Annotated in this window: 102 protein-coding genes, 1 tRNA gene and 1 pseudogene (1 of these 104 only partly in view); 48 read left to right on the forward strand and 56 right to left on the reverse strand. The window is 59.9% G+C overall.

All coding sequences use genetic code 11. The annotated features are described in order from the left end of the window. Window positions 1–122 precede the first annotated feature (122 nt). A complete protein-coding gene (gene desA, locus BFL40_RS03710; RefSeq protein ID WP_071482496.1) occupies window positions 123–1,307 on the reverse strand; it encodes a delta-9 fatty acid desaturase DesA in 1,185 nt (394 codons plus the stop codon). Between the two features lie 166 nt (window positions 1,308–1,473). On the opposite strand from desA, the gene dibA reads away from it, so the two are divergent. The 6 genes from dibA (at window position 1,474) to BFL40_RS03740 (ending at window position 7,726) form a co-directional block, all read left to right on the forward strand. Beyond that, window positions 1,474–3,387 carry a phosphodiesterase DibA gene (gene dibA, locus BFL40_RS03715; protein WP_071482497.1) on the forward strand — a complete coding sequence of 638 codons (1,914 nt, stop codon included), beginning with the start codon at window positions 1,474–1,476 and terminating at the stop codon, window positions 3,385–3,387. A gap of 300 nt (window positions 3,388–3,687) precedes the next feature. Then, complete coding sequence (oscA, locus tag BFL40_RS03720) at window positions 3,688–3,870, forward strand: sulfur starvation response protein OscA (protein ID WP_010565387.1); 183 nt, start codon at window positions 3,688–3,690, stop codon at window positions 3,868–3,870. A 79-nt stretch (window positions 3,871–3,949) separates the two neighbouring features. Next, entirely contained in the window at window positions 3,950–4,960 is a 1,011-nt protein-coding gene (locus BFL40_RS03725) for a sulfate ABC transporter substrate-binding protein (protein ID WP_016975030.1), read from the forward strand. 77 nt (window positions 4,961–5,037) lie between these two features. After that, complete coding sequence (gene cysT, locus BFL40_RS03730) at window positions 5,038–5,856, forward strand: sulfate ABC transporter permease subunit CysT (RefSeq protein ID WP_071482498.1); 819 nt, start codon at window positions 5,038–5,040, stop codon at window positions 5,854–5,856. Window positions 5,857–5,869: 13 nt separating this feature from the next. Next, window positions 5,870–6,742: a sulfate ABC transporter permease subunit CysW gene (gene cysW / locus BFL40_RS03735; RefSeq protein ID WP_071482499.1), complete on the forward strand. Its 873-nt coding sequence runs from the start codon at window positions 5,870–5,872 to the stop codon at window positions 6,740–6,742. A 3-nt stretch (window positions 6,743–6,745) separates the two neighbouring features. After that, window positions 6,746–7,726 carry a sulfate/molybdate ABC transporter ATP-binding protein gene (locus BFL40_RS03740; RefSeq protein WP_071482500.1) on the forward strand — a complete coding sequence of 327 codons (981 nt, stop codon included), beginning with the start codon at window positions 6,746–6,748 and terminating at the stop codon, window positions 7,724–7,726. 53 nt (window positions 7,727–7,779) lie between these two features. Here BFL40_RS03740 and BFL40_RS03745 read toward each other — a convergent pair whose 3' ends face one another. Beyond that, complete coding sequence (locus tag BFL40_RS03745; protein ID WP_071482501.1) at window positions 7,780–8,346, reverse strand: Mpo1 family 2-hydroxy fatty acid dioxygenase; 567 nt, start codon at window positions 8,344–8,346, stop codon at window positions 7,780–7,782. An 83-nt stretch (window positions 8,347–8,429) separates the two neighbouring features. Here BFL40_RS03745 and BFL40_RS03750 point away from each other — a divergent pair, with 83 nt between their 5' ends. After that, window positions 8,430–9,116: a Crp/Fnr family transcriptional regulator gene (locus BFL40_RS03750; protein ID WP_071482502.1), complete on the forward strand. Its 687-nt coding sequence runs from the start codon at window positions 8,430–8,432 to the stop codon at window positions 9,114–9,116. A gap of 38 nt (window positions 9,117–9,154) precedes the next feature. Next, window positions 9,155–9,520, forward strand: coding sequence for a response regulator (locus BFL40_RS03755; protein WP_071482503.1), 366 nt, complete (start codon window positions 9,155–9,157; stop codon window positions 9,518–9,520). A gap of 88 nt (window positions 9,521–9,608) precedes the next feature. Here BFL40_RS03755 and BFL40_RS03760 read toward each other — a convergent pair whose 3' ends face one another. Continuing rightward, window positions 9,609–10,613 carry an AraC family transcriptional regulator gene (locus BFL40_RS03760; RefSeq protein ID WP_071482504.1) on the reverse strand — a complete coding sequence of 335 codons (1,005 nt, stop codon included), beginning with the start codon at window positions 10,611–10,613 and terminating at the stop codon, window positions 9,609–9,611. A gap of 100 nt (window positions 10,614–10,713) precedes the next feature. Here BFL40_RS03760 and BFL40_RS03765 point away from each other — a divergent pair, with 100 nt between their 5' ends. Then, window positions 10,714–11,793: a fatty acid desaturase gene (locus tag BFL40_RS03765; protein WP_071482505.1), complete on the forward strand. Its 1,080-nt coding sequence runs from the start codon at window positions 10,714–10,716 to the stop codon at window positions 11,791–11,793. Here BFL40_RS03765 and BFL40_RS03770 read toward each other — a convergent pair. The 3 genes from BFL40_RS03770 to BFL40_RS03780 are packed head-to-tail and all read right to left on the reverse strand — an operon-like array spanning window position 11,765 to window position 15,816. Beyond that, on the reverse strand, window positions 11,765–13,375 hold the full coding sequence (locus tag BFL40_RS03770) for an arylsulfatase (RefSeq protein WP_071482506.1): 1,611 nt from the start codon (window positions 13,373–13,375) through the stop codon (window positions 11,765–11,767). The genes BFL40_RS03765 and BFL40_RS03770 overlap by 29 nt on opposite strands. Before the next feature lie 30 nt (window positions 13,376–13,405). Then, window positions 13,406–14,221 (reverse strand): ABC transporter ATP-binding protein, encoded by an 816-nt coding sequence (locus BFL40_RS03775; protein ID WP_071482507.1) that lies wholly within the window; start codon window positions 14,219–14,221, stop codon window positions 13,406–13,408. Then, window positions 14,218–15,816, reverse strand: a complete 1,599-nt coding sequence (locus tag BFL40_RS03780) for an ABC transporter permease (protein WP_071482508.1) — start codon at window positions 15,814–15,816, stop codon at window positions 14,218–14,220. Before BFL40_RS03780 ends, BFL40_RS03775 begins: the two co-directional genes overlap by 4 nt. A 288-nt stretch (window positions 15,817–16,104) precedes the next feature. On the opposite strand from BFL40_RS03780, the gene BFL40_RS03785 reads away from it, so the two are divergent. Beyond that, entirely contained in the window at window positions 16,105–17,106 is a 1,002-nt protein-coding gene (locus BFL40_RS03785; RefSeq protein ID WP_071482509.1) for an ABC transporter substrate-binding protein, read from the forward strand. A 57-nt stretch (window positions 17,107–17,163) separates the two neighbouring features. Here the strand turns inward: BFL40_RS03785 and BFL40_RS03790 are convergent, their stop codons facing one another. After that, entirely contained in the window at window positions 17,164–18,084 is a 921-nt protein-coding gene (locus tag BFL40_RS03790; protein WP_071482510.1) for a LysR family transcriptional regulator, read from the reverse strand. A 182-nt stretch (window positions 18,085–18,266) separates the two neighbouring features. Here BFL40_RS03790 and BFL40_RS03795 point away from each other — a divergent pair, with 182 nt between their 5' ends. Beyond that, entirely contained in the window at window positions 18,267–19,172 is a 906-nt protein-coding gene (locus BFL40_RS03795) for a TauD/TfdA dioxygenase family protein (protein ID WP_071482511.1), read from the forward strand. 25 nt (window positions 19,173–19,197) lie between these two features. Here the strand turns inward: BFL40_RS03795 and BFL40_RS03800 are convergent, their stop codons facing one another. Both BFL40_RS03800 and BFL40_RS03805 read right to left on the reverse strand, forming a co-directional pair. Next, on the reverse strand, window positions 19,198–20,805 hold the full coding sequence (locus tag BFL40_RS03800) for an alkaline phosphatase family protein (protein WP_071482512.1): 1,608 nt from the start codon (window positions 20,803–20,805) through the stop codon (window positions 19,198–19,200). A gap of 125 nt (window positions 20,806–20,930) precedes the next feature. Further along, window positions 20,931–21,875: a LysR family transcriptional regulator gene (locus tag BFL40_RS03805; protein ID WP_071482513.1), complete on the reverse strand. Its 945-nt coding sequence runs from the start codon at window positions 21,873–21,875 to the stop codon at window positions 20,931–20,933. Window positions 21,876–22,030: 155 nt separating this feature from the next. On the opposite strand from BFL40_RS03805, the gene BFL40_RS03810 reads away from it, so the two are divergent. Then, complete coding sequence (locus tag BFL40_RS03810; RefSeq protein WP_071482514.1) at window positions 22,031–24,346, forward strand: TonB-dependent receptor; 2,316 nt, start codon at window positions 22,031–22,033, stop codon at window positions 24,344–24,346. Here BFL40_RS03810 and BFL40_RS03815 read toward each other — a convergent pair. After that, window positions 24,343–25,515 (reverse strand): CynX/NimT family MFS transporter, encoded by a 1,173-nt coding sequence (locus tag BFL40_RS03815; protein ID WP_071482515.1) that lies wholly within the window; start codon window positions 25,513–25,515, stop codon window positions 24,343–24,345. The two genes, BFL40_RS03810 and BFL40_RS03815, sit on opposite strands and share 4 nt — an antisense overlap. Further along, a complete protein-coding gene (locus tag BFL40_RS03820; protein WP_071482516.1) occupies window positions 25,502–25,963 on the reverse strand; it encodes a nucleoside deaminase in 462 nt (153 codons plus the stop codon). Before BFL40_RS03820 ends, BFL40_RS03815 begins: the two co-directional genes overlap by 14 nt. A 106-nt stretch (window positions 25,964–26,069) precedes the next feature. Here BFL40_RS03820 and BFL40_RS03825 point away from each other — a divergent pair, with 106 nt between their 5' ends. The 7 genes from BFL40_RS03825 to BFL40_RS03855 all read left to right on the forward strand — a co-directional run bounded on the left by BFL40_RS03825 (window position 26,070) and on the right by BFL40_RS03855 (window position 31,849). After that, complete coding sequence (locus tag BFL40_RS03825; protein ID WP_071482517.1) at window positions 26,070–26,921, forward strand: LysR family transcriptional regulator; 852 nt, start codon at window positions 26,070–26,072, stop codon at window positions 26,919–26,921. 240 nt (window positions 26,922–27,161) lie between these two features. Then, complete coding sequence (locus BFL40_RS03830; RefSeq protein ID WP_071482518.1) at window positions 27,162–27,974, forward strand: energy transducer TonB; 813 nt, start codon at window positions 27,162–27,164, stop codon at window positions 27,972–27,974. Window positions 27,975–28,025: 51 nt separating this feature from the next. Beyond that, window positions 28,026–28,748: a MotA/TolQ/ExbB proton channel family protein gene (locus BFL40_RS03835; protein ID WP_139213569.1), complete on the forward strand. Its 723-nt coding sequence runs from the start codon at window positions 28,026–28,028 to the stop codon at window positions 28,746–28,748. Window position 28,749: 1 nt separating this feature from the next. Further along, on the forward strand, window positions 28,750–29,151 hold the full coding sequence (locus BFL40_RS03840; protein WP_060755558.1) for an ExbD/TolR family protein: 402 nt from the start codon (window positions 28,750–28,752) through the stop codon (window positions 29,149–29,151). Window positions 29,152–29,381: 230 nt separating this feature from the next. After that, window positions 29,382–29,963, forward strand: a complete 582-nt coding sequence (locus BFL40_RS03845; protein ID WP_071482520.1) for an alpha/beta hydrolase — start codon at window positions 29,382–29,384, stop codon at window positions 29,961–29,963. 49 nt (window positions 29,964–30,012) lie between these two features. Beyond that, window positions 30,013–30,939: a sigma 54-interacting transcriptional regulator gene (locus BFL40_RS03850; RefSeq protein ID WP_071482521.1), complete on the forward strand. Its 927-nt coding sequence runs from the start codon at window positions 30,013–30,015 to the stop codon at window positions 30,937–30,939. 127 nt (window positions 30,940–31,066) lie between these two features. Next, entirely contained in the window at window positions 31,067–31,849 is a 783-nt protein-coding gene (locus BFL40_RS03855) for a MetQ/NlpA family ABC transporter substrate-binding protein (protein WP_071482522.1), read from the forward strand. 133 nt (window positions 31,850–31,982) lie between these two features. Here BFL40_RS03855 and BFL40_RS34255 read toward each other — a convergent pair whose 3' ends face one another. Then, window positions 31,983–32,114 (reverse strand): hypothetical protein, encoded by a 132-nt coding sequence (locus tag BFL40_RS34255; protein ID WP_256254324.1) that lies wholly within the window; start codon window positions 32,112–32,114, stop codon window positions 31,983–31,985. A 209-nt stretch (window positions 32,115–32,323) separates the two neighbouring features. Here BFL40_RS34255 and BFL40_RS03860 point away from each other — a divergent pair, with 209 nt between their 5' ends. Genes BFL40_RS03860 through BFL40_RS03875 form a run of 4 tightly spaced genes read left to right on the forward strand, consistent with a single transcriptional unit; the run spans window position 32,324 to window position 35,259 of the window. Beyond that, window positions 32,324–32,989 carry an amino acid ABC transporter permease gene (locus tag BFL40_RS03860; RefSeq protein ID WP_071482523.1) on the forward strand — a complete coding sequence of 222 codons (666 nt, stop codon included), beginning with the start codon at window positions 32,324–32,326 and terminating at the stop codon, window positions 32,987–32,989. Beyond that, a complete protein-coding gene (locus BFL40_RS03865; RefSeq protein WP_071482524.1) occupies window positions 32,970–33,629 on the forward strand; it encodes an amino acid ABC transporter permease in 660 nt (219 codons plus the stop codon). Before BFL40_RS03860 ends, BFL40_RS03865 begins: the two co-directional genes overlap by 20 nt. Then, window positions 33,626–34,402, forward strand: coding sequence for an amino acid ABC transporter ATP-binding protein (locus BFL40_RS03870; RefSeq protein WP_071482525.1), 777 nt, complete (start codon window positions 33,626–33,628; stop codon window positions 34,400–34,402). The genes BFL40_RS03865 and BFL40_RS03870 overlap by 4 nt, the downstream gene beginning before the upstream one ends. Further along, entirely contained in the window at window positions 34,399–35,259 is an 861-nt protein-coding gene (locus BFL40_RS03875) for a transporter substrate-binding domain-containing protein (protein WP_071482526.1), read from the forward strand. The genes BFL40_RS03870 and BFL40_RS03875 overlap by 4 nt, the downstream gene beginning before the upstream one ends. Window positions 35,260–35,358: 99 nt before the next feature. On the opposite strand, the gene BFL40_RS03880 is transcribed toward BFL40_RS03875, so the two are convergent. Next, a complete protein-coding gene (locus tag BFL40_RS03880; protein ID WP_071482726.1) occupies window positions 35,359–36,519 on the reverse strand; it encodes an AAA family ATPase in 1,161 nt (386 codons plus the stop codon). A 120-nt stretch (window positions 36,520–36,639) separates the two neighbouring features. Here BFL40_RS03880 and BFL40_RS03885 point away from each other — a divergent pair, with 120 nt between their 5' ends. The 4 genes from BFL40_RS03885 (at window position 36,640) to BFL40_RS03900 (ending at window position 44,150) form a co-directional block, all read left to right on the forward strand. Continuing rightward, window positions 36,640–37,722, forward strand: coding sequence for an efflux RND transporter periplasmic adaptor subunit (locus BFL40_RS03885; protein ID WP_071482527.1), 1,083 nt, complete (start codon window positions 36,640–36,642; stop codon window positions 37,720–37,722). Continuing rightward, on the forward strand, window positions 37,719–38,789 hold the full coding sequence (locus BFL40_RS03890; protein WP_071482528.1) for an efflux RND transporter periplasmic adaptor subunit: 1,071 nt from the start codon (window positions 37,719–37,721) through the stop codon (window positions 38,787–38,789). The genes BFL40_RS03885 and BFL40_RS03890 overlap by 4 nt, the downstream gene beginning before the upstream one ends. Next, complete coding sequence (locus BFL40_RS03895; protein ID WP_071482529.1) at window positions 38,786–41,839, forward strand: efflux RND transporter permease subunit; 3,054 nt, start codon at window positions 38,786–38,788, stop codon at window positions 41,837–41,839. Before BFL40_RS03890 ends, BFL40_RS03895 begins: the two co-directional genes overlap by 4 nt. A gap of 115 nt (window positions 41,840–41,954) precedes the next feature. Beyond that, window positions 41,955–44,150: a glycoside hydrolase gene (locus tag BFL40_RS03900; RefSeq protein ID WP_071482530.1), complete on the forward strand. Its 2,196-nt coding sequence runs from the start codon at window positions 41,955–41,957 to the stop codon at window positions 44,148–44,150. A 105-nt stretch (window positions 44,151–44,255) separates the two neighbouring features. On the opposite strand, the gene BFL40_RS03905 is transcribed toward BFL40_RS03900, so the two are convergent. The 12 genes from BFL40_RS03905 to BFL40_RS03960 all read right to left on the reverse strand — a co-directional run bounded on the left by BFL40_RS03905 (window position 44,256) and on the right by BFL40_RS03960 (window position 56,152). Then, window positions 44,256–44,882 carry a class I SAM-dependent methyltransferase gene (locus tag BFL40_RS03905; RefSeq protein WP_071482531.1) on the reverse strand — a complete coding sequence of 209 codons (627 nt, stop codon included), beginning with the start codon at window positions 44,880–44,882 and terminating at the stop codon, window positions 44,256–44,258. 39 nt (window positions 44,883–44,921) lie between these two features. Next, on the reverse strand, window positions 44,922–45,566 hold the full coding sequence (locus BFL40_RS03910; protein WP_071482532.1) for a methionine ABC transporter permease: 645 nt from the start codon (window positions 45,564–45,566) through the stop codon (window positions 44,922–44,924). Next, a complete protein-coding gene (locus BFL40_RS03915; protein WP_071482533.1) occupies window positions 45,556–46,671 on the reverse strand; it encodes a methionine ABC transporter ATP-binding protein in 1,116 nt (371 codons plus the stop codon). The genes BFL40_RS03910 and BFL40_RS03915 overlap by 11 nt, the downstream gene beginning before the upstream one ends. A 2-nt stretch (window positions 46,672–46,673) precedes the next feature. After that, window positions 46,674–47,483 (reverse strand): MetQ/NlpA family ABC transporter substrate-binding protein, encoded by an 810-nt coding sequence (locus tag BFL40_RS03920; protein WP_071482534.1) that lies wholly within the window; start codon window positions 47,481–47,483, stop codon window positions 46,674–46,676. Window positions 47,484–47,632: 149 nt separating this feature from the next. Next, a complete protein-coding gene (locus BFL40_RS03925) occupies window positions 47,633–48,985 on the reverse strand; it encodes an LLM class flavin-dependent oxidoreductase (RefSeq protein WP_071482535.1) in 1,353 nt (450 codons plus the stop codon). Next, window positions 48,986–50,179, reverse strand: coding sequence for an SfnB family sulfur acquisition oxidoreductase (locus BFL40_RS03930; protein ID WP_071482536.1), 1,194 nt, complete (start codon window positions 50,177–50,179; stop codon window positions 48,986–48,988). A 24-nt stretch (window positions 50,180–50,203) separates the two neighbouring features. Next, entirely contained in the window at window positions 50,204–51,445 is a 1,242-nt protein-coding gene (locus tag BFL40_RS03935; RefSeq protein ID WP_071482537.1) for an SfnB family sulfur acquisition oxidoreductase, read from the reverse strand. Window positions 51,446–51,632: 187 nt separating this feature from the next. Continuing rightward, entirely contained in the window at window positions 51,633–52,403 is a 771-nt protein-coding gene (locus BFL40_RS03940; RefSeq protein WP_071482538.1) for a hypothetical protein, read from the reverse strand. A gap of 313 nt (window positions 52,404–52,716) precedes the next feature. Further along, window positions 52,717–53,463: an L-cystine ABC transporter ATP-binding protein TcyN gene (gene tcyN, locus BFL40_RS03945; protein ID WP_071482539.1), complete on the reverse strand. Its 747-nt coding sequence runs from the start codon at window positions 53,461–53,463 to the stop codon at window positions 52,717–52,719. A gap of 3 nt (window positions 53,464–53,466) precedes the next feature. After that, window positions 53,467–54,132, reverse strand: a complete 666-nt coding sequence (gene tcyL, locus BFL40_RS03950) for a cystine ABC transporter permease (RefSeq protein ID WP_071482540.1) — start codon at window positions 54,130–54,132, stop codon at window positions 53,467–53,469. Then, the gene (gene tcyJ / locus BFL40_RS03955) at window positions 54,132–54,926 is read right to left on the reverse strand and encodes a cystine ABC transporter substrate-binding protein (RefSeq protein ID WP_071482541.1); all 795 of its coding nucleotides are present in this window, start codon (window positions 54,924–54,926) and stop codon (window positions 54,132–54,134) included. Before tcyJ ends, tcyL begins: the two co-directional genes overlap by 1 nt. Before the next feature lie 230 nt (window positions 54,927–55,156). Next, window positions 55,157–56,152 (reverse strand): D-cysteine desulfhydrase, encoded by a 996-nt coding sequence (locus BFL40_RS03960; protein WP_071482542.1) that lies wholly within the window; start codon window positions 56,150–56,152, stop codon window positions 55,157–55,159. A 166-nt stretch (window positions 56,153–56,318) separates the two neighbouring features. On the opposite strand from BFL40_RS03960, the gene epsC reads away from it, so the two are divergent. From epsC to mgrA, 4 genes are all read left to right on the forward strand, one after another. Continuing rightward, the gene (gene epsC, locus BFL40_RS03965; protein WP_071482543.1) at window positions 56,319–57,245 is read left to right on the forward strand and encodes a serine O-acetyltransferase EpsC; all 927 of its coding nucleotides are present in this window, start codon (window positions 56,319–56,321) and stop codon (window positions 57,243–57,245) included. A gap of 401 nt (window positions 57,246–57,646) precedes the next feature. Then, window positions 57,647–59,608 (forward strand): choline BCCT transporter BetT, encoded by a 1,962-nt coding sequence (gene betT, locus BFL40_RS03970; RefSeq protein ID WP_218027751.1) that lies wholly within the window; start codon window positions 57,647–57,649, stop codon window positions 59,606–59,608. A gap of 188 nt (window positions 59,609–59,796) precedes the next feature. Next, complete coding sequence (locus BFL40_RS03975) at window positions 59,797–61,125, forward strand: OprD family outer membrane porin (protein WP_083374580.1); 1,329 nt, start codon at window positions 59,797–59,799, stop codon at window positions 61,123–61,125. Between the two features lie 108 nt (window positions 61,126–61,233). Then, window positions 61,234–62,271: an L-glyceraldehyde 3-phosphate reductase gene (mgrA, locus tag BFL40_RS03980; protein WP_071482546.1), complete on the forward strand. Its 1,038-nt coding sequence runs from the start codon at window positions 61,234–61,236 to the stop codon at window positions 62,269–62,271. Between the two features lie 120 nt (window positions 62,272–62,391). Here mgrA and tauD read toward each other — a convergent pair whose 3' ends face one another. The 7 genes from tauD to BFL40_RS04015 all read right to left on the reverse strand — a co-directional run bounded on the left by tauD (window position 62,392) and on the right by BFL40_RS04015 (window position 70,542). After that, entirely contained in the window at window positions 62,392–63,228 is an 837-nt protein-coding gene (gene tauD, locus BFL40_RS03985; RefSeq protein WP_071482547.1) for a taurine dioxygenase, read from the reverse strand. A gap of 11 nt (window positions 63,229–63,239) precedes the next feature. Beyond that, complete coding sequence (tauC, locus tag BFL40_RS03990; protein WP_071482548.1) at window positions 63,240–64,076, reverse strand: taurine ABC transporter permease TauC; 837 nt, start codon at window positions 64,074–64,076, stop codon at window positions 63,240–63,242. Next, window positions 64,073–64,852 carry a taurine ABC transporter ATP-binding subunit gene (gene tauB, locus BFL40_RS03995; RefSeq protein ID WP_071482549.1) on the reverse strand — a complete coding sequence of 260 codons (780 nt, stop codon included), beginning with the start codon at window positions 64,850–64,852 and terminating at the stop codon, window positions 64,073–64,075. The genes tauC and tauB overlap by 4 nt, the downstream gene beginning before the upstream one ends. Before the next feature lie 18 nt (window positions 64,853–64,870). Next, window positions 64,871–65,848 (reverse strand): taurine ABC transporter substrate-binding protein, encoded by a 978-nt coding sequence (gene tauA / locus BFL40_RS04000; protein ID WP_071482550.1) that lies wholly within the window; start codon window positions 65,846–65,848, stop codon window positions 64,871–64,873. A 176-nt stretch (window positions 65,849–66,024) separates the two neighbouring features. Beyond that, complete coding sequence (gene gshA / locus BFL40_RS04005; protein WP_071482551.1) at window positions 66,025–67,608, reverse strand: glutamate--cysteine ligase; 1,584 nt, start codon at window positions 67,606–67,608, stop codon at window positions 66,025–66,027. A gap of 214 nt (window positions 67,609–67,822) precedes the next feature. Beyond that, the gene (locus BFL40_RS04010) at window positions 67,823–68,206 is read right to left on the reverse strand and encodes a PaaI family thioesterase (RefSeq protein WP_071482552.1); all 384 of its coding nucleotides are present in this window, start codon (window positions 68,204–68,206) and stop codon (window positions 67,823–67,825) included. Beyond that, window positions 68,206–70,542, reverse strand: coding sequence for a Tex family protein (locus BFL40_RS04015; protein ID WP_071482553.1), 2,337 nt, complete (start codon window positions 70,540–70,542; stop codon window positions 68,206–68,208). The genes BFL40_RS04010 and BFL40_RS04015 overlap by 1 nt, the downstream gene beginning before the upstream one ends. 355 nt (window positions 70,543–70,897) lie before the next feature. Here BFL40_RS04015 and ompR point away from each other — a divergent pair, with 355 nt between their 5' ends. Further along, window positions 70,898–71,638 carry an osmolarity response regulator transcription factor OmpR gene (ompR, locus tag BFL40_RS04020; protein ID WP_053255745.1) on the forward strand — a complete coding sequence of 247 codons (741 nt, stop codon included), beginning with the start codon at window positions 70,898–70,900 and terminating at the stop codon, window positions 71,636–71,638. 117 nt (window positions 71,639–71,755) lie between these two features. Next, window positions 71,756–73,069 carry an ATP-binding protein gene (locus BFL40_RS04025; RefSeq protein ID WP_071482554.1) on the forward strand — a complete coding sequence of 438 codons (1,314 nt, stop codon included), beginning with the start codon at window positions 71,756–71,758 and terminating at the stop codon, window positions 73,067–73,069. A gap of 62 nt (window positions 73,070–73,131) precedes the next feature. Here the strand turns inward: BFL40_RS04025 and rimK are convergent, their stop codons facing one another. Continuing rightward, window positions 73,132–74,037 (reverse strand): 30S ribosomal protein S6--L-glutamate ligase, encoded by a 906-nt coding sequence (rimK, locus tag BFL40_RS04030; RefSeq protein ID WP_003187674.1) that lies wholly within the window; start codon window positions 74,035–74,037, stop codon window positions 73,132–73,134. Continuing rightward, window positions 74,034–74,516 (reverse strand): retropepsin-like aspartic endopeptidase RimB, encoded by a 483-nt coding sequence (gene rimB, locus BFL40_RS04035; RefSeq protein ID WP_032884940.1) that lies wholly within the window; start codon window positions 74,514–74,516, stop codon window positions 74,034–74,036. Before rimB ends, rimK begins: the two co-directional genes overlap by 4 nt. A 299-nt stretch (window positions 74,517–74,815) precedes the next feature. Between rimB and BFL40_RS04040 the strand changes: the two genes are divergently transcribed. The 3 genes from BFL40_RS04040 (at window position 74,816) to BFL40_RS04050 (ending at window position 77,954) form a co-directional block, all read left to right on the forward strand. Beyond that, entirely contained in the window at window positions 74,816–75,223 is a 408-nt protein-coding gene (locus BFL40_RS04040; protein WP_071482555.1) for an RNA-binding S4 domain-containing protein, read from the forward strand. 107 nt (window positions 75,224–75,330) lie between these two features. Further along, a complete protein-coding gene (hslO, locus tag BFL40_RS04045; protein WP_071482556.1) occupies window positions 75,331–76,233 on the forward strand; it encodes an Hsp33 family molecular chaperone HslO in 903 nt (300 codons plus the stop codon). A 179-nt stretch (window positions 76,234–76,412) separates the two neighbouring features. After that, the gene (locus BFL40_RS04050; protein WP_071482557.1) at window positions 76,413–77,954 is read left to right on the forward strand and encodes a phosphoenolpyruvate carboxykinase; all 1,542 of its coding nucleotides are present in this window, start codon (window positions 76,413–76,415) and stop codon (window positions 77,952–77,954) included. Window positions 77,955–78,011: 57 nt separating this feature from the next. Here BFL40_RS04050 and BFL40_RS04055 read toward each other — a convergent pair whose 3' ends face one another. The 7 genes from BFL40_RS04055 to BFL40_RS33585 all read right to left on the reverse strand — a co-directional run bounded on the left by BFL40_RS04055 (window position 78,012) and on the right by BFL40_RS33585 (window position 82,228). Next, on the reverse strand, window positions 78,012–78,875 hold the full coding sequence (locus BFL40_RS04055) for an EamA family transporter (RefSeq protein ID WP_235864707.1): 864 nt from the start codon (window positions 78,873–78,875) through the stop codon (window positions 78,012–78,014). 17 nt (window positions 78,876–78,892) lie between these two features. Beyond that, a complete protein-coding gene (locus BFL40_RS04060) occupies window positions 78,893–79,249 on the reverse strand; it encodes a DUF1493 family protein (protein WP_071482558.1) in 357 nt (118 codons plus the stop codon). Between the two features lie 185 nt (window positions 79,250–79,434). Next, window positions 79,435–80,079 (reverse strand): DUF1493 family protein, encoded by a 645-nt coding sequence (locus BFL40_RS32720; RefSeq protein WP_074851658.1) that lies wholly within the window; start codon window positions 80,077–80,079, stop codon window positions 79,435–79,437. 4 nt (window positions 80,080–80,083) lie between these two features. Continuing rightward, entirely contained in the window at window positions 80,084–80,566 is a 483-nt protein-coding gene (locus tag BFL40_RS04070) for a hypothetical protein (protein ID WP_071482559.1), read from the reverse strand. A gap of 295 nt (window positions 80,567–80,861) precedes the next feature. Continuing rightward, the gene (locus BFL40_RS04075) at window positions 80,862–81,158 is read right to left on the reverse strand and encodes a hypothetical protein (protein ID WP_071482560.1); all 297 of its coding nucleotides are present in this window, start codon (window positions 81,156–81,158) and stop codon (window positions 80,862–80,864) included. Between the two features lie 300 nt (window positions 81,159–81,458). Further along, window positions 81,459–82,058, reverse strand: coding sequence for a putative adenosine monophosphate-protein transferase Fic (locus tag BFL40_RS04080; protein WP_071482561.1), 600 nt, complete (start codon window positions 82,056–82,058; stop codon window positions 81,459–81,461). Further along, window positions 82,058–82,228 (reverse strand): YhfG family protein, encoded by a 171-nt coding sequence (locus BFL40_RS33585; RefSeq protein WP_139213517.1) that lies wholly within the window; start codon window positions 82,226–82,228, stop codon window positions 82,058–82,060. The genes BFL40_RS04080 and BFL40_RS33585 overlap by 1 nt, the downstream gene beginning before the upstream one ends. Before the next feature lie 175 nt (window positions 82,229–82,403). Between BFL40_RS33585 and BFL40_RS04085 the strand changes: the two genes are divergently transcribed. The 3 genes from BFL40_RS04085 to BFL40_RS04095 all read left to right on the forward strand — a co-directional run bounded on the left by BFL40_RS04085 (window position 82,404) and on the right by BFL40_RS04095 (window position 86,195). Next, window positions 82,404–83,579, forward strand: coding sequence for a tetratricopeptide repeat protein (locus BFL40_RS04085; RefSeq protein ID WP_071482562.1), 1,176 nt, complete (start codon window positions 82,404–82,406; stop codon window positions 83,577–83,579). A 223-nt stretch (window positions 83,580–83,802) separates the two neighbouring features. After that, window positions 83,803–85,740: a RecQ family ATP-dependent DNA helicase gene (locus BFL40_RS04090; RefSeq protein WP_071482563.1), complete on the forward strand. Its 1,938-nt coding sequence runs from the start codon at window positions 83,803–83,805 to the stop codon at window positions 85,738–85,740. 23 nt (window positions 85,741–85,763) lie between these two features. Next, window positions 85,764–86,195, forward strand: a complete 432-nt coding sequence (locus tag BFL40_RS04095) for an acyl-CoA thioesterase (RefSeq protein WP_071482564.1) — start codon at window positions 85,764–85,766, stop codon at window positions 86,193–86,195. Window positions 86,196–86,341: 146 nt separating this feature from the next. Here BFL40_RS04095 and BFL40_RS04100 read toward each other — a convergent pair whose 3' ends face one another. From BFL40_RS04100 to BFL40_RS04115, 4 genes are all read right to left on the reverse strand, one after another. Next, window positions 86,342–86,818 carry a glycine zipper domain-containing protein gene (locus tag BFL40_RS04100; protein WP_071482565.1) on the reverse strand — a complete coding sequence of 159 codons (477 nt, stop codon included), beginning with the start codon at window positions 86,816–86,818 and terminating at the stop codon, window positions 86,342–86,344. A 200-nt stretch (window positions 86,819–87,018) separates the two neighbouring features. After that, on the reverse strand, window positions 87,019–89,367 hold the full coding sequence (locus BFL40_RS04105) for an FdhF/YdeP family oxidoreductase (RefSeq protein WP_071482566.1): 2,349 nt from the start codon (window positions 89,365–89,367) through the stop codon (window positions 87,019–87,021). Next, window positions 89,364–90,203, reverse strand: a complete 840-nt coding sequence (gene fdhD / locus BFL40_RS04110; RefSeq protein ID WP_071482567.1) for a formate dehydrogenase accessory sulfurtransferase FdhD — start codon at window positions 90,201–90,203, stop codon at window positions 89,364–89,366. The genes BFL40_RS04105 and fdhD overlap by 4 nt, the downstream gene beginning before the upstream one ends. Window positions 90,204–90,300: 97 nt before the next feature. Further along, complete coding sequence (locus tag BFL40_RS04115) at window positions 90,301–91,188, reverse strand: LysR family transcriptional regulator (RefSeq protein ID WP_071482568.1); 888 nt, start codon at window positions 91,186–91,188, stop codon at window positions 90,301–90,303. A gap of 130 nt (window positions 91,189–91,318) precedes the next feature. On the opposite strand from BFL40_RS04115, the gene lysM reads away from it, so the two are divergent. Then, window positions 91,319–91,759, forward strand: a complete 441-nt coding sequence (gene lysM, locus BFL40_RS04120) for a peptidoglycan-binding protein LysM (protein ID WP_071482569.1) — start codon at window positions 91,319–91,321, stop codon at window positions 91,757–91,759. A 109-nt stretch (window positions 91,760–91,868) separates the two neighbouring features. Here the strand turns inward: lysM and yrfG are convergent, their stop codons facing one another. Next, on the reverse strand, window positions 91,869–92,531 hold the full coding sequence (yrfG, locus tag BFL40_RS04125; RefSeq protein ID WP_071482570.1) for a GMP/IMP nucleotidase: 663 nt from the start codon (window positions 92,529–92,531) through the stop codon (window positions 91,869–91,871). 87 nt (window positions 92,532–92,618) lie between these two features. Between yrfG and nudE the strand changes: the two genes are divergently transcribed. Then, window positions 92,619–93,185 (forward strand): ADP compounds hydrolase NudE, encoded by a 567-nt coding sequence (nudE, locus tag BFL40_RS04130; protein ID WP_071482571.1) that lies wholly within the window; start codon window positions 92,619–92,621, stop codon window positions 93,183–93,185. Further along, window positions 93,182–94,018, forward strand: coding sequence for a 3'(2'),5'-bisphosphate nucleotidase CysQ (cysQ, locus tag BFL40_RS04135; protein WP_071482572.1), 837 nt, complete (start codon window positions 93,182–93,184; stop codon window positions 94,016–94,018). Before nudE ends, cysQ begins: the two co-directional genes overlap by 4 nt. A gap of 64 nt (window positions 94,019–94,082) precedes the next feature. Here cysQ and BFL40_RS04140 read toward each other — a convergent pair whose 3' ends face one another. From BFL40_RS04140 to rfbB, 4 genes are all read right to left on the reverse strand, one after another. Continuing rightward, window positions 94,083–94,538: a YiiD C-terminal domain-containing protein gene (locus BFL40_RS04140; RefSeq protein WP_071482573.1), complete on the reverse strand. Its 456-nt coding sequence runs from the start codon at window positions 94,536–94,538 to the stop codon at window positions 94,083–94,085. 26 nt (window positions 94,539–94,564) lie between these two features. Continuing rightward, window positions 94,565–95,950 carry a sigma-54-dependent transcriptional regulator gene (locus BFL40_RS04145; protein WP_071482574.1) on the reverse strand — a complete coding sequence of 462 codons (1,386 nt, stop codon included), beginning with the start codon at window positions 95,948–95,950 and terminating at the stop codon, window positions 94,565–94,567. Beyond that, window positions 95,947–97,755, reverse strand: a complete 1,809-nt coding sequence (locus BFL40_RS04150) for a sensor histidine kinase (protein ID WP_071482575.1) — start codon at window positions 97,753–97,755, stop codon at window positions 95,947–95,949. The genes BFL40_RS04145 and BFL40_RS04150 overlap by 4 nt, the downstream gene beginning before the upstream one ends. A 61-nt stretch (window positions 97,756–97,816) precedes the next feature. Next, window positions 97,817–98,899: a dTDP-glucose 4,6-dehydratase gene (gene rfbB / locus BFL40_RS04155; protein ID WP_071482576.1), complete on the reverse strand. Its 1,083-nt coding sequence runs from the start codon at window positions 98,897–98,899 to the stop codon at window positions 97,817–97,819. Window positions 98,900–99,050: 151 nt separating this feature from the next. On the opposite strand from rfbB, the gene BFL40_RS04160 reads away from it, so the two are divergent. The 3 genes from BFL40_RS04160 to BFL40_RS04170 all read left to right on the forward strand — a co-directional run bounded on the left by BFL40_RS04160 (window position 99,051) and on the right by BFL40_RS04170 (window position 103,630). Next, window positions 99,051–101,954, forward strand: a complete 2,904-nt coding sequence (locus tag BFL40_RS04160) for an aminotransferase (protein WP_071482577.1) — start codon at window positions 99,051–99,053, stop codon at window positions 101,952–101,954. A 121-nt stretch (window positions 101,955–102,075) separates the two neighbouring features. Continuing rightward, a complete protein-coding gene (gene aguA, locus BFL40_RS04165) occupies window positions 102,076–103,182 on the forward strand; it encodes an agmatine deiminase (protein ID WP_071482578.1) in 1,107 nt (368 codons plus the stop codon). A 235-nt stretch (window positions 103,183–103,417) separates the two neighbouring features. After that, window positions 103,418–103,630 carry a hypothetical protein gene (locus BFL40_RS04170; RefSeq protein ID WP_071482579.1) on the forward strand — a complete coding sequence of 71 codons (213 nt, stop codon included), beginning with the start codon at window positions 103,418–103,420 and terminating at the stop codon, window positions 103,628–103,630. 61 nt (window positions 103,631–103,691) lie between these two features. Here BFL40_RS04170 and BFL40_RS04175 read toward each other — a convergent pair whose 3' ends face one another. Beyond that, on the reverse strand, window positions 103,692–105,779 hold the full coding sequence (locus BFL40_RS04175; RefSeq protein WP_071482580.1) for a TonB-dependent receptor: 2,088 nt from the start codon (window positions 105,777–105,779) through the stop codon (window positions 103,692–103,694). A gap of 410 nt (window positions 105,780–106,189) precedes the next feature. Between BFL40_RS04175 and BFL40_RS04180 the strand changes: the two genes are divergently transcribed. Then, the gene (locus BFL40_RS04180; protein WP_071482581.1) at window positions 106,190–107,476 is read left to right on the forward strand and encodes an OprD family porin; all 1,287 of its coding nucleotides are present in this window, start codon (window positions 106,190–106,192) and stop codon (window positions 107,474–107,476) included. A 73-nt stretch (window positions 107,477–107,549) separates the two neighbouring features. Here the strand turns inward: BFL40_RS04180 and BFL40_RS04185 are convergent, their stop codons facing one another. Continuing rightward, entirely contained in the window at window positions 107,550–109,679 is a 2,130-nt protein-coding gene (locus BFL40_RS04185) for a M48 family metallopeptidase (RefSeq protein WP_071482582.1), read from the reverse strand. 103 nt (window positions 109,680–109,782) lie between these two features. Further along, on the reverse strand, window positions 109,783–110,688 hold the full coding sequence (locus tag BFL40_RS04190) for an AraC family transcriptional regulator (protein WP_071482583.1): 906 nt from the start codon (window positions 110,686–110,688) through the stop codon (window positions 109,783–109,785). Between the two features lie 134 nt (window positions 110,689–110,822). On the opposite strand from BFL40_RS04190, the gene BFL40_RS04195 reads away from it, so the two are divergent. Next, window positions 110,823–111,308, forward strand: coding sequence for a hypothetical protein (locus tag BFL40_RS04195; RefSeq protein ID WP_071482584.1), 486 nt, complete (start codon window positions 110,823–110,825; stop codon window positions 111,306–111,308). Between the two features lie 47 nt (window positions 111,309–111,355). On the opposite strand, the pseudogene BFL40_RS04200 reads toward BFL40_RS04195, so the two are convergent. Then, window positions 111,356–111,610: pseudogene (locus tag BFL40_RS04200) on the reverse strand (DUF3077 domain-containing protein); the annotation flags it as partial. A gap of 207 nt (window positions 111,611–111,817) precedes the next feature. Continuing rightward, window positions 111,818–111,893 (reverse strand) — tRNA-Thr (locus BFL40_RS04205). A 461-nt stretch (window positions 111,894–112,354) separates the two neighbouring features. Here BFL40_RS04205 and bcsQ point away from each other — a divergent pair. Continuing rightward, entirely contained in the window at window positions 112,355–113,260 is a 906-nt protein-coding gene (gene bcsQ / locus BFL40_RS04210) for a cellulose biosynthesis protein BcsQ (protein ID WP_071482586.1), read from the forward strand. Between the two features lie 241 nt (window positions 113,261–113,501). Here the strand turns inward: bcsQ and BFL40_RS04215 are convergent, their stop codons facing one another. Then, window positions 113,502–114,036, reverse strand: the final stretch of a protein-coding gene (locus BFL40_RS04215) for a methyltransferase (RefSeq protein WP_071482587.1). Its footprint extends 653 nt past the window's final position; only the last 535 of its 1,188 coding nucleotides appear in the window; its start codon lies off the right edge, out of view; it ends in the stop codon at window positions 113,502–113,504.

Genomic DNA, 114,036 nt, shown 5'->3' on the forward strand with positions numbered 1-114,036 from the left:
CATTGAGAGAGGGTAAATGCGGTGAAGTTCCGTCAATGGGATGACTAAGAAATGGCGTCAGAAATCGGTGCCAAGCCAAGCTCTGTGGGGGGATGGGCGTGGTGTGGCGAGCGGGCACCCAGTCAGACCGCCGCGGGACGCAGTGAGTAGGTTTTCAATTGGTGGGCAAAATCGCGCAGGGACTGGATACCGCTGGCTTCGGCCTCGTGCACCCATTCCTTGATCGCGGCCAACATATCGTGGCCATTGGAGCTGGTCTTGAGCCAGATCTGTTGCAGCGCCAGACGCTTCTCGTAGATCACTTTCAGCGATTGGCTGTGTTCCAGCATGCTCTGGATACGCACATGGTGGCGGTCATCCAGCAAACTGGTTTCACGCGACAGCAGGCGCTTGGCACGGCGGAACTGGTGGCGTACCGAATGATCGACTTTCTCCAGCTCCTGCTTGACCAGCGGGCCGATGACCAACTTGCGGTACTGGGCCATGATCTGGAAGCGGTTGTTGAGAATCGCCATGGCGGTGTCCATGTCCAGATGGCCCTTGCCCTCCACGCGGTGGGCAATAGGCGCGACGCGCTGCACCTTGGCCAGGCGCAGGAAGCTGAACACCTTGATCCACGCCCAACCCAGGTCGAACTCCCATTTTTTCACCGACAGCTTGGCCGAGTTGGGGTAGGTGTGGTGGTTATTGTGCAGCTCTTCGCCGCCGACGATGATGCCCCACGGCACCAGGTTGGTCGCTGCGTCACGGCATTCGAAGTTGCGATAGCCCACGGCATGGCCCAGGCCGTTGATCACGCCGGCAGCCCAGAAGGGAATCCACATCATCTGGATCGCCCAGATGGTGATGCCGATGGTGCCGAACAGCAGCAGGTCGATCACGCCCATGATCGCCACGCCCAGCAGCGGGTAGGGCGTGTAGATTTTGCGTTCGATCCAGTCGTCCGGGCAGTTCTTGCCGTAGATACGCAGGGTCTCGGGGTTTTCCGCCTCGGCACGGTACAGCTCGGCACCTTTGCGCAGCACGGTGGACAGACCTTTAATGACCGGGCTGTGCGGGTCGTCGACGGTTTCGCATTTGGCGTGGTGTTTGCGGTGGATGGCGGTCCACTCGCGGGTGTTCTGCGCCGTGGTCAGCCACAGCCAGAAGCGGAAGAAGTGTTTCAGGCCGGCGTTAAGCTCCAGGGAGCGGTGGGCTGAATAACGGTGCAGATAGACGGTGACCCCAACGATGGTCACGTGGGTCATCAACAGCGTGACTGCCACCAGTTGCCAGGCTGACAGGTCAAGAAAACCGTTGTACCACATAGGCTGTATGGCCCTCAGATAAAGAAAAAAACAGCTCACGCATTATCACTAAGCCCACAGATAAAACCAGCCACCCTTTCAGATAGGAGTGACTGGATGTTTCTTATTCTATAATCCGCAGCCTTTGTAGGGCGATGCTGTTTTTTTGGTAAGGATTACTGACCATATGCTGTTTTCATACCGAGGTGCCCTACGTACGGGGCTGGTATACCTGCTGGTTTCCATTGTGTGGCTCCAGCTCAGCAACCAACTATTGATCAACTTTCTCGATGAGCCGCAGGAGTTAGGGCACTGGCTGCAGATACGCGGCTATGTTTGGGTGGCCCTCAGCGCGCTGGCTATTTATCTGATGTGCGCCCGTTTTGCTCGTGCCCATCAACTGCAACAACCCTTGAAAGAAAACCGCGAGCGCCTGCAACAGGCTGCTGCCGTGTTTGATTGCACCCGCGAAGGGGTGCTGGTCACCGACGCCCAGGGGCTGATCGTGCACGTCAACCGGGCGTTTATGGAGATCACCGGCTATCGCCGCGAAGACGTCATCGGGGAGCGGCCAAGTCTGTTCAAATCAGGGCGCCATTCGTCGAATTTTTACCAGCAAATGTTTCAGACCCTGGGAAGCACGGGTGAATGGAGCGGCGAAATCTGGAACCGACGCAAAAGCGGTGAAATTTATCCACAGTGGCAAACCATCCGCGTGATCCACGATGATCAAGGCAACGTCAGCCATTACGTCGCGGTGTTTTCCGATATCAGCGCCATCAAGGATTCCGAGCACGAGCTGGCGCATCTCGCTCACCACGACCCGCTGACCGACCTGCCCAACCGCCTGTTGTTCACCGACCGCGCCGAGCAGGCACTGGCCTCGGCGCAAGCGCACAAACGCGGCTGCGCTTTGCTGTTGCTGGACTTGGATCACTTCAAAATCATCAACGACAGCCTCGGTCATAACGTCGGCGACCAGTTGCTCAAGGTAGTCGGCGAGCGGCTCAAAGGCCTGTTCGGCTCCGGAGTGACCCTGGCACGCCTGGGTGGGGACGAATTCGCGGTGCTGGCGGAAAGTTGTCCACAAGTGGTGCAGGCGGCCGCACTGGCACAACGCATTCTTGATGCAATGAAGCAGCCGTTCATTTTTGACGGCCATCAACTGTTTATCAGCGTCAGCGTTGGTATCAGCCTGTTCCCCAGCGACGCCCTGAGCGCCGAGCAACTGCTGCGCAACGCGGATTCCGCGCTATTCAAGGCCAAGAGCGCCGGTCGTGAAGGCTATGCGTTGTACACCGAAGAGCTGACGGCTCACGCCCAGAACCGCGTGGAAATCGCCGGTGAACTGCGTCGTGCCCTCGATCAGCAAGAGCTGCGCGTCTATTACCAACCCGTGCATGACCTGCAAGGCAGCCGCCTGATTGGCGTCGAAGCGCTGGTGCGCTGGCAACACCCGGGGCGCGGTCTGGTGCCGCCTGGCGAATTTATCCCCATCGCTGAGCGCACCGGGCTGATTGCCGACATCGACGCCTGGGTCATGGATCAGGCCTGCCGCCAGATGTGCCAATGGCTGGCTGACGGTGTGCCACTGAGCTTTATTGCCGTTAATGTCTCCAGCCGTTTGTTTGCCCGGCGCGAGCTGTACGAGCAAGTCGCCCAAGTGCTGCACGCTACCGGCCTTGATCCGGCCTTCCTTGAACTGGAGGTCACCGAAAGCGCGGTGATGCACGACCCCGAAGTGGCCCTTGAGCAGATGCACCGCCTACGTGAGCTTGGCATACGCCTGGCCATCGACGACTTCGGCACCGGCTATTCCTCGCTGCTGCGCCTCAAGCGCTTGCCGGTACAGAAGCTCAAGATTGACCAGGGCTTTGTCGCCGGGTTGCCGTGGGATGAGGATGACGCGGCTATCGTGCGTGTAGTGATTGCTCTGGCCAAAAGCATGGGCATGCAGGTGCAAGCAGAAGGCATTGAGCAGATGGACCAGGCGCGGTTCCTGTTGGATCAGGAGTGCGATATGGGGCAGGGGTATTGGTTTGGGCGGCCGATGCCGGCTCAGGAGATTGATTGGGCGAGGGCGCCCGCCATCCGAATTTGAAATGCGCTCAAAATGTGGGAGCGGGCTTGCCCGCGATGAGGGACTTTCAGTCGAAATATACAGTGCCTGACACACCGCCATCGCGGGCAAGCCCAGCTCCCACAGGGTTCAGCAGTGACCATGTATCAGTATTTTCACGCTGAAACCCCTCGCAACCCCACGTCCTGCCAGAAAATTCTTTCTGGTTATATAAACATTCTTAAATAGTATTTTTAAGAATATCCCCGCTTATCTACTATCGCCCTCACGCCACAAGCAGTGCCGCCACTGCGAGGCACTATTCATTTCAGGAGCGAGACCATGAGCGCATCTCTACGTAGCGTCGACGGCCAGGACGAAGCAGCTATTTTGCGTGAGATCCAGAGCGCCTTGCGCGATCTGCGGTTTGGCGCGGTGGAAATCACTGTGCACAACGCCCAAGTGGTTCAGATCGAACGCAAAGAAAAATTCCGTTTGCAGAACCCAGGTAACAAACCGGCTTAAGCACCACCGGCGATTCGCATGCTAGCTAGACCCGCAACTATAAGAAAAAGCCAACACCCAAGAATTTCAGGAGCCTTCTATGTCGTCGATTCGCCGTTACGCCCTGGCTGCACTGGCCAGTGCCGTGTTTGCCGGTTCCGCCGTTGCCAAGGACTACGAGTTGCTCAACGTCTCGTACGACCCTACCCGTGAGCTGTACCAGGACTACAACGCTGAGTTCACCAACTTCTGGAAACAGTCGCACCCAGGTGACAACGTCAAGATCCAGCAATCCCACGGTGGTTCGGGCAAACAAGGCCGGGCGGTGATCGACGGCCTGCGCGCCGACGTAGTGACCCTGGCCCTGGCCGGCGACATCGACGAAATCGCCAAGTTGGGTAAGACCTTGCCGGAAAACTGGCAAACCCGTCTGCCGGACGCCAGCACCCCGTACACCTCGACCATCGTGTTCCTGGTGCGCAAGGGCAACCCTAAAGGCATCAAGGATTGGGGCGATCTGATCAAGAAAGACGTCTCGGTGATTACCCCGAACCCGAAAACCTCCGGCGGTGCACGCTGGAACTTCCTCGCCGCCTGGGCCTACGGCCTGAAAGCCGGTGGCAGCGAAGCCAAGGCCCAGGAATACGTGAAAGAGCTGTTCAAACACGTGCCTGTGCTGGACACCGGTGCTCGCGGCTCGACCATCACCTTCGTCAACAACGGTCAAGGTGACGTGTTGCTGGCTTGGGAAAACGAAGCCTTTCTGGCCCTGAAAGAAGATGGCGGCGCTGACAAGTTCGACATCGTCGTGCCTTCCCTGTCGATCCTGGCCGAGCCGCCGGTGGCCGTGGTCGACAAGAACGCCGAGAAAAAGGGCAACACCGAGATCGCGACTGAATACCTGAAACACCTGTACAGCCCGGCTGGCCAGGAGATTGCGGCGAAGAACTTCTACCGCCCACGCGATGCAAAAGTTGCCGCCAAATACGCTCAGCAGTTCCCGAAACTGGACCTGGTGACTATCGACAAAGACTTCGGCGGCTGGAAAACTGCCCAACCGAAATTCTTCAATGACGGTGGCGTGTTCGACCAGATCTACACGGCGCAGTAAGCCGTGAACTAAGCAGCCCACAGAGCCCGCATTCACCTGCGGGCTTTGCGTGTCCGTTCCGCTAACCAAGGACTCTTATGTCGCGTCGTATTTCCCCCGTCATACCCGGCTTCGGGCTGACGCTGGGCTACACCGTGGTGTACCTCAGCCTGATCGTACTCATCCCCCTCGCGGCGATGTTTGTACATGCCGCTCAACTCACCTGGGAACAGTTCTGGGCCATCATTTCCGCCCCGCGCGTGCTGGCGGCGTTGAAACTGAGCTTCGGCACGGCGTTGTACGCCGCGATCATCAACGGTGTGATCGGCACGCTGCTGGCCTGGGTGCTGGTGCGCTATACCTTCCCCGGCCGCAAGATCATCGATGCGATGATCGACTTGCCGTTCGCGCTGCCCACCGCCGTCGCCGGTATCGCGCTGACCGCGTTGTACACACCCAACGGTCTGGTCGGCCAGTTTGCTGCGGACTTGGGCTTCAAGATCGCCTACACCCCGTTGGGCATCACCCTGGCACTGACCTTCGTCACGCTGCCATTCGTGGTGCGCACGGTGCAGCCGGTACTGGCCGATATCCCCCGGGAAATCGAAGAAGCCGCTGCCTGCCTGGGCGCCAAGCCGTTGCAGGTATTCCGCTACATCCTCGTCCCCGCGTTGCTACCCGCCTGGCTGACCGGCTTTGCGCTGGCCTTCGCCCGCGGTGTCGGCGAGTATGGTTCGGTGATTTTCATCGCCGGCAACATGCCGATGAAAACCGAGATCCTGCCGCTGCTGATCATGGTCAAACTCGACCAGTACGACTACCGCGGCGCCACCTCTATCGGCGTGCTGATGCTGGTGGTTTCCTTTGTCCTGCTGCTGCTGATCAACTTGTTGCAGCGGCGCATCGAACGTCCATAAGGAGGCGCGGAACATGTCCCAATCGTCTATTTCCGCCGCGTCCTCGGCCAACGCTGCCCGTCGTGGCAGCGCGGTGTCCCGACGCATCCTGATCAGCCTTGGCTGGCTGGTGTTCGCGCTGTTCCTGCTACTGCCGCTGCTGATCGTGGTGACCCAGGGCTTGAAGAATGGCCTCGGCGCGTTCTTCACGGCGATCCTCGAACCCGACGCGCTGTCGGCGCTGAAACTCACGGTGATCGCCGTGGCGATTTCAGTGCCGCTCAACGTGGTGTTCGGGGTCAGCGCCGCCTGGTGCGTGAGCAAGTACTCGTTCCGTGGCAAGAGCATCCTGGTGACGCTGATCGACCTGCCGTTCTCGGTATCGCCAGTGATCGCAGGTTTGGTCTATGTGCTGATGTTCGGCGCCCAGGGTTTCTTCGGCCCATGGCTGCAAGCGCATGACATCCAGATCGTGTTCGCCTTGCCCGGCATCGTGCTGGCGACCATCTTCGTCACCGTGCCCTTCGTAGCCCGTGAGCTGATCCCGCTGATGCAGGAACAGGGCACCCAGGAAGAAGAGGCAGCGCGCCTGCTGGGCGCCAATGGCTGGCAGATGTTCTGGCATGTGACCGTGCCGAACATCAAATGGGGCCTGATCTACGGCGTGGTGTTGTGTACTGCACGGGCGATGGGTGAGTTCGGCGCGGTGTCGGTGGTGTCCGGCCACATTCGCGGCGTGACCAATACCCTGCCGCTGCACGTCGAGATTCTCTACAACGAATACAACCACGTTGCCGCGTTTGCGGTGGCGAGTCTGTTGCTGATCCTGGCGCTCTTCATCCTGCTGCTCAAGCAGTGGAGCGAGAACCGTATAAATCGCCTGCGCGCCGGTGCGGCTGAGGAATAAGTCATGTCGATCGAAGTCCGTAATGTCAGCAAGAATTTCAACGCCTTCAAGGCCCTGAACAGCATCAATCTGGATATCCAGAGTGGCGAGCTGGTGGCGTTGCTCGGCCCGTCCGGCTGCGGCAAGACCACCTTGCTGCGCATCATCGCCGGCCTGGAAACCCCGGATGCCGGCAGCATCGTGTTCCACGGTGAAGACGTGTCCGGCCACGACGTGCGTGATCGCAACGTCGGTTTTGTGTTCCAGCACTACGCGCTGTTCCGCCACATGACCGTGTTCGACAACGTCGCCTTCGGCCTGCGCATGAAGCCGAAAAACCAGCGCCCGACTGAAAGCCAGATCGCGAGCAAGGTTCACGAACTGCTGAACATGGTGCAATTGGATTGGCTGTCCGATCGCTACCCGGAGCAACTCTCCGGTGGCCAGCGCCAGCGTATCGCGCTGGCCCGTGCACTGGCGGTAGAACCAAAAGTGTTGCTGCTGGACGAACCGTTCGGCGCCCTCGACGCCAAGGTGCGTAAAGAGCTGCGCCGCTGGCTGGCGCGCCTGCACGAAGACATCAACCTGACCTCGGTGTTCGTGACTCACGACCAGGAAGAGGCCATGGAAGTCGCCGACCGTATCGTGGTGATGAACAAGGGTGTGATCGAGCAGATCGGCTCACCGGGTGAAGTCTACGAAAACCCGGCCAGCGACTTTGTTTACCACTTCCTCGGTGATTCGAACCGTCTGCACCTGGGTGAAGACAACCACGTGTTGTTCCGTCCGCATGAAGTGTCGCTGTCGCGCCATGAACTGGAAGATCACCATGCGGCTGAGGTGCGGGATATCCGCCCACTCGGTGCAACGACTCGGGTGACCTTGAAGGTCGAAGGCCAAAGCGAGCTGATCGAAGCCGAAGTGGTGAAAGACCACGACAGCCTGACCGGCCTGGCCCGTGGCGAGACCCTGTTCTTCAAACCCAAGGTGTGGCAAAAAGCCTGACATAAAGATCGTTCCCACGCTCCGCGTGGGAACGCCTCTTGTGACGCTCTGCGTCACGCTTTGGGACGCGGAGCGTCCTGGGCTGCATGCCCACGCAGAGCGTGGGAACGATCAACCCGGCGAGCCGCCGGCCCGGACCGCGCCTCAATTTGCTGTTTCAAATCCCCCCGCAACCCCACCAGAAACGCCAACTCAGCCACCACAAACAGCGGCCCGACGATAAGCCCCGACACGTCATCCACAAACGCCGGCTTTTTACCTTCGTAGTAGTGCCCGACAAACTGAATCACCCAGCCCACCACAAACATCCCGATGCCGCTGCTGAGCCACACCATTGTGCTTTGCGCCGCCAGCACATGCCCCGCCCATACCGACAAGCCCATCAGCACCGTCATCAGCACGCCCAGCGCCAGTTCCAGGCGCAGGTAAAACCACGCCGAAAACAGCGCCAAAATCACTGCCGGCGAGAGCCAGAGCCCGCCCACCGCCCATTCGGGGCGTGATAGCAGCACCGCCACGGCCACCACAATCAGCGGGATGCCGATAAAGTGGCTGGCAATATTGCGCGGGTCGCGGTGGTAGGCGGCGTATTGACTGAGGTGGTCGACGAGGCTTTTCATTGTTGTTCCTCCTGTAGGATGTTTGATCATGCCCTGTCAGCCTGCGACTGACTGTCAGCTGGGCGACAATCTTCGGAGTTCTCATGGACGCAGAGAAATGGCACCCACAGCTGGCCACCGGTCATTGGTTCAGCCACCTGCCTGTAGCGTTTCAGAATAGCTTGCTGGCCCAGGCCCGGCTGCGGCAGCTGACGGCGGGGCAATACCTGTTCAAACGCGGCGACCCGCCCTGTGGCTTGTATGCGGTGCTCGACGGCAGCCTGCGCATCAGCGCGGTGAATGAGCACGGCAAGGAAGCGATATTGAGCCTGGTGGAGTTGCCTTACTGGTTCGGCGAAATTTGCCTGTTCGACGGCTTACCGCGTACCCATGACGCCTGCGCCGTGGGGTCGTGCACGCTGTTGCAGGTGCCGCAGCAGGCACTGCTGAGCATTCTCGATGAAACCCCGCAGTATTGGCGCGACCTGGCGTTGCTGATGAGCCAGAAACTGCGCCTGAGCTTTATCAACATCGAGCAACTGAGCCTGATGCCTGCGTCGGTTCGATTGGCCCATCGGTTATTGATGATCGTTGAAGGCTATGGCGACATCGAACACTCGCGCCGCGTGCTGCAACTGCCCCAGGAAGACCTGGCGGCGATGTTGAGCCTGTCGCGCCAGACTGCCAATGCGTTGCTCAAGGACCTGCAAGCTCAAGGCGTCGTGCGTTTGGGCTATGGCGAGATTGAGATTCTCGACATACAGCGGCTGCGTGAGGCGGCGCACACCTGAGAGTGTTAGCCTGCATGCCTGATTAATCGAGGTGTGTTATGCGCGTGCTGTTAGTGGAACATGAATCCGACGAGGCGCTGCGGATGGCCCAAGGCTTGAACGAGGCCAGCTACACCGTGGAAGTCGCGGCCAATGGCATGGCGGCGTTGCGCTTTGTTGAAAGCACCGAGTACGACCTGGTGATCCTGGATGTGATGCTGCCCGGGTTGAATGCCTGGAAGTTGCAGCAGGCGATTCGGTTGAAGGGTGAAACGCCGGTGTTGTTCTTGACCACGCCGGGCGGGATTGAGGACCGCTTGCGCGGGTTGGAGCTGCATGAGGATGATTATTTGCTCAAGCCGTTTGAGGCCAAGGCATTAGTGGCACGGGTTAAGAAATTATTGCGGCGCGATCGTGCGCGCTGATTGATTTGGCGCCATCGCAGGCAAGCCAGCTCCCACATTTGAGCCGGGCTTGCCCGCGATATGGCCCTCATAACCACCACAAATCCATCTATCGCAACCCATCCCGAAATTGCCCTGGCGTGATCCCCGTCCACCGCTTGAATGCCCGATTAAAACTGCTGGTATCGGCAAACCCCAGCAAATGACTGACTTCGGCCAACGAACACTGTGGGTCTCGCAGGTGCAACAACGCCAAATTCTCCCGGCACTCATTAAGCAACGCATCAAACCGACACCCTTCATCCGCCAGATGCCGCTGCAAGCTGCGCAGGCTCAGGTGCAGCGCCTGGGCAACCCGTTCGGCACTCGGCTCGCCATCCGGCAGTTGCGCCTCAATGACCCTGCGCACCTTGCGCTCCCAGGTCAGCGGTTGCAGTTGGGCGAGGGTGCGCTTGAGCACGGTTTCATTGTGTTCGGCCAACTCCGGGTTGGCGTCATCCAGATGGCTGTCGAAGTCATGGGCCGCAAATTCCAGCCGATCTTCTTGGGCACCAAAAAACACCGGCGCACGAAACACGCTGTGCCATGGCTTGGGATCAGCCGGTTCCGGCCGCTGCAAGTACACCGCCAGCGGCGCATAGTCGCGGCCTAGACGGTTGCGGCAGGTGCGCACGTAGATCGCCGCAAACGCATCGATGGCCTCTCGCGCCGGCGCCGGGCTCCCCGTGGGTTGCAGCAGGCGAAAACGATAGCGCTCGCCGTCTCGACTAAGCTCCAGCGTCAGGGCATCGCTGACCACCTGGTGATAGCGCACGATGCGCTCGAACACTTCGCGCAAACTGCCGCTGGCCACTAGGGCATAGCCCAGCGCATGAAAGGTGGTGGGGCTGACAAACCGCGACACTCGCAAACCAATCGCCGGATCGCCGCTGGCCTGTACCGCCAGCTCCCACAGGCGCGTGGTAGCGGACAACGGGTAGCGCGCGTTGGGGTCGTCCATCAGTTGCGGGTCGAGCCCGGCCTGGGCGCACAGCGCCGCGCTGTCGAGGTCCAGGGCGTCGAGCTGTTTGCGCAAGGCGCGGGTCCAGCTGGCGAGGGAGGTGGGTTCAGTCATGGCGATTGGCGCTTGCGGTCAACAGGTTGGCGTCCGGAGCTAGCGTCCTGCCGGATCGCTTGGGGCAGGATAGACACATCAATAACCAGAGGATGGAAGCATGGACGGTACTTCTGCAAGTCCCCAACAGATGAACGCGCAACAACGTTCAGCGCAAATCCGTGAAGTGGTGCTGGCCGAAGGCGTCAGGTTGCGCCAGCAACACCCCTGGCTGCTGCATCAGGACGCGCTGGGCGCGGGCATCCTGGCGTTTGCGTTAGTCGGCATGCTCGGCTCGGCGGCCCTCTACATCACCGGGCATATGGCGTGGTGGGCCTGCCTGTTGCTCAACGCCTTCCTCGCCTCGCTGACCCACGAATTGGAACACGACCTGATCCACAGCATGTACTTTCGCAAACAGCGCGTGCCGCACAACCTGATGATGGGGCTGGTGTGGCTGGCGAGGCCGAGCACCATCAACCCGTGGATACGTCGCCATTTGCACCTTAACCATCACAAGGTTTCCGGCACCGAGACCGATATGGAAGAGCGCGCCATCACCAACGGTGAGCCCTGGGGCTTCGCGCGTTTGCTGATGGTGGGCGATAACGTGATGTCGGCGTTTATTCGCATGCTGCGCGCCAAGACCTGGAACCACAAACTCAAGATTCTCAAGCGCTCGCTGCTGGTGTATGCGCCGCTGGCGTTGCTGCATTGGGGCGCGTGGTATGTGTTTCTCGGCTTCCATGCGGCGAATGGCATCGCCAGCCTGATGGGCACGCCGATTGAATGGTCCGCCGGCACCTTACAGATGATGCAGGTGATCGATATCGCCGCCGTGGTGATCATCGGCCCCAACGTGCTGCGCACCTTTTGCCTGCACTTTGTCAGCTCCAACATGCACTACTACGGCGATGTGGAGCTGGGCAATGTGATCCAGCAAACCCAGGTGCTCAACCCGTGGTGGATGTGGCCGTTGCAAGCGTTCTGCTTCAACTTCGGCAGCACCCACGGCATCCACCATTTTGTGGTGAAGGAGCCGTTTTACATCCGGCAGATGACGGCCAAGGTGGCGCACAAAGTGATGGCGCAGATGGGTGTGCGCTTCAATGATTTCGGCACGTTCGCCCGGGCCAATCGACTTGAGCGCCAGGAGCGCCCCGACGCCCAGCTCAATCCGGCTGAAACGGCGATGCGCTGAGTATCACGCCGGTTTCGTCCACGTACTGCTGCCAGTGGCCGATCAACGTCGCCAGTTTGTCCGGGTGGCTCAAGGCCAAGTCATGGATCTCTCCCGGATCTTGGCCCAAGTCATACAGCTGCCAAGTCGCCGGCCCCACAGGGCCGGGGATGTACACGGCTTTCCACTGACCCTGGCGAATCGCGCGGCGGCCGAACAGCTCCCAGCCGGTGACGGTGTGCTCGTCGTGCACCTCGGCGGTTTCGCCGGACAAGAAGCCCAGCCACGACTTACCCCGCAACGGTGCCACCGGCTTGCCGCGCCACTGTTTCCCAGGGTGGCGCACACCGGCCAAATCCAGAATAGTCGGCGTGATATCCATCACCGTGCCAAACCCGTGACTGATGCGACCCTTGAGCGACAGCCGGGGGTAGTGCACCAGCGCTGGCACGCGAATTCCGCCCTCAGTGGTAAACGCCTTGAACAGCCGTGACGGCGCGGTCGCCACCTGCGCCCACGACGGGCCATACCAGACGTAGGAGTTGGCGCGCCCGATGTTCTCCAGGCGGTTGTCGTAATGCTGGTTCAGGTAGGTCAGCAGTTCTGGCCCGAACTTGGGGAAAGCTTCCAGCAGCGCACCTTCCGCGCCGTTGTCGGACATGAACACAATGAAGGTGTTATCCAGTTGCCCCTGCTTGCGCAGGTACTCCACCACCCGACCGATGTTCCAGTCCATGCGCTCGACCATCGCCGCATACACTTCCATCGCCCGCGCCGACACTTGGCGCTGTTCGTCACTCAAGGCGGCCCATTGGGTGTTCAGTTCGATCAGCGGATGCGGCTCCACATCGGCGTCGATCAGCCCCAGTGCCTTGAGTTTTTCCAGGCGCTCCAGGCGCAGCACTTCGGGGCCTGCGTCGTAGCGGCCACGGTATTTATCGACGATGTCCGCGGGGGCCTGCAACGGCCAATGCGGCGCGGAAAACGGCAAGTAGGCGAAGAACGGCCGCGCCTGGTCGCGCTCCTTGAGGTACTGCAGCAGCTTGTCGCCAAACGCATCCGATGAGTAGAAACCCTCTGGCAGTTGCTCGACGAAGGTGTCGTCCTCGATGTACAGCGCCGGGGTGGACTTGAGCAGGCCGGGCGTCGTGTCATCGTAGGTCGGCTCGAAACCATAGTGGTTGGCCGCCCCCGGCAACAGCGAGAACGAACGCTCGAAGCCACGGGCATGCGGCGCCAGTTCGGCGGTCAGGCCCAGGTGCCATTTGCCGCTCATCAAGGTCTGGTAACCGGCCTCGCGCAGCAGTTCCGGCAGGGCTACCACCTTATCGTTGAGGTAGCCCTCGTAACCGGGTTTGCCGATCAGCTCCGGGGTCAGTGCCTCGGCCATGGTGCCGATACCGGCGATATGGTGGTCGGTGCCGGTCAGCAGCATTGAGCGGGTGGGTGAGCAGGTGGGTGCGGTGTGAAAGTCGGTCAGGCGCAGGCCGTTCAGCGCCAGGGCGTCGAGGTGCGGCGTGGAGATTTCCCCGCCAAACGCGCCGAGGTCGGAGAAACCCATGTCATCGGCCAGGATCACAAGGAAATTGGGACGTTGCGGCATTAAGGCACTCCTTTTCTGGCAGGCGGTTTTTTAGCAGGCAATGAAGGCCAGCGGCAGGTCGCGGATCTGCTCGCGCAGCGGCGGCTGGTAGTGGTCGTCGCTGATCAGTTCGTGCAGCAGTTCTTCGCGCAATTGGTGGAATTCGAAACTGCTGCGCTGGCGCGGATGGGGTAGGGCGATGTCCACCACTTGCTTGATCCGCCCGGGGCGGGGCTCCATCACCACCACACGGTCGGCGAGGAAAATCGCCTCTTCCACATCGTGGGTCACCAGCACCGTGGTGATCTTGGCGCGAGCGCGGATTGCCAACAGTTCGTCCTGCATCTGTTGGCGGGTCAATGCATCGAGGGCGCCGAACGGCTCGTCCAACAACAGAATGCGTGGGCTCGCCACCAAACCACGGGCAATCGCCACCCGTTGCGCCATGCCGCCGGACAGTTGATGCGGATAAGCGCGGGTGAAGTCAGTGAGGCCTACCAGCTCGATAAAATCGCTGATGCGCCGGTTGCGCTCGGCTTCGCTTAGCGGCTCGTTGACCAGGCCCAGGCCGATGTTCTCCGCCACCGTCAGCCAGGGGAACAAACGGTGTTCCTGGAACACAATGCCACGCTCGCCACCGATGCCGCTGACGGCTTTGCCGTCGACTTGGATCTCGCCGCGAAACTGCGTATCAAGGCCCACCAGCAGACGCAGCAGGGTGGATTTACCGCAACCGCTGGAGCCGACGATAGCGACAAATTCGCCCTCGGCAATCTCCAGGTTGAATTCACGAATGGCCTCCAGTTCGAAGCCGTCGACATCGAAGGTCTTGCCCACATGGTTGAAGCTGACGATAGGTGCGTTCATGCGTGTCTCCAGCGGGTGGCGCGGGTTTCGATGCGTTGGCCGATAAGGTTGAGGGCTGCGCCGGTAAGGCCGACCAAGAGCATGCCGCTCATGATCAGGTCCATGCGCAGCAGTTGTTGGGCGCCGATCATCAGGCTGCCGATACCGCCGTTGGACGGCATGAAATATTCCGCGCCGATGGTGCCCAGCCAGGCATAGATCAGGCTCAGGCGCAGGCCGGCGAAAATGCCCGCTGCGGCGCCTGGCAACACCAGTCGCCGTAGCCGTTGGAACAGGTTCAGGCGCAGCACTTGCGCCGCCTCGCGCAGCTGCGGCGACAGGTTCAGCACGCTGCGTTGGGTGGCGATAAACAACGGGAAGAAGGCGGCGAGGGCGATAAACACCCATTTAGCCAATTCGCCCAGGCCAAACCAGGCGGTGAGCAACGGCACCCAGGCAAAAATCGCGATCTGGCGCAGCGCGGCCAGGGTCGGGCCGAGTACCCGCTCACTGCGCCGCGACAGCCCCAGCCACAGCCCCATGACGAAGCCCAAGCCGCCGCCCAGAATCAACCCACCCAAGGTGCGCCCGAGGCTTTTGCCAAGGGCGCCGCAAAGGCTGCCATCCAAGACGCCCGCTGCGGTGGTTTGCAGCACCGCCCACGGGCTGACCAGAATGTTCGGGTCGACCCAACCGTGGTGTGTCGCTGTTTGCCACAGCGCGAACAACAGCAGCGGTGGCAACCACGGTTGCAGGTGCTGCCAGCCTTGATAGCGCGGGCCGCGACGAATCTGCGCGGTGGCCGGGTGCGGCCAGTGCACCCATTTGCGGTCCAGCCAGCCGATGCCGCGATCCATCACCACACCCAGTACGCCGATGACCACGATGCACACGAAAACGATATCGAGCATGAACAACTGCCGCGCCCACACCATCAGGTAGCCGATGCCTTCGCTGGAGGCCAGCAACTCCACCGCCAGCAACGACGTCCATCCGGCTGCCAGCGCCAGGCGCACCCCGGCCATGAATGCCGGCAGCGCGGCGGGCAGGATCAGGCGGCGAATCAAAAGGTGAGTGGGCAGGCGCAGCACGCGTGCGGCTTCACGCAAATTGGGCTGGGCGTCGCGCACGCCCACCAGGGTATGCAGGGTGACCGGCACCACAATCGCCTTCACCAGCACTACCAGTTTCAAGGTTTCGCCAATGCCGAAAAACACCATGAACAGCGGGATCCAGGCCAGGGTCGGCACTTGCGACAGCGCGCTGAACGTCGGGAATATCAGGCGCTCGGCCCGTGCACTGAAACCCAACAGAGCACCGAGTAAAGCCCCGGCGCCGATACCGGCCAGCAACCCCCAGAACAAGCGTTGCAAGCTGATCGCCAGGTGGCTCCACAACTCGCCGCCAGCCAACTCCACCGCGCTGCTCCATACCAGCGACGGCGGCGGCAGAATCTGTTCGCTCATCCAATGATTGCGACTGGCCAGCCACCACAGCGCAAACAGCGCCAGCGGCAGCAGCCACGGCAGTAGGCGCTCGCCCAGCTTCGGCCAGCGCGGCGCAGTGCCGTTGGAGGGGGCCGCGAGAGGTAGGCTCAAAAGTGAAATTCGGGCCATGGAGGACCTCCGTTGTCGCCGAGGGCGTTATGTGATTTTGATCTTATAAAAACGTAATCAAGATGATTGAGGGATAAGAAAAGTCATTTAAAGCCGCAGCTCAATGCGCATCCAATGCATTCGGAGAATATTTTCGATGCTGTTTATGCATAGCCCTCTGGAGCCTGCGTTTTAGCTCGCATAGTCCAAAAAGCTATTAAATTGTGAATTTATAGTATTTAAAGTTTTGACTCGGTTGTGCCTACTTTCTGCTCCCCAGGCGACCCTCGCCCACAAGGAGCTGCGCTTATGAAACTGCCCTTCAAACGTCTGATCACCCTGTTCGCGGGCACCGCCCTGGCCGGGTTGGTACACGCTGCCGACCTCAAGGAAATCCGGATTGCCGTGCCCGATCTCAGCGCGGGCAGTCAGCACAGCGGCGGCGGTATAACGGACGTGTTGCGCCAACAGCAGATCTTTGAGAAAGCCTTCGCCGATCAGGGCATCAAGATCCAGTGGAATTACTTCAAGGGCGCAGGCCCGGTGATCAATGAAGCCTTCGCCAATGGCCAGGTGGACCTAGCCTATCTTGGCGATCTGGCGGCGATCATCGGCCGCTCCAATGGCCTGGATACTCGCTTGCTCAGTGCCACGGCACGCGACGTGAAACAGTACCTCGGTGTGGTGCCGGGTTCCGGTATCAAGACGTTGCAAGACCTCAAGGGCAAACGCGTTGCGGTGTTTCGTGGCACGGCCAGCCAGTTGTCATTCGACAGCGCGTTGGCCAGCCAGGGCTTGAGTGAGAAAGACCTGAAAGTTATCAACCTGGACTTCAACGCTGCCGGTGCCGCGCTGGCCGCCAAGCAGATTGATGCCACCTGGGGCGGTGCGAACTTGAGTGCATTGCAAGCCAAGGGCTTGGCTGAGCTGCCGCTGACCACCAAGGATCTCGGAGGAGCGGGCAGCATCCAGGCGGTGCTGGTGGGCAGCGCCAAATTTGTCGATGAGCATCCCGAGGTCATCACCCAACTGCTCAAGGCCCAACAGCAGGCTGTGCAATGGCTGACCGATGACAACAACAAGCAGGCTTACATCGAGTTGGTGTCGGGACTGGCGAGTTATCCACCGGTGATCCTGAGCAGTGATTTGAAAAACGAGAAACTCAGCGAGATTTTTCCATCGACTCTGGACCCGGTGTTCCTTGGAAAATTGCAGGATGCGGTGGATTTGGCTTCGAAAGAAAAGCTGATTCGCAAGTCGTTTCAGGTGAGTGATTGGGTGGCGCCGAATCTGGCGGCTGCCGGGCTCTAAGGTTTTTGGCGACCCGATCATTCCCACGCTCTGCGTGGGAATGATCAATGAGGTCCTTTAAACCGCCACACTAACCTCCTGGCGGTCCACCTCCACCAACGTCTCAATCATCGCCTTCGCCGCCGGCGACAAGCGTGAGCCGGTGCGGCTGACAATCCCGCACCGCGCACTCATGGTCTCCAAGTTCTGCGGCAGGTTGCGCCAGTGCAGCAGCACCAGCGCGCCCCTGGCGATGTCTTCGGCAAATGCTTCTTCGGTGCCTACGCCGATCGCGTTCGACTGCAACACGATCTTCACCAATGCCGGAAAATGCTCGGTCTGAATACTCGGCGAAAAATCCATGCGCCCGCTGAGGTTCGCCAACAGTTTGCGAATGCCCTGGGAGATCAGCGGCGACGCCAGCGGGTAGTCAAACATGTCGTTGGTCGACAGGCTGTCCTTGGCCAGCAACGGGTGCCCTGGGCGGCAGAAAAACACCCCGCGCTTGGGCGTCAGCGCACGGGTCTGGAAGTTCGGATCGTTTTCGAACTGGCGAATGTCGGCGATAAAAAATTCGATCTCTTCACGGCTCAGGGCGCGGCTGAGTTTTTCCCAGTTATCCACCTGGAAACTGGTGCGGATTTTCGGGTGGGCGCTGATAAAGCGCGCCACCGCATCCGGCACCAGTTTTACCGCAGGCGCCGGGCCGGTACCAAAGCGCAGGTCGCCGGCGTCGAGTTTGGTCATGCGCGTGACTTCACTGCTCAGCAAGGCGGCGCCATGTACCAGGCTCAGGGCGTGTTGCAGCACCACCTGGCCCTCGGGCGTGGGGCGCAAATCCTTGTTGCCGCGGTCGACCAGCACGCAACCGAACTCTTGCTCCAGCCCCTGGATGCTGCGGCTGAACGCGGGTTGCGTGATGCCCATCGCGTCCGCCGCGCGGACAAAACTGCGGTGTTCGTTGAGGGCGATGAAGTACCGCAGTTGGCGAAGATCCATATGCTTTCCCGGCATCTGAAAAATAGGTCGAAGGCATTTGCGACCGAGGGAGCTGAGGTTTTAAATGCAAGCTCTTATTCCGTCAACGAAGCATTTGTTCACTTGCTAGACCTAAATTGCATATGAATAGAGCGTTGCTGGAAAGCGTCCCCATCATCAGCAGGCACCAGAGGGTCATCACAATGAGCAACGCCGCATTAGCTGTTCAACCCATCGCCCAAGCGCTGGACATCCACCCGGTTGCCGGCCGCATCGGCGCCGAGATCCGTGGCATCAAACTGTCCGGTGACCTGGATGCCGCCACCGTCGAGGCCATCCAGCAGGCGCTGGTGCAGTACAAAGTGATCTTCTTTCGTGAGCAAACCCACCTCGATGACCAGCGCCAGGAAGCCTTTGCTCACCTGCTCGGCGAGCCGATTGCCCACCCGACGGTACCGGTGCGTGACGGCACGCGATTCCTGTTGGAGCTCGATGGCACCCGTGGCCAGCGTGCCAACTCGTGGCACACCGACGTGACCTTCGTCGACGCCTACCCGAAAGCCTCGATCTTGCGTTCGGTGCTGGCGCCCAAGTCCGGTGGTGACACGGTGTGGGCCAACACCGCCAGTGCCTACAACGACCTCAGCGCCGAGCTGCGAGTGTTGGCGGACAACCTGTGGGCGGTGCACAGCAACGAATACGACTACGCCGGACGCAAGCCGGATGTGTCGGCGGAAAAGCTTGAGGAGTACCGCAAAATATTTACCTCGACGGTGTACGAAACCGAGCACCCGGTGGTGCGTGTGCACCCGGTCAGCGGCGAGAAAACCTTGTTGCTGGGGCACTTCGTCAAGCGCCTGAAAGGCTACTCCCAGGCGGATTCGACACAGTTGTTCAACCTACTGCAAAGCCACGTTACCCGTCTGGAAAATACCGTGCGATGGCGCTGGAGCGCGGGCGATGTAGCGATTTGGGATAACCGCGCCACCCAGCACTACGCGGTGGACGACTACGGTACTCAGGAGCGCATCGTGCGTCGGGTCACGCTCAAGGGTGATGTGCCGGTGGGCGTGCAAGGGCAAACCAGCAAAACCACCAAAGGTCTTTAAGCGAGCACAGGTCCAAATGTGGTGTTTACCAGACGCCTATCTGCACCACTTTCTCCGCCTCCGGCTCACCATAACGAAACCGTTGGCCACGTAGATCGATTTCTGTGTGGCTGATGGTGGTGCGTCGCTTCAGCCCGCGCAACCATTCGAACAGATAACCCAGGTGGGTCTCGCGTACCTCGGCATACGCCGGATCGGTGCCCAGGTCGTGTAATTCCTGCGGGTCGTTTTCCAGGTCAAACAGTTGCGGTCGGAAGCCGTCATAGGCCAGGTATTTCCAGCGCTCGCTGCGCACCATGGTCATGCGGCAGCGGTCGATGGGTTGCTCCAGGCGCTCGCGGGCCGGGGCCTGGAAGGCGTAGTCGTATTCGGCGATGGCATAGTTGCGCCAGGGGGTGTGTTCACCGTGCAGCAGCGGGATCAGCGAGCGGCCTTCTAGGCGATGGTCGGCAGCGGGCAGGCCTAAGGCATCGAGGAAGGTCGGCAGGGCATCGATGGTTTCGACAAGACGCGCGTCCACTGTGCCACGGCTGATATCGGCGCTGGCGCGTGGGTCGCGCACGATCAATGGAACGCCCACGGCAGGCTCCAGCAGAAATTCTTTTTCGCCGAGGAAATGATCGCCGAGGAAGTCGCCGTGGTCGCTGGTGAACACGATCAGCGTGTCGTCCCAGCGGCCGTTGCTTTGCAGAAAGTCGAACAACTTCCCCAATTGATCGTCGATCTGTTTGATCAGGCCCATGTAGGTTGGAATTACCGTGAGCCGCACCTCGTCACGGGAAAAATTCAAACTCTCCTGATGCTGCCGGAACGCTTGGTACACCGGGTGGTCGCTGGCGTTTCCAGGTTGAATGGGCGCTTGGATGTGCTCTGCGCCATACAGCGCGTGATACGGCGCCGGTGCAATATAGGGCCAGTGCGGTTTGATGTAGGACAGGTGCAGGCACCACGGTTGCTCACCTTGCTCGTCGATAAAGTCGATGGCGCGGTCAGTGGTGTAGACGGTTTCCGAATGTTCTTGCGCCACGCGTGCGGGCAACCCGGCGTTGCGCATGTGCCAGCCGCTGAGCACTTCGCCGCCTTCGCCCTCTGCGGCGTTGGCCCATTCATGCCACGGGTTGGTGCCGCTGTAGCCTTGCTCGCGCAGGTAGTGGGTGTAGGGCGCGGACTCGCGTTTGTCGTCGAACAGCGGGCTGTCGGGATAGATGCCGTCGTGACGGAAATAGGCATCGAACCCGACTTCATTCAGCGGCTCGGCCTGGGCGCTGTCGGGGTCGATGTTCAAGCGCTGCAAGGCATCCAGATTCGGCGTGGCGTGAGTCTTGCCCACTAACGCAGTGCGGATGCCGTGGGGGCGCAGATAATCGCCAATCGTCAGCTCTTCCAGCGGCAGTGGTACTGCGTTCCACGCTACCTGGTGGCTGCTGACATAACGCCCGGTATACGCCGACATCCGCGACGGCCCGCAAATCGTGCCTTGGGTGTAGGCGCGGCTGAAACGCACACCGGCAGCGGCCAGCCGGTCGATATTCGGCGTGTGCAAATGGGCGTGGCCATAGCACGACAGGTAATCGCGGCGCAGTTGGTCGCACATGATGTACAGCACGTTGCGCACGGGTTTTGGTTGAGACATGGGGTTTCACCGAACGGAGGACAGGCAGCGTTTTTCGCCGCTCGGATGGGGTGCTGGCAAGTGCATTCGGGGACTGGGTTTTATGCAGTGAGTGCATGGGTGCGGCTGCCAGCGATAGCGCCAGGTCAAACAGCGACATTCTCCAGCGCGCACACATCCTCATCTTGCTCATCAATCTGTTTGATTTGCTCGATCATCGCCTCCGCCAACGGTGACAACCGATACCCCGCACGGCTGACGATGCCATAGCGGGTATACCGTTCCTCCAGGTCCTCAGCCAGCCCATCAATCTTCAAACACACCAGCTCACCCCTCGCCATGTGCAACACGTCACTGTTGGCGCTGACGATACCGATAGCGTCGGAGCGCAACACCACGCCCATCAGGCTATAGCCGTTTTCGCATTCCACATTCGGCAGGTAATCGGGGCGACCGCTGAGGTCGACGATGACCTTGCGCAGGTTCGGCGGGCGAATGGTCACGGCCAGCGGGTAACTCATCAGTTCGGCGGCGCTCACGCTGTCGCGCCCGGCCAACGGGTGACCGGCGCGGCAGCAAAAATACCAACGGCGCGCGCGCAGGCGGTGGGTGTGGTAGTCGGGGTTGGCTTCGAAGTGGCGGGTGTCGGCGACGAAGAATTCGAACTCTTCGCTCAGCAGGCGTTTGCTCAGGCTTTGCCAGTCATCCACCTGGAACTGTACGCGGGCCTTGGGGTAACGCCCGATAAAACTGCCGATGGCGCGGGGGATCAACCCGGCCGCCGGTGCCGGGCCACAGCCGAAGCGCAACTCACCCGCCTCCAGGCCATTGAACTGGCTGATCTCGTTGGCCAGTTGCTGCGCGCCGCTGACCAGACGCCGCGCATGTTCGAGCAGTACCTGGCCTTGTTTGGTCGGCGCCAGGTCCTTGCGCCCGCGATCTACCAGTTGGCAACCGGCGCTGTGTTCCAACGCCTGGATGCTGCGACTGAACGCCGATTGCGACAGGTTCACGGCCAACGCCGCCGCGACAAAACTGCGTTGTTCGGCGAGGGCGATGAAGTGGCGAAGCTGGCGCAAATCGATATGCATTTTTCACATCAAAAATATCGGGGAAATGCATTGGCTATGCATTAGGTCGACTCCTTATAAAGGCTATCTCTTATGCAGTAAATGTTCGTAAAAACATAAATAAATAACCTAAGGGAATATCGGTTGTTGGATATTTCCGGGTTCCGGAGCCGCTTATGAGTCTGTTGAAGTCCTTGCCCCTGGCCATGTTGGTGGCCGGTAGCACCAGTTGGTCGCCGACCCAGGCCGCCGAAACACCCGCGCCGGCAAGCAAGGGCGAAAATGCCAGCGGCCAGCTTGAGACGGTCACCGTGACCGCCCGGCGGCGTACCGAAAGCGCCCAGGAAGTGCCGACGCCCATGAGTGTGATCGGCGGCCAGGCGCTGGAGAGCCAGCGGATTTATCGGATTCAGGATTTGCAGCAACTGGTGCCCAGCGTCAACGTCGCCTATATGCATGCGCGTCAATCCAGCGTGTCGATTCGCGGCCTGGGCAACAACCCGGCCAGCGATGGCCTGGAAGGCAGCGTGGGGCTGTACATCGACAACGTGTACCTCGGGCGGCCGGGGATGGCGGTGTTTGACTTGATGGACATCGAGCAGCTTGAGGTGTTGCGGGGACCGCAAGGTACGTTGTTCGGCAAAAACACCACGGCGGGTGTGATCAATATCAGCACCCGCGCGCCGAGTTTTACCCCGGAGCGCAGCATCGAAACCTCGTTGGGCGAGGACGGTTATTTCCAGACCAAGGGCACCCTTTCCGGCCCACTTACAGAGGATTTGGCGGGGCGCTTCTCGGCCTATCGCACGCGCAGCGATGGCGACATCAAGAACGAATACGACGGCCATGATCTCAACGGCGGCTCACGCCAGGGCTTTCGTGGGCAACTGCTGTACAAGCCCAGCGAGACGTTCAACGCGCGCTGGATTGGTGACTACAACGAGGAAGATTCCAGCGCCGGCACCCGCGTGCTGTACAGCACCGGGCCGACCATCAACGGTACCAACCTCTATCAATCCCGGGCAGCGGCGGCGGGGGCGACATTGGTAGATGGCACCCAGCGCAAGGTCAACCTGGACAGCGACCAGCACGTCACTGTGTTCCAGGGCGGCACGTCGCTGGAGGCCAACTGGACCCTGCCAAGTGACTTCACCCTGACCTCGGTCAGCGCCTATCGCTGGTGGAATTTCACCCCACGCAACGATGACGGTCTCAACGTGCCGGCAGCCTACAACGCCGGCGTGTCGGTGGAAGATAAACAGTGGTCCCAGGAGTTCCGGTTGGCCTCGCCTACCGGTGGTTTCTTCGATTACGTGCTAGGTGCCTATTACTTCGGCAACTCGCTGGATAACAAATCCTTCGCCTATTACGGACCCAAGGCCGATATCTGGAACGGCACGCCCACCGGCGCGCTGAATAATGTGAGCAGCGTCGGCAACGGGCATATCCGCACCGACAGTTTTGCGCTGTTCGCCCAAGGCACTTGGCACCTGACCGAACGTCTGGATTTCACTGCCGGTTTGCGCGGCACCTATGAAGAGAAAAGCGCCTGGGTCACTCGCAATGCCCCGGTGGGTGGCGCGACAGTCACGGGCGCTGCGGCCACCGCGCGGCGTGGGCGTGCCGGTGCGTATGACTCGGGCGACCTCAATCAGTACAGCGCCACGCCGTCGGGGCTGCTGAACCTCAGCTATCACTTCAACGAAAACCTGCTGGGCTACGCGACCTTGTCCCACGGCGAAAAATCCGGCGGGGTCAACTTGGCGGTGGGGTCTGCGCCGACTGCCGGGGCCGACTCATTGCTGATCGGCACCGAGCGCGCCAATAACGCCGAACTCGGCTTCAAGAGCACGCTGTGGGACCGTCGCTTGCAGCTCAATGCCAACCTGTTCTGGACCCAGGTCAACGGCTACCAGACCAATGCCTACGACCAGGACAACCGTGTGCAGTACCTGACCAACGCCGGGTCGGTGCGCTCGCGTGGCGTTGAAGTGGAAAGCACCTTGGTGCCGATCAAGGGCCTGACGCTGAACCTCAACGGCTCGTTCAACGATGTGCGTTACCTGTCTTACAAGGATGCGCCGTGCCCGCCGGAAGTGAGCCTGCGTCCAGGTGCACCGGCGTCATGCGACCTGACGGGCCATCAAGTGGTCGGTGCGTCGAAGTGGATCGCCAACGCAAACGGTGAGTACAAGTGGAACCTGGATAACGGCTTAGAACCTTACGTGACCGCCAGCTATGCGTTCCGCTCCAAGGCCGTGGGCACGGTTGAGGATTCCAGCTACGGGCAGATTCCTGCCTACGCGGTGGTTAACCTGTCGACGGGCCTGCGCGGCAACTATCAACAGGGGCAGTGGGATGTGTCGTTGTGGCTGAAAAACGCCTTCGACAAAACCTACTACACCACCCTGTGGACCGCCTCGAATGGCGGCTATGAAGGCCTGCTGGGCACGCCCCGCACGTTGGGTGTGACAGGGCGTTACGACTTCTAACCGGGCACGGCGGCGGTGCGGTAGGTGGTCGGGCTGAATACTCGCGTCACCACCAGCATCGCCACCGCCGTCACCGTCAGCACTACCCAGGCGCTGGCGAAATTGCCGGTGAGTTCGCGCAGCCAGCCGGTCATCCACGGCGAAATCGCGTTGATCAAAAAGCCCACGCCTTGCACGAAGGCCGCCAGTTGCCCGGCTTGCCGAGGGTCGCGATGGTGGTCGAGGGTCAGCAGCAGGCTCAGGGCAAAACACGCGCCCAGGCCGAAGCCGGCCAATGCCACCCACAGATGCGGAAAGTGCAGCGGCGCCAGCAACAGGCCGAGGTAACCCACAGTCTGCGCCAGCAGGCTGATACCGAGCAGTGGGCGTCGGTCGATACCGCGTTGCGCCAGCACCGGCATCAACAGCGCAGCGATCACCTGGAAAATAGTCATGAACGCCAGCAACGACCCGCTGGGCAACACGCCCCAGCCCAGTTGCTGATAGTAGGCGGGTAGCCACGCCACCATGCTCATGTAGCCGCAATTCACCAGGCCGAAGTACAGCGCCAACAACCAGGCGCGGCGATTGCGCAGGCCCTTGAACGCGGGGATCACTGTGGCGCTCTTTGCCGCACCCAGCGGTAAAAAAACCCACAGCAACAACGCAGCTAACGCCGGTAGCAGCCAAATGCCCAACCCCGCCTGCCATTGCTGAAAATGCGTGGCTACCACGGGGCTGAGCAGCGCCGCTAATCCGCCCCCCGCCATCAACGACGCTGAGTACACGCCCATCGCCACCGGCACACGGTGATGAAATTCGCGCTTGATCATCGCCGGCACCAACGCCTGAATCAGCGCCACACCGGCACCGCCAAGCAATGCGGTGACCAGCAGCGTCGACGCCTGCCCCATCAGCCAGCGCGCCAGGCACGCCAGCAGAATCATCATCAAGCCCAGGGCGATGCCGCGCCGTTCGCCCAGTCGCGCTTCCACGCGTATGCCGACCAGCGCCACCAGGCCCATGCACACCACCGGCAGGCTGGTGAGCAGGGCGCTGCTTTGGAAGCTCAAGCCGGTGGCCTGGCGAATCTCGCCCAACAGTGGGCTGATGGAGCTGAGAAGCGGCCGCAGGTTCAGGCCGAGCACCACCAGCAGGCCCCAGCCGGCGAGGGATTTATTGAGGGTCATGCAGGGTTTTCCACTGGTGGTACAGGTGGGTCATGGCTGGGTCTGGCAGGTGCTGGCTTGGCAGGCGTTGCTCGTTCAGCGGCAAGCCGAGCTGTTGACCAATCGTCGCCGTCGACAGGCCGAAAGGCTCGGCCATTTCATTGCTGGCGGCAAACACCACCCGTTCTACGCCGCACAGGTACATGGCGCTCAGACACATCGGGCAGGGCTGGCCGCTGGCGTAGATCACGCAACCCTCCAGGCGCGCGCCGAGCTGTCGGCTCGCCGCGCGGATCGCCAATAACTCGGCGTGGGCGGTGGGGTCCTGGGTCAGGTGGATTTCATTCACGGCTTCCACCAGTACGTCGCCGTTGCGCGTCAGCACCGCGCCAAACGGCCGGCCACCTTGAGCCACGTTGGCGTGGGCCAGGGCGATAGCGCGTTGCAGATACTGTTGATCGTCGCTCATGAAAGTCCCTCTGGGCAGGATGGAGGGTGAAGTATGGGCAGCCGCCAAGGTATTCTGAAATTAAATATAACCATGCTAACCAGTGGTAAACAGAATGGTGACGCCCATGTTCGATCCCGTGCTGTTGCGCAGTTTTGTCGCCGTAGTGGACTGCGGCAATTTCACCCGCGCCGCCGAGCGCCTGCACTTGACCCAATCCACCGTGAGCCAACAGATCCGCCGCCTGGAAGAGGTGGTGGCGTGCCAGTTGCTGGATCGCGATCAGCGCCGTGTGGTGGCCACCGCAGAAGGTGAACGCTTGCTGGCCTATGCACGGCGCATCCTCGCATTGCATGAAGAGGCCGCCGACGTGTTGATCAACCAGCAAAGCGACGGCGTGTTGCGCCTCGGCGTGCCGGAGGATTTTGCCGCCGAACGACTGATGCCGTTGCTGTCGGCGTTTGTCGTGGCTTACCCACGGGTACGCCTGGAAGTCACCAGTGGCCTCGGCCCTGAATTGCAGCGCCAGTACCGTGGCGGCGAGTTCGACGTGCTGCTGGTCAAGCAGATGGGTGACAGCGACGACTGCGTGGCCTCGTGGCCGGAACCGTTGTGTTGGGTAGACAGCCGTAGCACGCCGTCCCTTAGCCGTGACCCGCTGCCATTGGTGGCGTTTCCGGTGGGCGGCTTGTATCGCAATGAAATGCTCCATCACCTGGAAGTGGGCGGCTGGCGTTGGCGCATCGGCTATTCCAGCGCCAGCCTGGCCAGCGTGTGTTCGGCGGTGGCGGCGGGGTTAGGCATCAGCTTGTTGCCGCAACGGGTGGTGCAGGTCGGGCATGTGGTGCTGGGCGAAGACAGTGGTTTGCCGGCGATACAGGGCGTACGGCTGGCGTTGTATGGCCGCAGTGGCTTGGGTGCGGCGGGGCAGGCGTTGCAGGACCAATTGCTCAATTTATGCGCAAACAGCCCACGCTGATCCATGCCTTTGCGGAATATTTTGTATGCCTTAAAAGCATTGAAAAACAGCGCCTTTGCTCTAGGCCACGCAGGACGTGGCTTTGACGTTTCTGGATGTTTCGTTTATTCAATTTAGGTCTATGTATAACTTTAAAGATTACTTTAAGAGATAAGCGTCTGGCCCCGATGATTCAGCCCTCGACGGCCTCCCACGCAGGCCTGTCGGTTTTTTTGTTTCAAAACCGTAGGGAGTGAATCAATGGGCAATGTCCAGACCGCCGCCAGTGCACAAGAGGCGCAGTGGCGCCAGGCACCGAGTGGTGAGTTGGTCGACCTTGGCCGGCCGCACCGCGCGCCGTTGGGGCAACAGCGTTTGCAGCAAGCCCCGAAGCGCTTCTCGAGTCGTCGCGAAGGGATTCTGCTGGGGTTGCTGGTGCTGGCCCTGCACGGTGCGGTGATCTATTGGGTGAGCCAGAAGCCCACCCCGGTGCTGCCGATTGTGCCGCCGGAAATTCCGCCGATGACCATCGAATTTTCTCAGCCGGCGCCGCCGGTGGTTGAACCGCCACCGCCTGTGCCGCCACCACCACCGCCGCCTGTGGTCGAGCCACCACCACCGGTCGTGGATGAGTTGGCCGCCAAACCGGCGCCGCCTAAACCGATTCCAAAACCCAAACCAAAGCCCGTGCCGAAGCCTGAGCCCAAGCCCGCACCGAAACCGGTCGAGCAGCCGCCCGCACCACCGACTCCAGCGCCACCTGCACCGCCAGCTCCGCCGTCGCCAGCGCCGGTTACACCGGCTTCGGCCAACGCCGCTTACTTGAAAAATCCGGCGCCCGAATACCCGTCACTGGCCCAGCGCCGGGGTTGGGAAGGCACGGTGTTGTTGCGGGTGCATGTACTGGCCAGCGGCAAGCCGGGTGAGATCCAGATTCAGAAAAGCAGCGGTCGCCAGCAACTCGACGACGCCGCACTGACCGCCGTGAAGCGTTGGAGCTTCGTGCCGGCCAAGCAGGGCGAAGTGGCGCAGGACGGCTGGGTCAGCGTACCGATCGATTTCAAGATTCACTAACTATTCGGCTGCGGTGTGTTGGACACGCCGCGACCTGCACAGAGGGAAAACATCATGGCATTAGCATCTCCACTTGAATCCATCGAAAGCGCGGTGATCTGGCTGCTGGTGGTCTTTTCGGTCGCCACTTGGGGCCTGGCTTTATTGAAGGGCGTGCAGTTCGGTCGCCTCAAGGCGCAGGATCGCAAATTCCACAAACAGTTCTGGGCGGCGTCGAGTCTCGACTCTGCCGCCGAACTGGCTGAAACCCAGCCCGGCGCTGCGGCACGGGTGGCCCAGGCCGGTTATGCCGCGATCCAGGTGGGCGATGCGCCGCACGCTGCGGACTTGAGTCAGGCGATTAATCACCAGGACCGTCTCGAACGCGCCCTGCGCCAGCAGATCGTACGTGAGCGTCGCTCCCTGGAAACCGGTTTGGCCGTGGTCGCCAGTATCGGCAGCACCTCGCCGTTTATCGGCCTGTTCGGCACCGTGTGGGGGATCATGGAAGCGCTGAAGGGGATCAGCGCGGCCGGTTCCGCCAGCCTGGAAACCGTGGCCGGCCCGATTGGTGCGGCACTGGTCGCCACCGGCGTGGGTATCGCCGTCGCGGTGCCTGCGGTGCTGGTTTACAACTACTTCCTGCGTCGCCTGAAGCTGACGGCTGCCGACCTGGACGACTTTGCCCACGACTTCTACAGCCTGGCGCAGAAGAACTCTTTCCGAGTACTGCTGCACCCGACGCTGAACAAAACCGCTGCCGGCAACCCGCAAAAAGTGAAGGAGGCGTCCTGAGATGGCCTTCTCCACGCAAGACAGCGATGAGGTGCTGAGCGAAATCAACGTCACACCGTTGGTGGACGTGATGCTGGTACTGCTGGTGGTGTTTATCGTCACCGCGCCGCTGCTGACCAACGCGATTCCAATCAACCTGCCCAAGACCCAGGCTGTGGCCCCGGTGGAGCAGAAGGACCCGCTGGTGGTAAGCATCGATGGCGCCGGCAAACTGTTTATCAACAAGGACGAAATCCAGCCGGACTTGCTGGAATTCAACCTGCAGGCGGCCAAGGCCAAGGACCCCGATGTGCGGGTGCAACTGCAGGCCGATGATGGAGTGAACTACGGCGAAGTGGCGCGAGCCATGGCGTCTATCGAGCGCGCGGGGATTACCAAGCTGTCGGTGATTACTGCACGTTAGTTTCAAATGCCTCGACAATTTTTTGGCCGTCTCCTTGGCAGGGTGCGGCCTTTTTTTTGCCTGCGATTTAACAAACGCCGCGATCCACAATGTGAAGCCAGCGCTCACATTTTTGATTCTGGGTGTTTTTGAGTTTTTGGTTATTAATAAATAGCTTCTTATTCCTTAACGAATATAAACCGCGTCCCTATACTGTTCAGCAACGTTAAACGCTGCAGGAGGGCACACCCATGCACAGCGAGTCGATTCGTTATCTGATCGTGCCGGGCTGGCAAGGATCGCCAGAAGATCATTGGCAAAGTCATTGGCAGAACAGCCTGCCCAACAGTGCGCGCGTGGAGCAGGCCGATTGGCTGACCCCGCGCCGCGAAGACTGGGTGGCCGCGCTGGCCGAGGCCATCGCCGCCGACAGTACTCCCGTTATCCTGATCGCCCACAGCCTGGGCTGCATCACCGTTGCCCATTGGGCTGCCACCGCTCCCGTGCAGTTTTTGCGTCAAGTACGCGGCGCCTTGCTGGTGGCCCCGGCGGATGTCGAACGCCCTGCCTGCTCACCGGCCTTACGTAACTTTGCGCCGATTCCGACCCATCTGTTGCCGTTTCCCAGCCAGGTCGTCAGTTCCGACAACGACAGCGCCGTCAGCGCCCCCCGGGCCCTGGAATTGGCGCGTTACTGGGGCGCCGAAGCCGGCATTTTGTCCGGTGCCGGCCATATCAATGTGAAGTCCGGTCACCAGCGCTGGGAGCAGGGCTTCGCTTACCTCTATCGCCTGCAAAACCGCCTCGAGCATCATGCTCGGCGCAGTGCCTAAAAATTTTTCAACGCCCCGTCCCTGAGTGGATTTGGGGCGGGAGCCTGCCATGAGTCTGCATGAAACCTACGGTCAGCCACTGCTGACCTTCCCCGACGCCGAAAAAAGCCCGTTGAGCATCCGCGCCAAGGCGCTGGTATTCGTCGACCCGCGTTCGCGCCAACTGCGCGAAGACCTGGAAAGCCTCGCACCGCGTGCCTTGCCCGTGCTGATTCGTGGCGAGACCGGCAGCGGTAAAGAGTTGCTGGCGCGGCATATCCACCGTGGCAGCGATCGTACCGGGCTGTTTGTCTCGGTCAATTGTGGTGCGATCAGCCCCACTTACGCCGATGCGGAGTTGTTCGGCTATGCCGCAGGTAGTCACAGTGGTGCGGCCAGCAGCCGGGCGGGGTGGTTTGGTTCGGCCAACGGCGGCACCTTGTACCTGGATGAGATCGGCGATTTGCCGTTGCCGATCCAGGTCAAATTGCTCGCGGCCCTAGAGAACCACGAAGTCACCCGCGTCGGTGCCCATCAGCCAAGCCCGGTGGACGTGCGCCTGGTCGCGGCGACCAGCATCGACTTGGCTCAGGCCGTGGCGGCAGGCAAGTTTCATGAGCGTTTGTTCCACTACTTGAGCGAAGGTCAACTGGACCTGCCTGCGCTGCGCGAGCGTGTCGGCGACATCCTATCCCTGGCTGAATATTTTCTTGGCATCTACAGCCAGCGTCTGGACCTGCCGGTGCCGCTGATCAGCGATGCCGCCCAGCACGTGCTGGAACACCACAGTTGGCCGGGCAATACCCGCGAGCTGGAAAACGTTATTCACTTTGCGTTACTGGTCAGCAGCGGCGATGAGATTTTGCCCGAGCATCTGAATTTGCCGGTGGCGGGTTCGCCGCTGGAGCAAGTGCAGCGGATTTTCGAGAGCGCCAGCCCTGCGGAGCAGGACATATTGCGTAAATTTCTGTATGAACAAAATGGAATATCAACGTGAATAAAAGATATTGTTCGGGAATAAAAAATCTAGGTATTGTCACTCCCACGCCGCGATAGCACTTCGCTGGCACACCTCATAAAAATGGTCGTCAGAGACGCCCCCGGAATTCCGATAAGGACACTGCATGAAAAAGGTTCTGTTGTTTACCGCACTGGCGGCTGCCCTGACTGCAAGCTTTGCGCAAGCCAACGAGAAACTGGTCGTAGCCGCGACCCCAATTCCGCACGCCGAGATCCTTGAGCTGATCAAGCCGACCCTGGCCAAAGAAGGCGTGGACCTGGAAATCAAAGTCTTCACCGACTATGTACAGCCAAACGTGCAAGTGGCCGAGAAGCGCCTGGACGCCAACTACTTCCAGACCCTGCCGTACCTGCAAAACTTCAACAAGGGTAAGGGCACCAACCTGGTCACCGTGGTCGGCGTGCACGTTGAACCGTTCGGCGGTTACTCGAAAAAGATCAAAAATATTTCTGAGCTCAAAGATGGCGCCACCGTTGCCATCCCGAACGAAGGCTCCAACAGCGGCCGCGCTCTGTTGCTGTTGCAGAAGGCTGGTGTGATCACCCTGAAAGACCCGACCAATGCCCTGGCCACGCCGAAAGACATCGCCAGCAACCCGAAACACCTGAAATTCAAAGAGCTGGAATCGGCCCTGCTGCCACGCGTGCTGGACCAGGTTGACCTGGACTTGATCAACACCAACTACGCCTTGGAAGCTGGCCTGAACCCAGCCAAAGACGCACTGATCATTGAAGACTCGAAGTCGCCATACGTGAACTTCCTGGTCGCCCGCCCAGACAACAAGGACAGCGACGCTATCCAGAAACTGGCCAAAGCCCTGACCAGCCCGGAAGTCAAAGCCTTCATCGACAAGAAGTACAACGGCGCTGTAGTGCCTGCGTTCTGATGTAACCCCAAACCCCCTTCAAGGTTTGAACGCCGACGGCTTTTATAGCGTCGGCGTTTTTTATGGCCGCCCTGAAATGATCATTCCCACGCTCTGCGTGGGAATGCCTCCTGTGACGCTCCGCGTCACGACGTTAGAGCGGACGCAGAGCGTCCTGAGCTGCATTCCCACGCAGAGCGTGGGAACGATCAGGGTGAATGGCTCTGCTCAACGCCACCAACCACTTCACCAGCTCCTGCGGATCAATCGGTTTCGCTTCGTTCATCATTCGTTCCCTCGAATCATTGACCCCCTACCATAGCCGTCACCCAGCAAACCCGCGAATCCGGGGGTTATCTTTTTGGGTGATATCAATATGCTATTTGGGTATTTAAATTTTACTTTTTATACCTTTAAAGTTCGCGCTACCCGGCGTTACCCACGCCGGATTGAACTGCGCTCGCTGCATTACCCTTGCGGCGATATGGACTGCAAATGACCTTCGATTTCGCATTTATCCTCAGCACCTTGCCGGCGTTTCTCAAGGCCGTGGGGGTGACGCTGCAAGTGGGCCTGATCGCCATTGCCACCTCGTTGCTGGTGGCGCTGATCAACGCGGCGCTGCTGGTGTTTCGCACGCCGTACCTGTCGCGCCTGGTGGCGTTGTATGTGGAGCTGGCGCGTAACACGCCGCTGCTGATCCAACTGTTCTTCGTGTACTTCGCCTTGCCGGCCCTGGGTTTCAATATCTCTGGGTTCTGGGCGGCTATCATCACCATGACCTTTCTGGGTGGCGCCTACCTCACCGAGGTGCTGCGCGCCGGTGTGGAAGCGGTGCCGTTGGCGCAGATCGAGTCGGGCAAATCCATCGGCTTGTCTGACTGGCAGTTGTTGCGCCACGTGATCCTGCCCCAGGCCGGCATCCTCAGCCTGCCTGCGCTGTTCGCCAATTTCATCTTCCTGCTCAAGGAGACCACCGTGGTCTCCGCCGTGGCGGTGCCGGAGATTCTCTACACCATCAAGAGCTACATCGCCCTCTACTACAAGACCTACGAAATGCTCGCCGTGCTGACGTTGATTTGCGTGCTGCTGTTTTTGCCGCTGTCGCTGCTGCTCAGCCGCCTGGAAAGGAGGCTCCAGCATGGCCAGTTCGGGTCTTGAGTTGTTGTGGGTGTCGTTGCCGCAGTTGGGCAAGGGCGCTGCGCAAACCCTGTCGATTTCTTTTTTGAGCATCGCCTTCAGCACCGTTGGCGGCGTGTTGTATGGCGTGCTGCGCACCTTGAATAACAAGGCGATCAACCTGGTGCTGCGGATTTACCTGGAGCTGTTCCGGGCGATTCCGGTGCTGGTGTGGTTGTACCTGCTGTTTTTCGGCCTGCCGATTTTCTTCGGGTTGAGCATCCCGAGCTTCTGGTGCGCAGTGCTGGTGCTGTCGTTGTGGGGCGCTAGCGAGGTGGGCGAAGTGGTGCGCGGTGCGTTGCATTCGCTGCCGCGAGGCCAGCGTGAGGCTGGGTTGTCGATTGGCCTGTCCGACCCGCAGTTGTACGGCTACGTGCTGCTGCCCCAGGCGCTGAAACGCATGACGCCACCGACCATCAACGTCTACACGCGGATCATCAAGACCAGCTCGCTGGCGGTGCTGATCGGCGTGGTGGACGTGATCAAGGTCGGCCAGCAAATCATCGAACGCACCTATGAGTCGGTACTGATCTACGGCGTGCTATTCCTGTTTTTCTTCTTTATTTGCTACCCGTTGTCGGCCGCCTCCAAGGTGCTGGAACGGCGCTGGGCCCAAGCATGAGTGGATTGATCGAGTTCCAGGGTTTCAATAAATTTTTCGGCGAACAGCAGGTGCTCAAGGGCATCGACCTGAGTGTGCAAAGCGGCGAAGTGGTGGTGATCCTCGGCCCCAGCGGTTGCGGCAAAAGCACCTTGTTGCGCTGCCTCAACGGTTTGGAAGTGGCCCACAGCGGCAGCCTGCGCTTCGCCGGTAAAGAGTTGTTGAACAAGGCCACCGACTGGCGCCAAGTGCGCCAGGACATCGGCATGGTGTTCCAGAGCTACCACCTGTTCCCGCACATGAGCGTGCTCGACAACATCCTGCTCGGCCCGCTGAAAGTGCAAAAGCGCGACCCGCGCGAAGCCCGCGACCAGGCAGAAAAATTGCTGGAGCGCGTAGGCCTTGCCGACAAGCGCGACGCCTTCCCGCGTCAGCTCTCCGGCGGCCAGCAGCAGCGCATCGCTATCGTCCGCTCGCTGTGCATGAACCCCCAGGTGATGCTGTTTGATGAAGTCACCGCCGCCCTCGACCCGGAAATGGTCAAGGAGGTGCTGGAAGTGATCCAGGGCTTGGCGCGCGATGGCATGACCTTGCTGATCGTCACCCACGAAATGGCCTTCGCCCGCGCGGTCGCCGACCGCGTGGTGTTTATGGAGGCCGGTCGCATCCTCGAACAAAACACCCCCGAAGAATTCTTTACGAACCCGCAAACCGCACGCGCGCAGCAGTTCCTGGAGAAGTTCTCCTTTGTTTCAACACTGCCCAAGAAAACCAAGGAACTGGAGCTGATATGAAAACTGCCAAGTTGTTATTCCCATTGTTTGCCCTCGCATTGCTGGCTGGCTGCAATAAAAAGGCCGAAGAGCCCGCAAAACCAGTTGCTGCTGCGGCGAGCTACATCGACAAAATCAAGGCGCGCGACAAGCTGATCGTCGGCGTGTTTACCGACAAACCGCCGTTCGGCTTTGTGAACGAAGCGGGTCGTTATGTTGGCTTTGATACCGACATCGGCCGCCAATTTGCCAAGGACTTGCTGGGTGATGAAAACAAGGTTGAGTTCGTTGCCGTGGAACCGGCCAGCCGTATTCCGTTCCTGCAAAGCGACAAGGTCGACCTGATCCTCGCCAACATGACCGTGACGCCTGAGCGCAAAGAAGCGGTGGACTTCACCAACCCCAACCTGAAAGTTGCGGTACAGGCTTTGGTGCCGAAGGACAGCGCGGTGAAAAGCCTGGATGACTTGGCCACCCGCACCACCATCGTGACCACCGGCACCACCGCCGATATCTGGCTGACCAAGAACCACCCGGATTGGAAACTGCTCAAGTTCGAGAAAAACTCCGAGTCGTTGCAAGCGTTGTCCGCTGGCCGTGGTGATGCTTACGCGCAAGACAACCTGGTGCTGTTCAGCTGGGCCAAGCAGAACCCGGGCTACCGCGTGCTGGATCAGAAACTCGGTGATGAAGCGCCGATTGCTCCGGCGGTGAAGAAGGGCAATATCGAACTGCGCGACTGGGTGAATGCCGAGTTGGCGAAGCTGGGTGAGGAGAAGTTTTTGCTCAAGCTTTACGACCAGTACGTGCGTAAAGAGCTGAGCGATGACACCAAGCCTGAGAGTGTGATTGTTGAGGGCGGTAAGTGGCAGGGCTGATATAGCTATCGCAGGCAAGCCAGCTCCCACAGTTTGATGTGTGAATACATTCAAATGTGGGAGCTGGCTTGCCTGCGATGAGGCCGGTACAGGCAACACCTATTCGGGCCATTGCCAAGCCGGCGCATCCAAAATCCCCTGCCCAACAATCTGGGTCTGCCCCAGCACCTTCTCCAACACAATCGAATTACACCCTTCATCCTGTTGCAACGCCGCAATCAACCGACTGGCGTGGGACACCACCCACACCTGACAGTGTTGGGACACCTGAATAATCAAGCGCGCCAACGCAGGCAGCAAATCCGGATGCAAGCTGGTCTCCGGTTCGTTCAGCACCATCATCGTCGGTGGCCTCGGCGTCAGCAGTGCCGCGATCAGCAGCAGGTAACGCAAGGTGCCGTCCGATAACTCCGCCGCTGATAACGGCCGCAGCAAACCTTCCTGATAAAACTCAATGGCAAAGCGCGCACCCTGCAACGGCTGGATTTCCAGGCGCGCCCCCGGAAACGCATCGCTTACCGCCCGTTGCAAGGCCTCGGGATCGCCAATTTCGCGGATGGTCTGCAACGCCGCCGCCAGGTCACGCCCATCGTGATGCAGCACCGGCGTGCGCGTGCCCAACTGCGGTTGGCGTACGGGTGCATCGGCGTCGCTGCGAAAGTGATCATAGAAGCGCCAGCGACGAATGCTTTCCCGCAGCACCAGCACTTCCGGCGAACCGCGTAAACTGCCGACCTGGTCGAACAGGCTGCTGTACTCCGGCGTGTGTTGGGCCAAAACATCCCAGGCGCGACCGTCGCGGGCGCGGATCATTGGGCCTGAGCGCTGCACCAGCAGGCTGGCCGGTCGGTACAGGTGGCCGGCCCAGATGCATTCTTTTTTGATCTCCGGGTCCAGGATAAAAGCGGACATAGCTTTTGGCGGCAAGCCCAAGGAGATGGCGTAGCTGAAATCTTCGCCGGCGAACCCCAGTCGCAAGCGTTTATTGGGCTGTGGAACCGCCGCCCGTACCGCCACTTCACCATTGGGCATGCGTTGGTTGATGGTTTCCGGCCCGGCCCAGAACGTAGAATCCAGCCCGCCTTCACGCGCCAGCGCATTGATCACCCCGCCCTGGGCGGTTTCCGCCAGCAGGCGCAAGGCGCGGTACAAGTTGGACTTGCCGCTGCCATTGGGGCCGGTGACCAGGTTCAGTCGGTCCAGGGGCACCACTAATTTATTGATCGAGCGGTAGTTGGCTACCGCGAGGGTCTTGAGCATGGGCATTTAGTCAGCGTGGGAACCTTTGGAGTATGGGATCCTCCATGCAGATAAGGAACCCTGATCTAAGCTCACAATCGCATACACTCTGGCACATCGCGTCACGCAAAAGGAGCCTGCATGGGCGGTCGTACTTTCACACTTATCTTCGGACTTGGCCTACTGACGCTACTGAGCGGCTGTGGTGAGAAAAAGGCCGAACCCAAAGAACATTCACGGGTGTTTGTGCAGACCGTGCAATCGACGGATTTTGCCGCGGCGGTCACCCTGACGGGGGACATCCAGGCTCGTGTGCAAACCGATTTATCCTTCCGCGTGGGTGGCAAGATCATCCAACGCATGGTGGATGTGGGTGACCGGGTGAGCGCCAAGCAAGTGCTGGCCAAGCTCGATCCCAAGGATTTGCAGACCAACGTCGATTCCGCCCAGGCTCAGGTCGTGGCCGAGCAGGCGCGGGTCAAGCAGACGGCTGCCGCGTTTGTGCGCCAGGAAAAACTGCTGCCCAAGGGCTACACCAGCCGCAGCGAATACGACGCCGCCCAGGCCGCGCTACGCAGTAGCCAAAGCGCGCTGACTGCCGCCCAGGCCCAGTTGGCCAATGCCCGCGAACAACTCGGCTATACCTCGCTGATCGCCGAGGCGCCTGGCGTGATTACCGCGCGCCAGGCCGAAGTCGGCCAGGTAGTGCAGGCCACCGTGCCGATTTTCAGCCTGGCCCGCGATGGCGAGCGCGATGCGGTGTTCAATGTCTATGAATCGCTGCTGGTGGAGCCGCCGCCGGATGCGCCGATCACCGTCAGCCTGCTGGATAACCCCAGCATCAAGGCCGTGGGCAAAGTCCGCGAAGTCACCCCCGCCGTGGCCGCCAATACCGGCACCGTACAAGTGAAAATCGCCCTGCAAGCCTTGCCCAAAGGCATGGAACTGGGTTCGGTGGTGAGTGCCACCGCCAATGGCCCGGCCAAGCCCAGCATCGAATTGCCGTGGTCGGCGTTGACCAAAGACCTCAACGAACCCGCCGTGTGGCTGATTGACGGCGATGGCCAGGCGCAACTGCACAAGGTCACTGTGGCGCGCTACCTCACCGGCAAGGTGATTATTAGCGATGGCCTTAAAGGTGGCGAAAAAGTCGTGGTGGCCGGTGGGCAATTGCTCCATCCGGGGATGATCGTCGAGATCGCCCAGCAAGGAGTTCAGCCATGAAGCGCCTGACGGTCATACTCGCCGCCAGCTTGTTGCTGGTGGCCTGCTCCAAGCAAGAACCACCAGCCGAACCTGTGCGCCCGGTGTTGTCCATGGAAGTGAAGGCCGAAGACCAGGAAAACCTTGGCCGCTTCGCCGGTACCATCCAGGCCCGCTACGAAAGCAACTTGGGTTTTCGCGTGCCCGGCCGCATCGCCCGCCGCGCCGTGGATGTGGGTGCCGAGGTGCAGAAGGGCGCCTTGCTCGCGGTGCTCGACCCCACCGATCAACAAAACCAACTGCGTGTCGCCCAAGGCGATCTTGCCCGCGTGCAAGCGCAGTTCATCAATGCCCAAGCCAACGCCCGTCGCCAGCAGGAGTTGTTCAACCGTGGTGTCGGCGCTCAAGCTCAACTGGATGTGGCCCAGACTGACCTGAAAACCACTCAAGCCTCCCTTGATCAAGCCCAAGCATCAGTCAACCAAGCTAAAGACCAACTCAATTACGCCGAACTGCGCACCGACCACGCCGGCATCGTCACCGCTTGGAGCGCCGAGGCCGGCCAGGTGGTCAATGCCGGTCAGCAAGTGGTGACCCTGGCCCGCCCGGATATCAAGGAAGCGGTGATCGACCTGCCCGCCGGGCTGGCCGAACGCCTGCCACCGGACGTGGTGTTCCTGGTTGCCGGGCAGCTCGACCCGAGCGTCAACACTACCGCCATCGTGCGCGAGATTGAGCCCCAGGCTCAAAGCGCCACACGCACTCGCCGCGCCCGCCTGACCCTGGCCGAAACGCCTGCTGCGTTTCGCCTTGGCACGGCGATCAGCGTGACCTTGAGCACGGCCATCGCGCCACGCATCGAAGTGCCCCTCAGTGCCTTGCAGGAAGTCGACGGCAAGACCCGCATCTGGCTCCTCGACACCCAAAGCCAAACCGTGCAACCGCGCGACGTCACGCTGATCAGCCGCGACGCCGACAGTGCCTCTCTCAACGGCGGCGTCAAACCCGGCGAGCGCATCGTTACCGCTGGCGTGAACAGCCTGAAACCTGGGCAAAAAGTCAAAATCGACGAGGACAGCCCGCGATGAAAGGGAGCTTCAACTTATCCGACTGGGCCCTCAAGCATCAGTCCTTCGTTTGGTACCTGATGTTCGTCGCGCTGCTGATGGGCGTGTTCTCGTACATGAACCTGGGCCGTGAGGAAGATCCCTCGTTCACCATCAAGACCATGGTGATTCAGACCCGCTGGCCGGGCGCGACCCAGGAAGAAACCCTCAAGCAGGTCACCGACCGCATCGAGAAAAAACTCGAAGAGCTGGACTCCCTCGACTACGTGAAAAGCTACACCCGGCCGGGTGAGTCCACGGTGTTTGTGTTCCTCAAGGACACCACCAGCGCCAAGGACATTCCCGAGATCTGGTACCAGGTGCGCAAGAAGATCGACGATATTCGCGGCACCTTCCCCCAGGGGTTGCAGGGGCCGTCGTTTAACGATGAGTTCGGTGATGTGTTCGGCTCGGTGTACGCCTTTACCGGTGACGGCCTGTCGATGCGCCAACTGCGCGACTATGTAGAGCAGGTGCGCGCCGAGATTCGTTCGGTGCCGGGGCTGGGCAAGGTCGAGATGATCGGCCAGCAGGACGAAGTGATTTACCTGAACTTCTCCACGCGCAAACTCGCGGCACTGGGCATTGATCAGCGCCAAGTCGTACAAAGCCTGCAATCGCAAAACGCCGTGACCCCGGCCGGGGTGATCGAGGCCGGGCCGGAGCGGATTTCCGTGCGCACCTCGGGGCAGTTCGCTTCGGAGAAGGACCTGGCCAACGTCAACCTGCGGCTCAATGACCGTTTCTACCGGCTGGCAGATATCGCCGATATCAGCCGTGGCTACGTCGATCCTGCGCGGCCGCTGTTTCGCTTCAACGGTAAACCGGCGATCGGTCTGGCCATTGCCATGCAGAAGGGCGGCAATATCCAGTCGTTCGGCAAGGCTCTGCACGAACGCATGGACGAGCTGACGGCTGACCTGCCGGTGGGCGTCGGCGTGCACAAGGTTTCCGACCAGGCGGAGGTGGTGGAGGAGGCCGTCGGCGGCTTCACCAGCGCGCTGTTTGAAGCGGTGATCATCGTGCTGGTGGTGAGCTTTGTCAGCCTCGGCATGCGCGCCGGGTTGGTGGTGGCGTGCTCGATCCCGTTGGTGCTGGCGCTGGTGTTTGTGTTTATGGAGTACAGCGGCATCACCATGCAGCGCGTGTCGCTGGGCGCGCTGATCATCGCCCTCGGCTTGCTGGTGGACGATGCGATGATCACGGTGGAGATGATGATCACGCGCCTGGAAAAAGGCGAAACCAAGGAGCAGGCCGCCACTTACGCCTACACCTCTACGGCGTTCCCGATGCTCACCGGTACGCTGGTGACCGTGGCCGGTTTCGTGCCGATCGGCCTCAACGCCAGTTCGGCGGGCGAATACACGTTCACCCTGTTCGCGGTGATTGCCGTGGCCATGTTGGTGTCGTGGGTGGTGGCGGTGCTGTTTGCGCCGGTGATTGGCGTGCATATCCTCAGCGCCAACGTGAAGCCGCATGACGCCGAGCCTGGGCGCATTGGCCGTGTGTTTAATGGCGGCATGCTCTGGGCCATGCGCAACCGCTGGTGGGCGATCGGCATCACCGTGGCGCTGTTTGTGGCGTCGGTGTTCTCCATGCAGTTTGTGCAGAACCAGTTCTTCCCGTCGTCGGACCGCCCGGAAATTCTGGTCGACCTCGACCTGCCGCAAAACGCTTCGATCAATGAAACCCGCAAAGTCGTCGATCGACTTGAAGCGATCATCAAGGACGACCCGGATATCGCGCGCTGGAGTACCTACATCGGCCAGGGCGCGATTCGTTTTTATCTGCCCCTCGACCAGCAACTGGAAAACCCCTACTACGCGCAGCTGGTCATTGTGAGTAAGGGCCTGAAAGAGCGCGGCGCCTTGATTGAGCGTCTGCAAAAGCACCTGCGCGATGATTTTGTCGGCATTGGTGGCTTTGTGCAGCCGCTGGAAATGGGCCCACCGGTTGGGCGGCCGATTCAGTATCGCGTCTCCGGCAAAGACATCGACCAGGTACGCAAGCACGCCATCGAACTGGCGACCCTGCTCGATCAGAACACCCACATGGGCGAGATCATCTACGACTGGAACGAGCCGGGCAAAGTGCTGCGGGTCGACATTGCCCAGGACAAGGCGCGGCAACTGGGGCTGTCATCGGAAGACGTGGCGCAACTGATGAACAGCGTGGTCAGCGGCGCTTCGGTGACCCAGGTGCACGACGATATTTACCTGATCAACGTGGTCGGCCGTGCCGAAGATGCCGAGCGTGGTACGCCGGAAACCTTGCAGAACCTGCAGATCGTCACGCCCAACGGCACCTCGATTCCGCTGCTGGCTTTTGCCACCGTGCGCTATGAATTGGAGCAGCCGCTGGTGTGGCGCCGTGACCGCAAACCGACCATCACCATCAAGGCCTCGGTGCGCGATGAGATGCAGCCCACCGACTTGGTGAAACAGCTGGCGCCGACCATTGAGAAATTCAGCGAGGGCCTGCCGGTGGGCTACAAGGTCGCCACTGGCGGTACCGTGGAAGAAAGCGGCAAGGCCCAGGGGCCTATCGCCAAGGTGGTGCCGCTGATGCTGTTTCTGATGGCCACGTTCCTGATGATTCAACTGCACAGCGTGCAGAAAATGTTCCTGGTGGCGAGTGTCGCGCCGTTGGGACTCATCGGCGTGGTGCTGGCGCTGATCCCGACGGGTACGCCCATGGGCTTTGTGGCGATCCTGGGTATTCTGGCGCTGATCGGCATCATCATCCGCAACTCGGTGATTCTGGTGACGCAGATCCATGAATTTGAGCTGGCGGGTTACACGCCGTGGGATGCCGTGGTGGAAGCCACCGAGCATCGGCGCCGGCCGATCCTGCTCACCGCAGCCGCAGCCAGCCTGGGCATGATCCCCATCGCCCGTGAAGTGTTCTGGGGGCCGATGGCTTACGCGATGATTGGCGGGATCATCATCGCGACCTTGCTGACGCTGCTGTTCCTGCCGGCGCTGTATGTGGCCTGGTACAAGATTCGCGAGCCGAAAAAACAAGAGGTTTGACCTGTTAAGCCTTCCTGCAAGGATGTGGGAAGGCTCTTGGAAACACTTTCGAGACATTTTCCTGCCGCTATTTGTTTTACCCTCCGGGCCTGTTCCTGTTTGGAAGGCCTGCGTCATGCGCTTTATTTTTCTGATATTTAGCCTGCTGCTTTCGCCTTTGGCCTTTGCCGATACGGTGTTGGAAAACGCCCTGTGGCGCGTCGACCTCGACCCCGCCACGCTGGCGCTGCGCGTCACGCCAGCCGGTGAGGCCTCGGTGCAGGCCTCCAACGGTATTACGGCGCATGCCGTCAGCGAACTGCAGGCCGCTGCTGAGCAGGCCACTTGGCAATGGGACAGCGGCGCCTATCGCCTGACCGCGCGCCTTGAGCAGCGCGACCTTCACCTGACTATCAATGCACGCGAGCCGGGCGAATTGCCCCTGCTGCATCAACCCGCCCAGGCCATGGGAAAAGGCTTGATCTGGCCCTTGGCCGAAGGGCATTACGTACCCGCAGGCAATACCGTGTGGAAGGCGTTTTTGCTGGAGCAGGGCGAGGTCAACACCACGCAGGACCTTAGCCTGCCGTTGTGGGGCGTGGATCACGGCAGCTTCACCTTGAGCTGGCTGCTGACCAACCCTTACAACAACCGTTTGCAGTGGCAGGCCGACGGTGAGGGGCTGGCGCTTTCCTTGGCCCATGAATTTACCCGTCTTGAACCTACGGCACCCATGACCCTCAGCCTGCACCTGGGCGGCGCCGACCCATTGGCCGGTGCCAAGCGTTATCTCCAGTGGCTGGTGGAGCAGGGCCGTTATGAACCGTTGGCAGACAAACTGCGGCAAACGCCCGAGGCTGAAAAACTGCTGGGCGCCAGCCATGTGTATCTGTGGGGCAATGACCTGCTGGGGTTGGATGATGTGCGTGATTGGCCGCTGCTGCTCGAGCGCTTGCGCGGTCATGAACTCAAGGGTTTGTTGGATAAGGAAGCCGCAAAGGTCCTGGCGCAGACCACTGCGTTGAATCGCTATGAGCAGACCGTGTTGCTGCGCAGCCTCAACGCGGCGATCAACAAGAAGGCCCGACAGGCTTGGCAAGTGGATGAACCGGACATGACACGCCTCGCCGCCCGCTACGGTGAGCTGCGCCATGAATTGTCTGTGGCGTTTGCGGGAGCTTTGAGCAACACCCCTGAGGCCTGGGGCAGCACCCTGTCGGCCAAGACCGTTAAATCCCTCAAGGACGCCGGGCTCCAGCGTTTACTGCTGACCTTGGGCGAAGGCTGGGAAGGCGGCCTCTGGCACCCCGAGGCGATTCGCGCAGGTGTCGACGCGGGTTACCTGATGGCGCCCTACGACTCCTATGAAACCGCGTTATCCGCCACCGAAAACCCGGACTGGACCACCGCCCACCTGGGCAGCAAGGCCTATCGCAACTGCGCGATTGTGTTGAAAGACGGCAAGCTGAAAACCGGCTTCCAGCAATCCGGTCACTACACCGACCCCCGCTGCGTACGGCCTTTGCTGGAAGCGCGGGTGCAAGCAGTCCAAGCCAGGGCGGGCTTTAACGCCTGGTTCCTTGATGCCTACGCCACCAGCATGGTTTTTGACAGCTACCGTGACGGCGCCCCAATGACCCAGGCGCAAAACGCCGAAGGCAATATCGATGCGTCCCGTTGGCTCAATACTGTGCTCAAGCTGCCCGCCGGTTCCGAGGACGGTAATGCCATCACCACCCAAGGCATCTTGTTCGCCCATGGCATGCAGACGCCGGTGATGGGTTGGGGCGACCGTGAAATGACCAAGGACAAGCAGTCGCCCTATTACGTAGGCAACTGGTACCCGCCGGAGCAGCCGACGGTGTTCTTCAAACCCGTTCCGTTGAAAGAACCGTTTCGCACGGTGTATTTCGAGCCGACGATGCGCCTGCCGCTTTACCAGACGGTGTTCCACGGTTCTGTGATTACCACCCACCACTGGCTGTTCGACAGCCTCAAACTGAGCAATGTGCAGGCTGAGAATGAGCTGACCCAATTGCTCTACAACGTGCCGCCGCTGTATCACCTGAGTGCCGCGACCCTCAAGCAGCGGTTGCCGGTGATCCAGCGCCAGGACGTTTTTTTCCGCCCGTTGCATCAGCGTTTGGCAACCCAGGCTATGACGGGGTTTCGTTGGCTGACGACGGATCGGCAGGTGCAGGAGACCACGTTTGCCGATGGCACGCGGTTGGTGGCGAATTTTTCTGCAGAAGGAAGAGAGGGGTACGCTGGGCGCAGTGTGACGGCGTTGCTGGTGGGGCACAAACCTGTGGTGTATCAGGTGGATCAGTAGCGCCGCGCAGGCCTCAATCGCAGGCAAGCCAGCTCCCACACTTGGAATGCATTCCCCTGTGGGAGCTGGCTTGCCTGCGATGGGGCCAGATCAGCCAACACATCTCTATGTTTTACGCCACACACTCGCCAACCAAGGCTGCTGCTCCCGTGGCAACCCCGCTGGCCGATAGTAATGCTCCAACTCTACAAACCCGGCCGCTGTCAGCAGCGCCTGCCACGCCTCCAGGTCGTGATAAGACCCGTACCGGGGCCCATTCCACCCTTCCTGATTCTCACCCCGCGGATTGGAGCTGAACAACACGCCCCCCGGCTTCAACGCCCCATGCAGCTGTTTCAGCACACGCGGCAATTCCTGCTTGGGAATATGAAACAGCACCGCGTTGGCAAATACCCCGTCAAAGCGCTCGGGAGGCAGGTCCAGCTTCAGGAAGTCCTGCTGCAATACCTCACAACCGCTGTCCTCGCGTGCCATCTGCGCAAACCGTTCGGAGCCATCCAGCCCCACGGCGATATGCCCCATACGGGTAAACGTCTGCAAATCCCGCCCAGGCCCGCAGCCAAAATCCAATACGGTAAACGGCGCTGTACCCTGGATATGCCGCAGCAATGCGTCGATGTTCTGGCTCACATCGTGATCGCGGGTGCCTTCACGGAAATCCTCGGCCACCTTGTTGTAGTGGCCGAGGGTGGTGGAGGTGATCTGGTTGAGGTCGTCGGGCTTGAGAGTCATGGCGGGTATTACCGGGCGCTGAGATGGCCCGACTATACCTCACCGCTTGTTCAGCACCCGCGCCAACCGATCGCCGCCCAACTGAATCACCGCCACCAGAATCACCAGTAGCACGATCACGGTCAGCATGATCTGCGTATCAAACCGCTGATAGCCGTACCGGTACGCAATATCCCCCAAACCACCCGCGCCAATCGCCCCGGCCATGGCCGACGAGTTGATCATGGTTACCAGGGTGATGGTGAACCCGCCCACAATCCCCGGCAGCGCTTCCGGCAACAACACGTGCCAGATGATGTGCCAGCGGCGGCAGCCCATGGCCTGCGCGGCTTCGATCAAACCGTGGTCGACCTCGCGCAGACTCACTTCTGCGATGCGCGCAAAGAATGGCGTAGCGGCGATGGTCAGCGGCACCACAGCAGCCCACACGCCATAGGTGGTACCGACGATCAGCCGGGTAAATGGGATCAGTGCCACCATCAGAATCAGAAACGGAATCGAGCGGAACAGGTTCACAAACGCGCCCAGCACGCGGTTCAGCGCCGGTGCCTGGTAGATGCCGCCCTTGTCGCTGGTGACCAAAAACACCGCCAACGGAATCCCCACCAGCAACGCGATCAGCGATGACACACCGACCATCAACAAGGTGTCGATGGCGCCCTGCAATAAACGATCAAACCACATAGCCCAGCACCTCCACGTTTTGCGCCCAGCGCGCGGCGCGCTTGCACAGGTCTTCGGCGTCGTGAGGAGAGCCATTCACCGCCAGCAGCAGTTGCCCCAGCGCATGCCCCTGAATCCGTTCCACACCACCCTGCAGCAAGCGCACGCGACCGCCCAGGGCTCTGAACAGCGCGGCCAGGTCCGGTTCATCGGTGTCGCTGCCGGTGAACTTCAAGCGCAGCACCACTGACGCCTCAGATGATGAGGGCAGGGCCTGCAAGCGGCTTTGCAATTCTTCCGGCAAGCCATGTTGCAGCGGCGCCAGCAGTGTTTTGCTGACGTCGTGCTGCGGGTTGCCAAACACTTGCCACACCGGGCCTTGCTCGACGATGCGCCCGTGTTCGAGCACCACGACGCGGTCGCAGATGTCGCGAATCACGGCCATCTCATGGGTGATCAACACGATGGTCAGGCCCAGACGCTTGTTGATCTCACGCAGCAGGCCGAGGATCGATTGCGTGGTCTCCGGGTCGAGGGCCGAGGTGGCCTCGTCGCACAGCAGAATCTCGGGGTCGTGCACCAGCGAGCGGGCGATGCCCACGCGCTGTTTTTGCCCGCCGGAAAGCTGCGCCGGGTAGGCCTTGTGCTTGTCCTGCAACCCTACCAATTCCAGCAGCTCGCGTACTTTTTGTTCACGCTGCGGCTTGGGCACGCCGGCGACTTTGAGCGGCAACTCGACGTTCTGCCACACAGTCTTGGCCGACATCAAATTGAAGTGCTGGAAGATCATGCCGATGCGCCGACGCAGTGCCACCAGACGGTCTTCGTCGAAGTCGCCGATGTCCACCTGATCGATCAGCACACGCCCGCTGCTGGGTTGCTCAAGGCGGTTGATGGTGCGGATCAGCGAAGACTTACCGGCGCCGCTGCGGCCGATGATGCCGAACACTTCGCCGCGCTGGATCGCCAGGTCAATGCCTTGCAATGCATGCACGGTGCCGTCGTAGGTCTTGCCCAGGTTGATAAAGCGCACGTGGGCGCGGTTCAAATCAGGGTGCAGTTCTGTCTGCTCGGCGTCCCTGGGCGCTAAGCCCAGGTCGCGCAGTTGAGAGTTGGCGGCGCTCATGCTTAGCCTTCCCAGCCGACTTGGTAGAGTTTGCCGAGGGATTTATCCAGGGCGGCGCGTACCACCGGCGAATGCTGGTAGATGTCGACGAACTTGATCACGCGCGGGTCGGTTTTGCTTTTCGGCTGGATCACAAACTGGATCACGTATTCCGGGTGGTCGAGGCCGTCGAACAGCAACGCCGACTCTGCATCGAAGGTCTTGGACAGGCGGATATACGCCGGGTAGCCCTGCACCAGGTCGGCGTCGTCATAGGCGCGTACCAGTTGCACGGCCTCGACTTGCAGAATCTTGATCTTCTTCGGGTTGCTGACGATGTCTTCTTCGGTGGCCTTGTAGCCCACGCCAGGCTTGAGGGTGATCAAACCGGCCTTGGCCAGCAGTTGCAGACCGCGGCCGCTGTTGATCGGGTCGTTGGCAATCGCCACGCTGGCGCCTTGAGGCAGGTCGTTGAGGCTTTTGAACTTCTTCGAGTACAGGCCAACGTTGTTGATGATGCCCGGCGCGTACGGCACCAGGTTGAAACCTGCGGCAGCTTTAGCGTTTTCCAGGAATGGGATGTGCTGGAAGTAGTTCACGTCGATGTCGCCGGCGGCCAGGCTGACGTTCGGTGCGATCCAGTCGGTGAACTCCACCAGTTCAACTTTCAGGCCTTGCTTGCCCGCTTCTGCAACGGCGGCTTCGAGGGGAATCGCGAAGGCGGCGGTGGTGCCGATTTTCAGTGGCGCGTCGGCGGCGAACACCGCCGAGCTGAATAAACCAAAAGCCAGGGCCAGTGCTTTGACTGGGTGGGTGAGTAGTGTCTTTTTCATAATGGGTTTCCAGTCATAAGGTGTAGGTTTCAACCACTGAGATCGTTCCCATGCTCCGCGTGGGAATGCCTCTCTGGACGCTCTGCGTCCGCTCTTGGGACGCGGATCGTCCCGGGCTGCATTCCCACGCAGAGCGTGGGAACGATCAGTTAGTGTCGGTAGGTGGAGCCGGTGTGTTGTTCGGGTAGGCGGGCGCTGTTGTGGAAGACTTTTTCGCGCAACGTGCCGGTGTCATAGGCGGTCTTATACGACCCACGCTTTTGCAACTCCGGCACCACCAGATCGATGAAGTCCACATAGCTTTCCGGCGTGACAATCCGCGTCAGGTTGAAACCATCCAGCCCTGTTTCGCTGATCCACGACTCCAGTTCATCAGCCACCTGCTCAGGCGAGCCGACCAGGGTGATGTAGCGACCACCGAGGGCGTGCTGCTCGAGCAATTTGCGCCGGGTCCAGTCGTTGTTTTGCAGGTTCTTGGTGGCCGACTGGATCGCGTTGCTCTTCACGTACTGGATCGGTTCGTCCAGTTCGTACTGGGCAAAGTCGATCGCCGTGGACGCCGAGAAATGCGCTACACCTGCTTCCGGGCTGGCGTAGTTCAGGTACTCGGCGTGCTTGGCCCAGGCGAGCTCTTCGGTGGCGCCCACGATCACGTTGAGGCCCATGAACACCTTGATGTCATCCGGGTTGCGCCCGGCTTCCACGGCGCTGGCGCGCACCTTGTCCACCTGGACTTTAGTGGCGGCCTTGTTCTGTCCGCTGATAAACACGCACTCGGCATGCCGCCCGGCGAACAGCAAACCACGGTCTGAACTGCCGGCCTGGAACAGCACCGGCGTACGCTGCGGCGACGGTTCACACAGGTGATAACCCTCCACTTGGTAGAACTCGCCGTGGTGCTCAACCTTGTGCACCTTGCCCGGCTGCGCATAGACCCGTGCTTGTGGGTCGTTGACCACCGCGTCGTCTTCCCAACTGCCTTCCCAGAGTTTGTACAGCACCTCCAGGTATTCATCGGCCTGGTCATAACGGCGGTCATGCTCGACCTGCTCGGTGAGGCCCATGGCCTTGGCGGCGCTGTCGAGGTAGCCGGTGACGATGTTCCAGCCCACCCGGCCCCGGCTCAGGTGGTCGAGTGTGGACATGCGCCGGGCGAACAGATAGGGCGGCTCGTAGGTGAGGTTGGCGGTGAGGCCAAAGCCGAGGTTCTTGGTGACGGCAGCCATTGCCGACACCAGCAGCAACGGGTCATTGACCGGCAACTGGATCGACTCCTTGAGCGGTACGTCGATGGAGTTTTGATAGACGTCGTACACACCGACGATGTCGGCGATGAACAAGCCGTCGAATAGTCCACGCTCCAGTGTTTTCGCCAAATCAGTCCAGTACTCAATGCTCTTGTACTGGGTGGATGTATCCCGTGGATGCGTCCACAGGCCGTGGTTGATATGCCCGATGCAGTTCATGTTGAAGGCATTGAGCAGGATCTTTTTCTTGGCCATTCAGATGGTCCCCCGCAGTGGCGGGTTTTCATCGTTGAGGTAGTAATTGCCCACCGCGTGGTACTTCCAGCGCACCGGGTCGTGCAGGGTGTGCACGCGGGCGTTGCGCCAGTGTCGATCAAGGCCGTGTTCGGCCAGGGTCGCTTGGCTGCCGGCCAGTTCGAACAGGGTGCTGCCGGCGGCCAGGGAAATTTCGGTGCTCAAGGCGCGAACTTCGGCGACGGCAATCGAGGCGGCGGCGACGGTCTCGGCGTTGCTGTCGGCTTGGGCGCGGTCGAGGAATTCACCGGAGCGTTCCAGCAGCGCTTCGGCAGCGTGCAGGCGGATGCTCAGGTGGCCGAAGCTTTTGAGGGTCAGCGGGTCTTCGGTGGCTTTGTCGTTGCCGGAATCGATCCACGGGCGGGTCTTGGTGCGCACAAAGTGCAACGCATCTTCAAAGGCGGCGCGGGCGATACCGGTGTCGATGGCGGCGTGAAGAATTTGTGCCAGCGGGCCGACGGTGGTCGGACGCTCGAAGGCGCTTTGGAATGGGATCACGTCCTGGGCGGCGACCCACACGTTGTCGAACACCACCGAACCGCTGCCGGTGGTGCGCTGGCCGAAGCCGCTCCAGTCGTCGATCACGGTCAAGCCTTCGCTGTCGCGCGGCACGAACGCCAGTTGCTGCACGCCGTGTTCATCCACCACCGAGGTGGGGATGCGTTGCGCATAGATCGCGCCGGTGGAGTAAAACTTGCGGCCGCTGATACGGAAACCGTCGCCGTCGCGGGTGATGGAGGTCACGCGTTCGTGGGCAGTCTTGGTGCCCAGTTCCGCCAGGGCATTGCCGAAGCGTTGGCCGGCGAGGACTTCGGCATACAAGCGTTTTTGCTGCGCGGGGCTGCCATTCACGCGCAGCACTTCGAGGGCGTAGAAATGGTTTTGCGGGATCTGACCCAGCGAGGCATCCGCTTGGGCGATCAGCGCGATGACCTTGGCCAGTGTGACGTTGGACACACCCGCGCCGCCGTGTTCCTTTGGCACGCTGATACCCCACAGGCCGGAGCGCGAAAATACGTCCAGTTCAGGCAGGGGCAGACGGCGCTCGCGGTCGCGTTGGGCGCTGTCGCGGCGCAAGTCTTCGGCCAGGTCGCTGGCGACAATAAGGGCTTGTTCGTCGCTGGTGATAACCGCGACGAGAGTAGAGACAGTCATTTTGTTCTCCAGAGGTCTGGTCGGTTAAATCCAGGAGTGACGAGCAGGTAACGTGCCGTTCAAACGATAGGCACCGATGGCGTGGTATTTCCAACGAACCGGGTCGTGCAGGGTGTGCACCCGGGCGTTGCGCCAGTGACGGTCGAGGTTGAATTCGGCGAGGGTGGCGCGGCTGCCGGCCAGTTCGAAGAGTTTTTCGCTGACCAGCAGCGACACTTCGGTGGTCAGCACTTTCGCCTCGGCCACGGCAATCGACGCACGGGCGGCGGATTGCGCGGTGATCGGCGCCGCACTGATCTCGTCCAGCAGCTTACCGGCCTTGCGCAGCAGCGCCTCGGCGGCGTGCAGTTCGATTTTCAACTTGCCGATATCGGCGATCACATACAGGTCATCACTGGCCCGCTCGACCTTGGCGTCGATCCATGGGCGCGAGCGCTCACGTACGAACGCGATGGTGTCATCAAGAGCGCCACGAGCGATGCCGGCGTCGATGGCCGCCTGGATCAGTTGCGAGACGGCGCCCTGGATATTAGGGGTTTCGCCGATACGCCAATTTTCGACGACCAATTCGGCGTCGACCGGCACCTGGTTCAGCAGCACAGTGCCGCTGGCGGTGGTGCGTTGGCCGAAGCCCGACCAGTCGTCAACGATGCGCAGCCCTTCGGTGCCACGGCGCACAAACGCCATGACCTGCTTGCCGTCATCGTTCAGCGCTTTTACCGCGACCCAATGCGCAAACAGCGCGCCGGTGGAATAGAACTTCTGGCCGCTGATCACATACCCGTCGCCTTCGGCGGTGATGCGTGCCTTGAGCTCCAGGGTGTTCTTGGTACCGCGTTCCGGGCCGCCATTACCGATGCGCCAACCGTCGAGCACGCTTTGGAACAGCTGCTTTTTCTGGCGCTCGGTGGCTGCGCCTTGCAACAGGTGCAGGATGCCGAAATGGTTCTGCGGGATCTGCCCGAGGGCCGGGTCTGCCGCACTGATGATCGCGAACACGTCGGCCAGGGTGACGAACGATACCTGTGGGCCGCCGTATTCGCGGGGAATTGAAATACTGCCCAGCCCGCTGCGGGTGAACTGTTCAATCTGCGCCCACGGCAACTTGCGTTGCTGATCGCGCTTCGCGGCTTGCAGGCGCGCGGCCTGAGCCAATTCATGGGCTGCGCTCAACGCTTCGGTGTCGTTGCGCAGCACCGCAGCCGGCAACAGCAGTGGGGCTACATCCAGATCACTCTGGGGGGGGGTTAGAGCCAAGTTAGACATCAGCGCCGCTCCTTGGCTGCACGTAATGCCCTGGCGTTATGCACCGGGGTAATTCTGACCATACCGACCTCGCATTCAATGAAATAAAAACAGAAAAATCAGAGATGTCCGGTGGTCCGGTGCATATACCCTAAGCGTGTTAATTCTTTAAATAAACTAACTTATTGGAATATGCATAGAAGGGCTGTCACCCCGGTTCGCAAGGAGAACCGGGGGCACGCGGTTGATAAGTCGACGCGGGCCCGGCCGGGCGGGCTGGCGCCTGGGGCGAGCAGGCGGCGATGTTCAAGGTGCGGGCCGGGGCCCAGCGTGAATTATTGCCGACGCGATCAAGAATGCAGTACGTCACGTCCAGGCGGCAGTCGTCGCCGGCCTCGATAATCACCGCCGAGGACACCCACACCTGCACCGCCAGGCCGACGCCTTTGGCCTGGATTTTCGGCAGGTCCACACGCACGTCACCCCAACGCAGGGTAATGGCGTCGCCGGTGGCCATGTTCAGGTAAGGCTCGATGGTCAGCGGGATGCCGCGCCTTACCTGGCTGCCGTTGACGCCGTAGCGTCGGATGGTTTCGGGCAGGCTGATGGGCGAGAGGTTCTGGTTTTCATCGTTGTACAGGTTCGAAGGTTGGCCGCCTGGGAAGTTGGTCTTCACCCGCACAGTGGTAACCGCCGAGCGTGCAGGGCCGTGGCCGATCTGCATGACCTGATAGTGAACGCGTGCCAGACCGTCTTGCACAAAACTCTCGGGGATTCGCAGATGGGTGGGCGTACCGACCTTGCATGAGGTCACCCGCCGTGCAGCGGCAAAGCAGTTGTTCCAGAACAGCTCGATCACGTCGCCCTCATCCATGCCGGTGTAGGGGGCGATGTCGACCTGCAGTTGTGTGGCGGCCAGGGCATTGATGCCGTTTCGAACGGCCTGGGGCAAAGTCGGGGCGGTGAGTATGCGCGTCATAAGTAATCTCCTTGATGCAGCCAGCAGCAATCGTTCCGGCGCCCGAAGCGCAGTTGTGCGCGAGGTGCCGAAAGGAACGATTCAGTGAATAGCCGGGATAGGATCCAATCCTCTGGGCGCTAGATAAGAGGGTTGGGCAGGAGGCGTCAATGGCGGCAAAAGGCTAAACGGTGGGTTGGAGCAGATTCAGAAGAGTCTGACTGGAGGAGGGATTTTAAGGGGGGGGTGGCGGGTTGTTTTACGGGGGGTAATAAGTACTCCCTGTAGGAGCGCGCTTGTGTGGGAGCAGGCAAGCCAGCTCCCACAAAGAGAGTCAGTGGGCCAAAAACTTGCTCAAGAACTGTCGCGTGCGTTCTTCCTTGGGGTTGGCAAACAACGCCTTGGCTTCGCCCTGTTCCACGATGACGCCCTTGTCGAAGAAGATCACCCGGTTCGCCACATCACGGGCAAAGCTCATCTCGTGGGTGACGATGACCATGGTGCGGTTTTCTTCGGCCAGGCTGCGGATAGTCGCCAGCACTTCGCCGACCAATTCCGGGTCGAGGGCCGAGGTGGGCTCGTCAAAGAGGATCACCTCCGGCTCCATGGCCAGCGCACGGGCAATCGCTACGCGCTGTTGCTGACCACCGGACAAGCGCCGAGGGTACGACGCTTCCTTACCCGCCAGGCCGACCCTGGCCAACAGCTTGCGACCCAGCTCGGTCGCCGCTTCGCGCGACATCTTCTTGACCACGATCGGGCCTTCGATGACGTTTTCCAGCGCGGTGCGGTGGGGGAACAGGTTGAAGTTCTGGAACACAAAGCCGACGTGCTGGCGCAAGCGCCGCACCAGGCCTTGTTGCTGGTTGAGCGGCTTGCTGCTGTCGATCTCGATGTCACCCACCTTGATGCGGCCGCTGGTGGGTTCTTCGAGTAAATTCAGGCAGCGCAGGAAGGTGGTCTTGCCGGAACCGCTGGGGCCAATGATGGCGACGACTTCGCCTTCCTTGACCTCGAGGTCGATGCCGTTGAGTACCACCTGCCCCTTGAATTGTTTGGTCAGTTTTTCAACCACAATCATGCTTCAAGACTCCAGGTCATGCCGGTTGACCCGGTCTTCCAGGCGATTTTGAAAATGCGCCAGGATGCTCGCCAGGATCCAGTAGATCAGGGCGGCGGAGAGATACATGGTGAAGATTTCGAAGGTCCGCGCAGACACCAATTGGGCCTGACGGAACAGCTCCGGCACCTGGATGGTAGCGGCCAGCGCCGTGTCCTTGACCAGCGAAATAAAGCTGTTGCCCAACGGCGGCAACGCCGTGCGCATGGCCTGTGGCAGGATGGCCCGGCGCAGGGTCTGCGCACGGGTCATACCGATACTGGCTGCAGCTTCCCACTGGCCGCGCTCGATGGAGGCGATGGCGGCGCGCAGGATTTCACAGGCGTAGGCGGCCATGTTCAGCGAAAAGCCGATCAAGGCCGCCGGAATCGGATCCAGCTCGATGCCCACTTGCGGTAAGCCGTAGTAGATCAGGAACAGCTGCACCAGCAAGGGCGTGCCGCGAAAGAACGACACATAGACCCGGGCGATCCAGCTTGCCAGCTTGAAACGTGACAAGCGCATCAAGGCCAGGCCGAAGCCCAGCAGCAAGCCGAAAAACATCCCGCCGAGGCTAAGAATCACCGTGTAGTACGCGCCCTTGAGCAGAAAGGGCGCGGAGTCCAGCGCGAGTTGGAAACCTGCTTCCATTATTGAGTGACGTCAGCGTTGAAGTACTTCTCGGACAGCTTCTTCAAGGTGCCGTCGGCACGCAGTTCGTCGATGGCCTTGTTCACAGCAGCGAGCAACTCAGGCTCGCCTTTGCGCAGGGCAATGCCGGCTTCCTGGCGGGAGAAAGCATCACCAGAGGCGGCGGTGTCGGTGGCTTTTTTGGCATATTCCAGAGCCGCCAGACGGTCGATCAGAATGGCGTCGGTACGGCCGATGCGCAGGTCCTGGAACTTGGTTGGGTCATCGTTATAGGTCTTGATGATGGCTTTAGGCTGGTTGTCCTTGAGCCATTGCTCGTAGTTCGTACCCAGGCCTACGCCGATTTTCTTGCCGGCCAGGTCGTCGGCGGTCTTGATGGTGCCGACGTTCTTTTTCAGGGTCAGCGCTTGAATACCGGAAACGGTGTAAGGCTTGGAGAAGTCGTACTTCTTCTTGCGTTCTTCCGAGATGGTCACCTGGTTGATCACCGCGTCCAGGCGCTTGGATTCCAGGGCGGCGAGGATGCCGTCCCACGGAGTAGCGCTGAGCTTGACCTTGACGCCCAGCTTCTTGGCCAGAGCTTCGGAGAACTCGACCTCGAAACCGGTGAGTTTGCCGTCTTCACCGACAAAGCTGAACGGCGGGTAGGTGCCTTCCAGGCCAACCTTGATCTCGCCAGCCTTCTTGATGTTGTCCAACTGCTCGCCGGCAACTGCCTGGCCCAACCAACCCGCGCCGAGCGCCAGACCCAAAGTGCCAACTAATAATGTGCGACGGAATACAGAAATAGTCATGAAGAGCCCCTGTGTTTTTTATGTTGAGCGAAGCAGGTGACGCAGTAGTCGTATCCTGCCTTAAAGCGCGATGCGCGTCTTCGCTTACGGCGCGACTATAAAGCCGCTTTTTAAGACTTGAAAATAATATAAAAACAATTTGTTATTTCCATCTGGAATAACTGGTTGTTAGCAATGAACATCAAATGTGGGAGCAGGCAAGCCAGCTCCCACATTTAACCCGCGTTCATTCAGTTGAATGCGGCGCCGTAAGCAAACAGCGCTGGCGCGCCCCCGGTGTGCAGGAAAATGATCGGACCGTCCTCAAACCGCTGACGCCCGATACCATCCAGCAAGCCGGCCATGGCCTTGCCAGTGTAGACCGGGTCCAGCAGCAGGCCTTCCTGGCTGGCAAGCAGCTTGACTGCCGCCAGGGTGCCGGCATTGGGCTCGCCGTAGCGTGGGCCGAAGTATTCGTCCCACAGGATCACCTTGAACGCCTCGGGGATATCCACACCCAGCAACTCGGCAGTGCGCTCGGCCAGGCCTTGTACTTTCGGGCGCTGGGCTTCGTCGGTGCGCGACACGGTGACGCCGATCACCGGCAAGTTCGGCAGCACTTCACTCAAGGCCAGTGCCAGGCCACTGTGGGTGCCTGCACTGCCGGACGCCAGCACCACGGCGGCGAATTTAATCCCGCTGTCTTCGATCTGCCCGGCCAGTTCCAGGCCTGCGCGTACATACCCCAAGGCGCCCAGCGCATTCGAGCCACCGATAGGCACCAGGTACGGTCTCTTGCCGTTGCTGCGCAGACGGTCGGCGAGAGCGTTGAGTTGGTCGTCGACGTTGTCGAGGTTTTCCACCAATTCCACCTTGGCGTCGAACAGCTCCAGCAGCAGACGGTTGCCGTTGCTCAGGTAGTTCGGGTCTTCGGTGCCGGTGGGGTTTTCCAGCAGGGCAACGCAACCCAAACCGAGTTTGGCGGCGAGGGCGGCAGTCTGGCGTACGTGGTTGGACTGAATCGCGCCGGCGGTCACCAGCGTGTCGGCCCCCTGAGCGATGGCATCGGCGGCCAGGTATTCAAGTTTGCGCAGCTTGTTGCCGCCCATGGCCAGCGGCGTGGTGTCGTCGCGCTTGACGTAGATATCCCTGCCCAGCCAGGCCGACAGCCGCTCGAGTTTTTCCAGGGCGGTGGCGCCGCCGAGCAGTTCCAGACGGTTAAAGCGGTCGAGCTGTTGTTTGATCATGGCTACGCACGGTGGCTAAGTGATGGGGCGACTATAGGCAGGCACTTTTCATCGGGCAACCGCCAATCGCTTATTCCGGATAGTTCTTAATATCACACCATTGGTTCTTAAGGGCGGCCAGGGTGCATACCGTAAAGTGATGGCCATTTCGTCAGGAGTGAATACCGTGAGTGAGCGTTCCAGTCATTGGCAATTACAGACCATCGTCAGCCAACTGCGCGACGCCCGGGACCAGTGGCGAACGCGCAATGGCCGGTTGAGTGGTGAGCATGGCGGCCGCGAGTTGCCGTCGCGTGAAGCGGTGGCGCAGATTCTCGAAGCGTTGTGCGGGGCACTGTTTCCGATGCGCCTGGGGCCGGTGGACCTGCGTGAAGAAAGTGAAGATTTTTACGTCGGCCATACCCTGGATGTTGCATTGAATGCCTTGCTCGCCCAGGCCCGTCTGGAGTTGCGTTACGCCGCACGCCAGGGCGCCAAGGATGACAGCGAAGTCGATGCGCTTGCCATTCGGCTGATCCAGGATTTCGCCCTGGCCTTGCCTTCGCTACGCAGCCTGCTGGATACCGATGTGTTGGCCGCCTATCACGGCGACCCGGCTGCGCGCAGTGTGGATGAAGTGCTGCTCTGCTATCCGGGAATCCTGGCGGTGATTCACCATCGTCTGGCCCACCATTTGTATCGTGCCGGCTTGCCGTTGCTGGCACGGATCAGCGCGGAAATTGCTCACTCGGCCACGGGTATTGATATCCACCCGGGCGCCCAAATTGGCCCGAGTTTCTTTATCGACCACGGGACGGGTGTGGTGATTGGCGAGACCGCGATCATCGGCGAGCGTGTGCGTATCTACCAAGCGGTGACCCTGGGCGCCAAACGTTTCCCGGCAGATGAAGATGGGCAATTGCAGAAGGGCCATCCACGGCACCCGATTGTTGAGGATGACGTGGTGATCTATGCCGGGGCGACGATCCTGGGGCGCATCACCATCGGCAAGGGTTCGACGATTGGCGGGAATGTATGGCTGACCCGCAGCGTGCCGGCAGGGGCGAACATCACCCAGGCGAATTTGCAGCATGAGGATGGGGCGCAGAAATAGTATTTGATCGTTCCCACGCTCTGCGTGGGAATGCCTCTCGTGACGCTCCGCGTCACGACTTCAAAGCAGACGCAGAGCGTCCAAGGCTGCATTCCCACGCAGAGCGTGGGAATGATCAGGCGTATTACGTTCAGTAATCACTGAACGTTTTGCCATCCCCACCCGTCATACCTTTCCTTGAGCTAGTGTAGGAATTGTCTACCACTCAGCCCTGCGATTAGTCCCGGACCGCTTATCCATGTTTAACTTGAATGCTCGTTCAAGTTAAATCCGGTGGTTCGCTGCCCGCTCACAACAGGAGGCTTACCTTTGCTGAGTCCGTTATTGACAGCCACATCCCACTTCCTCGGGGTGCATCGTTCATGAGTGCATCGTCCACCCCATCCAGCGGCCAAGTGCGCATGAATGCGCCGGTTTTCTACTTTGCCGCCACCGTCATTCTGCTGTTCGGCCTCACGGTCATCGCTATCCCGCAACAGGCCGGTGCCTGGCTGCTGGCGGCGCAAAACTGGGCGGCCAATACGGTCGGCTGGTACTACATGTTGGCGATGACCCTGTATCTGGTCTTCGTGGTGGTCACCGCGCTATCGGGCTACGGCAAGATAAAACTCGGTGCCGACCACGACGAGCCCGAATTCAGTTACCTGTCCTGGGCCGGCATGCTGTTCGCCGCCGGGATCAGCATCACGCTGTTTTTCTTCTGTGTCTCCGAGCCGCTGACGCACCTGGTGCAACCGCCCCAGGGCGCGCCGATGAACGCCGACGCTGCACGCCAAGCCATGCAGATTCTGTTTCTGCACTGGGGCCTGCACGGCTGGGGTGTGTTTGCCTTTGTCGGCATGGCCCTGGCGTATTTTGCCTATCGGCATAACCTGCCGCTGGCGTTGCGTTCGGCGCTGTACCCGCTGATCGGCAAGCGCATCAACGGCCCCATCGGTTACGCGGTGGACGGTTTCGGCATCATCGCCACGGTGTTCGGCCTGGGTGCCGACATGGGATTTGGTGTGTTGCACCTTAATTCCGGATTGGATTACCTGTTTGGTATTGCCCACACCCAGTGGATCCAGGTCGGCCTGATCACGCTGATGATGGGTGCCGCGATCCTCGTCGCAGTCGCCGGTGTCGACAAAGGCGTGCGGGTGATGTCCGACATCAACATGCTGCTGGCCTGTGCGCTGCTGCTGTTTGTGTTGTTCGCAGGCCCCACCCAGCATCTGCTCAACACACTGATTCAGAACCTGGGTGACTACCTGGGCGCCTTGCCGACCAAGAGCTTCGACGTGTACGCCTACGACAAACCCAGCGACTGGCTGGGCGGTTGGACGGTGTTCTACTGGGCCTGGTGGATTGCATGGTCGCCGTTCGTGGGCCTGTTTATCGCGCGTATTTCCCGTGGCCGTACCATCCGTGAATTCGTGTTTGGCGTGCTGCTGATTCCGTTGGGGTTCACGTTGGCGTGGATGTCGATCTTCGGCAACAGCGCCATCGACCAAGTGCTTAACCACGGGATGACGGCGCTCGGTCAGTCGGCCATCGATGACCCGTCGATGAGCCTCTACCTGCTGCTGGAAACCTACCCGTGGAGCAAGACGGTAATCGCGGTCACGGTGTTTATCAGCTTCGTGTTCTTCGTCACCTCGGCTGACTCCGGCACTGTAGTGCTGTCGACCCTGTCGTCCAAAGGCGGCAACGCCGATGAAGACGGCCCGAAATGGCTGCGCGTGTTCTGGGGGGCGATGACTGCATTGGTCACCAGTGCGTTGCTGTTTGCCGGCAGTATCGATTCGCTGAAATCCGCCGTGGTACTGACCTCGCTGCCGTTCTCGCTGATCCTGTTGCTGATGATGTGGGGGCTGCACAAGGCCTTCTATCTCGAGTCGCAAAAGCAGATCGCCCAACTGCATTCGTTGGCACCGGTGTCGGCTGCGCGTAAGGGCCGAGGCGGCTGGCGCCAACGTTTGAGTCAGGCCGTGCACTTCCCATCGCGAGATGAGGTGTACCGTTTCCTTGAATCGACAGTGCGCCCGGCGATCGAAGAAGTGACGGCGGTGTTTGTCGAGAAAGGCCTGAATGTCGTGACCCAACCGGACCCGGCCAACGACAGCGTCAGCCTGGAAATCGGCCATGGCGAGGAGCGCCCGTTTGTCTACCAGGTACAGATGCGCGGCTATTTTACGCCGTCGTTTGCGCGGGGCGGCATGGGCAAAAAAGAGATCAACAACCGCCGCTATTATCGGGCGGAAGTGCACTTGAGTGAGGGCAGCCAGGACTACGATCTGGTGGGCTACACCAAGGAGCAGATCATCAACGACATCCTTGACCAGTACGAGCGACACCTGCAGTTCCTGCACCTGGTGCGCTAGTCACCAGTCCCACAAAAGAGCCTGAAAGCCCCGTCCTACGGGGCTTTCTTAAACTTAATTTCATCCGTCAAAGCCCCTCTTTGACGCGGAACTGTCATCTGGCCACTGCGTAATTGTGTGAAGCGTTTGACGCTTTCATTTCAGAACAGTGACGGAGACCGGTAACAATGAAGACGTTAATAAGCCCTATGGTGGGTGCCGCCATGGCGAGCTTTATGCTGTCCGCCCACGCCGATTTTATCGATGACAGCCATGCCGATGTGACCCTGCTCAATCGCTATCTCAACCAGCAGGGGCGTGATGTGGTGAACAGCACCGCCAAGGCCCACAGCATTCGTGATTGGGGCCAGGGTTTCGAGTTCAACTTCAAGTCCGGCTACACCGAAGGGCCAGTCGGTTTTGGCCTGGACTTGCAGGCGTTCTACGGTTTGAAACTGGATTCCGGTGGCGACCTCAACGACAAGGATCATCAGGGCCGTTACCCCGGCAGTATGTTCCCGCTGGACAACGGCAAGTCGGCTGACCAGTTCGGTGTATTGAGCCCGACGTTCAAGATGCGCTTTGCCAAGGATGAACTACGCGTCGGCACGCTCTACGGCAACAACCCGGTGTTGGCCAACACCGACGGTCGTCTGTACCAGCAGACCAACACCGGCGTGCAACTGGTGTCCAAGGATGTCTCTGACTTCACCTTCACCGGCGGCGATATCTTCAAGACCAAGATTCGTAACGAATCCAGTGACCAAGGCATGATCACCGCCGGTGGCACTAAAGATAGCGATCGCTTTCTCTTCGGCGGGGCCGACTACACCGGCATCCAGAACACCACGGTCAGCCTGTGGTATTCGAACCTTGAGGATTACTACCAACAGTTCTTCCTCGGTGCCAAACGCCATGACGCCTTGTCGGTAGGCGCGATCGACACCGATGTGCGGGTATTCCGCAGCTTGGGTGTGGGCGGTAACGCCGATGGCGACAAAGACTATTCCGCCAGCGGTCTCTACGGCGACGGCACGAGCAAGGGCCGCATCAACCAAACCACCGCCAGCTTGCTTGAAAGCTACAGCCTGGACGGCCATACCGTCGGCTTGGGCATCCAGAAAAACAGCGGCGACAGTGACTTTCCGTACCTCGACTCCGGCCTGAACAGCGGCGACAACCGCCAGGGTCCGGGTTCAGGTGCCGACACCCCGGCGCTGACCAACATGCAATTGAACAAATTCCAGCACGCGGGTGAACGTACTTGGCTGGCGCAGTACAAGTATGACTTCGGCAAGCTTGGCCTCACCGGCCTGACGTTCTCCGCCGCTTATGCACACGGTGATGACATTCGCACGGTGCAGGGCACCACCAGCGAATGGGAACGTAACATTGCGGTGGCTTACCAAGTACCGACCGGCACCCTCAAAGGCCTGGGCGTGACCTGGAAAAATGCTCACGCCAGCCCGGATATTACGGGTGCCACTGTGCAAGATGAAAACCGCTTCTATGTCAGCTATGTCGTTCCACTCTGGTAGGAAATTGCTGTAAAACGGAAGGGCAGACTTAAGCGATTCAGCTGGTTAAAAGGCCTGGGAATAAGGTTATTCCCAGGCCTTATTTGCCCTAAGCCCAGAGAGGATTCGATGACGTACATTGCTGCCGAAAACCGCTATGAATCTATCCCGTATCGCCGCGTAGGCCGCAGTGGATTGGTGCTACCGGCACTGTCCCTGGGGTTGTGGCACAACTTTGGCGACAGCACCCCGATCGACACCCAGCGCGCCCTGTTGCGCACCGCGTTCGACCTAGGGATCAACCACTTCGACCTGGCCAACAACTACGGCCCACCTTACGGCAGCGCCGAGATCAACTTCGGTCGTTTGCTGCGCGAAGATTTCAAGCACTACCGCGACGAATTGATCATCTCCAGCAAGGCCGGTTGGGACATGTGGCCCGGCCCTTACGGCCAGGGCGGCGGTTCACGCAAGTACGTACTGGCGAGTCTGGACCAGAGCCTGCAACGCCTGGGCGTGGACTACGTGGATATTTTCTACTCCCACCGTTTTGACGCCGACACCCCCCTGGAAGAAACCGCCAGCGCCCTCGCCACCGCCGTGCAACAAGGCAAGGCGTTGTACATCGGTATCTCGTCTTATTCGGGCGTAAAAACCCGCGAAATAGCAGCGCTGCTCAAAGAGTGGAAAGTGCCGTTGCTGATCCATCAGCCGGCCTACAACCTGCTCAACCGCTGGGTGGAAAAAGACCTGCTGGATACCACCGAAGAACTCGGTGCCGGTGTGATTGCGTTCACGCCGCTGGCCCAGGGCTTGTTGACCGACAAGTACCTCAATGGTGTACCGGCTGATGCGCGGGTGAACCGCCCAGGTGGCGGCTCGCTGCAGGCCAAGCACTTGTCCGAAGCGAACATTGCCCATGTGCGTGCTTTGAATGAAATCGCCAAGCGTCGTGGTCAGAGTCTGGCGCAATTGGCGTTGGCTTGGACCCTGCGCGATCCGCGAGTGACCAGTGCGCTGATCGGTGCGAGCCGGCCAGAGCAAATCATTGAAAACGTCGGGGCGTTGAAGAATCTGAGTTTCAGCGCAGAAGAACTGGCGGAAATCGATCGGTTTGCGCAGGAAGGCGGGATTAACTTGTGGGAAAAGCCATCGACCGCTGAGTAATGATCGTTCCCACGCTCCGCGTGGGAATGCCTCTTGTGACGCTCCGCGTCACGGTTTCAAGAGCGGACGCGGAGCGCCCATGGCTGCATTCCCACGCAGAGCGTGGGAATGATCTGCTCGCTAGAACGGCACATCTCCAAGAATCGTCGCCCGATGCATCACCCGCCGCTGCGGCCGATAATCATCCACCGCGTAATGCTGCGTCACGCGGTTGTCCCAGAACGCCACATCGTTTTCCTGCCAGCGCCAGCGAATGGTGAATTCCGGCCGTGTCGCATGAGCAAACAACAGCTTCAAAATCGCCTCGCTCTCCGCCGGTTCCAGCTCATTAATCTTGGTGGTAAACCCGTCACTGACAAACAGCGACTTGCGGCCACTCACCGGATGCGTACGCACCACCGGGTGTGACAGCGGCGGATTTTTCTTGCGGGTTTCTTCCCAGCGCGCCAGGTCTTCGGCAGTGTTGCCAAAGCGCTCCAGCGGGAAGGATTTGGTGAAGTCGTGAGTGGCGGTGAGGCCATCGAGCAGGCGTTTGAGCGGCTCGGACAACGCCTCATACGCAGCAATGCCACTGGCCCACAGCGTATCGCCACCAAACGCCGGCAACAGCTTGGCGCTGAGCACCGCGCCGAGAGCCGGCGTCGGCAGGAAGGTCACGTCGGTGTGCCACACGGCGTTATCATGCACGTCGGTCACGGCGGTGTCGAGGATCAGCACTTCGGGCTGTTCCGGCACGTTGGGGTAGATTGGGTGGATATGCAGGTCGCCGAAGTTCGCCGCGAACCGTGCTTGCTGCTGCGGGTTGATGGCCTGGTCTCTGAAGAACAGCACCGAGTGCGCGAGCAACGCCTGTTCAATGGCATCGCGGTCTTTGAGGTTCAACGGCTGGGTGATATCGACGCCACTGATCAGGGCGCCCAGGGCGGTGCTTAGCGGGGTAACGGTCAGGCTGCTCATGCTGTTCTCACTCAATGTGCCTGGCCATGCCACGGCACCAGTTTACGCTGCAGGGCACGCAGGCCCATTTCCATGGCGAAGGCGATCAGGGCGATCACCAGGATCCCCAGCACCACCACATCGGTGACCAGGAATTGCGCCGCCGACTGCACCATGAAGCCCAGGCCGCTGGTGGCCGCGATCAACTCGGCGGCGACTAATGTCGACCAGCCCACGCCCAAACCGATACGCACGCCGGTGAGGATGTCAGGCAGGGCGCTCGGCAGAATCACATGGCGAATCAGTTGGGCGCGAGTGGCCCCCAGCGACTGCGCGGCACGCAATTTGGCGGGGTCGACGGTGCGCACGCCGGTTGCGGTGGCGATGGCGATTGGCGCAAAGATCGCCAGGTAAATCAGCAACACCTTGGACAGCTCGCCGATGCCGCACCAGATCACGATCAGCGGCAGATAGGCCAAGGGTGGAATCGGCCGGTAGAACTCGATCAGCGGGTCGAGAATGCCGCGCGCAATACGGTTGGAACCGATGGCGATGCCCACCGGCACGGCGGTCAGAACCGCAAAACCCAGGCCCAGGCCGATACGGCTGAGGCTCGCGCCCAAGTGCTGCCACAAAGTGGAGTCCATGTAGCCCGTGGTCGCCAGCAGCCAGCCTTTTTGCAGTACGGCGGATGGCGGTGGCAGGAATAGGGGTTCGATCAAACCGGTGGCGGTCACCGCCCACCAGATTGCCAGCAAGGTGACCAGGGTCAGCACGCTGATCCAACGTGTGCTCAAGCTGCGACGCACCGGGATAACCGCGTGCGCCACCGGCTTTGAGGCGGTGGCGGGAAGTTCGTAGCTGCTCATGCGGACACCTGCCGTTGGGAGAACACTTTGCCCAGCACATGTTCACGGGTTTCGATAAAGCGCGGGTCGGACTTGATCGCCCGTGCCGATTCACCGGCGGCGTAGCGCTGGCCGAAGTCCAGGCTCAGGCGCTCGACGATTTGGCCAGGGTTGGGTGCGAGCAGGATCAGGTCGGTGGCGAGGAATACCGCTTCTTCGATGTCATGGGTAATCAGGAACACCGGCTTGGCCGTGCGCCGCCACACTTGCAGCAGCAACTCCTGCATCTGTTCGCGGGTGAAGGCATCGAGGGCGCCGAAGGGCTCGTCCATCAGCAAAACCCGAGGGTCTGCTGCCAGGGCGCGGGCCAGGCCCACGCGTTGTTTCTGGCCGCCGGAGAGCTGCCAGATACGCCGGCTGTCGAAACCGGCCAGGTCTACCAGCGCCAGCATTTCCCGGGCGCGTATTTCGCGTTGCGCTTTGGGTATGCCGGCCAACTCCAAGCCGAAGCCAACGTTGGCCAGCACGTCCTGCCAAGGCAGCAGGGCGTCGTCCTGGAACACCACGCCACGCTCCGCGCTGGGGCCTTTGACCGGCACGCCATCGAGGGTGATGCGCCCGGCAGACGGTTCGACAAAACCGGCAATCAGGTTCAACAGCGAAGTTTTGCCACTGCCGGACGGGCCGAGGGCCACCAGCAATTGCTGGGGCCCAAGGTCCAGTGAAATGTCAGACAGTACCGGTTCTGTGGCGCCTGGGTACTGTGCGCTGATGCGCTCCAGTTGTAGCAAGGCCATCGCAATGAACTCCTTGAATCAGTTAGTGATGAACTTGGCGCTGATGTAAGGGGCGTAGTCCGGCAGCACGGCGTCAACCTTGCCTTGTTCCTTGAGGAACGCAGCAGTGTCAGTCACCGCCTTGGTGGTCGGTGCGCCCAGCAGGGTCACTTGGTCAGCTGCCAGCGGGTAGACGTTGCCTTGCAGCAGCAGCGGGATGTCACTGGCCTTGGCGCCGGAGAGCTTCACCAGTTTGTCGACGTTAGTTTTGTCGGCGATCCAGGCTTGTGGGTCTTTGCGGTACGCGGCGTAGGCATCCAGCGTGACCTTGGCGAAAGCAGTGACGATTTCCGGGTGTTTCTCGGCGAAGTCTTTGCGCACGATCCACGCATCGAAGGTCGGTGCGCCGAATTTGGCCAGTTCGCCGGAGGTGATCAGCACCTTGCCGTTTTCCTTGGCCACACCCAAAGCGGGGTCCCATACGTAGGTTGCGTCGATATCACCGCGTTTCCAGGCGGCGATGATTGCCGGTGGCGCGAGGTTGAGGATGGTGACTTTCGAGGGGGCGATGTTCCAGTGTTTCAGCGCGGCCAACAGGCTGTAGTGGCCGGTGGAAACGAACGGCACGGCGATTTTCTTGCCGACCAGGTCCTGCGGGCTGTTGATCCCCGAACCGTTACGGGCCACCAGGGCCTCGGCGCCGCCGATCTGGGTGGCGACGAGGAAGGTTTCTACCGGCACTTTGCGGGTAACGGCCGCAGTCAGCGGGCTGGAACCGAGGTAGCCGATCTGTACGTCACCGGAGGCGATGGCGGCGATGATGTCGGCGCCGTTGTCGAATTTGCGCCAATCAATCTTGGCCTTGGTGGCTTTTTCATACGCGCCGTCGGCCTGGGCGACTTTGGCCGGGTCCACGGTGGTTTGGTAAGCAATGGTTACATCCGCCGCCTGGGCAAACAGGCTGGCACCGGCCAGGGACAATGCGGCCAAGAGGCGCAGAGGGGTTAAAAGTTTCAAGGGGAAGCTCCTCAATCAGGCGGCCGAGGGTCGGCGTTTGAGGAGACTAAATGATCTAAGAATCAGAAAATAAATAACGTTTTCGAATTAGCTTATGAGGAGATGCGCTTTCGACGCGCCGACTAATCTGATCGTTCCCACGCAGAGCGTGGGAACGATCAGTCAGGGGTTGGGTGTCAGTTACTGATGGAGAGGATGCTGGCTTGGTAGGAGCCAACAAACACGTCAAAGTCACCCACTTCGTTCTGTTCCAGCTCAGCCTGTTGCGCCAGCGAATTACGCGCCAGTTCTTCAAAGCGCGCTTGCTCTTCGGCCGGCAAAGGCTCTTTACGGAAATGCTCGGCATGCACCTGGCTTTGATGCAGGGAGAACTGCGCAAAACTCTCTTTACGCTCACTCATCGCCGCCAACACTTGGGCCGAAGGCGTCAGGGACGGGTCCTTGACCTTCGCCAACTGAGCGTCCAACGCCTGGCTGTGTTCCTGAATACCATGGCTCTCATCGAGCAGGGCAGCCAACGGTGCAATCTTCTCCAGCAACTCGGCCGCCCATTCCTTCAGGTCCACAGGCTGCCCCTGACGCTGCAATTGCAGGCCCGGACGGCGGCCTTCCTTGACTACGCTGAGGAAGTTGGATGTGGCGTTACCGCACTCGTTGTCGGCCAGTTGCGGGCTATCGTTCAACGCGCAATACAGCAGGAACGCGTCGAGGAAGCGCGATTCCGGCAGGTCGATACCCATCGGCAGGAACGGGTTGATGTCCAGGCAGCGCACTTCGATGTACTGGATGCCACGGGCCATCAGCGCCTGGATCGGTCGCTCGCCGGTGTAGGTCACGCGCTTGGGGCGAATGTTGGAGTAGTACTCGTTTTCGATCTGCAGGATGTTGGTGTTGAGCTGCACCCACTCACCGTCCTTGTGGGTGCCGACTTCGACGTACGGCGCGTAGGGCGTTGCTACCGCTTCGCGCAGGCTGTCGGTGTAACTGTTTAAATCGTTGTAGCAAGGCGTGAGGCCGGCCTGGGCATTACTTTGGTAGCCCAGGTCACTCATGCGCAGGCTGGTGGCGTACGGCAGGTACAGGGTGTCGGCGTCCAGCACTTCCAGTTGGTGTGAGCGGCCGCGCAGGAAACCCGCGTCCAGGGCCGGTGAGGCGCCAAACAGGTACATCAGCAGCCAGCTGTAGCGACGGAAGTTGCGGATCAGCGCGATATAGGCGCAAGACTGGTAGTCGCGGTCGGTGCCGACAAACCCTTCAGTCTCCTTGAGCAGCGGCCACAACTGTTCCGGCAGTGAGAAGTTGTAGTGGATGCCTGCGATGCACTGCATGGTCTTGCCGTAACGCAGGGCCAGGCCCTTGCGGTACACGTACTTGAGCTGTCCGATATTGGAAGTGCCGTAGTAGGCGATCGGAATGTCTTCCTCGGCCGGCAACGGGCACGGCATCGAGGGGCTCCACAGGTATTCGCTGCCAAGCTTGCTGTAGGCAAAGCGATGGATCTTGTCCAGGCTGCTCAGGGTATCGGCCGGGTTGGGCAGGGCTGGGGTAATGAACTCCAGCAGCGATTCCGAGTAGTCGGTGGTGATCTGTTCGTGGGTCAACGCGGCGCCCAGGGCTTCAGGGTGCGGCGTTTGCGCCAGGCGACCCTCACCGGTGACGCGCAGGCATTCGCGCTCGATGCCGTGCAAGCACTGCTCTAGCAGGGAGAGGTGTTCGCGCTTGCCGAGCAGGGCCAGGCGGCGGTTGAGAAGTTCGCTCAAGTTGGATTCCTTCACGCGTCAGTCGCCCCAATATGGGGGTGGGCAGGACGGTCTACAAGGGTGAAGTTAAAACTGGCGTTATCGCCTGGTTTTGAGTCGATTTGACCCGCTTTGAAAAAGCCTACTTCACTCCATGAATTGGGCTATAGCGCAGCAAGAAAATTCCGACGCTGTTATTGCAGCGCCGAAATTAACTCAAATCGAGGGTGAGGAGCTATAGGACAGCGAAGGTGCCCTGTGCTTTTGCGACAAGTCTTTCGTCTTGATACACGTCCGCCTCGACCACCAGCGTGCGACGACCGGCATGAATCACCCGGCTGGTGCATAGCACATCACCGTCAGACACGGCGCGGATGTAGTTGATTTTGCACTCGATAGTCGCGCTCTGCTGGTCGAAACCATGGGAGCTGGAGCAGGCCAGCCCCATCGTAATGTCCACCAGACTGAAAATCGCCCCGCCATGGAGCTTGCCCGCGCGGTTGCGCAATTGCGGCTCCAGGGTCAGGGCCACCTCGGCAACGCCCTCGTCCAGGCGTTGCAGGCGGCAGCCGATCAGTTCGCTGAACGCGCTCTGGGTCAAACCGGCTGGGATCTCCATCAGCGTTTCTTCAGCTGTTTGGCATTGGCGAACAACGACGCCATGGCGTTATTGCTCGGGGCAGCTGTCGCTGTTTCTTTGCGCGGTGCGCTGTTTTCGGAGCGGTTCTGCGACTGGCGAGGCGCTGAGCCTGGGCGTGCACCACGGGCACCGTCGATTTTCTCGCCGGGGGTGTCGCTCATGCGCATCGACAGGCCTACGCGTTTGCGTGGGATGTCGACTTCCATGACCTTGACCTTGACCACGTCACCGGCTTTCACCGCTTCGCGAGGGTCCTTGATGAATTTCTCCGAAAGCGCAGAGATATGTACCAAACCGTCCTGATGCACGCCGATGTCCACAAAAGCACCGAAGTTGGTCACGTTGGTGACCACACCTTCGAGGATCATGCCCAGTTGCAGGTCCTTGAGGTCTTCGACGCCGTCCTGGAACTCCGCAGTCTTGAACTCGGGGCGCGGGTCGCGGCCGGGTTTTTCCAACTCTTGCAGGATGTCGGTGATGGTCGGAACGCCGAAGGTTTCGTCGGTGTACTTCTTTGGGTCCAGGCGCTTGAGGAACGCGGCGTCGCCGATCAGCGAGCGGATGTCGCGGTCGGTCTCGGCGGCAATACGCTGCACCAGCGGGTAGGCTTCCGGGTGAACGGCCGAAGAATCCAGCGGGTTGTCGCCGTTCATCACACGTAGGAAGCCAGCGGCTTGTTCGAAGGTCTTTTCACCCAGGCGTGCGACTTTTTTCAGCGCGGCGCGGGTCTTGAACGCACCGTTTTCGTCGCGATGGGTGACGATGTTCTGCGCCAGGGTGGTGTTGAGGCCAGAGATACGGGCCAGCAGCGCGACCGAGGCAGTGTTCACATCCACGCCGACCTTGTTCACGCAGTCTTCCACCACTGCATCCAGGCCGCGCGCCAGTTTCAGCTGCGACACGTCGTGCTGGTACTGGCCGACACCGATGGATTTCGGGTCAATCTTCACCAGCTCGGCCAGTGGGTCCTGCAGGCGGCGGGCGATGGATACCGCGCCACGGATCGACACGTCGAGGTCCGGGAATTCCTTGGAAGCCAGCTCCGACGCCGAGTACACCGAAGCGCCGGCCTCGGAGACCATGACTTTGGTCATCTTCATAGCTGGGTATTTTTTGATCAGTTCAGCGGCCAGCTTGTCGGTTTCACGGCTGGCGGTGCCGTTGCCGATAGCGATCAGGTCTACCGCGTGCTTGGCGCACAGAGCGGCCAGGATCGCGAGGGTCTGGTCCCACTTGTTATGCGGCACGTGCGGGTAAACCGTCGCGTGGTCCAGCAGCTTGCCGGTGGCGTCGACCACGGCGACCTTGCAGCCGGTGCGCAGGCCCGGGTCGAGGCCCAGGGTTGCGCGCGGGCCGGCCGGCGCCGCCAGCAGCAGGTCGTGCAAGTTATGGGCGAAGACGTTGATCGCCTCGGTTTCGGCGCCGTCGCGCAGCTCGCCGAGCAGGTCGGTTTCCAGGTGAGTGTAGAGCTTGACCTTCCAGGTCCAGCGCACGACTTCACCGAGCCACTTGTCCGCAGGACGGTTCTGATTCTGGATGCCGAATTGTTGACCGATCATGCCTTCGCACGGGTGCATGGTGCCCGGCAGCTCGTCGCCGACTTTCAGCGCGGAGCTGAGAATGCCCTCGTTGCGGCCACGGAAAATGGCGAGCGCACGGTGGGACGGCATGCTCTTGAGCGGTTCGTCGTGTTCGAAATAGTCGCGGAACTTGGCGCCTTCTTCCTCTTTGCCGGCGATCACGCGGGCGCTGAGGGTGGCTTCCTGCTTCAGGTACGTACGCAGTTTTTCCAGCAGGCTGGCGTTTTCGGCGAAGCGCTCCATCAGGATGTACTTGGCGCCTTCGAGCGCGGCCTTGACGTCGGCGACACCTTTTTCTGCGTCGATGAAGCGTGCGGCTTCAGTGTCCGGGGTCAGCGATGGGTCGTTGAACAAACCATCGGCCAAGTCACCCAGGCCGGCTTCCAGGGCGATCTGGCCCTTGGTGCGGCGTTTCTGTTTGTAGGGCAGGTAAAGGTCTTCGAGGCGGGTCTTGGTGTCGGCGAGCTTGATGTCGCGTTCAAGTTGTGGGGTCAACTTGCCCTGTTCTTCGATGCTGGCGAGGATGCTGATGCGCCGTTCGTCGAGTTCTCGCAGGTAGCGCAGACGCTCTTCCAGGTGACGCAATTGGATATCGTCGAGGCTGCCGGTCACTTCTTTACGGTAACGGGCGATGAAAGGCACCGTGGAGCCCTCATCCAGTAGAGCGACGGCCGCTTCGACCTGTTGCGGGCGTACACCGAGTTCCTCGGCGATGCGGCTGTTGATGCTGTCCATAAAACCACCTGAAATTCTGAAAGCAGCTCGCAGGCCCGGAAAACAAGGCCTTGCAAGGCTGGTTGAGCGGCCCGACTGGCGCCGCTGCCTGGGTCAAGAGGCAGCCTATTGACCCTCGAAATCGAAAAAGTCACGGAGAACGGGTGAAAAAAAGCCGTGCAGTGAACGGGAAATATCTGATGTCGCCCTGCACAAAGGCGCCGCATTATAACCAGCGTTCTGCCCTTGGGGGGACCTTGCCGATGGTTGTAGGGCGCGGGTTGACTGGCACTGGAGGAAAAATCTGCTAACAATGCACACGGTGCGTATAACGGCAGCTACGCCATAATGCGCGCCGAGATAAGAGGAGCATCTAATGAGCAGCACTGCACAAACTGCTGAAGGCGAAAAAATTCTCATCGTTGACGACGATCCGGGGCTGAGCAGCCTGCTGGAGCGTTTCTTCAACTCCAAGGGCTACCGTGCCCGCGCGGTGCCAAACACCGAGCAGATGGACCGCCTGTTGGGGCGCGAAGTGTTCAACCTGGTCGTGCTCGACCTGATGTTGCCTGGCGAAGACGGCCTGACCGCCTGCAAACGCCTGCGCGGCGCGAACAACCAGATTCCAATCATCATGCTCACCGCCAAGGGCGATGAACTGAGCCGCATCAAGGGCCTCGAATTGGGCGCTGATGACTACCTGGCCAAACCGTTCAACCCTGATGAGTTGATGGCCCGGGTCAAAGCCGTATTACGTCGCCAGGCTGCTCCAGTACCCGGCGCGCCAGGCAGCGAAGACGAAAGCGTCACCTTTGGCGACTACGAACTGTCGCTGGCGACCCGTGAGCTCAAGCGTGGCGAAGAAGTGCACATGTTGACCACCGGCGAGTTTGCCGTGCTCAAGGCTCTGGTAATGAATGCTCGCCAGCCGCTGACCCGCGACAAGCTGATGAACCTGGCCCGTGGCCGTGAGTGGGACGCCCTGGAGCGCTCCATCGACGTGCAGATTTCCCGTCTGCGCCGGATGATCGAACCGGACCCGTCCAAGCCGCGGTATATCCAGACGGTGTGGGGCGTGGGTTATGTGTTTGTGCCGGATGGCACTGCAACCAAGTGACCGATGTTTTGCAGGCACGGGCATCCCGGCGTTTGGCTCCATGAGAGTCGACGGGCTGCCCGGCGTCTGCAATTCTGCGAGCGCCGCTCGTTCTTGTAAGGTGTCTAGCTGTCTCCTATGAAAACCCCGCTGTGGTTCCCACAAAGTTTCTTCTCTCGCACCCTTTGGCTGGTGCTGATCGTCGTTCTGTTTTCCAAGGCGCTCACGCTGGTTTATCTGCTGATGAACGAAGACGTGCTGGTGGATCGACAGTACAGCCACGGCGTTGCCCTGACGCTGCGGGCTTATTGGGCTGCAGACCCTGAGAATCGCGAGAAGATCGCCAAGGCCGCCACACTGGTTCGTGTAGCCGGGGCGGGCGTGCCGGAGGGCGAGCAGCATTGGCCCTACAGTGAGATTTACCAGCGCCAGATGCAGGCCGAGTTGGGCGAAGACACCGAGGTGCGCCTGCGCATGCACGTGTCCCCCGCGTTGTGGGTGCGAGCGCCGAGCCTGGGGCAGGATTGGCTGAAAGTGCCGTTGTATCCGCACCCGTTGCGAGGGCAGAAGATCTGGAACGTGCTGGGCTGGTTCCTGGCCATCGGGCTGCTTTCAACGGCATCTGCATGGATTTTCGTGCGCCAACTCAATCAACCGCTTAAACGCCTGGTGTTTGCTGCACGCCAATTGGGGCAAGGGCGCAGTGTGCGCCTGCCGGTCAGCGATACGCCCAGCGAGATGACTGAGGTGTATGGCGCGTTCAACCAGATGGCGGAGGATGTCGAACAGGCGGGGCGCGAGCGCGAGCTGATGCTGGCGGGCGTGTCCCATGATCTGCGCACGCCGCTGACGCGATTGCGGCTTTCACTTGAGTTGATGGGCAACCATAACGACCTGACTGACGACATGGTTCGTGATATCGAGGACATGGACGCGATTCTCGACCAGTTCCTGGCGTTTATCCGCGATGGCCGTGATGAGGTGGTGGAGGAAGTCGATCTGACGGATTTGGTCCGTGAAGTAGTGGCGCCCTACAACCAGAACGGCGAACAGGTACGCATGCGTCTGGAGCCGATCCAGCCGTTTGCGTTGCGTCGGGTGTCGATGAAGCGCCTGCTGAACAACCTGATTGGCAACGCCTTGCATCACGCCGGTTCGGATGTGGAAGTGGCGGCGTATGTGTCAGGCGACAGCACCGCGCCCTATGTAGTGTTGAGCGTGATGGACCGTGGCGCCGGTATCGACCCGGCGGAGCTGGAAGGTATCTTCAACCCCTTCACCCGTGGCGATCGTGCTCGGGGTGGAAAGGGCACTGGCCTGGGTTTGGCGATTGTTCGGCGGATCGCGTCGATGCATGGCGGCAATGTTGAATTGCGTAACCGGGAAGAGGGTGGCCTGGAAGCGCGCGTGCGGTTGCCGCTAGGCTTGATGTTGCCCAGAGACGCGGTCTGATAAACAACACGAATCAAATGTGGGAGCTGGCTTGCCTGCTCCCACACGGGTTAACCGAGTGCTTATCCCTTGCCCTTCGTCCGCGTCATATTCGGCCCGCCATTCTTCTCCAGATGCTGAATGATGATCCCCGCGACATCCTTACCTGTAGTGGTCTCAATCCCCTCCAGACCCGGCGATGAATTCACCTCCATCACCAGGGGGCCATGGTTGGATCGCAAGATATCCACACCCGCTACGCTCAATCCCATCACTTTGGCCGCCCGCAGCGCGGTCATGCGTTCTTCCGGGGTGATCTTGATAAGGCTGGCGCTGCCGCCACGGTGCAGGTTGGAGCGGAACTCGCCTGGCTTGGCCTGGCGTTTCATCGCTGCGATGACCTTGTCGCCCACCACGAAGCAGCGGATATCCGCACCACCAGCTTCCTTGATGTATTCCTGCACCATGATGTTCTGCTTGAGGCCCATAAAGGCCTCGATCACCGACTCAGCTGCTGTTGCCGTCTCGCACAGCACCACACCGATGCCCTGGGTACCTTCCAGTACCTTGATCACCAACGGCGCGCCGTTGACCATTTCGATCAGGTCGGGGATGTCATCCGGGGAGTGGGCGAAACCGGTGACCGGCAGGCCGATGCCCCGGCGCGACAGCAACTGCAGCGAGCGCAGCTTGTCCCGCGAGCGCGCGATGGCCACGGACTCATTCAGGGGGAACACCCCCATCATTTCAAACTGGCGCAGCACAGCGCAGCCGTAAAACGTCACCGAAGCGCCGATACGCGGGATTACTGCATCAAACCCCTCCAGCGGTTTGCCCCGGTAGTGGATCTGCGGCTTGTGGCTGGCAATGTTCATGTAGGCACGCAACGTGTCGATCACCACCATTTCATGGCCACGTTCGGTGCCGGCCTCGACCAGGCGGCGGGTGGAATACAGACGCGGGTTTCGCGACAGCACAGCAATCTTCATGCAGCACCTGGGGCAGAAATAGTAGAGACCGGGAACACCGGCTTGTCTTGAACGTACTTGATACCGGGATTGACCACCAACTGGCCGTCAATCAACGCTTTGGAGCCGAGCAGCAGGCGGTAACGCATGGCTTTGCGGCAGGCTAGGGTGAATTCCACCCGCCATACCCGATCACCCAGTGCCAGGGTGGTGCTGATCACGTAGCGCACCTGCGCATGGCCGTTGGAGCTCTTGATGGTTTTCATCGTCACCAGGGGCGCTTCGCAGCGGCGGTGACGCAGTTGCACCACGCTGCCCAGGTGCGCGGTAAAGCGCACCCACTTCTCACCGTCGCGCTCAAAGGGCTCGATATCGGTGGCATGCAGGCTCGAGGTGCTGGCACCGGTGTCGATCTTCGCGCGCAGGCCAGCCACTCCCAGGTCGGGAAGTGCCACCCACTCACGCAGACCGACAACGGTCAAATGGTCAAATGTCTTCAATATGGGTAACCGGTCATTCAGAAATGTTTCGTAGTCGTCGAGGACAGTAACGCCCAACTGCGCATGGATTGTGACAATCCCCAAACCTTTATCGAGGGTTCGGCGCCGATTTCGCGGTATTCACGCAGAATATTCCGGAAATGGCGACAGATATCTCTCAGGCCTCTGAAATCAATCGGGGGTAAGGGAAAGTCACGCAAATCCCGTGGTGCTTGGCGTATCTTAGGTGAGCCTTGGGGTTTATGCGTCGAAGGGTTTCAACGGTAAAGTTGCGACATTTTTCAAAGCGAGGAATTCAAGTGGCTCAAAAGCAGGAAGAGGAAGAAAAGGTCCGTTTGGACAAGTGGCTATGGGCTGCGCGCTTCTATAAAACCCGTGCCCTGGCCAAGGCCGCCATCGAGAGTGGCAAGGTGCACCATCGCGGTGAACGCTGCAAGCCGGGCAAGGAACCGCGCGTCGGTGATGAGTTTCAGATTCGTACCGGGTTTGATGAAAAGACCGTTGTGGTCCAGGCACTTTCCATCGTGCGCCGTGGCGCGCCCGAGGCGCAGGCGCTGTACACCGAAACAGAAGCCAGTATCGCCAAACGCGAAAATGCTGCGGCGATGCGCAAAGCAGGCGCTGTGGGCATGACGACTGATGGCAAACCCAGCAAAAAACAGCGCCGCGACCTGTTCAAGTTTCGCGGCAGCGGCAACGACGATTGAGGCCACCGGTAATCGCCCGAGCCGTCGCTTGGCTTGGAAGAAACCCGGATTGTTCATAAACTGCACCATCTTTGCGTCAACACTCTTCAATTCAGATACCCAGACCTATGACTGATCTACCGGATACCGACTTCACCCAACGCTTCATCTTCGACGACAGCGACGCCCGCGGCGAACTGGTCTCGCTGGAGCGCAGCTATGCCGAAGTCCTTGCCAAGCACCCCTATCCGGAGCCGGTCGCGCAACTGCTCGGTGAGCTGATGGCGGCGGCGGCGCTGCTGGTAGGCACCATGAAGTTCGACGGTTTGCTGATCCTGCAGGCCCGTTCCGAAGGCCCGGTCCCGATGCTGATGATCGAATGCTCCAGCGAGCGTGAAATCCGTGGCTTGGCCCGTTACGACGCCGATCGGATCGCCCCGGACGCGACCCTGAGCGACCTGATGGCCAACGGCGTGCTGGCGATCACCGTCGATCCGACGGAAGGCCAGCGCTACCAGGGCATCGTCGACCTCGACGGTGAAACCCTGTCGGACTGCTTCACCAACTATTTCGTGATGTCCCAGCAAGTCGGCACCAAGTTCTGGCTCAACGCCGATGGCAAGCGCGCCCGTGGCCTGCTGTTGCAGCAATTGCCGGCTGACCGCATCAAGGACGACGATGAGCGCACCGATAGCTGGCGCAAGCTGACCGCCCTGGCCGGTACCCTGACCGCTGAAGAACTGCTGGGTCTGGACAACGAAACCATCCTGCACCGCCTCTACCATGAGGAGGCCGTGCGTCTATTTGACGCACAGGGTCTGCGCTTTCGCTGCAGTTGCTCGCGTGAGCGCTCGGCCAATGCCTTGGTCAGCCTGGGCCTGGAAGATGCGCAGAATCTGGTGGTGGAACACGGTGGCAATATCGAGATCGACTGCCAGTTCTGTAACCAGCGCTACCTGTTCGATGCGGCTGATGTAGCCCAATTGTTCGCCGGAGCAGGCATCGACACCCCTTCCGATACCCGCCACTAAAACGTTTAAGCACAGGTAAATCACCTGACAAACGCCGGATTAGCGCAGTTCTGACGGGAGGGCCCTACTCTTTTTGGGCTTTTCTGGCATAATCCGGCCCACTTTTTTCGCGGTAGTAGTGCGCAACTTTCTACTACAAAACGTTCGGAGCACTCGGCCTTAGGCCGACGGGGAACCTCATGACGCAAGCCAATAACGCCGTATACACCGATCTGAGTGTTGACGATCTGGTTAAAGAAGCCCTGAGCCGTGGTGAGGGCGAGCTTGCCGATACCGGCGCGCTGGTCGTACGTACCGGTCACCGTACCGGCCGTTCGCCGGTCGACCGTTTCATCGTTGAAGAGCCGTCCACCCAGGCTTCCATTGCCTGGGGCCCGATCAACCGCAAGTTCCCGGCCGACAAGTTCGATGCCCTGTGGGCTCGCGTCGAGGCATTCAACAACGCGCAAGAGCATTTCGTTTCCCACGTTCATGTAGGTGCTGCGCAAGACCACTACCTGGCCGTGAAGATGACCACCCAGACTGCCTGGCAGAACCTGTTCGGTCGTTGCCTGTTCATCAACCCGGCCCAGTACAACCCGGCCGGCCGTGAAGAGTGGCAAGTACTCAACGTGGCCAACTTCGAATGCGTGCCAGAGCGTGACGGCACCAACTCCGACGGTTGCGTGATCCTCAACTTCGCCCAGAAAAAAGTGCTGATCGCCGGCATGCGTTACGCCGGTGAAATGAAGAAAGCCATGTTCTCGGTGCAGAACTTCCTGCTGCCGGCCGCCGACGTACTGCCGATGCACTGCGCCGCCAACATCGGCGAAGCAGGCGACGTGACCCTGTTCTTTGGTCTGTCCGGCACTGGCAAGACCACCCTGTCCGCCGACGAAAGCCGTTACCTGATCGGTGACGACGAACACGGTTGGGGCGAGGGCGTAGTGTTCAACATCGAAGGTGGTTGCTATGCCAAGTGCATCGACCTGTCCGAGAAGAACGAGCCGGTTATCTGGAAAGCCATCAAGCACGGTGCCGTGCTGGAAAACGTTGTAATCGACGATGCCAAGCACGCCGACTACGCCGACGTCAGCCTTACCCAGAACAGCCGCGCCGCCTACCCGCTGGAACACGTTGCCAAGCGCTCCGAGAAAAACCTCGGTGGTGAGCCAAACGCGGTGATCTTCCTGACCTGTGACCTGACCGGCGTACTGCCGCCAGTGTCGATCCTCAGCGAAGAACAAGCGGCCTATCACTTCCTGTCCGGCTACACTGCTCTGGTGGGCTCGACCGAAATGGGTTCCGGCACCGGCATCAAGTCGACCTTCTCCACCTGCTTCGGCGCACCGTTCTTCCCGCGCCCGGCCGGCGAATACGCAGAGCTGCTGATCAAGCGCATCCGCGGCTTCGGCTCCAAGGTCTACCTAGTCAACACCGGCTGGACCGGCGGCGGCTACGGCGTCGGCAAACGCTTCAACATCCCGACCACTCGCGGCGTAATCGCAGCGATCCAGAGCGGTGCGTTGATCGGTGCTGAAACCGAACACCTCGACACCGTTAACCTGGACGTGCCATTGGCCGTACCGGGTGTTGATACAGGCCTGTTGAACCCACGTAACACCTGGGCTGACAAAGCTGCGTACGACGAAGCGGCGAAGGCGCTGGCGGGTCTGTTCGTTGAGAACTTCAAGAAGTTTGAAGTGAGCGATGCGATCAAGGCTGCGGGTCCTAAGTTGTAAGACTTAGCCGTTGTGAAAAAGCCGCCTCTAGAGGCGGCTTTTTTGTGCGCGCAGGGTTTAGTCGGCGATGTGCAACACCACCGCGCCGACCAGCACCAACACCACACCCAGCACTTGCACGGCCGACAGCCGCTCCTTGAAAAATACAAACCCCAAAATCGCCGCAATCCCACCCGATAACGTACTGATCACCGTCACCACCGAAACCGACCCGGCCATTGCCCCCCACGAAAACGCCGAGAATCCACCCAGGTTCATCAGGCTTGCCCCGGTCAACGTCGCGCAGTTTTTCAGCGGCGGGATCTTCAGGCCGTCTTTGATCTTAAGCACCATCATCACCAGCACGCAGAGGCCCACCAGGTAACCCAACCACAGCATGGTGATCGGCCCCAGCGCCGGCAATGTATAGCGGCCTTGGAGCCAGAAGCTGGTGCCATACAGCAAAGCAGCGAGCATGGCGTAGGCGATGGACAGGCGTGGGTTGTTGTGGGGGACGCCGTTGTCCTTGTGGATACTGGAGAGGATCACGCCGATCACGCACACGGCGATGCAGCCCAGTTGTGTCAGGCTGATGTGCTCACCGCTGGCCCAGGACAGCAAGGTGGTCACCACGCCGTAGGACGTCACCAGCGGCGCGACAATGGCGGCTTTGCCAAGGGCGAAGGCCTTGGACAGCGCCAGGGCGCCGGAGACGGTGAGCAGGGCGGCGGCGATGCCGAGGAGCCAGATGCTCAGTGGAGCTTCCAGGGATTTGAACAGCAAGCTTGGGAGAATGACCAGCAGCAGGGTCATGATCAGGAAGCCCAGGGCTTGGCCGAAATACACCGCGCGTTTAACGCCTACGGCTCGGGCGTTGAGGCCCACGAGAAAATCCGTGCCGCCCCAGAGCAGGGCGGCCAGCAGGCCCATCATTACGTCCATGTAAGGTCCTTAGTGTTTTAGCTCAGGTTTTCCAGCGTCTGCGTATCCCAGCTGTGGGTCTTGATGGCCAGGTAGAGCATGCTGAGGGTCAGCGGCACTTTTTCGCCGCGCCCCTTGGCCCGACGCTTGAGAAACACATCAAACCCCGGCGGGTTGAAGTAACGATAAGTGTCGAAGTCGCCCAGGTCGAGCGCAAATTCCTGCTCCAGTGCTTCCATCAGTTGCTTGGCCTCACTGCCGTCGCAGTCGAGGTCGAAATTGATTGAGGTTTGCAGGCGGAGGGTCTTGTGTTTCGGTAGGCCGATTTCTTCGTGCAGCAGTTGCAGGAGTTGCTGCATGACAGGGTCTTCGGGGAAGTTGGGGGCGAGATTCATGGTGGGGCACGCAGGAATGGGTGAGGGGGGCGTTGGTGGCGGTATTTGTTTCGGGTGATGAAGAGTGCCAAACCTATCAAGAATACGAAGGACAGGGAGGAAGGGCATTCTGAGGGGGCAGTCAGTAATTTGATAATGAAGTAACAGGTAGAACCCGAGAAAACATACTAATTGCAGGCAGAAATTCATGGTTCCTGGTACGCCTTCGCTTCGAGTTTCCGGGTGTCCCAGTACTTGGCTTTGACGGCTTGGTAGAGCATTTCGATGGTTAGAGGGCGCTTTCTCGCGCTGCCTTTTTCCACATATCGCAAATATGCATCAAAGCCGCGACGCTTGAAGTAGCGGTTGCTGTTGTAGTCACCTAGTCTCATACCGAAATCCAGCTTCAGTAATGCCATCAATTGCTTGGCTTCGACACGATTACACCCGAGATCGTGATTGACTGACGTGTCGAGGGAGATGGTTTTGTGTTTGGGCAGACCGATACCCTCATGCAAAATTTGCAAGAGATGGAGCATGAGCGGGTCATCAGGAAAACCCGGCGCAAGGTTCAAGGTTGGGGCGATGAATAAAGGGTGAGTGGTTTTAGCCCTGCAATAGATATTTTGGGTGCTCAATAACCCGATGCCTGTCACGAAGGCGACTATCGGCAGGCTTTCAAGCTGTGCCTCTCTGATCCAGGAGGTGGCATATAACAGAAGCGTTGGGCCCGCTACCAATAGGCAGAGTCCAAGCCATCTTCTGAGTAAGGGCCTCTTTATTGTTCTGTCGACTATGACGGCCAGTGCGAGAAGAGGCAGCAGGTTGATCCATTGAAGGTATTCATTCATTGCATTAGCCACCCTGGAACTGCCGGACCATGGCCGACAGTGATCGCTGGGGACCAATTCCGCCGTTGACCTGTGCGTCGAGGCCGATTACCACATCACCGGCGTGATAGCTGCGAATGACCCCTTTAATAATTAGGCCGGCAGCTGCACCAGAGGCGAACCCAGCGGCAGGAGATGCAAGGCTCATTGGTGCTGACACGGCGCCGCTGATTAATCCTGCAACGATCTCCCCACGAATGTTGAGTAAGTCAGCTTGTTGCCGGGTCAGCGGTTTGGAGATAGCAACAGTCATTTTGCAAGGTAAATCTCGAGCAAGCATTTTTCTGTAGAGATCTACGAGTCTTTGGCGCACCTCATTTGCAGGCGCACCTGCTTCCAACAGGCAGAGGTTTGTCAGTGCAGAGTGATTGGCAGGCGAGACGACAAAACGTAGCACCGTGAAGGTGACCCCGTAATGGCCGATATGTTGAGTCCTTTCGATGTTCACGGGTATTTTCTGGGGGCTGTTGAAAGGGCGCTAGTTTCAGTCAGAGAAAGGTGAGTTTTGTAGAGGGGCGGGCAGGAGTTTTAAGCAGTTTCGGAAGGGGATGTCTCGGCTTTTGGAGGTTTCTTACAGGGTTTTCCGGGATTTTTGGCTTGGCAGTGATTTTTGGTTGTTAACGCGTTCAGTTGTAGGAGCGAGCTTGCTCACGAAGAGCTCAAGTACGCCACGGTTATACAGAGTTACCGCGTCATCGTTGACGATCTTCGCGGGTAAGCTCGCTCCTACAAAAGGTTACAGCTTAGGTGTATGGCTGTTGAGGTTGTAGCTGAGCATGCTGTGCCGCCTCCAGTAAATCACAGCCATCCTGGACGAGCAGGTACAGGGCATTGGTGATGTGGGAAATGTCTTTGAGGTCGGCGTGTTCGAAGGTCAGGCAGGAGAAGGTTTCCAGTAAGTCGGTGGCAGCACGGATGCGCTGATGTGCGGCGGACTGGATGTCTTCGGCTTTGGCTTCGGTGTCTATGACGAGAGGGTGGGTGTCGGTGAAGTTGGTGCGTAGGTGACGATAGCGATCCATCGTTTCAGGTATTTGCATTTGAAGGTACTCGGTTTGCTGTTAGGTAACCGACATCACCGTGGCCAAACGATGGGTGGCGGACTGTGCGCGGGTTGGCCAGCCGGAAACAGCACTCCGACACGTCCGAAGACGTCCCACACACAGCCGCCATGGCAGCGTGTTACGAGACGATAGACGTTCGTAGAGCAAGTAATGGCACTTATGTGTGCTGTTTTCGGGTGACCAAGCCCGGTCGCTGAGTTGGCAGCGACGGAGCGAACCTTAAAAGCGAGCGTTATTTGGAGCAATAAACAGATTGTTTATCCGTTTGCGGTTCTATCAAGCGCTGACAGGCCTACTGATACACCGCTCAAAAATCGCCTCCAACCCCCGGTAATCACACGCCACTGCATCAATATTCGCCGGTATCCACGCTGCATCTTTCACCAACCACCAGTTCACCGAAAACCCCGCATTCACGATGACTTGCTCAAACAAAATCCGCTGTGCGCGGCCGTTGCCTTCGCGGAAGGGGTGGATGACGTTGAGGTCGCCATAGGCTTCGGCAATTTGCACCACCAATTCATCTTGGCTCACACCGACATACCAGTTGGCCTGCTCCATGTGGCGGATAATTTTCGCTGCTTCCGGTGGAATGCGCTCCGGGGTGCAGAATAGCGTGTCGCCTTTCTGGATGTTGACGCTGCGCAGCTCACCGGCCCAGTCGTAAATGTCTCCGAACAGGGTGCGGTGGATGTGTTGCAGGCGGCCGAGGTCGTAGGGCGGTGGGAAGAGGGGAAGGTTGCCTAAGGCGATTTCGGATAATTCTCGCTCGGCCTGGTGCAGGAGCGTTTCGTCGAGCAAGTCGAGGCGGTTGCGCAGGATGCTGCTACCGGGATAGCAGTAAGGATCCTGGCCCACCCCGTATTTGTCGAGCATCAGCGCGAGGTGTTGCGGTACTTGGCAAGGACTGCTTCACGGGTCGGCAAGGGCTTGTCGACATCGGTCGGTTGGGTGTCGAACCCTTCCAGCCGCAAGCTGGCCAAGTAGTTGGAACGACGGATCTTGTGGTAGTGATCCTGTTTTTGCTCAAACGTCGGTTCGCTCATCGCAGCGTACTCCTGGGTCGCAAGGCCTGATTGTAGCGCAATGCGTCAGCGGGCAGGTGGGATAAAAACCATGTCACATTCTGTACAAAAATTGCGCCTACGCTCTGAATTCAGCGTATGTTCCACCGCGAAATCTTGTAGGGCGATTCCGCCCACTACTTAAAGGGAGTTGAGCATGGGTTTGCTTCGTATCGCCTCGGCGATGTCATTGTGTGCGGTGGCTTTTTCAATCCAGGCTGAGCAATTGCCGATTGAAGTACTCAGCGCCGTGGTCAAGGACCAGAAAATCGCCGACGCCGAAGTACTGCTGCAACGTAACGGTGCACAAAACGTGGTGGGCCGTACCAACGCCCAGGGCCAAGTGACGCTGACCAGCGAAGCTGCGGATGACGCCAGCAACTTGCTGATTATCAAGAAGCCTGGTTACTCCAACCTGGTGGTGAAGTGCCCGTGCAAGGGTATGACTTATGCTGTCAGCCCAGTCATGGAAAATCTCGACGGCCTGCGCGTCGTGCTGACCTGGGGCAAGACCCCGGCAGACCTCGACTCCCACATGATTTTCCCTGGCAACAATATTTACTTCGATAACCAGAAGGGTACCGACGCCGAGTTGGATGTGGATGACACCGACAGCTATGGTCCGGAAACCATCACCCTGCAGAAAAAGCACTACGGCGAAAGCTACGTTTATGCCGTGCATGACTACACCAACGGTGGCCATCTGGGGTCGAACCAGCTGTCCAACAGTGAAGCCAAGGTGTTTGTGTACATGGGCCAGTCTCTGGTGCGTACCTACTACGTACCGAAAAACCGTACCGGCAACCTGTGGACCGTGTTCCGCATGACCGGCAGCGGCGACTTCCAGGACATCAACAATTTCAGCGATGTGACGGTTGATGCGCCGAATGTGCTCAACGAAGTCAAAGCCTTGCTGGATGACAGCGTTGCGGTGACAGCCGTGGCCGTCAGCTCCTCCGCACAAACTGATGCGAAGCGTCTGAACGTGCAAGGTGAAGCGGCCTACCAGGCTGGCAATCTGGACCAGGCCATTGACCTGTTCCGCCAGGCAATCGACTTGGACAATGGCTTCGGTAAGGCCTACGGCAACTTGGGCCTGGCGTATCAGAAAGCGGGCAACACGGCCGAGTCGATCTGGGCCAATCGCAAGGCTATCGCGCTGGCTACCGGCGCCAATGCTGCGACCGTACGTGCTGGGGCTTACTACAACATTGCGCGTATCTACGAAGCGGCGGGGCAGTTCTCGGACGCCTTGCGTCACTACCAATTGGCGAAAGAGCAGAAGGCCAATCCGGTGTATGACACGGCGATTGAGCGGGTGCAGAATCGCTGATTCCGGTTTAACACAGCTCTAAAGTGTGGGAGCAGGCAAGCCAGCTCCCACACTTGGTTTGTATTCATCTCACAAAATCGAGCGAAGCATCCCACTTCGGCCCTAGGCCATCCCCCACTCTGTGTATCATCCTGTCTCTTTTTTCCTCACGACCTTTCTCGATTCGCTGAATGCCTTGGGCTATGTTTTTGAGCCAACTCAGCGGTCAATGGAGTGACAGCTTATGCACGACACCCTCCAACAGGTCTTTGGTTTTTCACAGTTTCGTTTAGGTCAGAAAGAAACGGTCAGCGCTGTGCTGGCCGGGCGCTCGGCCGCCGCAATTTTCCCGACAGGGTCGGGCAAGTCCCTGTGTTATCAGCTGTCGGCGGTGCTGCTGCCGCATCTGACGCTGGTGGTGTCGCCGTTGTTGGCGTTGATGCAGGATCAGTTGGGTTTCCTGCAGCGCCACGGTATTTCGGCGGGCAGTATCGATTCGGCCCAGAGCCGCGATGAGGCCAATGAGGTGATGGCCCGTGCGCGCTCCGGCGAGCTGAAAATCCTGATGATTTCCGTAGAGCGTTTGAAGAACGAGCGCTTCCGTAACTTCCTGCAAAGCGTGCAGATTTCACTGCTGGTGGTGGACGAGGCGCACTGTATTTCCGAGTGGGGCCACAACTTCCGGCCGGACTATTTGAAGCTGCCGGACTACCAGCGTCAGTTCAATATCCCACAAGCGCTGCTGTTGACCGCTACGGCCACGCCCAAGGTGATTGCCGACATGCAGGCCAAGTTCGCCATTGCGCCGGACGATGTGGTCACCACGGGCTTCTACCGGCCGAATCTCAACTTGTTGGTTGAGCCGGTCAGTGGTGCGGACAAACGCGGGCGCTTGGTCGAGTGGATGAGCGAGCGGGCCAATCAGCCGAGCATCGTCTATGTCACCCTGCAAAAAACCGCTGAGCAAATTGCCGAGCACCTGAACCGCAACGGCATTCAGGCCGAGGCATATCACGCCGGTTTACCCCACGATAAACGCGAGGGTATCCAGCAGCGCTTTATGGGCGGGCGTTCCAATTGCATCGTTGCCACCATCGCGTTCGGCATGGGCATCGACAAGAGTGATATCCGCAATGTGGTGCACTTTGACCTGCCCAAATCCATTGAGAACTACAGCCAGGAAATCGGTCGCGCGGGGCGTGATGGGCAGCCGTCCGACTGCCTGGTGCTGGCCAACCGTGACAGCCTGAATGTGCTGGAGAACTTTGTGTACGGCGACACGCCTGAGCAGGACGGCATTCGTCGTGTCCTGGAGGAATTGCAGGCGGCGCGTGGCGATGGGCAGTGGGAGTTCTTGCTGAGGTCGTTGTCGGACCATAGCAACATCCGCGAGCTGCCGCTCAAGACGCTGCTGGTGCAATTGGAACTCAAGGGCGTGATCGCGCCGCGCTACGCGTTTTATGCCGAATACCGCTTCAAATACCTGATCGAACCCGAAGCTTTGCTGGCGCGGTTTTCCGGCGAACGGCAGCAGTTTGTCGCGGCGATTATCCAGGTGTGCAAGCGGGCGAAAACCTGGGCAACCGTGGATTTCGACGCGTTGTATCAGCAGCATAATGCCGAGCGCAGTCGGGTAGTGAAAGCGCTGGATTACTTCCAGGAGCAGGGCTTGATCGAGCTGGAAAGCAAGCAGATGACGGAGGTCTACAGCTTGTTGAACACCAACTTCGATCCACAGGCGTTGAGCGCCGAGTTATACACAGGCTTTAAGCAGCACGAAGTGGGAGAGGTGGCGCGGATTCACGCCATGCTCGACCTTTTTGCCACCGAGCATTGTCTGGGGCAACGCCTGGCGCAGTATTTCGGGGATGAAAACGCGCCCCAGCGCTGTGGCCATTGCTCGGTATGCCATGGCCAGGTTGCGCATCTGCCACCGCCACCCAGCTTGCCGCCGCTTGTGGATAAAAACTTCATGGGGCTGTGCGGTGATTTTATCCACAGGCATCATGAGCTCACCACGAACCTGCCTGGAGCGGAGCGGCTGGCGCGTTTCCTCGGCGGTATCAGCGTGCCGTTGTTTACCAAGCTGAAAGCGCGGGGTATTCCCGGTTTTGCAGCGCTGGAGGAGTACCCGTACGCCGAGGTACGCGAGTGGGCCGAGGCCCATTTGAATGACCTGTAAACCCACTTTCACGAGACCTGCACATGTCTGACTCAATGCCCCAGCGCGCCGATTACCGTCACTTTCAGCCGATCATCACGCGTTGGCACGACAACGATGTGTATGGCCATGTGAACAACGTCACCTACTACAGCTTTTTCGACACGGCGGTGAATACCTACCTGATCGAACAAGGGGGGTTGGATATTCACGACGGTGAGATCGTGGGGTTTGTAGTGAGTTCGGCATGTGATTATTTCGCGTCGATCGCGTTTCCTGACCGCATAGAAATTGGCCTGCGGGTGGGCAAGTTGGGCAACAGCTCAGTGCAGTACGAGTTGGCGGTGTTCAAGGCCGGCGAGGAAGAGGCCTGTGCGGCGGGGCGGTTTGTGCATGTATTTGTGGATCGCGCGTCGAACCAGCCGGTGACGATTCCGGGGATGTTGCGCGAGGCCTTGCAGCGGTTGGTGGTCTGACACGGCCATTGTGATCAATAGAGATCAAATGTGTGTGGCTTGCCTGCGATAGCGGTGGGTCAGGTTTAGATAGCTTGCCTGACACTACGCTATCGCGGGTAAACCCGGCTCCTACAGGGGGCTACGGTGCTCTTTAGGCCGTGGGCTTAGTCACGATAGTGGTGTTTGTTCTTGCGATGGCCATAGGCATGGCCGCGTCCACGATGGTCATCGCGGTCATAACGGCGGTTATCGCGCCCACGGTAACGCCGATCGTCGTCGTTACTCTGGTTGCCCATGTAGTTGCCCAGTGCGCCACCCGCGCCACCGCCGGCGGCTGCGCCGATCAGGCTGCCGGTGCTACCGCCGACACTGCGGCCGACCACGTTGCCACCTGCTGCACCCAGCGCGCCGCCAATGGCCGCCTGGCCGCGGCTGCGCTTGTCAGCGCCGACCGCACTGCCACCCGCGCCACCCAGGGCTGCGCCGATGGTCGAACCGGTATTGCCGCCGAGTTGCTGCCCGACAACCGAACCTAAAACCCCGCCCAATGCGCCGCCCACACCGGCTTCGGTGGTGCCACCGGCCATGGCTGCGCCACTGACCAGGCCAAGGGACAACAAGAGAATCGAGGAGAACTTCATAGGGAGACCTCAAGAGGATGACGGCGCGATCCTGAGGTTGTATCGAGACGCTGACAATCGAAATCCGACCGGTGGCAGCGGTTGTATACAATTATATAAGTTACTGTTTTGTATGGGGAACTTAAGTTGTTGTTGCAGGTCTTTAGCTACTTCGGAACGGCCGCTTTTATGCAAAAGCGGCCTTTTTTGTGCCCGAAGATTTACGCTGAACGCGCCATGATCAGCCCATTGTCACTCGCCGCTTCGAGGCGAATCGCCACGAACTTCGACGTCGGCGTATGGCTGCCATCCCCGGTGCTTTCCAGCGGCACGAGCGGGTTCACTTCCGGGTAATAGGCGGCTGCCTGCCCCGCCGGAATATCAAACGCCAACAAGGTGAAACCCTTTACGCGGCGCTCACGACCGTCTTCCCACAGCGACACAATGTCGGCCTTCTGCCCCGGTTTGAAGCCCAGGCGGATGATGTCGGCTTCGTTGACGAACAGCACATCACGCTGACCTTTAACCCCACGATAGCGGTCGTCCAACCCATAAATAGTGGTGTTGTACTGATCGTGTGAGCGCATTGATTGCATGATCAGGTCCGGCACCCGGCCCGTGGCGTGGGTGCGTTCGTGGATCAGGTCTTTGGGCAGGATGTTCGGGCGGAAGTTGGCGCGGCCCGATGGGGTGTTCCAGCGGCGTGCGCCGGCAGAGTTACCCAGATAGAACCCGCCTGGGTGTTTGATCTTCTCGTTGAAGTCCTTGAAACCTGGGATGGTGTCGGCGATCAGGTCGCGGATGCGCCCGTAGTCGGCCACCAGCCAGTTCCAATCCACCGGCTTGCTGCCCAGGGTCGCAGCGGCAATACCGGCGAGGATGGCGGGCTCGGATTTCATCAGCTTCGACAGCGGTTGCAGTTGGCCGTTGGAGCCGTGAACCATGCTGAACGAGTCTTCCACCGTCACGGCTTGCGGGCCGTCGGCCTGGATGTCGATGTCGGTACGGCCCAGGCACGGCAGGATCAGTGCGTCTTTACCGTGGGTCAGGTGACTGCGGTTGAGCTTGGTGCTGATCTGCACGGTCAGGTCGCAATTACGCAGCGCTTCGAAAGTGCGCGGGCTGTCCGGGGTGGCTTGGGCAAAGTTGCCGCCCAGGCCGATAAACACCTTAGAGCGACCTTCGAGCATGGCGTGAATGGCTTCGACCACGTTGTGGCCATTGTCGCGTGGCACCTGGAATTGGAAACGACGTTCGAGGGAGTCGAGGAACGCCACCGGTGGGCGCTCGTTAATGCCCATGGTGCGGTCGCCCTGTACGTTACTGTGGCCACGCACCGGGCAGAGGCCAGCGCCCGGGCGGCCGATATTGCCGCGCAGCAACATCAGGTTGGCGATTTCCTGGATGGTCGGCACCGAGTGGCGGTGCTGGGTGATGCCCATCGCCCAGCACATGATCACGTTCTTGCCTTTGGCGTACATGCGCGCCGCTTGCTCAATCTCAACCAGGGTCAAGCCGGACTGCTCGACGATTTCATCCCATGAGGTGTCGTCGATCTGCCCCAGGTAATCCAGCACGTTGGCCGTGTGTTCGTTGAGGAAACCGTGGTCGAACACGGCTTCTTTGCCTTCGGCCTGGGCCTGGCGTTCCCACAGCAGCAGGAACTTGGCCATACCGCGCAGGATAGCCATGTCGCCACCCAGCGCCGGACGGAAGTACGCAGTGTTGGTCGGTTTGTCGCCGTTGGTGAGCATTTCCAGTGGGTGTTGCGGGTGCTGGAAACGTTCCAGGCCGCGTTCTTTCAATGGGTTGATGCACACCACTTGGGCGCCGCGTTTAACCGCTTCGCGCAGCGGTTCGAGCATGCGCGGGTGGTTGGTGCCGGGGTTCTGGCCCCAGACGAAAATCGCATCGGCGTGTTCGAAGTCGTCGAAGGTCACAGTGCCTTTGCCGACACCCACGCTCTGCGCGAGGGCCACGCCGCTGGCTTCGTGGCACATGTTCGAACAATCCGGGAAGTTGTTAGTGCCGTAGGCACGCACAAACAACTGATACAGGTACGCCGCTTCATTGCTGGCCCGGCCCGAGGTGTAGAACTCGGCCATGTCCGGGTTGGGCAGTGCGTTGAGGTGCTTGCCGACCAGGTCGAATGCCGCTTCCCAACTGATGGGCTTGTAGTGGTCGGTCTCGGCGTCATAGCGCATCGGCTCGGTCAGGCGGCCTTGGTATTCCAGCCAATAGTCGCTCTGCTCCAGCAGTGCGCTGACGCTGTGCTTGGCGAAGAACGCAGCGTCTACGCGGCGCTTGGTGGCTTCCCAGTTGACCGCCTTGGCGCCGTTTTCGCAGAACTTGACCATGCCGCTTTCCGGCGAATCACCCCAGGCGCAGCCCGGGCAGTCGAAGCCGCCATTCTGGTTGGTCTTGAGCATCATGCGCAGGTTTTTCAGCGCGTTGTCGCTGGTCAGCCAGGCTTGCGCCACGCTGATCAGTGCCCCCCAGCCGCCGGCCGGGCCTTTGTACGGCTTGTAGCGCGGGGTCGGGGTTTGGTCGGCTTGATGATGATTGCTCACGGCTGGTTCTCCATCGCGGGGCTGTAGACCCGCGGCGCACTTTTTTGCGGCAGGTGAATGAGATTGAGGTTGTGCCGGCGGGCCCATTGCAGGGCCAGGCCGGTGGGCGACGACAGGCTGACGAGGGTCTGGATGCCTGCGCGCAGCACTTTCTGGATCAGTTCGAGGCTGCAGCGGCTAGTGACGATCGCCAGGCCGCCGTCGGTCGGAATTTTTTGGCGGATCAGTGCGCCGATCAATTTATCCAGGGCGTTATGCCGGCCGATGTCTTCACGGCCCATCAGCAATTCGCCTTGGCTGTTCATAAAGACCGCCGCATGTACCGCGCCGCTGTACTGGCCCAAGGGCTGGAACGCGCTGATACGTTGGCGCAGGCCGTCGAGCCATTCGGCGGGCGGCAATGGCGCGCCGGGCAGCACCTGAAGGTCTGGCAAGGCTTGTTCTACCGCTTCTACGCCGCACAAACCGCAGCCGCTGGTGCCTGCCAACTGGCGGCGCTGCTGCTTGAGGTTCCAGAAGGCGCGGCTTGAAATCTGCACTTGAGCATATTGAGCTGAGCCTGACCCGCTGAGTTTCAGGTCATAAATGTCACTAACGTCGGTGATAATGCCGCTACCGATGCTGAAGCCGACAATGAAGTCTTCCAGATCCGTCGGCGTTACCAGCATCACCGCCTGGCTGATGTCGTTGTAGGCAATCGCCAACGCCACTTCTTCCGCCAAGGCCGTGCTGGCGAATTCGGTGTGTTCAAGATTGCAATACTGGTAGCTCTGGCTGGCGGCGGGCGCGGGCGTTTCGAGGGCGGGTGCCGCGCAGACTGGGCGCTTGGCGTTCATGGGGCAGTACCACCGGCGGATTGATCAATGTTTAGACTAGGCGCGACAAAGGGTCGCGTCTAATCATCAGTACTGATCTATCGATAGATGGCGTCGATCAAGAGTCTTGCTGCAATTTTTGAAACAGTGCAAAACAGGCTTCCGCCAGGGCCGAGCGGGGTGCGCTGCGACGCATGATCAGCCCCAGGCGCGCCAGTGTGTGTGCGTCTTCAATGGGTTGCAGGCGCAGGTGCTCGGTCAGCGCATCGAGACCACCGTCCAAAGGCATCACGGCGCAGCACAGGCCGCCGTGCACGGCTTGTAACAATTGATGGACCGCATCTGTTTGCAGCAGCGGTTGTGGATTGAGTCCACGGCTGTGGAAGTTGTGGTCGATGGACTGACGAAAGTGCATGCCGCTGGTGAGCATGCCCAACGGCAGTTCGATCAGCGCTTCCCAGCTCAACGGCTTATCGCCAAAGCTGAAAAACCGCTGGTCGTAGAGCAAGCCCATGCGGGTTTCGCCCAGGGCCAGCGAGTCGAAACGTTCGTTGTCCAGACGTTCCAGGTAGGACACGCCCAGGTCCAGGCGATTGCTCGCCAGTTGTTCGAGGATTTGTTCGGAGCTTAATGCCGAGAGTTCAAAGCGCAGGCTCGGGTGTTCTTTGTGCAGTTGTTGCATCAACGCCAAGGGGTCGAAGCTCGACAGTGGCACCACGCCCAAGCGCAACGTACCCACCAGGTTGCCGCGACAGGCCGCCGCCTCGGCCTGCAAGCCGTCATAGGCCGCCAGGACGGTCCGCGCCCAAGCCAATACCCGTTCGCCCGGCGCGGTAAAGCCTTCAAAGCGTTGGCCGCGATTGACCAAGGGCAAGTCCAGCTCTTCTTCGAGGCTGCGCAGGCGCATCGACAGGGTCGGTTGGGTGATGTGACAACGCGCTGCCGCCTGGCCGAAATGACGGGTCTCGTCGAGGGCGATGAGGAATTTCAGCTGTTTGATGTCCATCTTCGCTCCGGGCTTATTCCAATGGCGAGGGATTCTAGCGCGTTTGGGTCTTTGGTCGATTTGGAACCCAACTCCGTAGGACTGGTCTAGTCTTGGGCATCTGGAAATCAAATCCCAAGGAGAGCAAACCATGAGTATTTTAAGTTTTGTGAAGGAAGCAGGCGAAAAGCTGATCGATCTACTGACGCCGGGTAACGCTAACGCCAGCGATGAGTTGAAAAAGCATATTGAAGATGTGGGGCTGGGTAACCCGAACGTTCACGCTACCGTTGACGGTGACAAGGTGACGATCACCGGTGAAGTTGCCAGCCAGGAAGAGAAAGAAAAAATCATTCTGGCCGCGGGCAATATTGCCGGGGTTGCCAGCGTAGAGGACCAGATTACTGTTACTGGCCCAGTGGTTGTAGCCTCGCGGTTTGTCGTGGTGAAAAGCGGTGACACCCTGAGCGCGATCTCTAAAACGGTCTACGGCGACGCTAACAAGTACAACAAAATCTTTGAGGCCAACAAGCCGTTGCTCAAAGATGTGAACAAAATTTACCCAGGGCAGACGCTGCGTATTCCTGAGTAAAACGCAGGCCAAAATGTGGGAGCGAGCTTGCTCGCGAAGGAGGAGTGTCAGTCAGAGTATGTATTGACTGACCCACCGCTTTCGCGAGCAAGCCCGCTCCCGCATTGGTTTAGAGTCCGGCAATTAGGTCTCGGTAGTTCTCGACGGCCGCAAACTCTGCCGTATCTTTTGGCCCTTTCTTACTGTCCGGCTCTTTCACCGCCAGCAAATGCCCCACGCCAAAATCCCGTGCACTGCGCAGGATCGGCAAGGTGTCATCGATAAACAGGCTGCGGGCCGGGTCGAAGTTGATGTCTGCTTGCAGGGCGTCCCAGAACTGCGGGTTTTCCTTGGCGAAGCCGTAGTCGTGGGAACTGATCAACCGTTCGAAATACGGTGCCAGCTCAATGCGTTCCAGCTTCAAAGACAACGAATCACGATGAGCGTTGGTGATCAGGATCACGCGCTTGCCGGCCTGTTTGATCGCCGCCAGAAAGGTATCCGCGTCGGGGCGCAGTGCGATCAGGTGGGCGGTCTCCAGCTTGAGTTCGCGTACCGGAATCTTCAGTTCAGTGCTCCAGAAGTCCAGGCAATACCATTGCAACTGTCCGGCGTTACGCTCGAACAGTGGCTGCAATTCCATTTCGGCCATGGCCTGGCTCACCCCGTGCAGTTCGGCGTATCGCTGGGGCAAGTGCTCCATCCAGAAGTGGTTGTCGTAATGCAGGTCGAGCAGGGTGCCGTCCATGTCCAGCAGGACAGTGTCGATGGCGTGCCAGGGCAAAGAGGGCATGGGGCGTTCTCATGTAAGTAAAGATATCCGACACAGACAATCGGAAAAGCCACGGTATAGTAACCCGATCACGCCAAGGAGCCGCTCATGCGCCAGAAACCCACCGTCCTCGCCCGCGAAATTGTCGCCAGTAGCCGTTTGTTCCGCGTGGAGGAGGTGCAATTGCGCTTTTCCAATGGCGTTGAGCGGACCTACGAGCGCTTGGTGGGCCGCGGTGCCGGCTACGGCGCGGTGATGATTGTGGCGATGATCGATGCCGACCACGCACTGCTGGTGGAAGAGTACTGCGGCGGCACTGACGAATATGAATTGTCCTTGCCCAAAGGGTTGATCGAGCCCGGTGAGGACGTATTGGCGGCGGCCAACCGCGAACTCAAGGAAGAGGCAGGCTATGGCGCACGTCAATTGGAACATCTCACTGAACTCTCGCTGTCGCCTGGCTATATGAGCCAGAAAATCCAAGTGGTACTGGCCACTGACCTGTACGAGGAGCGCCTGGAAGGCGATGAACCTGAGCCGATGCGTGTGGACAAGGTCAATCTGCGTGAGCTGTCGATGCTGGCGCAAAACGAGCAATTCAGTGAAGGCCGTGCCCTGGCCGCCTTGTATCTGGTGCGTGACCTGTTGACCCAGCGTGGAGCTTTTACCGCATGAGCGAACTGTTTTTAGGCCATCCGTTTATCGCCCCTGTGATTGAGTTGGCTCGCCAGGCAGGTGAAGTCATCTTGCCGTATTGGCGCGCCGATGTGGCCGTGACCTCCAAGGCCGATGATTCGCCCGTGACGGCAGCAGACCTGGCAGCTCACCATCTGATCCTCGCAGGCCTTACGGCTCTTGACTCGAGTATCCCGGTGCTGTCGGAAGAAGATGCCGACATCGACCAGAACGTGCGCGCCGGCTGGCAGCGCTGGTGGTTGGTGGACCCGTTGGATGGCACCAAGGAATTTATCTCCGGCAGCGAAGAATTTACCGTCAACATCGCCTTGATCGAACAAGGTCGCGTGGTGTTTGGCGTGGTTTCGATGCCCACCAGCGGGCGTTGCTACTTCGGTGGGGCGGGCCTCGGGGCGTGGCGTTCCGATGTGAATGAGGCACCCAAGCAGATTCAGGTGCGCCAGACTCCGGCAGCGGGTGAGGCGTTTACCGTGGTTGCCAGCCGTCGGCATACGAGCCCTGAGCAGGAGCGTTTGCTGGACGGTTTGAGCGAGGGGTTGGGTGAGTTGAAGCTGGCGAACATCGGCAGCTCGCTGAAATTTTGCCTGCTGGCCGAAGGCAGCGCGGATTGCTATCCGCGCCTGGCACCGACATCACAGTGGGACACTGCTGCGGCTCAAGGTGTGCTGGAAGGGGCGGGAGGTGAAGTGTTGGAGCTGAGTGGTGAGCCGTTTAGTTATCCGGCGCGGGCTTCATTGTTGAATCCGTTTTTCCTGGCGCTGCCGGCGAAAGCCGCGTGGCGTGAGCGGTTGCTGACTCTGGCCAGATCTTGAGTCTGGCATAGATCAATGTGGGAGCAGGCAAGCCAGCTCCCACAGTTGTTTTGTGTTGTGACGGTTAGCGGTGCAGGACGTACTGGCCCGTAAACGCCACCGCCCGCTCTTCACCGCCCTCATTCACAATCCACGTCTCCAGTGTCAACCGCGCTCGGCCATACCGCTTGTACGTCGCCACAAAGCGCTTCCACACCTTCTCCTCCGGCGCCTGGCAGGCCACTGTCGCATCCCGCGTGACCGGCAGCGGATAACTGATCTGCCCTTCCTGGATCACGATGTGCCCGTCTTCAATCCCTTCTTCGCGCAGTTTCAGGTGTAGCCAGCCCCAGCCCGCCAGCACTGCGCCGCGGTAGAGGCTACCGCCAAACATGGTGCTCTTGTGGTTGATATTGGCTTGCAAGGGCAGGTGCAACTGCAGCTGGCCGTGTTGCCAATCGAGCACCTTGAGGCCCATTTCCCGGGTGAGGGGGATGTCGTGGTGAAGAACGGATTCCAGGTAACGGCTATCGCGGCTCATGGGGGCCTCTTGGCGGGTGGGCAGGGTCATTCGTCGTCTGCGCTGTGGTTGCCGCTGTCGGCGAAGTTCAGGCCGTGCTTGCGCAGTTTGTCGTGCAGAGTCTTGCGCGGCAGGCCCAAGGCTTCAGCGAGGCTGCGCACGGAGCTATGCGGGCGGGTCAGTTCGGCGGCAATCAGGCTTTTCTCGAACTGCTCGACTTGTTCACTCAAACCGCCCGGGGTGGAGGTCAGGACGCTGGCGGAGGGATTGTCCGCCGTGGCATCCAGGGCCAGCTCCAGCCCGAGGGCAAAACGTTCGGCGGCGTTCTGCAATTCCCGTACATTGCCCGGCCAGCTGTGACGCAAGAGCAGCGCGCGCTGGCCCGGTTGCAGCTCGTGCAGCGGTAAGCCGTGGCGGCTGCTGGCTTCGTCGGCGAAGTGCTGGAACAGCATCAGCGCGTCTTCACCACGCTCGCGCAGCGGCGGAATGCGCAGTGGCGCAACGTTGAGGCGGTAGTACAAGTCGGCACGAAAGCGGCCCTGATCGGCGGACTGGCGCAGGTCTTCCTTGGTGGCTGCGATGATGCGGATATCCAACGGGATCAGTTGATTGCCGCCCAGCCGCTCTACCACCCGCTCCTGCAACAAGCGCAGCAGTTTGACCTGAACATCCAGGCTCATGCTTTCAATTTCATCGAGGAACAGTGTGCCGCCGTTGGCGAATTCGAACTTGCCGATACGGCGTTTTTGCGCACCGGTAAAGGCGCCGGGCTCATGGCCGAACAGCTCGCTTTCCACCACCGATTCGGCCAGCGCCCCGGCGTTGATCGCCACAAACGGTCCACTGCGCCGGCTCGACAGGTCGTGCAGTGCGCGGGCAACCACTTCTTTGCCTGCGCCGGTTTCGCCGAGGATCAGCACATCGGCCCTGGTCGCGGCCAGGGCGCCAATCTGCTCGCGCAAGCGCAGCATTTGCGGCGAGTGCCCCACCAGGCGCGTGCTCAGTTGCTGGCGGTCGCTGAGGGCCAGGCGCAGGCTGCGGTTGTCCAGCACCAGGCGGCGCAGGGCCAGGGCGCGGCGTACGCTGTCGAGCAGGGCGTCGCTGGCGAAGGGTTTTTCCAGGAAGTCATAGGCACCGGCACGCATGGCTTGCACCGCCAGCGGCACATCGCCGTGGCCGGTGATCAGCAGCACCGGCAACTCCGGGTCCTGGCCGTGCAGTTCGGCGAGCAGCTCCAGGCCGTCCATGCCGGGCATGCGGATATCGCTGACCACCACGCCCGGCCAGTCCCGTGACAGGCGTGCGGTGAGGCCGGTAGCTTCACCCAGGGGCAGGACTTTCAGCCCAGCCAGGTCCAGGGTCTGGCACAGGGCCTGACGCAGGTGTGGATCGTCGTCGATCAACACCACCTGAATCTGGTTCTCGATACTCATACACTGCGGTCCTCGGACGGTTGCAGACTGACGCCCGGCGAGCCGGCACGCAATTTCAAGGTTAACAGCGCGCCGCCTTCCTTGTGGTTGGCGAACAGCAGTTCGCCGCCAAAGGCGCGCATCAGGGTGTCACAAATCGCCAGGCCCAACCCGAGGCCCTGGGTGCGGGTCTTGGTGGTGTAGAACGGCTCGCTGGCGCGGCCTAACGCTTCCATACAAAACCCCGGGCCGTTGTCGCGAATGTACAGGTTGACGCCCTGTTCGGTGGTTTGGGCACTCAGCCAGAGTTTGCGCGGCGGGCCTTTTTCGGTGAGGGCGTCGAGGGCGTTGGCCAGCAAGTTGCCGAGTACTTGGCGCAGGCGGGTTTCGCCAGCCTGTACCCACAGCGTCGCCTCCGGCAAGTCGCGGATCAGCTCGACTTCCATCGACCGCCGCCGCTTGGCCAGCAACGCCAACGCATCGTCCAGCGCCGGTTGCAGGGCCACGCTTTCCGGCGCATGGCGGTCGCGCCGGGCGAAGGCGCGCAGGTGGGCGATGATCGAGGCCATGCGCCCGGTCAGTTCGCTGATCAGCTTGAGATTGCCCCGAGCGTCGTTGGTGCGCTCATGGTCGAGCAGGATTTCGGCGTTTTCCGCATAGCTGCGGATTGCTGCGAGGGGCTGATTGAGTTCGTGACTGATACTCGCCGACATGGTGCCCAGCGCCGACAGTTTGCCGGCTTGCACCAGGTCATCCTGGGCGCGCACCAGTTCCTGTTGGGCGTGTTCGCGCTCCAGCACTTCCTGTTTCAGGCGTCGGTTAAGGCCCTCCAGGTCACTGGTCCGTTCGACCACACGCATTTCCAGTTCGCGGCGCGCCTTGGCTTCGAAGGCGATGCGTTCCAGGTAATGCCGACGGCGCTGCATCATCAAACCCAGCAACAGCATCACCACCAGCAACGTGGCGCCACCGACGGCCACCACGGTGCGCACCGGGCGATTGATCAGCGAGCGTGGCGCGAGGATCTCCACGTTCCAGCCGGTTTCGGCGATGGCTGTGGATTGGCGCAGCCACGCGGTGGAACTCAGGGTCAGCGGTTGTGGGTCGCGGGTCGGGTAGGGCTGGATGGCGATGATGGCTTGGCGTTCTTCGGCAGTCAGCGGTCGGGTCGCGCGGAATCGCCATTGCGGGCGTGAGGTCAGGATCACTACGCCGTTGTGGTCGGTGACCAGCAGTTGTTCCGGGGTGTTGCCCCATAGGCTTTCGGTGTGGTCCAGGTCGACCTTGACCACCAGCACGCCAATGATCTTGTCACCATCGCGCACGGCGGCGGCGAAGAAGTAACCGCGCTTGGCCGAGGTGGTCCCCAGGCCGAAAAACCGCCCCAGGCGCCCGGCCATGGCTTCGCTGAAATAGGGCCGGAACGAGAAGTTGCGGCCGACAAAACTGTCTTGCTTGTCCCAGTTGGACGCGGCGAGGGTCTTGCCGGTGGTGTCCATCAGGTACATCACTTCCACACCGGCCTGGGCGGCGACGTCCTTGAGCAGCAGGTTGGCGTTGGTCAGGTTGGTGCTCACCTGAGGCGCATCCAGTGCGGTGCGCAGGGCGGGTAGATCACCGAGGATCTGCGGCAGCACTTCATAGCGGTGCAAGGTGCCGAGCAGGTTGGCGACGTACAGGTCGAGGGTCTGGCGGTTTTGCCCGGCCAGTTCACTGCGGTAATAGCGCTCGGCCAAGTGCTCCAGCGGCCACAGCAGCGGTGCCAGGCACAACGCCAACAGGGCGAGGCTGCGCCAGCGGGGTCTTCGCGGAAGGGGTGGAGTCATGGGAGTCATGCGCCTGTGGGTACAGGCGCATTATGCCTAGCTGTAGTGCGCGTTGCCTTGGTTATGCGATCAGGTCTTTTGGCTCGGTGTTGCCCAGACGTTCACCTTGATAGCTGCCGTCCTGGACCCTGCGGCACCATTCCAGGTTGTCGAGGTACCACTGCACGGTTTTGCGCAAGCCGGTTTCAAAGGTTTCTTTCGGTACCCAGCCCAGCTCGCGTTCGATTTTGCTGGCGTCGATCGCATAACGCTGGTCGTGGCCTGGGCGATCTTTGACGAAAGTGATCAGGTCGGTGAATTTCTCCACGCCGGCCGGGCGTTGTGGTGCCAGCTCTTCCAGCAGGCTGCAAATACCGCGCACCACGTCGATGTTCTTCTGCTCATTGTGACCGCCGATATTGTAGGTCTCGCCGACCACACCTTCGGTGACCACTTTCAACAACGCGCGGGCGTGATCTTCGACGAACAGCCAGTCGCGCACCTGCAAGCCATCGCCGTAGACCGGCAGCGGCTTGCCCGCGAGGGCGTTGAGGATGACCAACGGGATCAACTTTTCAGGGAAGTGGAACGGCCCGTAGTTGTTCGAGCAGTTGGTCAGCAGCACCGGCAGGCCATACGTGCGCTGCCAGGCGCGGACCAGGTGGTCGGAGGCCGCTTTGCTGGCGGAATACGGCGAGCTGGGCGCGTAAGGTGTGGTTTCGGTGAACAGGTCGTCCACACCATGGAGGTCGCCATACACCTCATCCGTAGAGATATGGTGGAAGCGGAACGCACTCTTGGCAGGTTCTGCCAGCGTCTGCCAATAGGCGCGCGTGGCTTCCAGCAGGCTATAGGTGCCGACGATGTTGGTCTGGATAAAATCCGACGGGCCGTCAATGGAGCGGTCGACATGCGACTCGGCGGCCAGGTGCATGATTGCCTGGGGCTCAAAGCGTGCCAGCACGGCGCTGACGGTGGCTTGGTCGATGATATCGGCCTGCACGAACTCATAGCGGCTATTGGACGCGATGCTGGTCAGCGACTCCAGGTTGCCGGCGTAGGTGAGCTTGTCCAGGTTGAGCACTTCGTGCTCGGTGTGTTGGATCAGGTGTCGGATCAGGGCAGAGCCGATGAATCCCGCACCGCCGGTAATGAGAATGCGCATGTCGAGGGCCTTTTCCTTAGACGGACATTGGGCGAATGAAGCATAGCTTGAGTTGTGAATCGGACCGGTGCAAGCGCGGTATGCGTGAGGGGTTGATTAACGCCCCCGAACAATGGCGATATAGACACCTAAAAAAACAGAGGTCGTCACAATGTTGCTCGCCACGTTGATCCATCGTGCCAGTTTGCCCTGCCCACAAGTGAGCGTTGATCACGCGGCGCGATTACTCGAGCAGCATTACGGCCTTACTGGCGCCTTGCAGTCGCTGGGCAGCCAACAAGACCTCAACTACAGAATCGACAGTGAACGTGGCCGGTTTGTTCTGAAAATTTGCCGGGGTGACTACGCGGCTGTTGAGCTGCAGGCGCAGCATGCGGCCCTCAATGACCTGCAAGCGCACGTGCGCGTACCCAAGGTTATCCGCGCCCGCACGGGTGAGGAGCTGCTGACCGTGAACGTCGACGGGCAAACGGTGCACCTGCGGCTGCTGGACTATATCGACGGCCAGCCCCTGACCCATCAGCCGCACCTTGGCCGCGACGTGATCGCAGGCTTTGGTGAGCTGTGCGGGCGGATGAGCCGCGAATTGGCCCGTTTCGAGCATCCGGGCCTGGAGCGCACCCTGCAATGGGACCCGCGCCACGCCCAGGAACTGATCACCCACTTATTGGCAACCTTGGAAAACCTGCCCCATCGCGCCGCGTTGGAGCAGGTGGCCGAGCAGGTTGAGGCGCACATTCGACCTTTGGCGCAGCGTTTGCCTTGGCAAGCGGTACACATGGACATCACCGATGACAACGTCGTCTGGCAGCGCGATGCCCAGCGGCATTGGCAGGTCCAGGGTGTCATTGATTTCGGCGACTTGGTGCACACCTGGCGTATTGCCGACCTGTCGGTGACCTGCGCGGCGCTGTTACACCATGCTGACGGCGATCCCTTTGCCATCCTGCCGGCGATCCAGGCCTTTCACGCGGTAACACCGTTGCAGCCTGAGGAGTTGCAGGCGCTGTGGCCGCTGATCGTCGCCCGTGCGGCGGTGCTGGTGCTCAGCAGCGAACAACAGCAACGCCTGGACCCGGATAACACTTACTTATTGAAAAACGCCGAGCATGAGTGGGAAATTTTCCATGTGGCGACGTCGGTGCCATTTGAGTTGATGAACGCGGCGATTCTGCGTTGCGTCGGTGAGATATTGCCGCCGATTGCCAGCCAAGACTTCGCCCCGTTGCTGCCGGGTCTGGTGGGGCGTGAGTTCGCGTTGATCGACCTGGGCGTGCTCAGCCCGCACTTCGAGGCCGGTAATTGGGCGTTGCCCGGTATAGACCGACGGCTGCTGGATGAAGCGGCGGCGGTGCATGGGCTGGCGGCGAGTCGATATGGCCAATACCGGTTGTCGCGCACTTGCCCCGACAGTGCTATCGAGCCGGACACATTCCCACTTCACGTGGAGTTGCACCTTCCCCACGGTACCGTGTTGGAAGCGCCTTTCGCCGGGACGCTGCGCCAGGGCGCCGATGGCTTGCTGTGTTTGCATGACGCCCAGTTGAGTGTGCGTTTATGGGGCGTGAAAACGTCGTTGAAGCCTGGCTCGGTGCTGGTGAAAGGGCAAGTACTGGGCGAGGTCCATGCACCACTCACCGTACAGTTATGCCGTGCCGATCTTGAGCCGCCGTTGTTCTGCACACCCTCTCGGGCGTTGGCGTGGCAGGCCTTGTGCCCCTCACCGGCTTCGTTACTTGGGCTGGCGTGTGATGCCGAGCCGGAGTTGGACCCCGATGCCCTGCTGGCCCGGCGAGACGCCAGTTTCGCTCGCTCGCAGAAGCATTATTACGTCGACCCGCCGCGTATCGAGCGCGGTTGGCGCAATCATCTGATCGACATGCAGGGCCGTTCCTACCTGGACATGCTCAACAACGTTGCCGTACTAGGCCATGGTCACCCGCGCATGGCGGCGGTGGCGGCGCGCCAGTGGTCGCTGCTCAACACCAACTCGCGCTTCCACTACGCGGCGATTGCCGAGTTTTCCGAGCGTCTGCTGGCGTTGGCGCCGGAGGGTATGGACCGGGTGTTTTTGGTCAACAGCGGCACCGAGGCCAATGACCTGGCGATTCGCCTGGCCTGGGCCTACAGCGGCGGGCGCGACATGCTCAGCGTGCTTGAGGCTTACCACGGTTGGTCGGTGGCGGCAGACGCGGTGTCCACCTCGATTGCCGATAACCCCAAGGCGTTGATCAGCCGGCCGGACTGGGTACACCCGGTGACCGCGCCGAATACCTATCGCGGTGAGTTCCGCGGGCAGGACAGTGCGCCGGATTACGTACGAAGCGTGGAGCACAATCTGGCGAAAATCGCTGCGAGCAAACGCCAATTGGCCGGTTTCATCTGTGAACCGGTGTACGGCAATGCGGGTGGTATTTCCCTGCCGCCGGGCTATTTGCAGCAGGTGTATGGATTGGTGCGCGCCCAGGGCGGTGTGTGCATCGCCGATGAGGTGCAGGTGGGCTACGGCCGCATGGGGCATTTTTTCTGGGGTTTTGAAGAGCAAGGCGTGGTGCCGGACATCATCACCATGGCCAAAGGCATGGGGAACGGCCAACCGCTGGGCGCGGTGATCACCCGGCGAGAAATCGCCGAGGCGCTGGAGGCCGAGGGGTATTTCTTCTCATCCTCGGGGGGCAGTCCGGTCAGTTGCCGTATCGGCATGGCAGTGCTGGATGTGATGGAGGAAGAAAAACTGTGGGAAAACGCCCAAGTCGTGGGTGGGCATTTCAAGGCACGCCTGGAAGAGTTGATTGATCGTCACCCGTTGGTGGGTGCCGTTCACGGTTCCGGCTTCTATCTGGGCCTGGAGTTGGTTCGTGATCGACAAACCCTGGAGCCTGCCACCGAAGAAACCGCGCTGCTGTGTGACCGCCTGCGGGAACTGGGGATTTTCATGCAGCCGACCGGCGATTATCTCAACATTCTGAAGATCAAGCCGCCGATGGTCACGTCCAGACACAGCGTGGATTTCTTTGTCGACATGCTGTCGAAGGTGCTGGATGAGCAGTTGTAGATAATCGATTGTTATCGACTGTTTTTTGTAATATTTACCATCCATGATCTTTTATCGCTTTTAAGGCCGATTTTTATCCGTTATAAAGTCGTCCATCACCCCATTCGGAGTCCTGATCGCCATGACCACCCTGCACAGCACACCTCGCGCCGATGGCTTCCATATGCCTGCCGAATGGGCACCACAGACCCAAGCCTGGATGATCTGGCCTGAGCGCCCGGACAACTGGCGCCTGGGCGGCAAGCCGGCGCAGGCGGCTCACGTGGCGGTGGCCAAGGCTATTGCGCGTTTTGAGCCGGTGACCGTGGCCGTTTCTGCCGGTCAGTATGAAAATGCCCGCGCGCATTTGGACGTGCCCAATATCCGCGTGGTGGAAATGTCCAACGACGACGCCTGGGTACGGGACACTGGTCCGACCTTCGTCATCAACCACAGCGGCGAAGTGCGCGGTGTGAACTGGGATTTCAACGCCTGGGGTGGTTTTGACGGCGGCCTCTATGCGCCATGGAACCGTGACTCGCAGGTGGGCGGCAAGATCCTTGAGATCGAGCGCGCGCCGCGCTACCGCACTGAAGGTTTTGTGCTGGAAGGCGGTTCGATTCATGTCGACGGTGAAGGCACGCTGATCACCACTGAAGAATGCCTGCTGAACCGCAATCGCAACCCGCACCTCGATCGCGCGGCCATCGAAGCGGTGCTCAGCGCCAATCTGGCTGTGGATAAGATCATCTGGTTGCCGGATGGCCTGTTCAACGATGAAACCGATGGTCATGTAGATAACTTCTGCTGCTACGTGCGTCCGGGCGAGGTGTTGCTGGCTTGGACCGATGACCCGCAAGACCCGAACTACGCGCGCTGCCACGCCGCCATGGACGTGCTGCAAAGCAGCACGGATGCCCAAGGGCGCTCGTTCACAGTGCATAAAATGCCGATCCCGGGGCCGCTGTATGCCACTGAAGAAGAATGCGCCGGTGTCGACTTGGTGGATGGCAGCCAGGAGCGTAACCCAACCGTGCGGTTGGCCGGCTCTTACGTCAACTTCCTGATCGTCAACGGCGGCATCATCGCGCCAAGCTTCGATGACCCGCTGGACAGCCAGGCCAAAGAGATCCTGCAGAACCTGTTCCCGCAGCATGAGGTGGTGATGGTGCCGGGCCGCGAACTGTTACTGGGCGGTGGCAACATCCATTGCCTGACCCAACAACAGCCGGCACCGCACAAAAACTGAGTGCAGTTGTAACAACATCTGGGTGATGGCCTAGCGCCACACTCCTGATAGTGCTCACAGCAAGCCCGCGGCCCAGCAAGGTCGCGGGCTTTTTTGTGTCCGAATGCCTATAAACACGGGACATTGGCATAGCTCTTGTATCGGTGTTGCCACAGTAACCGAGGGTGATGACTGCACAGTTCTGTCACAAACCTTGAGTAAGTTAGCCGCTCACGCAGTAGGAGAGAGCGCTGAAATGAATGCCGATATCAACCTGATCTATACGCGCCCGTTCCACCCGACGCGGGTCAACGGTGATGCGATCCATGCGCTGGCGCTCTGGTTGAAGGCAAACGGCTCGCGACAGGTCAGGCAACCTGATCTACGCAGCGTGATAAGTGAACGGTACCCAGTGGGGTTGTTGAGTGAGGATGAAGTGCGGGTGTTGTGTGAGCTGATGAAAAGCTGAAGAGCTCGGCGATCAAAATGTAGGAGCTGGCTTGCCTGCTCCCACATTGACCCGGTGAAACTTAGAAGCTGTAAGTGCCTGTAACGACGAGGCTACGTGGCTCGCCCGGCTGAATCTGCGCCGCGCTGGTCGCCGAGGCGTAGTAGTTTTTGTCGGCGATGTTGTTCAGCGCCGCGCGTACATCCCATTCCTTATGGCGGAAACCGGCCAACGCATCCCAGCGGCCATAACCTGGCAGTACCACGGTGTTGAGGTTGTCGGCATAGCGGTCACCGACCAGGGTCAGCCCGGTTTCCGCGTACCAGCCCATTTCCGGCTTCCATGTGATAAACAGGCTGGCATTGCGCTTGGCCACATCGCTGATGCGCTTGCCTTCAAAGCCGTTGTTATCCTTCTCGACCTTGGCATCCTGCAGGCCGACACCACCGCGCATATACCAATTACCGACGATCTTGCCGGTGGCCGTAAGCTCCAGGCCGCGTGAACGTTGTACGCCAGTCAGCAGGGTGATAGTGCGGTCCAGCGGGTCGGTGGTGCGGCGGTTGTAGAGTTCCAGTTCGTACACGGCCAGGGTGGTGCTCAGGCGGTCGTCGAGCCAGTCGCTCTTGACCCCGATTTCCTTTTGCCGGGTCAGCTCGGGGCTCAGGTCGTTGACGCTGCCTGCAGCGTTCGGAGTGATGCCAATCAAGCCGCCGCCTGCTGGCGAGAAGGTCTTGCTCCAGGATGCGTAGAACGAGTGATGCTCCACCGGCGTCCACACCACGCCGATGCGCGGGCTGGTGCTGCGGCTCTGAACGTCCTGCTGGGTGTTGAGCACTTTGCTGGTGGTGTCGACGTCGAAGTGGTCGTAACGCAGGCCGGCCAGCACTTGCCATTGATCGTTGAGGCGCAGTTGATCCTGCACGTAAAGGGCGCGGCTCTCGACTTCAGTGTGGTTGTAACTGGAAAGACTCATGCGCCCGGTGTGGCTCAGGTGGCGATTGGGCTGGTTGAGGTCCAGGCTCGGTACAGCCTGGCCACCCCGGCCGACGGCGGTAGCGGTGTACAGCTTGGGATCGCGGCGTTGGCTGCCCAGCTCAAGGCCGGTGAGCAGGCGGTGTTCCAGGCCGAAGGTGTCGAAACCACCTTCCAATTCCAGGTTGTTGAAGACGTTACGGGTGCTCAGGTCCTGCTGCCAGCGTTGGCGTGTCACCTGTTTCGTCGAGGCGGTGTAGCCGGTCTGGTAGGTGTTGTCGAAATCGCTATCGAGCTTGAATACACCGAGCGTGTGGCGCAGTTGCCAATTGTTGTTTAGCTCATAAGCGAGCTTGGAACGCAGGGACTGGGATTTGTCGTCGATGTAATCGCGGCTGTCAAAGTAAGTGGCGCTGCGGCTCACATCCGCCGGGCGACCGTTGACCCCGGGAATGCCGCGATCCGGCGTGCGGTTGTAACGGCTGTATTCGTATTGCACCAACCAATTCAGATCGGGCGTCAGTTGCCAGCTCATGGACGGCGCAAACAGCTGGCGGTTGCCACTGACGCCGTCGCGAAAGCTGTTGTTGTCCTGGTTACCCATGTTTAGGCGCAGGCTGATGTTATCGGTGGGATCGGTGCTGAGGTCCGCATACAGGCTGCGCAAATCATTACTGCCGCCTTGGGCTTCGATGCTGGATTTGTGGCCTGCCTGGGGCAATTTACTCACGCGGTTGACGATCCCTCCCTGGCCGCCTCGCCCATAAAGCACCGCTGCCGGGCCTTTGAGTACTTCGATGCGCTCGATGTTATGCAGGTCGCGCACGTATTGGCTGTCGTCGCGAATGCCGTCCAGATAAAAGTCGTTGCTCGCGTCGAAACCGCGGATGCGCAGGCTGTCAAAGCGTGTATCCGCGCCGCTGCTCACGTTGGGAATACCGCTTAACGCCTGGCCCAGGTCGTTGGTGCCGTAGGAACGCAGGCTTTCGGTTTTCACTGAGTCGATGGCCTGGGGCACATATCGCACTGAGGTTGCGGTGCGGGTGGCGGTGTTGGTCTCCTTGACGCGCGGGTCGTCTTCATCAGCTTCGGCGCTGATAGAGGTTTCAGGCAAAACGGTGGCGGCACAGGCAAAACCAGAGGACAGCAGAACAGAAAGCCCTAGGGTGATGGGCGTCAGGCGAGAGGCAGACATGGGGGCATGTATCCGAAAGGTTTGGAAAGAAAATGATGCGCTAATGGTAATGCTTTGCATTTGCGCACGTTATCTATTACCAAATATGCAGAGTACAAAAAATGTTACGTGATGTGTTTTTTAGGCGGGCTGAAGGGTTTTACAGACTTTCGCGAAGGCTCTGCAGAGCGCTCCTTAGACTTTTTTCGCCTAAATACAGACGATTCACGAAATTGACACACAGTTCAACGCGCGCATAGGATTGCGCCCAACGCCTGTGGCTAACCGCCATGACTCATCCAATAAAAAAAGGCCCGCGGCAGTTCAGTCGTCCGCGGGCCTTCTTTTTTCTGGAAAAAGTCGACACCAGAAAAGCAACACGGAGCCTGGTGTCACAGCGCGTACTCAACCAGTAATAAGGAATATAAGAAATGTTGAAGCAACGGATGGGTCTGATCGCTCTGGGGATTTTGAGCGCAACTCAGGCAATGGCAAACGACCAGGAGCAATCCAAGGGTTTCGTTGAAGACAGCCACCTGAATATCGCAGCACGTAACGCCTACATCAGCCGTGATTACAAAAACGGCAAGCAAGACAAAGCCGAATGGGGCCAAGGCTTCATCGGCAAGTTCGAGTCCGGCTTCACCCAAGGCACCGTCGGTGTGGGTGTGGACGCAATCGGCCAATACGCTATCCGTCTGGACGGTGGTAAAGGTCGCAGTGGCGCGGGCGGTATCGACTTCTTCAAACAAGGTTCCGACGGCGAAGCTGCACGTGACCTGTCCAAAGGCGGCGCTGCCGTGAAGTTCCGCGTATCCAACACTGTGCTCAAGTACGGTGATCAGTTCCCGGCCGTGCCTGTCCTGCAGTACGACAACTCTCGCCTGTTGTCGGAAACCTACACTGGCACCTCGATCGTTTCCAAAGAGATCGCTGGCCTGCAACTGGACGCTGGTCACTTCACCAAGGAAGCGCGCAAGAGTGCCGAAGGCACTGACAGCGGTGGCCTGAAAAGCATCGACTACATCGGTGGTAGCTACAAATTCACCGAAAGCCTGTCGGCGGCTCTGTACGCCTCCAACATGCAAGACGTGCTGAAGAAGCAATACGTCAACGTCAACTACGTGCTGGCACTGCCAGAGAAACAATCGTTGACCTTTGACTTCAACGGCTACAAAACCAAGCTGGACCGCAGCTTCGCCCTGGAAAACCAAGGTGATGCGGACGCCCGCGACAACAAAATCTGGAGCTTGGGCGCCACGTGGGCTGTTGGCCCGCACAGCTTCACCGTCGCTCACCAGCGCAGCACCGGCGACACCGGCTACCTGTACGGCGGCTACCGCAACGCTGGCGGCATCGGCGACGGTGGCAACACCATCTTGCTGGCCAACTCCTACTGGTCCGACTTCAACGGCAAGGATGAGCGTTCCTGGCAAGCAGGCTACGGCCTGGACTTCAGTGCGTTCGGCGTGCCTGGCCTGACCTACAACATCGCTTACGTGCGCGGCACCAACATTGACGACGGTTCCAACCGCGGCAGTGGCACCGAGCGTGAAATCTTCAACCAGTTCAAATACGTCGTTCAGAGCGGCCCAGCCAAAGACCTGAGCCTGCGCGCTCGTGCGTCCTGGTTGCGCGTCTCCAACAACGCCAGCAACTACAACGTTGGTGGTAACGAGATCCGCCTGTTCGCCGACTACCCGATCAACGTTTTCTAATTGATCCGGCGTCGCGCCTGTTTCCAGGCGATAAAAAACCCCGACTGGTTCGGGGTTTTTTTATGCCTGTGGCCTAGTCCTGGCGGCTTTGCAAAATCTTGCGGGCGTTACAAGCGTTCACATAATCAAGCATCAGCGACAGCCCTTCGAAGGGCTCGATTTTCTTGTTGTCGATACACAGCTGCGCCATCAGCAACAGTACCTGGCGCTTCTTCTTGTTGACCCGCGCACCGGGCACACCGAACGCGGTTTTACGTCGCTCGGGCAACGGTGCTTCCGGCGTCAGCTCCACGGTCACCCAGATCCCCTGGGCAAATTGCAGTGTGACATTGGCGATGTGTTCGATCGGTAAAGGCTGCGCCAGGTTGGCGAACACAAAGTGCTCCGGCGTCAGGCGCAACGCGGTCTGCGGTGCGCGCTTGAAGCGACGGATGCCCATCCACAGAAAGATCAACGCGATGCTGCCGATCGCTGCCCCCGCGCCCACGGCCGACAAGGGTGTACCCTTCAAGCGTTCCGGAGCAAACCAGGGCCGACTCATGATGCCCAGCCCAAGCAACACAAAAGGTAGGGCCAGCACCGCCATCAGCGTGCCGCGCCAACGGCCACCTTCATGCAGCGCACGCTCGCCCTCGGTCGAAGCGGCCATGGTTTCCAGCAGGTGGGTGTGGGCCGTGTTTTCGGAGACCGACACGGCAAGCAAGTCGCGGGAGAGCTGTTCTCGTACGCAGTGCGGCGCGTTGAAACAGGCGTCGATTTGCGCATTGGCGGCGTCGACATCCACGGCCCGAAGGGCGCTGCGCACAGCGTCCTCCAAGTGCGCCTGCAACGCTTGCAGGCGCTCGCCATTTGAAGGGTGGGAATCGGTAGGGTGGGGCTGATGAATCTCCAGCGCCTCGGGCGGCAGTTGCAACTCACTGCCTCGCAATGCAACAAGCACGGCGCCGGGCAGGTCGACTGCTGAGGTTTCTTCACAGAGCACCCCTAATGAGTCTTCGACATGCGGATGCAACACCGACACCCGCAACAACGCCGAGGCGGCCGCTGCATTGCCCACCAGCCGGGCCCCGGCGGCATCCGCCAACAACTCCCGTTCTCGGCTCCAATGATTCACCGCGTGATCAAAACGCTGCATGAAAAACACGCCGAACATGAACGAAGGCCGCATCAACCAACCCTGGATCAGGTCGCTGACCATCATCGTTGCGACCAAGGCGCCCAAGCTGCGATTGACGCCGTCGTAGATCGGCACGAAGCGCAGGCTGTATTCAGTGTCTTCACCTACAAAATGCGCCAGCTCGTGACCGATCACGGCGCCGATTTCCTCCTGGCTAAGCAGCCCCAGGTACAGCAACGGCACATGCAGGGTGCGACCGCTCAACGGCGTCTCGGCCGGCATCACGGTGGCTGGGCTGGAGGTCACATAAAAGCCCTGGGTCAGGCTTACCACGATATGGTCCGGCGGCAACGCGCCCAGTGTGTGTGCCAGCTCGCGCACACGGCGCCACAACTCGGGCGCCTGCTCGGGCGTCACCACCTGCCCGAACATCTCAACCGGCGTGGGTTCGAACATCGCCAGCATGTGCCGCAGTTGTTTGAGCAACTGCCAGATCGAATACACGCTGAACGCGGCAATCACCCCCAGCACGGCCATCAGCTTGACCTCGCCACTGCCCAGACGGCCGATATGCCACAACGCCAAGCCTTCGAAACTCAACACCAGTGCTACCGTCGATGCCATTGCCATCACATGGCTCACCAGCACATAAGGCAACAGCCGGCTACCGAGGGAGAACACCTGCAACAACTTTTCCCGCGACTGTTGCGCGCGCAAACCCGCCCAGTGCGTGCCGGCCAGCGCGGCCACACCGATGAAGGCCGCGATCAGCCCAAGGCCAATCACCCACGGCGCCAGCGCACGCAACGCGTGGTTTACGCGATGCGCAGTGGGCAACTCGGCTTCAATTTTATCCAGCCGTGAGAGTGCTAGCGGCACGCTGATTTTTTCTTTGCCCAAGTCGACCTGAGCTGCCGGGTCTTGCGTCGCCAGCTTCCGCAATTGGAGTTTGGCGACGACCACGTCGGCGCTGTAATCGATCAATGCGCTGTTTGACTCGGCAGCACGCTGGCGCTCCCAGCCACCGAGGGCGGCCAGCAGCAGCGGGAAAATGACGAGCAGGCAAATCAGCTTCAGGGCGTTCATGGGAGTCCGTTCACAACGCAGAGATCTTGGTTATACCGAAAAGGTCTGTAGCGCAGATAGAGGGAGGCAAGCAACTGGGCGGATTCAAAACGCCGGGCACTGATCAGAGCACGCCCCGGCCTTTACTGCTCGGGGCGTTGTCATCACGTGGCGAGCGACCGAAAAAGGCTTTATAGGCGCGACTGAAAGCCGCTTCGGACTCATAGCCAATGGCAAAGCCGATTTCTCCGATGCGGCTGTCGTGTTTCGCCAGCATCGTTTTCGCCAGTGTTAACCGCCATTCATTTTGGTAACGCAACGGCGAGCGTCCTACCAGCGAGCTGAATCGGTCGCAGAAATTGGACCGTGACATGCCGGCAATTTCAGCCAGCGAATCGATACGCCACTGCCGCCCCGGCGTTTCGTGAATGGCTTTCAGTGCCCGAGCTATACGTGCGTCCGATAACCCGCCCAGCCAACCGGAAGCAGCGTTTTGATGCACCCAGGTTCGCAGGATACGAATAACCGTCAGATCTATAAGGCGCGAGATCATCAGCGCTCCGCCCGGTTGCGTGTCATTGGCTTCAAGCAACATGAAATGCAGGATGCCTTCCGCCCAATCTGCCGCCTGGGTTTTTCGGATGTGGATAAGTCGGGGCAGGGCAAACAGCATTGCCTGGAAACTGCTCGCATCGAACCAGAACCGACAGATCACAACCGCCGCCGGCCCATCACAGGCGGTGATCCTGACCCCTGAAGGGTTGTGGGGAAGCAAGATGATATCGCCTTGCTCCAGCGTCACTGCCGGCTGATCGACGTCTTCGAGATGTAGCCGACCTTGCTGAACCACGCAAATATGAGCGCTCTGCCGGTCGAGTTCGAGGCATTGCGCATTGCTCAGCGCGGTTGAGTAAACACGGTCTCCAGTCAGGCGAATTTGCGCCAAAACCTGAGACAGCAAATCACCCTTGGCAAGCCCTTCCAGCTTCATTTCCGGATGAATGATCAAATTTTCGAGGGGATTCATCATGTCTGGTTGCCCACGCTTTCTCTAAGCTGACTCCCGAGATCATAGCGTGCTGATGCAACCAAAACGAAACCGTCGAGGCCGTTTCCGGCACTGATCGTTTATGCACATCATCCAATCACATGGGAACACATCAAATGTTCGGAATCTCCGCCCTTGGCTGGATACACACCCTCGGCAGCCTGCCCGCCATTCCCCTGGCGGCTTATATGTTCATTCGACACGGACGCATCGTCCCCCGCTCAACGCCAGGTTTGCTCTACCTGGCGTCGATGCTGATCGGTGCCTTCACTGTGTTCCTGGTCGCGCACCAACCCGTCAGCAACATCATTGGCGTCATTACCCTTGCACTGCTGCTGGCCGGTTATGGCGTGGGGCATATCGCCTGGCTGGGGCGAGCGCGCGCGTACCTGGAAACCATTTTCTTGAGCCTGACCGCTTTTTTCCTGATGGTGCCCACAGTCTCCGAGACATTGCGCCGAGTCCCCGACGGCCACCCAATAGTCACCGACCTGCACTCGCCAGTGCTGATTGGCGCGCAAGGCAGTATTGCGCTGGCGCTCGTCATTGGGCTGGGCGCGCAGATGCTGTACTTGCGCAGGAAAGGCGGTCGGTTGGCCTAACACCGCCAATAAGAACGCCCCGGCATTCACACGCTGGGGCGTTTTGCTTATTGCCCGTTATTACAGGGCGACTCCAATACCTTCACTACATCATCAATCACCGCCTTGCTCATCTCCTGCAAATAATGCGACGCCCAGGCATAACGGTCCGTCTCCTTCGTCATCGCCGCATCTTCTGCGAGCAACTTGGCGACGTGGAGTAAATCGGAAACGTGGTGCAAGGCTTCATGCAGGGAAACACCGCTGTTGACGCGGAACAGAGGTTGGTCGGAGTGAAAGGCGAAGGGGGTGACGCCGAGGGTGTTGGAGGGGGGAGCTAGCGGCTGATGTGATTATCTGTTTTATGAGGGCGCCATAATTATTGGCCACCCATAATTTCGCATAAAGGTTGAGAGGTTGGTGAAAGGGAGTAGCTGCGGGGGGGGAACCGGTCTACTTCACTGCACGATCGAGATTCAAGCGCCAGAAACAACAAAACCCTCACATTTCTGCGAGGGCTTCGTCTTATATGGTGCCGGCACCAGGAGTCGAACCCGGGACCTACTGATTACAAGTCAGTTGCTCTACCAACTGAGCTATACCGGCGTGTTAGGGCGACGATTATAGCGATTGGCAAGCTTCTGTAAACCCCTGAATTCTGACTATTTTTGCAGAAATGAATGTTTTTTTGCGATCGCTGCTTTTTCATCGCCATAAGGGTGCTCTACAGCCGGGGCCCCGGGTGTGCCGAGGGCCTTTAAACCGGGCCAATTTCCATCCCACAATTGTCCGCAAACTGACATCTGGCTCCATCCCTTCAATCCCAGCTACAGAATCTGTGCATCCACCCAGTTTGGTGGCGACAGAGGGGTTTCAGCTGTCCGGATGCTGGTCATTAAATTGACTATTTACCGTTCATCTAAAAAATAACCAATAAAAACATCAAAATAATGACACTTTACCATTGCTGTCACAGAATGCTTTAACTGCGACGCCTTCAAGAAGACCTCCGGTGAGAACTGCTTGCCGCCCTTCACGTCTTTGAGCTGCGTCGTGAGGAGCAGGCTATGAGCCTTAGCGATGAACTTTTGGCGTTGTTCGGCAAAAATGTCACCCACGATGCACAAGGGATTGATGCGCGGATGCACTTTTTTGGCAGCGTTCCTGGCGACGAAGGCGCCCACCCACAATCCCAATCCACTGATACCGTCGTGCTGCGCCCTAAAGTCGTGGCGCTGGTGTCGATGAATGGCGGTGTTGGGCGTAGCACCTTGGTCACGGCCTTGAGCAGCGGTTTGCAGCGCCATGGCGAATCGGTGGTGGCGCTGGATCTGGACCCGCAAAATGCCTTGCATCGTCACTTCGGCGTCAGTTCGACATTGCCCGGTATTGGGCGCACCAGCCTGGAGCATGGGCAATGGAGCCCGTTGCAACAACAGGGCTTTGCCGGTTGCCAGGTGATTACCTTCGGCGATACCGACGTCCAGCAGCAGGAAAGCCTGGAGCGCTGGCTCAAGCATGAGCCTATCTGGCTGGCGCGGCGTCTCTCGTCTTTGGGCTTGAGCGAGCAGCACACGGTGATCATCGATACGCCCGCCGGTAATAACGTCTATTTTCATCAAGCCCTGAGCGTTGCCGATGTGGTGTTGGTCATCGTACAAGCTGATGCTGCGTGCCTTGGCACGCTGGACCCTCTGGATCTATTGCTGGCCCCGCACCTTGAGGGCGAGCGCCCACCCAGTGTGCATGTGGTGGTCAACCAACTGGATGAGAGCAATGCTTTTAGCCTGGACATGGTCGACGCGTTCAAACTACGCCTGGGAAAAGCGCCGTTGGAGGTTCATCGCGATATGGCGATCAACGAGGCGTTGGCGTTTGCTGCCGACCCGCTGGACAGCGTGACGAAGCGGATGGCCAGTGACGATCTCAACGAAATTTGCCTGCTGTTGAAAGCGTCGAGAAGAAACGCATAAAGCGCGGTTTATACGCTTAACGCCAGATGCTTATGCACAATCGGTTGGTTGCGACTGTCACGAAACAGCCATTTTGTGGAGCCGTTCTCAATGTGCTGCAACTGCCTGTTTTGTGTGCGTTTTATTTTGTGAACAAAAAATGACCAGCGTGGCTTTTGGCCTGTAGCGTTGATTGCTACAGCTTCTGTAAAGAATTCATCAACAGAGTTATCCACAGGGCACGCGTAGGAAAATTTGCCCCCTAATCGCGCTCGGCCAGCACCATCAAGTTGCGCGGAGTCAGCGCCGGTTCACAGAAGCTGCCTATCTCGACCTTATAGCCTTGCTCTGACAGGAATAAGGCCCGATCCAGCACCAGCCACATTTCCAGCGGCCGCCGAAACAGACCCCGTACCAACTCTAGATTGCGGACTTCGGCCAGGCGGCGCCAACCGTGTGCCTCCAGCGCCAGCCAATCCTGCTCACCTGTGGATAAGCCCTTGAGGCCAGCCAGCTCTCGGCAATAGTCGGCGAAGGGTTTATCCAGCCAACTGGCAGGCAGGGACGGCGTGGGCAAGTATTCGTCGCAGTTGCGCAATTGCCGTTGCAACTGATCAAAGCCCAGGCGCCGGGCCATGGAGGTGTCTCGTTGCTGGCGCACCCGTTTGCCTGCGGTGACGGTCTCGCTCAGCGGCAGGCCCAAGTCGTCGATCGACAACTGCAAGGCCGATGCGCGGCCTGCGCCGGACAGTGCTTGGTAGGTGTCGGCGTTGATGCGGTTGTAGCAGCAAGGCGCC

Source organism: Pseudomonas costantinii (assembly GCF_001870435.1).
In the GTDB taxonomy this organism is placed as follows: domain Bacteria; phylum Pseudomonadota; class Gammaproteobacteria; order Pseudomonadales; family Pseudomonadaceae; genus Aquipseudomonas; species Aquipseudomonas costantinii.

Excerpts from the sequence above, each read along its gene's own strand:
- dibA (WP_071482497.1), top strand. The coding sequence starts at position 1,474 with ATGCTGTTTTCATACCGAGGTGCCCTACGTACGGGGCTGGTATACCTG.
- BFL40_RS04150 (WP_071482575.1), bottom strand. The coding sequence starts at position 97,755 with ATGACTCCACCCCTTCCGCGAAGACCCCGCTGGCGCAGCCTCGCCCTG.
- lysM (WP_071482569.1), top strand. The coding sequence starts at position 91,319 with ATGAGTATTTTAAGTTTTGTGAAGGAAGCAGGCGAAAAGCTGATCGAT.
- BFL40_RS04180 (WP_071482581.1), top strand. The coding sequence starts at position 106,190 with ATGTTGAAGCAACGGATGGGTCTGATCGCTCTGGGGATTTTGAGCGCA.
- BFL40_RS03830 (WP_071482518.1), top strand. The coding sequence starts at position 27,162 with ATGGGCAATGTCCAGACCGCCGCCAGTGCACAAGAGGCGCAGTGGCGC.
- BFL40_RS03875 (WP_071482526.1), top strand. The coding sequence starts at position 34,399 with ATGAAAACTGCCAAGTTGTTATTCCCATTGTTTGCCCTCGCATTGCTG.
- BFL40_RS03960 (WP_071482542.1), bottom strand. The coding sequence starts at position 56,152 with ATGATCAAACAACAGCTCGACCGCTTTAACCGTCTGGAACTGCTCGGC.
- BFL40_RS03805 (WP_071482513.1), bottom strand. The coding sequence starts at position 21,875 with ATGCATATCGATTTGCGCCAGCTTCGCCACTTCATCGCCCTCGCCGAA.
- BFL40_RS03870 (WP_071482525.1), top strand. The coding sequence starts at position 33,626 with ATGAGTGGATTGATCGAGTTCCAGGGTTTCAATAAATTTTTCGGCGAA.
- bcsQ (WP_071482586.1), top strand. The coding sequence starts at position 112,355 with ATGAGCCTTAGCGATGAACTTTTGGCGTTGTTCGGCAAAAATGTCACC.
- cysQ (WP_071482572.1), top strand. The coding sequence starts at position 93,182 with ATGAGCGAACTGTTTTTAGGCCATCCGTTTATCGCCCCTGTGATTGAG.
- BFL40_RS03910 (WP_071482532.1), bottom strand. The coding sequence starts at position 45,566 with ATGTGGTTTGATCGTTTATTGCAGGGCGCCATCGACACCTTGTTGATG.
- BFL40_RS03785 (WP_071482509.1), top strand. The coding sequence starts at position 16,105 with ATGAAACTGCCCTTCAAACGTCTGATCACCCTGTTCGCGGGCACCGCC.
- BFL40_RS03800 (WP_071482512.1), bottom strand. The coding sequence starts at position 20,805 with ATGTCTCAACCAAAACCCGTGCGCAACGTGCTGTACATCATGTGCGAC.
- rfbB (WP_071482576.1), bottom strand. The coding sequence starts at position 98,899 with ATGCGCATTCTCATTACCGGCGGTGCGGGATTCATCGGCTCTGCCCTG.
- BFL40_RS04090 (WP_071482563.1), top strand. The coding sequence starts at position 83,803 with ATGCACGACACCCTCCAACAGGTCTTTGGTTTTTCACAGTTTCGTTTA.
- BFL40_RS04140 (WP_071482573.1), bottom strand. The coding sequence starts at position 94,538 with ATGAGCCGCGATAGCCGTTACCTGGAATCCGTTCTTCACCACGACATC.
- BFL40_RS32720 (WP_074851658.1), bottom strand. The coding sequence starts at position 80,079 with ATGAATGAATACCTTCAATGGATCAACCTGCTGCCTCTTCTCGCACTG.
- BFL40_RS04050 (WP_071482557.1), top strand. The coding sequence starts at position 76,413 with ATGACGCAAGCCAATAACGCCGTATACACCGATCTGAGTGTTGACGAT.
- BFL40_RS03840 (WP_060755558.1), top strand. The coding sequence starts at position 28,750 with ATGGCCTTCTCCACGCAAGACAGCGATGAGGTGCTGAGCGAAATCAAC.
- BFL40_RS03895 (WP_071482529.1), top strand. The coding sequence starts at position 38,786 with ATGAAAGGGAGCTTCAACTTATCCGACTGGGCCCTCAAGCATCAGTCC.
- BFL40_RS03815 (WP_071482515.1), bottom strand. The coding sequence starts at position 25,515 with ATGACCCTCAATAAATCCCTCGCCGGCTGGGGCCTGCTGGTGGTGCTC.
- BFL40_RS03820 (WP_071482516.1), bottom strand. The coding sequence starts at position 25,963 with ATGAGCGACGATCAACAGTATCTGCAACGCGCTATCGCCCTGGCCCAC.
- cysT (WP_071482498.1), top strand. The coding sequence starts at position 5,038 with ATGTCGCGTCGTATTTCCCCCGTCATACCCGGCTTCGGGCTGACGCTG.
- BFL40_RS03920 (WP_071482534.1), bottom strand. The coding sequence starts at position 47,483 with ATGAAAAAGACACTACTCACCCACCCAGTCAAAGCACTGGCCCTGGCT.
- rimK (WP_003187674.1), bottom strand. The coding sequence starts at position 74,037 with ATGAAGATTGCTGTGCTGTCGCGAAACCCGCGTCTGTATTCCACCCGC.
- BFL40_RS04075 (WP_071482560.1), bottom strand. The coding sequence starts at position 81,158 with ATGCAAATACCTGAAACGATGGATCGCTATCGTCACCTACGCACCAAC.
- BFL40_RS34255 (WP_256254324.1), bottom strand. The coding sequence starts at position 32,114 with ATGAACGAAGCGAAACCGATTGATCCGCAGGAGCTGGTGAAGTGGTTG.
- BFL40_RS04100 (WP_071482565.1), bottom strand. The coding sequence starts at position 86,818 with ATGAAGTTCTCCTCGATTCTCTTGTTGTCCCTTGGCCTGGTCAGTGGC.
- BFL40_RS03855 (WP_071482522.1), top strand. The coding sequence starts at position 31,067 with ATGAAAAAGGTTCTGTTGTTTACCGCACTGGCGGCTGCCCTGACTGCA.
- BFL40_RS03745 (WP_071482501.1), bottom strand. The coding sequence starts at position 8,346 with ATGAAAAGCCTCGTCGACCACCTCAGTCAATACGCCGCCTACCACCGC.
- BFL40_RS04145 (WP_071482574.1), bottom strand. The coding sequence starts at position 95,950 with ATGAGTATCGAGAACCAGATTCAGGTGGTGTTGATCGACGACGATCCA.
- BFL40_RS03790 (WP_071482510.1), bottom strand. The coding sequence starts at position 18,084 with ATGGATCTTCGCCAACTGCGGTACTTCATCGCCCTCAACGAACACCGC.
- BFL40_RS03770 (WP_071482506.1), bottom strand. The coding sequence starts at position 13,375 with ATGCCGCAACGTCCCAATTTCCTTGTGATCCTGGCCGATGACATGGGT.
- BFL40_RS03740 (WP_071482500.1), top strand. The coding sequence starts at position 6,746 with ATGTCGATCGAAGTCCGTAATGTCAGCAAGAATTTCAACGCCTTCAAG.
- BFL40_RS04190 (WP_071482583.1), bottom strand. The coding sequence starts at position 110,688 with ATGATGAATCCCCTCGAAAATTTGATCATTCATCCGGAAATGAAGCTG.
- BFL40_RS03750 (WP_071482502.1), top strand. The coding sequence starts at position 8,430 with ATGGACGCAGAGAAATGGCACCCACAGCTGGCCACCGGTCATTGGTTC.
- ompR (WP_053255745.1), top strand. The coding sequence starts at position 70,898 with ATGAGCAGCACTGCACAAACTGCTGAAGGCGAAAAAATTCTCATCGTT.
- BFL40_RS03940 (WP_071482538.1), bottom strand. The coding sequence starts at position 52,403 with ATGACGCGCATACTCACCGCCCCGACTTTGCCCCAGGCCGTTCGAAAC.
- BFL40_RS04160 (WP_071482577.1), top strand. The coding sequence starts at position 99,051 with ATGTTGCTCGCCACGTTGATCCATCGTGCCAGTTTGCCCTGCCCACAA.
- BFL40_RS03900 (WP_071482530.1), top strand. The coding sequence starts at position 41,955 with ATGCGCTTTATTTTTCTGATATTTAGCCTGCTGCTTTCGCCTTTGGCC.
- BFL40_RS03780 (WP_071482508.1), bottom strand. The coding sequence starts at position 15,816 with ATGGCCCGAATTTCACTTTTGAGCCTACCTCTCGCGGCCCCCTCCAAC.
- mgrA (WP_071482546.1), top strand. The coding sequence starts at position 61,234 with ATGACGTACATTGCTGCCGAAAACCGCTATGAATCTATCCCGTATCGC.
- BFL40_RS04185 (WP_071482582.1), bottom strand. The coding sequence starts at position 109,679 with ATGAACGCCCTGAAGCTGATTTGCCTGCTCGTCATTTTCCCGCTGCTG.
- BFL40_RS03860 (WP_071482523.1), top strand. The coding sequence starts at position 32,324 with ATGACCTTCGATTTCGCATTTATCCTCAGCACCTTGCCGGCGTTTCTC.
- BFL40_RS03850 (WP_071482521.1), top strand. The coding sequence starts at position 30,013 with ATGAGTCTGCATGAAACCTACGGTCAGCCACTGCTGACCTTCCCCGAC.
- BFL40_RS03935 (WP_071482537.1), bottom strand. The coding sequence starts at position 51,445 with ATGTCTAACTTGGCTCTAACCCCCCCCCAGAGTGATCTGGATGTAGCC.
- BFL40_RS03725 (WP_016975030.1), top strand. The coding sequence starts at position 3,950 with ATGTCGTCGATTCGCCGTTACGCCCTGGCTGCACTGGCCAGTGCCGTG.
- BFL40_RS04060 (WP_071482558.1), bottom strand. The coding sequence starts at position 79,249 with ATGAATCTCGCCCCCAACTTCCCCGAAGACCCTGTCATGCAGCAACTC.
- BFL40_RS03975 (WP_083374580.1), top strand. The coding sequence starts at position 59,797 with ATGGTGGGTGCCGCCATGGCGAGCTTTATGCTGTCCGCCCACGCCGAT.
- BFL40_RS04085 (WP_071482562.1), top strand. The coding sequence starts at position 82,404 with ATGGGTTTGCTTCGTATCGCCTCGGCGATGTCATTGTGTGCGGTGGCT.
- tauB (WP_071482549.1), bottom strand. The coding sequence starts at position 64,852 with ATGGCCTTGCTACAACTGGAGCGCATCAGCGCACAGTACCCAGGCGCC.
- BFL40_RS03760 (WP_071482504.1), bottom strand. The coding sequence starts at position 10,613 with ATGACTGAACCCACCTCCCTCGCCAGCTGGACCCGCGCCTTGCGCAAA.
- tcyL (WP_071482540.1), bottom strand. The coding sequence starts at position 54,132 with ATGGAAGCAGGTTTCCAACTCGCGCTGGACTCCGCGCCCTTTCTGCTC.
- BFL40_RS04025 (WP_071482554.1), top strand. The coding sequence starts at position 71,756 with ATGAAAACCCCGCTGTGGTTCCCACAAAGTTTCTTCTCTCGCACCCTT.
- fdhD (WP_071482567.1), bottom strand. The coding sequence starts at position 90,203 with ATGAACGCCAAGCGCCCAGTCTGCGCGGCACCCGCCCTCGAAACGCCC.
- betT (WP_218027751.1), top strand. The coding sequence starts at position 57,647 with ATGAATGCGCCGGTTTTCTACTTTGCCGCCACCGTCATTCTGCTGTTC.
- BFL40_RS03915 (WP_071482533.1), bottom strand. The coding sequence starts at position 46,671 with ATGAGCGCCGCCAACTCTCAACTGCGCGACCTGGGCTTAGCGCCCAGG.
- tauD (WP_071482547.1), bottom strand. The coding sequence starts at position 63,228 with ATGAGCAGCCTGACCGTTACCCCGCTAAGCACCGCCCTGGGCGCCCTG.
- BFL40_RS03775 (WP_071482507.1), bottom strand. The coding sequence starts at position 14,221 with ATGAACGCACCTATCGTCAGCTTCAACCATGTGGGCAAGACCTTCGAT.
- nudE (WP_071482571.1), top strand. The coding sequence starts at position 92,619 with ATGCGCCAGAAACCCACCGTCCTCGCCCGCGAAATTGTCGCCAGTAGC.
- BFL40_RS04015 (WP_071482553.1), bottom strand. The coding sequence starts at position 70,542 with ATGGACAGCATCAACAGCCGCATCGCCGAGGAACTCGGTGTACGCCCG.
- BFL40_RS03810 (WP_071482514.1), top strand. The coding sequence starts at position 22,031 with ATGAGTCTGTTGAAGTCCTTGCCCCTGGCCATGTTGGTGGCCGGTAGC.
- BFL40_RS03795 (WP_071482511.1), top strand. The coding sequence starts at position 18,267 with ATGAGCAACGCCGCATTAGCTGTTCAACCCATCGCCCAAGCGCTGGAC.
- BFL40_RS03885 (WP_071482527.1), top strand. The coding sequence starts at position 36,640 with ATGGGCGGTCGTACTTTCACACTTATCTTCGGACTTGGCCTACTGACG.
- BFL40_RS04195 (WP_071482584.1), top strand. The coding sequence starts at position 110,823 with ATGTTCGGAATCTCCGCCCTTGGCTGGATACACACCCTCGGCAGCCTG.
- yrfG (WP_071482570.1), bottom strand. The coding sequence starts at position 92,531 with ATGCCCTCTTTGCCCTGGCACGCCATCGACACTGTCCTGCTGGACATG.
- BFL40_RS03925 (WP_071482535.1), bottom strand. The coding sequence starts at position 48,985 with ATGGCCAAGAAAAAGATCCTGCTCAATGCCTTCAACATGAACTGCATC.
- BFL40_RS03845 (WP_071482520.1), top strand. The coding sequence starts at position 29,382 with ATGCACAGCGAGTCGATTCGTTATCTGATCGTGCCGGGCTGGCAAGGA.
- BFL40_RS03880 (WP_071482726.1), bottom strand. The coding sequence starts at position 36,519 with ATGCTCAAGACCCTCGCGGTAGCCAACTACCGCTCGATCAATAAATTA.
- BFL40_RS04170 (WP_071482579.1), top strand. The coding sequence starts at position 103,418 with ATGAATGCCGATATCAACCTGATCTATACGCGCCCGTTCCACCCGACG.
- BFL40_RS03865 (WP_071482524.1), top strand. The coding sequence starts at position 32,970 with ATGGCCAGTTCGGGTCTTGAGTTGTTGTGGGTGTCGTTGCCGCAGTTG.
- BFL40_RS04175 (WP_071482580.1), bottom strand. The coding sequence starts at position 105,779 with ATGTCTGCCTCTCGCCTGACGCCCATCACCCTAGGGCTTTCTGTTCTG.
- cysW (WP_071482499.1), top strand. The coding sequence starts at position 5,870 with ATGTCCCAATCGTCTATTTCCGCCGCGTCCTCGGCCAACGCTGCCCGT.
- BFL40_RS04055 (WP_235864707.1), bottom strand. The coding sequence starts at position 78,875 with ATGGACGTAATGATGGGCCTGCTGGCCGCCCTGCTCTGGGGCGGCACG.
- BFL40_RS04080 (WP_071482561.1), bottom strand. The coding sequence starts at position 82,058 with ATGCTCGACAAATACGGGGTGGGCCAGGATCCTTACTGCTATCCCGGT.
- BFL40_RS03890 (WP_071482528.1), top strand. The coding sequence starts at position 37,719 with ATGAAGCGCCTGACGGTCATACTCGCCGCCAGCTTGTTGCTGGTGGCC.
- tcyJ (WP_071482541.1), bottom strand. The coding sequence starts at position 54,926 with ATGACTATTTCTGTATTCCGTCGCACATTATTAGTTGGCACTTTGGGT.
- BFL40_RS03905 (WP_071482531.1), bottom strand. The coding sequence starts at position 44,882 with ATGACTCTCAAGCCCGACGACCTCAACCAGATCACCTCCACCACCCTC.
- BFL40_RS03755 (WP_071482503.1), top strand. The coding sequence starts at position 9,155 with ATGCGCGTGCTGTTAGTGGAACATGAATCCGACGAGGCGCTGCGGATG.
- BFL40_RS03765 (WP_071482505.1), top strand. The coding sequence starts at position 10,714 with ATGGACGGTACTTCTGCAAGTCCCCAACAGATGAACGCGCAACAACGT.
- BFL40_RS03930 (WP_071482536.1), bottom strand. The coding sequence starts at position 50,179 with ATGACTGTCTCTACTCTCGTCGCGGTTATCACCAGCGACGAACAAGCC.
- oscA (WP_010565387.1), top strand. The coding sequence starts at position 3,688 with ATGAGCGCATCTCTACGTAGCGTCGACGGCCAGGACGAAGCAGCTATT.
- BFL40_RS04095 (WP_071482564.1), top strand. The coding sequence starts at position 85,764 with ATGTCTGACTCAATGCCCCAGCGCGCCGATTACCGTCACTTTCAGCCG.
- BFL40_RS03825 (WP_071482517.1), top strand. The coding sequence starts at position 26,070 with ATGTTCGATCCCGTGCTGTTGCGCAGTTTTGTCGCCGTAGTGGACTGC.
- desA (WP_071482496.1), bottom strand. The coding sequence starts at position 1,307 with ATGTGGTACAACGGTTTTCTTGACCTGTCAGCCTGGCAACTGGTGGCA.
- tauC (WP_071482548.1), bottom strand. The coding sequence starts at position 64,076 with ATGAGCAGCTACGAACTTCCCGCCACCGCCTCAAAGCCGGTGGCGCAC.
- aguA (WP_071482578.1), top strand. The coding sequence starts at position 102,076 with ATGACCACCCTGCACAGCACACCTCGCGCCGATGGCTTCCATATGCCT.
- hslO (WP_071482556.1), top strand. The coding sequence starts at position 75,331 with ATGACTGATCTACCGGATACCGACTTCACCCAACGCTTCATCTTCGAC.
- BFL40_RS33585 (WP_139213517.1), bottom strand. The coding sequence starts at position 82,228 with ATGAGCGAACCGACGTTTGAGCAAAAACAGGATCACTACCACAAGATC.
- BFL40_RS04010 (WP_071482552.1), bottom strand. The coding sequence starts at position 68,206 with ATGGAGATCCCAGCCGGTTTGACCCAGAGCGCGTTCAGCGAACTGATC.
- tcyN (WP_071482539.1), bottom strand. The coding sequence starts at position 53,463 with ATGATTGTGGTTGAAAAACTGACCAAACAATTCAAGGGGCAGGTGGTA.
- BFL40_RS04115 (WP_071482568.1), bottom strand. The coding sequence starts at position 91,188 with ATGGACATCAAACAGCTGAAATTCCTCATCGCCCTCGACGAGACCCGT.